This is a genomic window from Yoonia sp. SDW83-1 (assembly GCF_046762885.1).
Classification (GTDB): Bacteria; Pseudomonadota; Alphaproteobacteria; order Rhodobacterales; family Rhodobacteraceae; genus Yoonia.
The window spans coordinates 166536-278830 of the sequence record NZ_JBKQXO010000004.1 but is presented as its reverse complement, the minus strand read 5'-3'; the positions used below and the strand labels follow the sequence as shown (position 1 = coordinate 278830).

The window sequence follows — 112295 nt, the reverse complement described above, 5'->3', positions numbered from 1 at the left end:
TTGCCCGCCTTGCCGCTGCCGCCTGTAAAGAAAACCCGCATATTCCGCCTCCCGCTCACACGCCAGCCTAGACCGCCCATCGCCAAATTCAACGGTATTCATCCCGGAACCCGGCGGCTAGGTTAACCACGACTCAAACACGCAGGAGACACCGATGCGCACCATGACCGCCGCTCTTGGCATTATCGCCGCCACCGCCGCCCATGCCGAAAACCGCATCGACATCGTGCGGCCTGACGCGCCGGAACTGGCAGCCTACGGGGATCACAAGATCGGGGTCACCACAATGACCTTCACCAATCCCGACCAGATCGATGTGGTCAATACCGGGTCCAACGGTGATATCGCCCGCTATGACCGCAGCCTGACCGTCGAAATCTGGTATCCCGCAACCGATGACACCATCCCCGGCGGCACGCTGACCGCATTGGTGCGCGACGGCATGACCGAGGCAACGCTGACAGGTCAGGCCGCCCGTGACGCCGTCCCCGACACCAGCCAGACCTTCCCGCTCGTCATCATCTCGCACGGCTATCCGGGCAACCGGTTCCTGATGTCGCCTCTGGGTGAAAACCTCGCTTCCAAAGGCTACGTGGTCGCCTCCATCGACCACCGCGACAGCACCTATGATGATCAGACCGCCTTTGGGTCCACCCTCGTCAACCGGCCCTGGGATCAGCGGTTCGTGATTGACAGCATCACCGGGCTGGGCGGTGATCTCGGCCAGATCGTACAGGACGATAACGTGGCCATCATCGGCTATTCCATGGGCGGCTACGGGGCGCTGATCTATGCAGGCGCCGGGGTCACCAACGCCTCCACCGAATACACATGGGGCGCACCGCAGGGACTGCTCGAACGCAACATGATGGGCACCGAAAGCCATGCCGGGCTGGAAGACCCCCGCGTGAAAGCCTTCGTCGCCTTCGGCCCTTGGGGCAACAACACAGGCTTCTGGGACGCGGATGGCTGGGCAGGCATCGACAAGCCCCTGATGCTGATCGCAGGCAGCGTGGATGACGTATCAATCTACGATGATATCCGGGGCATCTTTGACGACACAGTCAACACCACCCGGCATCTGCTGACCTTTGAGAACGCCAACCACAATGCGGGCGCCCCCATGCCCGCACCGGTGGAAACCTATGATCTACCCGCCAATGACGACGGCTGGTTCCCCTTCGGCCATTATTCCGATGCGGTCTGGGACACCACAAAAATGAACAATGTCAGCCAGCACTTCATCACGGGCTATCTGGACCTGCACCTCAAAGGGGATGACGGCAAGGCCGATTATTTCGACCTGGTCCCATCCGGGACCGATGCCGTCTGGTCTGTCGATGACAATGGCGATCTTCAAGATGACCATACCTATTGGAAAGGCTTCCGCCCGCGCAGCGCCTTCGGGCTGATGTTCGAAACAAAACAGGCGGGGGAGTAACGCTGTCGGCGCACCACACCAAATCCTGACACAGGATTTGACGCCAGACTTTCTGCGAAAGTCTGCCTGTCCCGGCACCGGACACGGCAGGGCCTTGCGCGCGCAACCTGCCATGCCCAATCTGACACCATTCAATTTGGGCATTTGGGGGCTGGGGCCGATGGTTTTCAGAAACGTGGCACTGTTGCTCATTCTGCAAGGCACACCGCTTCAGGCCGAGGAACGCCAGTTCGCCGACATCATCTATATACCACTCAGCGGGTGGGACGGCGGCAGGGAAAGGGATGGCACCAAGGTCTTCCTCTCTGACCTCCCCGATGATCGCTGCGACATCTGCCGGTTCTACCTCAGCGGCTCGCAATCCCATCAGGGCAGCCTGGCCAGCTTTCTCGACGCCAATCTGACCCGGTTCGAAGACCCGGGCGACCGCGACCGGTTCACCGCGATGGGCCCGCATTCAGACATCAGCATCGCCGGACATCCTGCCCGGATGCAAGGCTACCGGTTCGGGCGACGCGCGATTTATATCCTGATCGCTATCGACCTCGGCGACCGAAAATCGCTGCTCGGCTTTCGGGGGAATTTCTACGATGATGACGACCTGCGGGAGGTGGGCGATGTCTTCGCCAGCCAGATCGCCCCATTCTTCAACACGCTGGAATTTGTCACAAACCCTGACGATCTGCTCCTGCCTGCCGCGACCTCGGGCAACATGTCCGGCGTCTGGTGGGGGTGGCGGCAACGCATGAGGCCCGCCATTGACGGCACGCTCACCCTCAGCATCGACCACCAGGTCCTCACCTTCTATACCGATGGCCACGTCTATCGCGGGGCACCCCCAAGCGGGGTCGTCACCATGGATCGGGACAAGGTCGCAGGCACATTCGACAAGAACCTCGGCGTCTACACCCATCAGGGGGCGCGGCAAATCAACATCACTTATCTGGACGGGCGGCGCGAAACGCTGAATTGGGACATATCCGAAGGCAAATGGACTGATGGTGATATCCTTTATCAAGAGGTCACACCGCTCTCTGACGGATCGCTGCTTGACGGCGGCGTGTCCGATTTCAGCTATACCGGTTTCACCCCCGGCAGCGGGATCGACGGCGGGGCGGCCAGCGCCTCCAGCACCACCTTCTTTCCTGATGGGACCTTCACCGGCGAAAGCTTCGGCTCAGTCTCTGCCACCTTGTCCGGCGGCGGGGTGACCAGTAGCAACACAAGCAACCAGCGCGGGCGTTACGAGGTGAAAGATGGGCTTCTGATAATGACCGACCAGACCGGCAGCACAACGGCAGAAATCATCTTCGAAACCGGTGACGGTATCCTGATCGGCGATCAGTTTCTGGAACAGGAATGATCCGGGCCGCCCTCCTGACATTGCTGCTAATGGCCCCAACATCCGGGTCTGCCCAATCCGCCCCTGATGGGCTGTGCCGGGCCAGCCAGACTCAGGGCTGCCCCGCAATCCGCGCCCGTGAGATCATTGACGTCACCCAGGCCCCATGGCGCGGCATCGGGCGGGTCAATTTCGCCAGCATCCAGATCAGATCGCATTGCACCGGCACGCTTGTCGGCGACAACATCGTGTTGACCGCTGCCCATTGTCTCTACAACAGCGCGCGCAAATCCTGGATCCCGGCGCAAAGCATCACCTTTGTTGCAGGCTATCAGCGCGGCGAGCATATCGCGGCCTCACCCGTGGCCCGCTACATCCTTGACGACAACCAAGACCCGACCAGCAACAGCTTCAACCCCAATCCATCCAGCGACTGGGCCCTCCTGTTGCTCGAAACCCCCATCGGGGCGCAAGTCGGTGCGCTGGCAACCGGTCACCACACGACTGATGAAACACCAGTACTCATCGGTTATCCGGCCATCCGCCCTCACGTCGCCTCCATCGCCCGCGACTGCGGCCCGATCCGGCAGGACGCCGGCGCAACGCTTCTCCGCAACACCTGTGCTGCCATGAACGGCGATTCCGGCGCGCCACTTCTGTCCATGGCCACCGGCACACCCCGGATTATCGGGGTCCTGACCGCCGTCACTGCGGGCAGCAACGGCCTGCAAACCATCAGCGTAGCAGCACAGCAATGGAAACCAGCCCTGCACACGCTGCAAAACAACGCGCCTGCGCCCTGACAACGCCCAATTCCCCAATTGCCCCGGCCCCGCCCGCCTGCCATTATGGGCGCAATCAAAAGAAATGAGCAGCACACAATGGCCGACGATCTCCTCTCCGGGGGCACACCCGACGACTACAATGCATCCTCGATCGAAGTGCTTGAGGATATGGAGCACGTGCGCCTGCGCCCCGGCATGTACATCGGCGGTAAGGACGAACGCGCACTGCACCACATGGTCGCGGAAATCATCGACAACTCTATGGACGAAGCCGTCGCAGGCCATGCCACCTGGATCGAGGTTGAACTGCACGATACCGGAAAAGTCACCATCCGCGATAACGGGCGCGGCATCCCTACAGACGAACACCCCAAACACCCTGGGAAATCCGCGCTTGAGATTATCTTTTGCACGCTCAATGCAGGCGGCAAATTCTCAGGTGAAAACTACGAAACCTCCGGTGGTCTGAACGGGGTCGGCTCATCGGTCGTCAATGCGCTGTCAGACTATCTGCACGTCGAAGTGGCGCGGAACAAGCAACTGGTCGGCATGACCTTCGCGCGGGGTGTTCCGCAAACGAAACTGGAATCGCTTGGTGCGGCCCCTAACCGGCGGGGCACGGCGGTCACCTTTCACCCCGATCCGGAAATCTTTGGCGCGCTCACCCTCAAACCGCGCACATTGTTCCGCATGGCGCGGTCCAAGGCCTATCTGTTTTCAGGCGTCGAAATTCGCTGGAAATCCGGCAAAGACGACGGCGAAACGCCCACCGAAGCGACCTTCAAATTCCCCGGCGGCCTGTCGGATTATCTGCACGAAAGGCTCGAAGGGGCGACCACATACGCCGACAAACCTTTCGCAGGCAGCGTCTCCTTCAGCGAAAAATTCGGCGAGGCAGGCAAGGTCGATTGGGCCATCAACTGGACACCAGCACGCGACGGCTTCATCCAATCCTACTGCAACACCGTGCCCACACCCGAAGGCGGCACCCACGAATCCGGCTTCTGGTCGGCTGTCCTCAAAGGCATCCGCGATTATGGCGAACGGGTTGCCAACAAAAAGGCCAAACAGATCACCCGCGACGATCTGATGACCGGCGGCTCGGCACTTGTGTCGATCTTCATCCGCGATCCGCAATATGTCGGCCAGACCAAAGACCGGCTGTCCAACGAAAGTGCGCAGAAAATGGTCGAAGGCGCCGTGCGCGACCATTTCGACAACTGGCTGGCCGCGGATACAAAATCCGCAGGCGCGATCCTCGATTTCCTCGTCCTGCGCGCCGAAGAACGGCTGCGGCGGCGTCAGGAAAAGGAAACCGCCCGCAAATCCGCCACCAAGAAACTGCGCCTCCCCGGCAAACTGACCGATTGCACATCAAAGGACCGGGCGGGGACCGAGCTTTTCATCGTCGAAGGCGACAGCGCCGGCGGCTCCGGCAAAGGCGCACGCAACCGCGAAAATCAGGCGCTCCTGCCGCTCAAGGGCAAGATCCTGAACGTCCTTGGCGCGGCCTCCAACAAGCTGACCACCAACGCCGAAATCAACGACCTATGCGAGGCACTCGGCGTCGGCATGGGCACCCGCTTCAACGTCGATGACCTGCGCTATGACAAGATCATCATCATGACCGACGCGGATGTGGACGGCGCCCATATCGCCTCGCTCCTGATGACCTTCTTCTTCACGCAGATGCGGCCCCTGATCGACCACGGCCACCTCTACCTCGCCTGCCCACCGCTCTACCGGCTGACGCAAGGGGCCAAACGGGTCTATGTCGCCGACGACGCGGAAAAAGAGGCCGTTCTGGCCAAAGGACTTGGCGGCAAAGGCAAAATCGACGTGCAACGGTTCAAGGGTCTTGGCGAAATGGACGCCAAGGACCTGAAAGAAACGACAATGGACCCCAAGACGCGCAAACTGATCCGAGTGACAGTGCATGACGAAGAACCGGGGGACACAGCCGATCTGGTCGAGCGGCTGATGGGCAAAAAGCCAGAATTGCGGTTCCAGTATATTCAGGAAAACGCGCGGTTCGTGGAGGAGTTGGATGTTTGAGTAAGGAAGCCGACTTCAAGTTAGAGTTCACAAAAAGACACCCACAATACGTCCGTCTGGAAAGTTGCATAACGAGCATCTTGGGAGGAGCAATCTCTGAGCTCGACGTCGATAGTTTTCCAGTGTCGCACAGGATTAAGACTATCGAAAGTGCACTGGGAAAAATAGCATCGAAAAGTTATGAAAACGCCTTCGAAGAAATCACAGATTTTGTAGCATTTAGAATAATCGTATACTTGGAGAGCGATGTCGAAAAAGTAGCGGACTGCGTCCGACAGCTTTTTACCATCGATGAAAATAACAGCATCGACAAGAGGATGGCAAAAAATACAAACGAATTTGGCTATCGATCGTTGCATTTGATCTGTCAACTTGGCGAACAACGGGCGGACTTGCAGGAGTATACCGGCATAGCCAAGCAAAAATTTGAAGTGCAGATCAGAACAGTACTTCAACATGCTTGGGCGGAAATCGAACATAAGAAAAACTACAAGGGGGTCAACAGTCTTCCTGAAGTGTTAGAACGTCGCTTGATGGCAGTCTCTGGCACTTTAGAACTGTTGGACAGGGAATTCAGCGACATTAGTTTAGAAGCGGAAAAATACGCAAGATTAGTGAAATCTGATGCCCCCTCAATATCGGAAGACAAACTAACCTCGCTTGCAGTCGACTCTGCATTCGAGGGGTTTGTTCTCAAAGTTCTAAATAGGAAAGTTGCTGCGACTTACGCTAGTAAAGATTTAAAAGAGGGTATTCTGGCTGAGTTAAACGGCTTCGGGATTAATACTCCGTCTGAATTGCGAAAGCTTCTTAACAACAAATTTGCAAAGGATCTCATGTTGATTGATAGCCGTGCAAATGATGGTTCTTTGGTGGGGTACTTAAGATGCCTAATGATGATTGAAGATGTTGAGAATTACTTTTTAAATGGCTTCCCCAAACATGGTTTTGATACGATTGCACCGTTGACCCTTGACTTGATTGAGCAAGTCACGTCCGACAATGAAATCCGAGCGAAAATTCTGAGCCATATAACGGAAGGTGGATATTAACTCACCGTTGTCGGGTAGCCATAAATGAACCTCGCTCTTAACTTTCGCCCAAGGGCAGCGCCCGGACCTCGGGGTGGGCGCAGCAACGGGACTGCTTGGCGGAACATGGCCACCAAAGCTGACACCACTACAATTTGAAACGTTGCAAAAGCGCCCTCCCCGTGGGGGAGGTCCGGGCGCTGCCCGGCGATGCTGGGCGGGAGATCTGCACCGGAACGCCGTATATGTAGGGTGGGTGAAACCCACGCGTCTGAACCGTCCGCTCCGCAGCCCCGGACCCGATCCGGGGCCTCGCCCTCACCATGAGGTCCCGGGTCAAGCCCGGGACAGCTACATCCCAGCCCCAAAACCTTAACACCGCATTCACACTCCCACCGTGCGCCCTGTTAAACCCGGCCTGTGCCCGCCAGGGGTCCGACGTTTTGCCGACGCATCGCCGACGCGATGCTGACACGCCAAAACGCCACAAAATCACGCATTAACGATTGATTCGGCAAATTCGGGCGCAACCCACCGCACGCACCCCCACCGAACGTTGCTTCACCCCCCCGATGCGCTACCATCCAGATATGCGCCATTTCATCCTCGCCCTCCTCCTCGCCGCGCCCGTCTCCGCCCAGGAGATCGAAACCGACCTCGAACTCGTCCTGCTCGCCGACGCCTCCGGCTCCATCGACGCCGACGAATTGCTGTTCCAGCGCCAATCCTACGCCACCGCCATCACCGACCCGGCGGTCGTTTCGGCCATAGAAAACACGCTCTACGGCTCCATCGCGGTCACTTACGTCGAATGGGCCGCCACGCAGGCGACCGTCGTCGACTGGACCCTCATCGCTGACATGGAAAGCGCCACCGCCTTTGCCGAAGCCCTCATCGGCCCACCGCGCCAGGCCAGCGGACGCAACGCCATCGGGGCCGCCCTGCTCTACGGGAAGGACCAGATAGAATCCAATGATATCAATGGTTTCCGCCGCGTGATCGACTTCTCCGGCGACACGATGGCCAATTCATTCGGTCCGCCCATCACCGTCGCGCGGGATCAGGTCGTGGCCGCAGGCATCACCATCAACGCGCTCCCCATCCTGCGGAATACGCAGTGGCAAACCGACGATCTGCCCGCCGCGTATGAGGCAAATATCATCGGCGGGCCCAACGCCTTCGTCATGCCCGCCCACTCCGGCCCGGAGTTCACGGATGCAGTGCGGCGCAAGCTGATCCTCGAAATCGCAGGCACGACGCCCCAGACAGAATTTGCCAGCCTATTGCTGCAGACCCTGCAGGTAAGCCAGTAAATCGACAATCGGCTGCGACGTCATGATGGGCTGCCCGGTCTCGGCCTTGGTCGCCACGTCATTGCCTTCAAAGAAGTCACCATAAACCGGCATCGCACTGCCATGGCTGACCAGCGGATCACGCCCGTCAATCCGCATGACGACCCGGATCACCGGAAAAATGCCATCATTTCTTGTACTTAGCGCCGTCAAATCCGCGGGACGCACCACCAGCGAAGGCGACATCGGGCCGTTTCCAACGGCCGCGGTGCCGTGACATGTGGCGCAATAAAACTGATAAAGCGCCTCACCTTCCTGCGCATCCTGTGCCACGGCAGGGGCGGCAAGCGTCATCATTAGGGTCAGTGAAAGCCAGCGCATCGGATCCTCCGTCATTACGATAAAGAGAAGCCTAGCGGGCCATCAACCGGCCCGCGTTGATGCAGGTCAATACGCCTAGCGCAGTGTCAGATTGCCGATCGCCGCGCGGATCATGCTGTCGGTATCATCGCTGTCGCCAGACACCGCCAGTCCCACCAACGCGCCCGGTTCACCGCCGAATGCGCGGGCATAATCCGCAGCAAGATCAACGGTTTCGCTATGCGATCCCGTTCCCGCCTGACGCAGCGCAATCGTCACACCCTGCCCCGGCGGGCCATAGGGCGACCGGATCACCTGCCCCCGGCTGTGGTTCCCGCCCCAGGCATATTGCATGATCCGCACATCGGCATTGCCCAGAAGGCTGCGGATATTGGCCCCTTGCAAGCTGGGTGCCACGCTTTCGGGCACAAAGACGAAATAAAGCGAGACATTGCGATCATCGCCGCCTTTCTGGGCCAGATTGGTGGGTGGGACCGATTGTTCCACCGTCCAGGACCACGATGCGCCACGGCTCCCCCAATCGGCGGGGCTGACTCGTGTCCAGGCGATGGACACTGACCCGTTTGACACCATGCTCAGGCTCTGGCCAAAGGAGTAATCATTCGAACTGAACAGCGACAGGCGCTGCTCCTGCCAGCCAGTGGCAAAACTGATCGGACCGGCATTGGCCGTCAGGGTCGTGGTCAAAACAAGTGCGGCGGAAAGAGCAAGGCGCATCAGACATTCCTTTTCGTGGACCTGACAAATCAGCTAGCCCACCAAAGGTCATCGGACACCAATATATTCCAATTCTCACATGATTGTCAGCAATACGTCATTCTTGAATGCTTTCCAGATACTCGGCCAGAACCAACAGCCGCATCGGCACCGGCGTACCCAGACCGTCCTCTTCGACAATCACCGTATCCCCCATATCACCTGCGCCAAACTCCGGCATGGCGGCGCTGAAATGCGCGCCGCGATCAAGGCCGTCAATCGTGCTCATGACCTGATTTCTAGGGAAAACACCGCCATTCCGGGCGGCAATCCCGGTCAGATCCGGCGGGGCCACAGCCAGCGCGCGCGCCGCAGGACCACCGCCCTTGCCATCGGCACCGTGGCAACTGGCGCAATCGGCCATGAAGGCCGTGCGCCCGTCCACAGGCTCCTCGACGCAGGCCGCCAGACCCAGCGCCGCCAGAATGATGAAATACCGCATGTTCTGCCTCCTGTTTTGATCAGACTGTAACAAATCGAGGGCGCCCGCCACTATGATCTGGATCATCCGGCCCCTAAGCTGCACGAAATTTCAGCAAAGGACCGCCCATGCCCCACCACATCCTGATCATGCTGGCCGCCGGAATAGGTATCCCGGTTCTGGCCGCCCTGAACGCCGCATTGGGCCGCCATATCGGGTCACCTGCAGTGGCCGCGACAGTGCTGTTTGTCGTGGCCTTCAGCGTCGCCGCTGTCACCGCGCTTCTCACCAACCCGGCAGCGGTCAGCAAATTGCCAGCCACGCCAAAGCACCTTTTCTTGGGCGGCACGCTGGTTGCATTCTATGTGCTGTCGATCACATGGATTGCACCCACGATGGGTGTCGGGAATGCGGTGTTCTTTGTGCTGCTGGGGCAACTGATTTCAGCGGCGGCCATCGACCATTTCGGGCTGTTCAGCGCGCAAACCTCTCCGCTGACCCTGACCCGTGCCGCCGGTATCGCCCTGATGGCGGCAGGGGTCTTTGTCACGCAGAAAGTTTGATCACCTGTTCCCACAGTGCATCGGGAACATCAACATCCTGCATCACATGACGGTTTGCACCGGGAATGCGCGTGCCTTCCTGTGCGGCCACGGCTTCAGCCACACGCGCAAAACGATCTGCAAAATCAGCATGATAAGTGCCCGGATCCAGCAGAATGTAAAACTGGCCCAGCCCATGCGGCGGCCCATCCGGCAGCTTCAGCCCGCCAACATCCAGCGAATTGACCGATCCGGTCATGCCAGCGGCCAGCAGTTCCGCCATCAGCCCGAACCCCCAGCCTTTGTAGCCACCCGCGCTGACCAGCGCGCCTTTCAGCGCAGCCTCTGGGTCGGTCGTTGGCTGGCCCTCGGCATCAACCGCCCAGCCCAGCGGAATGCTTTCTCCCGCAGCCTTGGCCATGGTGATCTTGCCCAGCGCCACGGCGGAGGTCGAGAAATCGAAATGCATGGCCAGTGCACCATCGCCCGGCACGCTCATCGCAATCGGGTTGGTGCCGATCACCGCCTTGTTGCCACCGGGCGGAGCGACGACGGGCGAGGCATTGGTAAACCCGATCCCGATCAACCCTTCGCCTGCAATCTGTTCGGTGAAATACCCCAGCGACGTGCAGGTATGCGCATGGGCCACCGCCAGCGTCGCCACACCGTTTTCGCGGGCGGCCTTCAACGCGGTCGTCAACGCCACCTCGAACGCATATTGGGCAAAGCCAAAGCGGGCATCGGACAGAACCGCAGCAGGGCGCGGGCGGCTGACCACCGGATCAATCGTACCTTTCACCCGGCCGGATGTCAGTTGCACACAATAGCTTTCCAGATAGTAAAGCCCACAGATCACGTTGCCCAGCGCCTCTGCCCGGGCCACGGCCTTGGCGACTGACCGGGCCTGCCGCTTGCCCGCGCCATGGGCTGTCAGTGCGGCAAAACTGCGCTCTTCAATCTCGGTAACATCAACTCTCATAACGCCTCCAACACACCGCCTGTCATCCGCACCTGCCGGTCCATCCGGGCCGCCAGTTCCAGATTATGGGTCGCAATGACGGCGGCAAGCCCGGTATCACGCACCAGCGTCATCAGCGTATCGAACACCCTGTCGGATGTCTCCGGGTCAAGGTTCCCGGTCGGCTCATCCGCCAGCAACAGGGCCGGTTCATTGGCAAGCGCCCGGCAGAACGCAACCCGCTGCTGTTCGCCCCCCGACAATGCAGCAGGGCGGTGCGTGGCCCGTTCGGCAATCCCGACCCGACCCAACAAGGACATCGCGCGATCATGGGCCGCCTTGTCGGCCACGCCATTGGCAAGCTGCGGCAGCACAATGTTTTCCAGCGCCGTGAACTCCGGCAGCAGATGGTGAAATTGATAGATGAACCCCACCGTCGACCGGCGCACCGCCGTGCGCCTGCGATCCGACAGGCGGGTCATATCCTCACCCTCAATCGCGACGGTCCCCGCATCAGGTGTATCCAGCAGCCCCGCGATATGCAGCAGGGTCGATTTGCCAGCACCCGACGGGGCGACAAGGGCAACCACCTCGCCCGGCTCCACGGTCAGCGTGGCGCCCTGCAACACCTTCACCTCGTTCGGTTTGCCGTGGTTATAGCCTTTGACCAGATCGGCCACCTGCAATGTCGGATCACTCATAGCGCAGCGCCTCAACCGGGTTCATCCGAGCGGCACGGCGCGCGGGAAAGATCGTGATGATCCATGACAGCCCCAGCGACAGGGACATCGCCTTGATCACATCCGACAGGTGTAACTGGGCCGGCACGTTGTAAATTCCCCTGATCGACGGGTCCCAAACCCCGCCCCCGGCCACGTAATTCACCAGACTGAAAATCTGATCGATATAGATCGCAAAGAGACACCCCAGCACGACCCCAAAGAACGTACCAATCGTGCCAATCCCTGCACCACAGATAAAGAACACCCGCAGGATTGACCCTTCTGTCAGGCCCATCGTGCGCAAAATCCCCACATCGCGGCCTTTGTTTTTGACCAGCATGATCAACCCGCTGATGATGTTCATGGATGCCACCAGCACCAGAATGGACAGGATGATGAACATCACATTATCCTCGATCGTCAGCGCCCGCAGAAACCGACCCACCCGGTCCTGCCAGCTATAGGCCCACATGCCCGGCCCGGCCGCATTGGCCACGATCTGTTTCAACTCTTCCGACCGGTTGATATCGTCCAGTCGCACCTCCAGCTCGTCCGCCACACCATCGCGGTTAAACACCAGTTGGGCCACGTCAAAGGGCAGATAGGCGCGCACCTGATCAATCTGATAGCGCCCGGTCGAAAAGATATAGACGACCTCATAAGCGTTGCGCCGGGTCGATTGGCCCATCGGTGTCGCCGCCCCACCGCGCGTTGTGACGACAACCCGGTCGCCCAATGTCAGGCCCAGCGTTTCGGCGAGGGCAGAGCCCAGCGCGATCCCGTTCGGCAGATCATCGATATTGCCGATGGTGCGCTCACTTTGCACAATCGCGTCGGATTGTTTGAGGTCCTCCAGCCCGATGCCATAGATATCGGCCAGCGCAATACGCCCGGTCACACCTTCGGCCATGGATTGGCCACGCACCAGCGGGGCCACACTTTCCACGCCCTCCACGGTCATGATCCGCGCGGCCATGCCTTCGAATTCCGTGATGACCTCACCCGGCTGCACGACCGAAATATGGGCATTCGCCCCGACAATCGTGTCAATGAACTCCGCCCGAAAGCCGGATCGGACAGCCAAGACCGCAATCAGGGCAAAAACCGCCAAGGTCACCCCGATCAGGCTGATCCAGGTCATCACACTGACCCCGCCCTCGGCGCGCTTGGCACGAATATAGCGCCAGGCGATCATCCACTCGAATTTGGCAAAGGGACGGGTGTGGTTCACCGTGGCCATGACTGCTCCTGCCTGCGTTTCGGCGCAACGTGGTGCGTTCACCGCCCACGGTCAAGCGTCTTTCCGCCAGATCAGGTGGCTGAGCGGATCAAAGTCCAGCATGGCACCCTGCCCCGCGACAAAGCCTACCAATGATTGCCTGGCGTCATCATCGGCGTCAGGTCCCGACCCTTGGCCGCAGCCTTGCCCGCCGCCGCCCAAAGCAGCCCACGGCGCAGCATTTCCCGCGCGGGCCCCTCAGCAATCACATCAGGTTGATGGCCCAGCGCGTTGTAATAGACCCGGCCCAATCCCCAATCCTTCGTCCAGGCGAGCGGCATATCCACAGGACCATTCGGGCTGTGATACCACGTCACCACATCCGTGCGGGTCGTGGCCAGAACCCGATTGGCCGGATCGACATGCAGATAGTACTGTTCTGACACCACATCGAAATCCGGAAGGCCCGCGACCAGCGGATCATCAGAGGTCATGTTGACACGATATCGCACCCCATCGCCACCCGGATGGGCGACCCAATTGGCCCCGGTCATGAACTGCCACAGGGGACACGTGCGAAACGCGTCGCACATACCGCCGTGGCAACCAGCAAGGCCGGTGCCCCGCGCCACGGCCTCTGACACGTTGGTGGCGGCCTCTCGGCTCAGCACGCCATCGGTCCAGACCGGCACGATCAGGTCATAACGCTGCAAACCCTCAGCGTCGTCAAACGGGTCGAGATTATTGACCAGCGCGACATGACCGCCCGCCGCCTCAAGCATGTCCCGAAAGAGGCCCGCGACCTTCTCAGGCCCATGCCCGTCCCATCCGCCCCAGACAATCAGGGCATGCATCAGCGCTGCGCACCCGCCAGACGCGGCCTGCTGTCGGGCGTCTGTGCCACCAGCGTCGGGCGGGCCAGCGGCGGATCGGGACGCAACCCCGGCTCATGCCGCTTGGGTGCGGCCTTCGCCACGGTCTTGCGCCTGCGAAACGGCATCGCCAATGCGCCGAACAGCGCGGCCAAGACGGCCCAGCCACCGACAAACCCTGCCCCTGCAGCCGCAGCCCCGGCCGTACTGACCGGCACGGCGGGTGTGAAATCCGACCAAACCTCTTGCACGGTAGGGCCATCGGCCATGCGGTGCGGCAAGATCAGACGCTGCAAAGGCGATGCGGCCTGCAGCACTGTCAGATTGTCAGCTAGCCGGGCATGGCGGGCAAAAAGGGCGCGCATGTCAGCCTGATGACGCAGCTGGAAATCCGAACCGGACAGATCCTGCAACGCCTCTTCACGGCCCATCCCCTCGGCCAGGGCAGAGGCATCAAATTCCTTGACCACGACCGTCAAAGCATCCACCTGCCCTGCAAGGCGCTGGATATATTGCTGCGAAAATTCGGGAAACTGCGACAGACCCGCCGCCCCGGCCAGCCCACCGACCAAACACAGCGCGCGGATCATGCCCAGACCCTCCGGCGAACCAAATTCTTCATCTGCGACCTCAATGCATCTTGTTTTTTTGTGGTTATAGCAGAGAAATCAAACGGAGCGAATGCAACTGCGCCGTGGCAGCATTCTCTTGCCTGCGAGTGCAACCGTTTCAACACATCTGCGGCCCGATACCGCAATAACGCGCAACGCGTCGCCAGAGGAACCTATGTTCACCATTCACAAAACCGCATTTGCCTTTGTCAGGCAGAACCCGGTATTTCTGGCGACACTCGCCCTTGTAATACTCGGAGCACAGCTCATTCTCGCCCCGTTCGGGATCGGTGCGTCCGGTGTTCTGGTGTTATGGGTCTATGCGTTTTATGTGCTGTTCCGGGCGATAATGTTTGACGAGCTTGCATTCTGGGCAACGGCAAGAACACAAACGCGCCCCTCAGGTCTGGCTGGCTTTCTTATTGCCGCACTTTTGCTTCTGATCGGGTCCATCACGTTTGGCGTCTTTGTGTTTTCCATGATCTTTGGCTCGATCCTTGACGGCTACCCCGGACCGCAATCCGCACCCGGTGTCGCTGCACTGCTGCTTTTTCTGGGGTCATTCGGGCTTTTGTCGCTTTTCGGAACCGGTCTGCCCGCCGCCGCAGCAGCTGATCGCTGGGGGCCAAGCATTTCACTGCAGCGTGCGCCAGGCACCTTGTGGCATATCTTCACCGGTTTGGTGGCAGGACCGGGCATATTCGGTGCTGTCGCAATGGGTCTTGTCCTTGCTGCGGAAAGTGGCGCGCGTATCATTGGCTTCAGTACCAGCGCGTTGGACATCTTCCATCCTGTACAATTACTGATCGCGTTTGTGATCAATCTCGGCACGCTGCTTTACCTGCTGCTGACCACCGTCGCACTCACACGCCCCTATCAGCGGGTCGCCCCGATCGAGGTCAAAGCCGCCATGGGCATTCTGGAAGACAAGGCAGAGGTTTTCGCCTGATCTCAGGCGTTTGCGGTCAGCCAGCCGATCACGTTGTCCGCATCCTGATCGGGGGGAAAGACCGGATAGAAGACATGCGCAATCTTACCGTCGCGCACGATCATGGTCAGGCGCTTGAGGAGGGTTTGCCCCGCAACCTCCATCCTGGGCAGATCAAGGGCCGCGCGCAATGCGCCGTCCTTGTCCGACAATAGGGGAAAGGGCAGATGCAGCCGCTCTGCCGCCTCTTGCTGATAGTCGGTGGCTTGGGTCGACACGCCGAACAGATTGTCCACACCATAACCCCGCAGTTCTTTGAAATGATCGCGGAAGGCGCAGGATTGCGGGGTGCAGCCGCGGGCACCGGGGATGTCATCCCAATCCTCTGGCAAATCCTGATCTGGACGGCCCGTCATCGGATAGATGTAAATCACCGTCAGCCCGCGCTGGGCCCCGAGGTTGACCGATTTGCCATGCGTTCCGGGCAGCCGGACATCAGGCAATTCCTTGCCTTCCAGATGATCTGCGCCGCCATCGTCAGACGGCGCCGGGATCAGTGACCAGTCCACATCGGTCAGGCTCATGAGATACCCCGATAAATCTCGGCAATCCGTGTAACGGCTTGCTCTGGCGGCAATTCCTCGCTGTCGCCGGTGCGGCGGCTGGTCAGCTCGACCACGCCATTCTTCAGCCCGCGCGGCCCGACGGTGATCCGCCACGGCAGCCCGATCATGTCCATCGTGCCAAACTTGGCCCCAGCCCGTTCATCGCGGTCATCGTAAAGCGGCTCCAGACCCAATGCCGTCAGACTGTCATAAAGCGACTGGCAGGCGGCGTCGGCCTCGTCGTCGCCTTGCTTGAGGTTAACAATCCCGCAATGAAACGGGGTTACACCTTCGGGCCAGATGATGCCCTTGTCATCATGGCTGGCCTCGATGATCGCGCCCAGCAGGCGCGACACCCCGATGCCATGCGACCCCATATGCACCGCTGCCTTACCGCCCTTACCGTCATCGACAACCGCACCCAGCTTTTCGGAATAAAGGGTGCCGAAATAGAATATCTGGCCGACCTCGATCCCCCGGGCCGTGCGTTGCCGGTCCGCCGGGACCTTGGCGAACAGGTCCGCATCATGGGTCTCATCCGTGCGGGCATAAAGCGACGTGAACTCGTCCATGATCGCCTGACACTGGTCATGGTTGTCAAAATCCACATCCCGTTCGCCCATGCGGATATCGGTGACCGCGCTGTCATAGAACACTTCGCTTTCGCCGGTTTCGGCCAGCACGAGAAACTCGTGGGTATAATCGCCGCCAATCGGGCCGCTGTCGGCGCGCATCGGGATCGCCTGCAGCCCCATGCGCTCATAAGTGCGCAGATAGGTGACCAGATGGCGGTTATAGGCGTGCAGCGCGTCTTCCTTGGTCAGGTCGAAATTGTAGCCGTCCTTCATCAGAAACTCTCGGCCGCGCATGACGCCAAAACGCGGGCGGACCTCGTCCCGGAACTTCCACTGGATCTGGTAGAGCGTCAGCGGCAGGTCCTTGTAGGACCCGACATTCGCCCGGAACACATCGGTAAACATTTCTTCCGCTGTCGGTGAAAACAGCATGTCGCGGCCATGCCGGTCCTGCATTCGTAGCATTTCCTCGCCATAACCATCATAGCGGCCGCTTTCGCGCCACAGGTCCGCCGATTGCAGCGTCGGCATCAGCATCGCGATATGCCCGGCCTTGGCCTGCTCCTCATGCACGATGTTTTCCAGCTTGCGCAGCAGCTTGAAGCCCAGCGGCAGCCACGAATAAATCCCGGCACTCGCCTGCTTGATCATCCCCGCCTGCAACATGTAGCGGTGGCTGACAATCTGCGCCTCGCGTGGCGTTTCTTTCAGTACAGGCAGGAAATAGCGGCTCAGGCGCATGGATGTCCCCTTGGCATGATCATTTCGCATCGGTGTAGGGCGCAAGCGACAGGCTGACAAGCAACAACCGTCACCCGATTGTTTCCAAATCAGCAATTGACGCAGCCACCCCGCCTGCCCTATGCCCCGCAACTTCAAGGAGCACGAAATGACCAGCCTGCGCCAGATTTCAAACCAACTGCCAGCCATTGCCACAGGCAAGGGCCGGTTTGGCTATGCGCAGGCCAATGATGGCATTCTGCGGCTGCTTGAAAGGGGATCATCCGGGTAAACACACCCGACATGACAACCTGACGGCAAGCCGCTTCATCCCGAAGCGGCTTTTTTATTTTTGGAGAAGGACAATGAAAGTCGAAATCAAGACCCTGGACGATGTGCTGCCCCATATCTCGTATGATGACGGGATCGTGGTGTCAGAGCGCGCGGGCTATACCGTGGTGGATTATGTGTTCGTCACGCCGAACACATTCGCCAACCCGGTGGCCCAGCAATGCCGGGGTCTGAAATTCGGCGCCGATGAACGGTTGATCGCCCGGCCCTTCCACAAGTTCTTCAACATCGGGGAAAAGGAACAACCGCACGACATCGATTGGACCCGGCCTCATGTGATCATGGACAAACTGGACGGATCCATGGTGCATCCGGTCGCACTGAACGATGAACTGGTGTTCATGACCCGGATGGGGATTACCGATCAGGCAAAGGCGGCTCTGTCCGTCGCCTCCGACGCGGTCAAACGGCTCTGCGTGGACGTGATGGCCGCCGGGCAAACGCCGATGTTCGAATTCACCGGACCGGAAAACCGGATCGTGGTCGACTATGCGGATACGCGGCTGACGCTACTGGCCGTCAGGGACATCATCAGCGGGGCGTACATGGGCCACGCGGATCTGACGGCGCTTGCGGCCCGATATGGGGTGCCGGTGGCTGATACCTTCGGGCAAGTGACCCATGCGGATGCGTTCATCACAACCGGGCGGGCACTGACCGGGGTTGAAGGCTACGTTGTCGCGTTCGAGGACGGGCACAGGCTGAAACTTAAGGCCGACGGCTATGTGCTGCGGCACAAGGCGCTGGCCGGGGTGGCCTATGAGAAAAACGTGCTCGCCTGGATCGTAGAGGACGCGTTGGACGACGTGCTGCCGCTCCTGCACGGCGACGTGGCGGACCGGGTGCAAACCTATCAGGCACGCCTGACAGCCGCGATCAACGCCCGCGTGACAGAGCTGACAGGCTTCGCTGCTACGTTCGAGGGTGCCGACCGGCGGACCTACGCCATGGCCGTGAAGGACAAGATCGACCGGCGCCTGCAACCGGTGGCCTTTGCCATCGCCGATGGGCGCGACGCGCGGGCAGCGATCCTCAAGCTGCTCAAACGGTCCACCGGGTCGGAAAACCGGGTACACGAAATCCGGGACCTGTTCGATCTGGACTGGAAAGGGTCGGACCTTGTGATGCGCGATATTTAAGCAAAACCCATGTCCGGGCGACCGGGCATGGGTGCCACAACATGAAATTTCTGTGAAAGGCGCGAATAATTGGGTCGCCACGGGCGTAGCCCTTATACATTCATCTTATCAAGGAGCGTCCCCATGATCCGCCTTATTGCCATTCTATTCATACTCCTGCCGCTGGGCAGCTTCGCCGCGCCCATCAGCTATGCCCTGCAGGCCGACCGGTCAGAGGTCGGGTTCGTCTATACCCTCAGCGGGGCCAATAACCGTGGGTCCATGCCTGTACGGTCCGCCAATATCGTCATTGACCTGCAGCAATTCGCCAATTCCAGCGCCGATGTCACGCTGGATGTCAGCCAGGCCCGCACCGGGCTGATCTTCGCGACCGAGGCGCTCAAGGCCGCAAGCGTGCTGGACGCGCGCGGCCACCCTACGATCCGGTTTCAATCCACCGCCGTGCGCGCCAACAATCCGCGCAACCTGTCCGAAGGCGGGCAGATCGACGGGCTTTTGACGATCAAAGGTGTGACCCGGCCTGTCACGCTCAACGCCGCCGTTTTCCGCCAGCGCGGCGCGCCCGAAGGCGACCTGAGCCAGTTGAGCTTTCGCATCTCTGGCGCTGTGAAACGGTCCGATTTCGGGGCCTCTGGATACAGTGACATCGTTGCCGACACGATCAATATCGACATCGCCGCACGGGTGATTGCGGCACCCTAATTTGCATCGCCCCTTGCACAGCCATGATCCATAACGCATCTATCGGACAGGTAATTATGGATCATGCATGGCACTTCCGGTTTCTCAACAAGCCAAATACTGGGGCATCGCCACAGCTGTTTTTCTGGTCGTCTTGTGGTTTCTGGGGGATGTGATCCTGCCATTTGTGCTGGGCGGGGCCATCGCCTACTGCCTTGATCCGATCGCTGACCGGCTGGAAAAGGCGGGATGCACACGGGTGATTGCGGTGACGATCATCACCATTGTCGCAGCTCTTGTTTTTGTTCTTCTGATCCTGCTGGTGATCCCGACCCTGATCCAGCAGACCGCCGCCCTGATCGACACGGCACCCGAACTGTTTGAACGGCTGCAGGCGGGACTGACTGAACGGTTCCCCCAGATACTCGACGCTGACAGCACCGTTCGGCAGCAACTTCTGGCGATTGGCGAAACCATCCAGTCAAAAGGCGGGGAGCTGGTCAATGGGCTGGTCAGTTCTGCGCTTGGACTGATCAACGTGCTGGTCCTGCTGATCATTGTGCCAGTTGTCGCTTTCTACATGCTGCTGGACTGGGACAACATGACAGCCAAGATCGACAGCATGCTGCCCCGCGACCACGTTGACACGATCCGGCAACTGGCCCGCGACATCGACCGGACCTTGGCCTCTTTCATTCGCGGTCAGGGCACGGTCTGTCTGGTGCTGGGCACCTATTACGCCGTCGGGCTGATGGCGGCGGGGCTGAATTTCGGCCTCATCGTGGGCTTCATCGCCGGGCTGATCACCTTTATTCCCTATGTTGGCGCGCTGGTTGGCGGTGTGCTGGCCGTTGGGTTGGCCCTGTTCCAGTTCTGGGGCTCGGTTGAGGTGACAGACGGCGAAACCGTCACCTATGCAACAAACTGGGTGCGCATCGGGATCGTCGCTGGCATCTTTGGCTTCGGTCAGTTTCTGGAAGGGAACATTCTGACCCCCAAGCTGGTCGGCGGTTCTGTCGGTTTGCACCCCGTCTGGCTGCTTTTTGCGCTGTCCGTCTTTGGCTCGCTTTTCGGCTTTGTGGGTATGCTCGTCGCCGTTCCCGTGGCCGCCGTGCTGGGGGTCGTCGTCCGTTACGCGCTGGAGCAATACAAAGACAGCCTGCTTTATCGCGGCAAATCGACCGGCGACTAGGATGAACAACCAATTGTCATTCGACTGGCCAACGGGTGTTGCGCTGGGGCCTGATGACTTCTTTGTATCCGAGGCGAACGCGCAGGCCTTTGCGATGCTCGAAGCACCCGATAGCTGGCCGGAACGCAAGCTGGTGATCGCAGGGCCGACAGGCTGCGGCAAAAGCCATCTGGCGCGCATCTTCCATAACCAGCAAGGCGGCGTGATCATCGACGCGGGCACCCTGCCCGCCGACTATCAGACCGATGCGCAGACCGTGATCGTCGAAGACATGGAAACGCTGCCAAAGGCGGCGGAAGAGGCGATGTTCCACCTGCACAACCACCTGCGCAACACCGGCGGCACCCTGCTGATGACCGCCCAAACACCGCCCAGCCGCTGGTCCATCACTCTGCCCGATCTCGCCAGCCGGATGCAGGCGACAACACTGACCCAGATCAGCAACCCCGACGATGCGCTGCTGCAGGCGCTGATCATGAAACTCTTTGCTGATAGGCAGATCGCACCAAAGCCCAATCTGGTGGCCTATCTGGCCTCCCGGATCGAACGGTCATTCGCCGCTGCTGCCGATATCGTGGCACGGCTGGACGCAACCGCGCTGGCCTCGGGCGACAAGATCAACCGCAAACTCGCCAAGCGGCTGCTGGACAACCCCGGCTAAGCCCGCGATACTTGTCATACGCCTGCAACAGTTTCAGCAGACAAGGCCCCATGACCAAAGCGAATTTTCTTGAAGGGGACTATCCGGCCCCGACGACGCTCGATATCGACCACAGCACGCCTGCGCGGTTCTTCAACCGCGAACTCAGCTGGCTCGGGTTCAACTGGCGCGTCCTGGAAGAGGCGGAAAACCCCCGCGTGCCCTTGCTCGAACGGCTGCGCTTCTTGTCGATCTCGGCCACCAATCTGGATGAATTCTATACCGTCCGCGTCGCGGGCCTGCGCGAACTGGTTCACGAGGGCAACAGCACCCCCGGCCTTGACGGGCTGACCCCTGCCGAGCAACTGGTTGTCATCGACACTGATGCGCGCCGCCTGATGGCGCGGCAACAAGAGGTGTTCAATATCCTGCAGGCCGAAATGGCCGATCAGGATATCCATATCCTCAGCCAGGAAAACCTCACCAAAGACGATATCGCATACCTCGAGGATGTGTTCATCGAACAGGTGTTCCCGGTCCTCTCACCCCTTGCCATCGACCCGGCACACCCGTTCCCGTTCCTGCCGAACGAGGGGTTTGCACTGGCGCTGCAACTGGAACGGCCCAGCGACAAACGGCAACTGCGTTCTCTCCTGCCGGTGCCCGCGCAGATCGACCGGTTCGTCCCCCTGCCCTCTGACAGCGGCCAGCGTTTCCTGCCACTGGAAGAACTGCTGCTTGTCCAGATCGCCCGGCTCTTCCCCGGCTATCAGATCAAGGGGCATTGCGCCTTCAAGGTCCTGCGCGACAGCGACTTGGAGGTCGAGGACGAAGCCGAGGACCTCGTGCGCGAATTTGAGGTAGCCTTGAAAAGGCGCCGCCGGGGCGAGGTCGTGCGCCTCAAAATGTCCGCCGGGGCGCCCTCTGCCCTGAAAACACTGATCATGTCCGAACTCCATGTGACCGAAGACACCGTGATCGAGGTGGACGGGCTGATCGGCATCGCCGACCTTGGCGAATTGGTGCTCGACAACCGGCCCGACCTGCTCTGGCCGCCTTTCAGCCCCCGCGTGCCCGAACGGGTGCAGGACCATGACGGGGATATGTTCGCCGCCATCCGGCAGAAAGACATGCTGCTGCACCACCCGTATGAAACCTTCGATATGGTGGTCCGTTTCCTCAAACAGGCGGCCCGCGATCCCAACGTGGTGGCAATCAAGCAAACGCTCTACCGCACATCCAAGAAATCCCCGATTGTCGAAGCGCTGTGCGAGGCGGCAGAAGACGGCAAGTCCGTCACCGCACTGGTCGAGTTGAAAGCGCGCTTTGACGAGGCCGCCAATATCCGGCAATCCCGCCGCCTCGAACGGGCGGGCGCGCATGTGGTCTACGGCTTCCTGCAATATAAAACCCATGCCAAGATCAGCACCGTCGTCCGGCGCGAAGGCGACAAACTGGTCACCTATACCCATTTCGGGACCGGCAATTACCACCCGATCACGGCGCGCATCTATACCGATCTCAGCCTCTTCACCTGCGACGCCAAGCTGGGTCAGGACGCAACCAAGGTGTTCAACTACATTTCTGGCTACGCCCAGCCAGAGGACCTCAAACACCTCGCCATCTCACCGCTGACGCTCAAGCAAACCCTGCTCGACCGGATCGCGGCAGAGGCCGAGAATGCAAAGGCGGGCAAGCCAGCCGTCATCTGGGCCAAGATGAATTCGCTTATCGAAAGCGACGTGATCGACGCGCTTTATGCGGCCAGTCAGGCGGGGGTCAAGATCAGCCTTGTGGTGCGCGGCATCTGCGGTCTGCGGCCCGGCGTCACAGGGCTGTCCGAAAACATCCGGGTCAAATCCATCGTGGGGCGGTTTCTGGAACATTCGCGCATTGTCTGCTTTGGCAATGGCAGCGTGCTGCCCAGCAAGAAGGCCAAGGTCTATATCAGTTCAGCCGACTGGATGGGGCGTAACCTGAACCGGCGGGTCGAAACCCTGATCGAAATCAAGAACCCCACCGTCAAGGCGCAGATCGTCAGCCAGATCATGGCGGCCAACATGGCTGACGTAGCGCAAAGCTGGGTCATGTCCGCCGATGGCAGCTTTACCCGCGCGGTTATCGAAGAAGGCGAATTTGCCTTTAATTGCCACCGGTTCTTCATGGAAAACCCATCACTGTCGGGGCGCGGCTCTGCCGGGGCATCGGACGTTCCGCAATTGACCCACACCGACGATTGACCGATACCTGATCGCGGGGCATCTGCGGGGACGGGACCACATGACGCAACAACCGGACACCATTGATTGGGGGCCGTTCGGCCGCCCTCTGTTCGAGGACGAGGCGGCACAAAACCTGCGCCGGGTCGGTGTCATCGATGTCGGTTCCAACTCTGTCCGGTTGGTCGTGTTTGATGGTGCGGGCCGTTCGCCAGCCTATTTCTACAACGAAAAGATTATGTGCGCCCTGGGTGCCGGATTATCGGAAACCGGGCATCTCAACCCCGAAGGCCGGGTGCGGGCGCTGTCGGCAATCCGGCGTTTCGCCGCCCTGGCCGAAGGCATGGGGATCAGCCCGCTAACCGCTGTCGCAACCGCCGCGATGCGCGAAGCCAGCGACGGCAAAGAATTTCAAGATGAAATCCTGCGCGAAACTGGCATCAAGCTTTGGGTCATCGACGGCAAGGAAGAGGCGCGATTGTCGGCGCAAGGCGTATTGTTGGGCTGGCCGGGCAGTTACGGGCTCGTCTGCGATATCGGCGGGTCATCCATGGAACTGGCCGACCTGGCAGAAGGGCGCGTCGGGCGGCGGGTCACATCGGCACTTGGTCCGCTGAAACTGCGCGAAATCAAGGGCGGCAAGAAGGCGGTCAAGGCCTATGTGCGCGAGACGATGCAAAACCTGCATGACGAGATGGGCAATGAAACCGGCATGCGCCTGTTTCTGGTGGGCGGATCATGGCGTGCCATCGCGCGGGTCGATATGGAACGGCGGGGCTATCCGCTGACCGTTCTGCACGAATACCGCATGACATCGCGCAAGATCAGCAAGACCGCCGAATATATCCGCAGCTCTGATCTGCAGGAATTACGCGCGCGTTGTGGCATTTCCGACAGCCGGATGTCGCTGGTGCCGCTGGCCACGATCGTGCTGCAGGAACTGATGCGCACCTTCAAACCCAAGGATGTCGCCGTCTCATCCTATGGGATCCGCGAGGGGATGCTGTTTGAACAGATGCCCCGCGCGCTGCGCGAACGCGACCCCCTGATCGAGGCCTGCCGCTTTGCCGAAGCCAAGGATGCGCGCCTGCCCGGCTTTGGCCGCGTGCTGTTCGATTTTGTCAAACCCCTCTTTCCGCGCGCTAACTGGCAGCGCAAGCGGATCATCAAAGCCGCGTGTCTGCTGCATGATGTCAGCTGGCGGGCGCACCCCGATTACCGGGCCGAGGTGACATTCGACAACGCCACACGCGCCAATCTGGGCGGGCTGAAGCACTATGAACGTGTGCTGCTGGGGCTGGCCCTGATGAACCGCTACACCAACAAGCCCGACAACCCCCGCTACAGCGATCTTTTCGCAATGTTGACCCCCGAGCAGATCAAAGAAGCCGAGATACTGGGCAAGGCCATGCGTCTGGGCGCGATGCTCTGGATCAATACCGACGAACAACCGGGTGTCTTGAAATGGAACAGCAAGTCACGCGAACTCACCCTCAAACTGACGCAGCAGGCCCGCCCGCTTTTCGGCGAAGTGGCCGAAGCGCGGTTCGGCGCGCTGGTCTCAGCACTTGATGCAACGGGCACGGTCACGTTCACGAAATAGCCGCATCGCGCAACGTTCGCAGCCTTAATGGGGGTCAAAGCCGACAAAAGGTCCGACGTTTTGCCGACGCATATCCGACGCGATGCCGACAGCGGTTTGGCCATGAAAAACAGGCGTTAACCTACGATTCGCCTGCACCGGGCGTTGCCACCGTTCGGTGGGGGGTCACGCAACACCCAATCTAAAGTTCAATCTCGCCGTTTTCGCTGTTCGGCATCCAGACCGGCGCATCCGGATCACGGCGAATGATGATATCGCCATTGGGCAGAAACTCCGGCGCCTGATAATGCCGGAAATCATCCACCTGGCTCAACAATTCAGTGAACGCAGGACCCATCTCTCGGGCGAACTCTCCGATCACCGGGGCCATGTCTTCCAGCGATCCGCGCAGTTCCGAAATCGCCGGTTCCATCTCGGACATGAGGCCGCGCATCAGCATCCGCGCGCCCTCTTCCATCAGATTAAAACCCTCTTGAACCTCGCCATCCTCCGCCAGGACAGGGGTGACGGTGAGGCCAAGGGCCAGTGTGAATGCAGCTATCTGTTTCATGCCGAAACTATAACAAAATAAGGGATAACCCTCAAATCACAAAGCAATGTCCAGCACGACCGGAAAGTGGTCAGAGGCCAGCAAAAGCGCCTCGCGCAGATCGGCATTGGCATAACACTGCGGATGGTCAAACGGATGCCAGATCTGCCAGCGCGGGTCCTTCGCCCGTAACCCGGGCGACACCATGATGTAGTCCAGAAGCGCCTGCAAATAAGGTTCTCCCTTCCGCTTGAAACGCGCTGTGACCGGCATCGCACCCAACCTGCGACCCAGCGCCATCCGGGCGTGCGGATCGAACAACTGCATGCCATTGCCTTCGCCCAGAACAATCTCTACCCCGGACCTGCCAAACAGCTTTTCATACTCGTCCAGCCCCGGACCATCATTGAAATCACCCAGCACGATCAGATCGTCACCAGCAGCCAGATGCGCCTCGACCCGCTTGCGCAGCCAGATGCATTGAGCCAACTGCTTGCGCCGGTTTTCAATGGATAATCTGGTCGCCGCCGCCGCATTCCGCGCGCCATGCGGCGCCTTGGATTTGGCATGAACACCAATCAACCGCAGCGGCCCATTCGGCGTCGTCACGGCAATCTCTAAAGGGGGTTTCGACCAGCGGATAATGTCAGGGGCCGCGTCCACATTCACATCCATGCGGAACTTGTTGTCGAATGGCGGACAGTCATCATCGCCCTTCGGGTCATGGACCGCCTGCATCACCGCAGGATCATACAGCAGCGCGATTTCCTGTTGGGTATCGTTCTTAAACCCGACAATCGCCGCAGTGGTCCGCAACCCGAAATACCTGGCAAATTCGACCAATGCCAATGTCCCGTCGCGTTTGCGGCTGCTGTCCGGGGCCTCGATAATCATCACGGCATCGGCATCCATCGCGGTAAAAACAGCACCCAGCGCATCGGTCTGCTGGGCGCGGGTGACATCCCAGCGGCCCGACCAACTGCCATCGGCGATCAATAAGCCGTTGTCATCAAACAGATTATTGAACCACTCGATGTTGTAGGTCGCGATCCTCACACCCTTGTATCCTGTATCTGTTCCCAGGCCCGGTTGATCGCCACCATGCGGCGCTCGGCCAGTTTGATGGCCTCTTCCGGCACACCCCGTGCCATCATTTGATCAGGATGGGTTTCACGAACCAGCTTGCGCCAGGACGCACGGATTTCATCCAGCGGCGCGTCAGGCTCGACGCGCAAAACGTCATAAGGATCGCGCTCTGCATCCTCGACGAATTGCGCGCGGATGCTGCGGAAACGGCGCTCATCAAATCCGAAAATCTCTGCCACTTCCCGCAAAAACGCATCCTCTTTCGGATGATAGATCCCGTCGGCCATGGCGATGTGAAACAGCCCCTCCAGCAGATCACAAAGCGGCGCGTCATCTGTGCCATACATCGCCTTGATCCGGCGGGCATAAGTATCAAATCCCGCCACATCCTGCCGGGCCATGTTGAACACGCGGGCGGCGTTCTCCTCTTCCGCCGCCGGAATGACAAACACCTCGCGAAATGCGATCACCTCGTCACGGGTGACCACGCCATCAGCCTTGGCCATTTTGGCCCCCAAGGCGATGACGGCGATGGTAAAGGCAACAGTCCGCTCCGGCGGCGTGCGCAGCTTCTCAAACACAGCCGACAACCCCTCACCGGTAGCGAGGGCTGAAATAGCGTCAGCGATGCGGGTCCAGATCGACATAGGGTCCCTTTGTCCGGATGAGGCTTGCGGCGGCACCAAAACCATTATCGGCGCGATGTGCAAGCTTTCAAAGGCTTGCTGCCGATTTAAGCCATGTTTTCTGACCGCTAGCCCAGGACACGCTCACCGTTCGGCGTGTCGAATATGGCGCGAAAACCACTGAGGCCGCGCAGGAAATGCACCCGTGGATCAGCAATATCAACCATACCCGGCAAGGCCGCATCGGGATGGCTGACCTCGAACCTGCGCAACCTGCAACCGCTATCGGGCAAGCGCGTTGCAGGATGCGTGGTGCCCTCGGCCCAGCGGATAAGCGTGGGAAAGGCCCCGCCGAACGGCAGGCTGCCATCCTCGGGCACAGTCAACTGCCAGCGCAAATCGCCCCGTGCCAGATCAATGGGCGGGCCGGTGATTGCCATCGTTTCATCGAAACTATCGGTCTGGCAAATCCAGTTCGCCAAACGGGGCGGGCCGCTGAATTGATCCAGGCCAAACCAACGCGGCCCGTCAAACGGCGCTGCATCCGGGTCCGGCGCAATCACTTCCAGATAGATATCACACAGCCCCAACAGCTTGTTATGCGTGCCGTACCGGACATGCTGGCCGCCCGGTTGCATGGTCACGCCCAATGTCCGTTCGACCCAGGCGACACCGTCTGCCAGCGTTTGGGCAGCCACGGCAAGATGATCCAGTTTCAGCATGGTCTGCTCCCGGCAGCGATCAAAATTCCAGAATTTTGATCTACCCGCGCGCCTGGCGGATCAACCCCAAAATATCCTGCGCAGCCTTGGGAATGTTGGTACCAGGGCCAAAGATCGCCTTTACGCCCGCGTCGTAAAGGAATTGGTAATCCTGTTGCGGGATAACGCCCCCGCAGATCACGATGATATCGTCCGCATCGGCGTCTTTCAGGGCCTGCACCAGTTTTGGCGCCAGCGTCTTGTGCCCCGCCGCCTGGCTGCTGATCCCGATGACATGCACGTCGTTGTCGATGGCATCCTGTGCCGCCTCATCGGGGGTCTGAAACAGTGGGCCCACATCCACGTCAAACCCGATATCGGCGAACGCCGTGGCAATGACCTTGGCCCCCCGGTCATGCCCGTCCTGCCCCATCTTGACGACCAGCATCCGCGGACGCCGCCCTTCTTCCTCGGCGAAGATATTTATGCTGTCCTGAATTGCGGCAAAGCCTTCATCGCCCTCATACGCCGCGCCATACACCCCGGCGAGCGTCTTGACCTCGGCCCTGTGCCGACCAAATGCTTTTTCCATAGCCATGCTGATTTCTCCTACAGTGGCGCGGGCGCGTGCGGCCTCAATCGCTGCTTCCAACAGGTTGCCGCCTTCGTTTGCGAGGCGCGTCAGCTCGGCAAGTTCTGTGTCACAGGTTGCCTGGTCGCGGGTCGCCTTGGTCCGTTCAATCCGCGCGACCTGTGCTTCGCGCACCGCATCATTGTCGATATCAAGGATATCAATCGGGTCTTCCTTGTCCTTGCGGTATTTGTTGACCCCGACGATCACTTCGATCCCACGGTCGATTTCCGCCTGACGGCGGGCGGCGGTTTCCTCGATCCGCAGCTTGGGCATGCCGGATGCGACAGCCTTAGTCATCCCGCCCATCTCCTCAACTTCTTCGATCAAGGCCCAAGCTGCCTCAGCCAATTCATGAGTCAGGTTTTCGACGTAGTAGGACCCAGCCAGAGGATCGACCACATTTGTGACCCCGGTTTCTTCCTGCAAAATCAACTGGGTATTGCGCGCGATGCGGGCGCTGAATTCGGTCGGCAGCGCAATCGCCTCGTCCAGCGCGTTGGTATGCAGCGACTGCGTACCGCCCAGGACCGCACTCATCGCCTCGTAGGCGGTGCGGATGACGTTGTTGTAAGGATCCTGCTCCTGCAAGCTAACGCCGGATGTCTGGCAATGGGTCCGCAACATCGACGATTTCGGGTTCTTCGGTTCAAACTCCGTCATGATCCGCGACCAGAGCAGACGGGCCGCCCGCAGTTTGGCCGCCTCCATGAAAAAGTTCATGCCGATGGCGAAAAAGAAACTTAGCCTTCCTGCAAACTGATCGACATCCATGCCACGCGCGATGGCGGTGCGCACATATTCGCGGCCATCGGCCAGCGTATAGGCCAGTTCCTGCACCAGGTTCGCCCCGGCCTCCTGCATGTGGTAGCCGCTGATGCTGATCGAATTGAACTTCGGCATCTCGTTCGTCGTGTATTCGATGATATCCGCGATGATCCGCATCGACGGCTCCGGCGGATAGACATAGGTGTTGCGCACCATGAATTCCTTCAGAATATCGTTCTGAATCGTGCCGGACAGGACGTTGCGCGGATGCCCCTGCTCTTCCCCGGCCACGATGAAATTGGCGAGGATCGGAATGACGGCGCCATTCATCGTCATCGACACGCTGACCTTATCCAGCGGAATCCCATCAAACAGGATTTTCATATCCTCAACACTGTCGATGGCCACACCGGCCTTGCCCACATCGCCCTCCACCCGCGGGTGATCGCTGTCATAGCCGCGATGCGTCGCCAGATCGAAGGCGACGGAAACACCCTGCTGGCCCGCGTCCAGTGCCTTGCGGTAAAACGCGTTCGATTCCTCGGCCGTCGAAAACCCCGCATATTGCCGGATCGTCCAGGGGCGGCCTGCATACATCGTGGCCTTCACACCACGGGTAAAGGGGGCCGCACCGGGCACGCCGCCCATATGGGGCAGGTCTGCGATATCCTCGGCGGTGTAAAGCGGCTTGACCTTGATCCCCTCCAGCGTGTCCCAGGTCAGTGCATCCAGCGGCTTGCCCCGCAACTCCTTGGCTGCAATATCTTCCCAGATTTTCTTGTCGCTCATGGAAACCTCCGGTCTGGGGTGGAAAAATTATTTGTGACCAAAGGCACTTGGCCCTTAGCTTTTCCCGAACCCGCCTCTATATCAGAGTGGATGATGAAATTGTTGAATATGCACGTGGCCGCTGCGGCGGTCTTTTTTGGGGCCACCGGCCTGTTTGCCCAGGACGCAACTGTGTTGGAACGCTGGGAAGAAGACCATGCACAGGTTTTCGACGCAGCCGACGTCACATTGGCCGACCTGCAATGGATCGCCCGGCCACTGGTCGTCTTTGCCGACACGCCCAACGATCCGCGTTTTCGCCAGCAGATGGATCTGCTGCTGGGGGGCCTGGATGAACTGGCCGAACGTGACGTAATCGTCTTCACCGACACCGATCCCGAAGCCCGTTCGGACCTGCGGCTGGAACTGCGCCCGCGCGGATACATGATGGCGCTGGTGGCCAAGGATGGCAGCGTGGCCTTCCGCAAACCATCACCATGGAGCATCCGGGAAATCTCGCGCTCCATCGACAAGATGCCCCTGCGCCAGCAGGAGATTGAGGACCGGCGCGCGCTGGGGCAATAGATGGACGTTATGTTCACCAGAATTTCCACCATGGCTTGGCGTAGGGAAGGTCGCCCTCAAGTGCCGTGAAGTTCAATCCAGTCGCCTCGTGATAGCGAAACCCGGTCGGCAAAGCCAAAGCCTCACCGGCTAGGCCGAAAGAATCGTATTCGTCATCCTCAACTTCATGCGTTTTGCGTGCATAATTCAGGTAGCTGGCAATCAAATCATCTTTGGTAAATGGCGGTGTGCCCAACTCTGCATAGCCGGTGGTCCCCCCATTGATGCACCATGCCTTTTCACCGGCTTCGTAACGGATCACGTTAAGTGAATTCACGCTTTCGACGACGTCAAGACAATAAAAGGGCGCTGTACGCGAAATGAGTTTGTAGTCTGGCCGTCCAAACAGTTTCACTTGATGCGTATTGCGCCAGACAAAAAAGTGTCTCCCGTCAGACGCGCCCGACATCGGCGCCTCGTTCAGCAGATCAGGTTCACCGGTATCACGCAAGCAGGCAACCCGCAGAAAAGCGTCCTTGTGCCCATGCGCGCAGGCGAGAACAGAAATGGTGAAACCCACCTATTCAAACTCCATGATCACATCGTCCACCGCGAGGCTGTCGCCCGCATCGGCGTTCACCTTCTTGACCACGCCCTTGCGCTCGGCGCGCAGAATGTTCTCCATCTTCATCGCCTCGACAGTGCAAAGCGCCTGGCCTTCCTGGATTTCGTCGCCTGCGGTCACGTTGACCTTCACGATCAGGCCGGGCATCGGGCAAAGCAGGAATTTTGATGTATCGGGAGGTAGTTTTTCGGGCATCAGTGCAGCCAGTTCGGCCTGTCGTGGCGTGCGCACATGCACCTTGAGGTCAGTGCCGCGATAGCGCACGCGGAACCCACCCGAGATTTTGCCAACTTTCAGCACCAGCGGGTCACCATCGACCGTCAGACGCGCCAGCGGATCGCCTGGTGTCCAGTCGCTTTCGACCCGCAGCGTGCGCCCATTGATCTGCACATCCGCGCCCGCACGGTCGGCGGTGATCACAACGTCATGCGACTGCCCCTGTAGGCTCACCACCCAATCTTCGCCCACATGGCGTTCGTGATTATCCATCCGCCCAGATATGCGCGCGCGCCGAATTTCGGCGACCCGGTGCATGGCGGCAGCGGCGGCGGCAACGCGGATGCAGGCCTCATCGGGCAGGGTCACGCCATCAAATCCTTCGGGATACTCCTCTTCGATGAACGCCGTGGTCATGTTGCCGGACGTGAATTTTGGATGGTCGTAAACCGCGGCGAGGAACGGCAGGTTATGCCCGATGCCTTCCAACTCGAACCCGTCCAGCGCCAGCCGCATCTCCTCGATCGCCGTGGCACGGTCGGGCGCCCATGTGCACAGCTTGGCGATCATCGGGTCGTAATACATGCTGATCTCGCCGCCTTCGAAAACGCCGGTATCATTGCGCACGGCGCGGGTTGGCGTTGCTTCCTCGACCGGCGGCCGGTAGCGGGTCAAACGGCCGATGGACGGCAGAAAACCGCGATAAGGGTCTTCGGCGTAAAGCCGGCTTTCCATCGCCCAGCCGTTGATTTTCAGGTCCTTCTGTTCGAATGGCAGCTTTTCACCCGCCGCGACCCGGATCATCTGTTCCACCAGATCAACACCGGTGATCAGTTCCGTGACCGGGTGTTCGACCTGAAGCCGGGTGTTCATTTCAAGGAAGTAAAAGTTGCGGTCGCCATCCACGATAAACTCGACCGTGCCCGCACTGGTGTAGTCCACCGCCTGCGCCAGCGCGACCGATTGCTCGCCCATGGCTTTGCGCGTCGCCTCATCCAGAAACGGGCTTGGCGCTTCTTCGATGACCTTTTGGTTCCGGCGTTGGATCGAACATTCGCGTTCATGCAGGTAAACGGCATTGCCGTGACTGTCGGCCAGTACCTGAATTTCGATATGGCGGGGCTGGGTCACGAATTTCTCGATGAAAATCCGGTCATCACCAAAGCTGCTGGCCGCCTCGTTCTTGGACGACTGAAAGCCTTCACGCGCCTCATCATCATTCCATGCGATCCGCATCCCCTTGCCGCCGCCCCCGGCACTGGCCTTGATCATCACCGGATAGCCGATTTCATTGCTGATCTTCACCGCCTCATCGGCGTCTTCAATCAAGCCCATATAGCCGGGCACGGTCGACACATTCGCCTCCTGCGCCAGCTTTTTCGAGGTGATCTTGTCACCCATCGCCTCGATCGCGCCTTTGGGCGGGCCGATGAAGGCGACGCCTGCGGCCTCAAGCGCCTCGGCGAATTTTGGGTTTTCGGACAAGAAGCCATAACCGGGATGCACGGCCTCTGCCCCGGTCTGGCGGATGGCATCCATCACCTTATCGATGACGATATAGGACTGGTTGGCCGGGGGCGGGCCGATATGTACGGCCTCATCCGCCATTTTCACATGCAGCGCGTTGCGGTCTGCATCGGAATATATCGCGACCGTCTGGATGCCCATCTTGCGGGCGGTCTTGATCACGCGGCAGGCGATTTCGCCGCGATTGGCGATGAGTATTTTCTTGAACATTATATTCCGTCCCCAAAACGCAAAACCGCCGCCGCAGGCACGCTGCGACGACGGTTCCATTGATATGCCCGCGCGAAAGGCGCGCGGTTCGTCAGATTAGCGGCAGCCGTTGATGCCTGCGTCGTCACACAGCACGCCAGCGGCAGCACCTGCGAGGATTGTGCCGGTGCGGTCTGTGCCCAGCACTTCTGATGCGACCAGGCCTGCGCCTGCACCTGCGACACCACGTTCAACGTCGCCTTCAAGACAACCGGCAAGGCCGAATACGGCAACTGCGGCAAGGATGATTGATTTTTTCTGCATAGTCTTCTGCCTAACTTGTTTTTTAAGGTAGCCCGAGAATCGGCGCCTACTGCATTGAACTCAATAGCCTCGGCACTGTGATATCCAATAACAATCCGCTTTTTGCCGATTAATCGGCGGAAAACGGAAACCGGCCTGCCCCGGGTAAGGGCAGACCGGCAAAGGGAAGGGTAACGGTGTTGACAACTTGCAACACTGCGCTTGCTGGAACGCGTTGCTGCAACTTCGACACTGAATGAAGAAATGGCAGTTGAACAGTGGCGGGATTGCCTCCCCCAGAAATGGGCAAATTCCCGCTTAGATTGCGGTGCGCTCAGTCCATTCCCGCCAGATATCCGCATCTACATACCCTCGATTTCAGGAAAGCTGACGCGGGCCACATCGACATTGATCCGCAACAGCGCGTCATAGCTGGCCGGATCAAACGGATCTTCGGCGGGAATTAACTCGCGACCGAAAAGCCAGCTCAGCCGCCCGGCATCCAGATTGCCGCGCACAAATGGCTGGTCGCCAAAGTGATCCCACAGGGCCTGCATGAACCCGGCATCGGCGCGCTTGTCCGGCGGGCGACGGTCAGGATAGCGCACGCGCTCTGTCAGCGAGGTGGCCCCTGCCTTGTTCGCGCGCCGGATGATGAACTGAAAATCTGTGCCGGGCAGACGCCCCGGAAAGCCGCGATGTTTTTCCATGTCAGGTGCCCCGCATCGCGAAAGGGGCGGACCGGACGAACCCGAAGGTCCGCCCGCACCATGATCGACTAGTGAATGTCGCGGCCGATTTCAGCCGCTTGGAGAACAGCCGCGTCCGACGTGACCCGTAGCGAAGCGCGGTCCTGGCTGCCCGATACAGCCACAAGCGCCATAAGCGCCGCCACTGCAAAAGCCATAAGTCCTTGTACCATTCTTCTTGCCTGCCTCTGTCTTTGCGGGGCTGTCGGCTGTCCCAATCCCGACATCCCTGCGAGGGTGCGATACCATGTCCGCATTTCCAAAGAGTAAGCAAAAAGTGTTTGTTTTCACATGCGTCCAGACCGAAGCTGCGCATATGTGACGTGGGGGCATCATGCGCAAGAACGTGCCTAGCACCGACCCCAGCATTTTGCGGATGACCCGAGGCCACCCACGAGATACGGCACATCGAGACGATTCCAAGCAATGCCGACACGGCGGCATAATTTGGCGCGGATTTGCCGATCGGCCAAAGACCGCCCAATCGTCTGCTTTGCCAAAGACCGGTCATAGCGGGATGTTGTCGTGCTTTTTCCACGGGTTCTGCAACTGCTTGCCGCGAAGCGATGCAAATGCCCGGCAAACCCGTTTGCGGGTGGAATGCGGCATGATCACCTCGTCAATGAACCCCCGTTCGGCAGCCACAAACGGGTTGGCGAAACGATCCTCGTAATCCTTGGTGTGCTTGGCGATCTTGTCGGCGTCATTCAGGTCGGCCCGATGAATGATCTCTGTTGCACCCTTGGCGCCCATCACCGCGATTTCGGCCGACGGCCAAGCATAGTTGAAATCGCCGCGCAAATGTTTGGACGCCATCACGTCATAGGCCCCGCCATAAGCCTTGCGCGTGATCACCGTGACCTTGGGCACCGTCGCCTCACCATAGGCAAAGAGCAACTTGGCCCCGTGCTTGATCACCCCGCCATATTCCTGGCTGGTGCCGGGCAGAAAGCCGGGCACATCCACGAGCGTCAGGATCGGGATTTCGAACGCATCGCAGAACCGGACGAACCGCGCGGCTTTGCGGCTGCTGTCGATATCCAGACATCCGGCCAGCACCATGGGCTGATTGGCGACGACACCCACGGTCGATCCCTCCAACCGGATAAAGCCGGTCAGAATGTTCTTGGCGAAATCCTCCTGAATTTCGTAAAAATCACCCTCGTCGGCGAGCTTTGTGATCAGCTCCTTCATATCGTAGGGCGTGTTCGGATTGTCCGGGATCAGCGTATCGAGGCTATCTTCGATCCGGTTCACATCATCAAAGAACGGACGCACAGGCGGCTTTTGGCGGTTGTTCAGCGGCAGGAAATCTACCAGACGCCGGACTTCGGCCAATGCCTCAACATCGTTTTCAAAGGCACCATCCGCGACTGAGGATTTCTTGGTGTGGGTGGACGCACCACCCAGTTCTTCGGCGGTTACCACCTCGTTCGTTACGGTTTTCACCACATCCGGCCCCGTCACGAACATGTAGCTGGAATCTTTCACCATGAAGATGAAGTCAGTCATCGCGGGGCTATACACCGCGCCACCGGCACAGGGCCCCATGATCACGCTGATTTGTGGCACGACGCCAGAGGCCATGATGTTGCGCTGAAACACCTCGGCATAACCGGCAAGCGATGCGACACCTTCCTGAATCCGCGCGCCACCGGAATCGTTGATGCCGATCACTGGCGCGCCGTTCTGAACAGCCATATCCATGATCTTGCAGATTTTCTGGGCATGGGTTTCAGAGAGCGATCCGCCAAACACGGTAAAGTCCTGGCTGAACACATAAACCATACGGCCGTTGATCGTCCCCCAACCGGTGACGACACCATCACCAGCGGGCCGGTCCTTTTCCATGCCGAAATCCGTGCAACGGTGGGCGACGAACATGTCGAATTCTTCAAACGATCCATCATCCAGCAACAGTTCGATGCGTTCACGCGCCGTCAGCTTGCCCTTGCTATGTTGGGCGGCAATCCGGCGTTCGCCACCGCCAAGCCGTGCCGCATCGCGCCGCGTTTCAAGTTCTTGCAAAACATCCATGCGCGTTCTCCCCCGTTGATTGGTGGTTCATTAACCGGTTTGCCGGGAAAGCAGAAGTGTGAATGAGTAGATTTGCAAACTATAGGATTTGCTCGGAGCAATTTTTGCAAACCCGCAAACCGGGCTGAGCGCAACCCGGCTGTGCAAATCCAGCGATGGACAGCACCACACCCACACCCTAAGTCTGACGGATGTCCGCCCTGCCCATCATACGTTTTCTGGATCGCACGACACCGCCACATATCCTGACACTGATCCTGATCACAGGCATGTCGGCGCTGAACATGTCGATCTTTTTGCCCTCACTGGCGGCGATGACCGACTATTTCCAGACCGATTATGCAATCATGCAGATCGCCCTGTCAGGATATCTCGCTGCCACGGCGGTGCTGCAAACCTTTATCGGTCCGTTCTCGGATCGTTACGGGCGCCGCAAGATCGTCATAGGCTCGCTGGTGATCTTTGTCTTCGCCACGATCGGCACCTATTTCGCCACAACGGTCGAGGCATTCCTGTTCTTTCGCATCATGCAGGCCGCGGTCGCCACGTCCATGGCGCTCAGCCGCGCCATCGTCCGCGATATGGTCCCGCAGGCGGAGGCCGCATCAATGATCGGCTATGTCACCATGGGCATGGCCATCGTGCCGATGGTCGGCCCGATGATCGGCGGCGCACTGGACGAGGCATTTGGCTGGCACGCCACCTTCATTTTCCTTGCACTGGCAGGAACAGCCGTGCTGATATTGTGCTACCTGGATCTGGGCGAAACCGTTGCGGGCCAAGGCGTCAGCTTTGCCGACCAGATTAAAGGCTATCCCGAATTGTTCCGTTCGCCCCGTTTCTGGGGCTATGTCCTGTGCTCGGCCTTCAGCTCCGGTGCATTCTTTGCATTGCTGGGTGGGGCCTCCTTCGTGGCCAGTAGCATCTTTGGCCTGTCACCATTGTGGAGCGGGATCGCATTGGGTGCGCCCGCCATTGGATATGCCGCTGGCAACTTTCTATCGGGCCGGTTTTCTGTGCGGATGGGCATCAACTGGATGGCGCTTTGCGGCACCGGCGTGACGATTGCAGGGCTGGGCATTTCATTGATCCTGACACTGGCAGGGGTTGCGCATCCGCTGAATTTCTTTGGGTTCTGCGTTTTTCTGGGCCTTGGCAACGGGATGACGCTGCCCAATGTCATGGCCGGGTCAATTTCGGTCCGCCCCCATCTGGCGGGTACAGCCAGCGGGCTGGGCGGCGCGATCATGATTGGCGGCGGGGCGGCACTGTCCCAGTTTGCTGGCGGGTTGTTGACGCTTGAGACGGGCACGCTGCCTTTGCAACTGGTGATGCTAACCGTGTCTGTTCTGGCCATGTTATCGGTTCTGTTTGTCATCTGGCGGGAAAAACGGATCGCTTGACGGCGCATTTGCACCAGCTAAACCTGATAAGCAAAGTTGCAAAGGTGTCCGATGGCCGTTCAAAAACTCTATGCCGGCGCAAAGCTGCGTGAATTGCGGGGCCGCCTTTCGCTGACGCAAAAGGTCTTTGCGGAAAAGCTGGGCGTTTCGCTGCCTTATCTGAACCAGATGGAAAACAATAACCGACCGGTGTCGACATCGGTCGTACTGGGGCTGGCGCAGGAATTCGGCTTTGACGTGACAGAGCTGCAGTCGGGTGATGAGGCGCGGCTGGTTGGGGACATGCGCGAGGCGCTGGCAGACCCCGTATTCACTGGTCCTGCCCCGGCCCTCGCTGATCTGCGCCTGGCAGCGTCCAACGCCCCAGCACTGGCGCGCGCCTTTCTTGATCTGCACGCCGCCTATCGCCAGACCCATGAACGGCTCGCCTCACTGGATGAGGCGCTGGGTCGCGAAGACGCCCGCCTACAGCCCAGCCCGTGGGAAGAGGTCCGCGATTTCTTCCACTATTGCGACAATTATATCGACGCCGTTGATCGCAGCGCGGAACGGTTTGCAGCCCAGCGCAAACCAGACGAAACCGTGGCGGAGGCCGTGATCCGCACCCTTGCCGCGCGTCAGGTCACAACGGTGATCACCGACGCGGATACGGTCAGGCATTACGACGCGCAGACCAAGACGCTGACCATCGCACGCAATGCCCATCCCGCCACGCAGACATTCCAGCTTCTGCTGCAATTGGCCCTGATCGCGCAGGAACCCCTGCTGAATGCCACGCTTGATCTGGCGCGCTTTCAATCGGAGGAGGCGCGCGGCATCGCAAAGGTCGGGCTCGCCAACTATTTTGCCGGTGCCGCGTTGATGCCCTACAGCCAATTTCTGGCCGCCGCGCAAGAGACGCGGCATGATCTGGAGGTCCTCGGCGCCCGGTTCGGTGCCTCGCTGGAACAGGTGGCGCATCGCCTGTCGACGCTGCAAAGGCCAGGCGCCAAGGGCATCCCGTTCTTCTTTGTCCGGGTCGATCAGGCGGGCACCATCACCAAACGCCATTCTGCCACCACATTGCAATTCGCCCGCTACGGCGGGGCCTGCCCGCTGTGGAATGTGCATCAGGCTTTCGAATTGCCGGGGCAGTTCCTGCGCCAATTGGCCGAAACTCCCGATGGCGCGCGGTATTTCTGCCTGGCCCGCGATGTCAGCAAATCCGGCGGGGCGTATCACCAACCCACCCGTCGCTATGCGATTGGATTAGGGTGCGAGGTGCGCCATGCCCCTGCCCTTGTTTATGCTGATCATCTGGATACAGGATCGGCTGCGGCATACGCGCCTATCGGGATTTCCTGCCGTATTTGCGAACGCCGGAATTGTCATCAGCGGTCGGTTCCGCCGCTGGAACGACATCTGCGCGTCGATCCCAACCGCCGGGGGGTCCTGCCCTATCAGCTTGACTAAGCTGCGTGTTGCCTCAGTCAAGCTCGCGGAAAAACCGCTCCATGGCCTCTTTCGCGTGATCATAATCCTTGTGCAGCCGAAAGAGGCTCAACTCGTCCGTCCCGTCCTGCTCGGACATTTCCAAGGCATGCAGACTTGCATGATAGTGCTGCAACAACCGTGCAAATTCGGAATCGACCTCATGCAAAGCGTCGGCTTCGCGTTTTGTAAGGACCAGTTCGATGGTTTTCATGGAATCACCTCCATGATTCAATGCTCGCCTATAAGTTTATCACATCAAGTCAAGATCAACCTTGACTTAGATCAAAGCACACTATCGCCGCGACGCACGCCACCCTGCAGCGCGCGCCTCTGCCTCAGTGCAGAACCACCGTTCACCATTGCTCAGATTTATGCGCGTGCGGTCATATCCATCGGCACCGGGCAGATGGTAAATGCGTCCATTGGCCGAAACATTACCTTTGATCGCGCAGTCCGGATCAGGGGCCGCTGTCGTCTGGATCCGCGCTGCCCTGTAGTCTGACGGGCGATCAACCTCGAACGCCCAAAGGCCGCGCCCGGCAACCGCGGCGGCCTTCTCATCCAGATCATAGGCATCCGAATAGCGGCGATAGGCCCAGGCCCATCCTTCACTGACGATGACCGCCCCCATATCCCGCCCATCAACAACACAAGACGCCACCACCCGACCATATCGGTCGGTATCAACCTGTTCGCACGTGGCCTGCCGCCCTTCAAACTGCAACAGCACAGCATCGCGCGCCCACCGGCCGCAATCGCGCGTCTGCCCATTAACCGTGCAAGGCTGCCCTATTTCTGGGGCATCAATCCCATGCAACCGCACCCGCACATCGCCGACATCCAGCGTGTCGGCGTCAATCACACCCACCGTCCCGCTTGGCTCAGCCATGGCGGTCGTTCCTGCGCCAAGCGCCAGCAATAGTATTATTCGGGCAAACATGCCTTGCCGTAGTCGGCGGGCCAGACCCGATCAATCAAAATCTTAACGAAGGGTTAATAATGTCTTACCTCTGTGCCGTTTCCCAGTTGGGATGTACCCAGGGTTTGTCATTGGCCGGCGGCAACGGGTGCCGCTGCAGGATGTGATCCGACACCTTTTCCCCCACCATGATTGACGGCGCATTCAGGTTCCCATTGGTGATACGTGGAAAGATTGAGCTGTCGGCAACGCGCAGCCGGTCCACACCAATCACCCGCGCTTGCGGGTCAACCACCGCCATCGGGTCTTCCACTGCGCCCATCTTGCAGGTACCGCACGGGTGATAGGCGCTTTCGGCATGGTCGCGGATAAACGCATCAAGCTGCTCATCTGTCTGCGCGGCGGCACCAGGTTGAATTTCGTGCCCCCGGAATTCATCAAAGGCAGGCTGGGCAAAAATCTCGCGCGTTAGCCGGATGCATTTGCGGAATTCATCCCAGTCCTGTGGATCGGACATGTAATTGAATTCAATGCGCGGGTTCTCATCGGGATCGGCTGAACGCAGCGTGACCTGCCCGCGCGACACCGACCGCATGGGCCCCACATGGGCCTGAAACCCATGCCCTTCAGGCGCGACCTTACCATCGTAACTGACAGCGATAGGCAGGAAATGGAGCTGGATATCGGGATAGGCAATGCCTTTGTCGGACCGTATGAAACCCGCACTTTCAAACTGGTTTGAACTGCCCAGCCCGGTTTTCCAAAGCAACCATTCCAACCCGATCTTCGCCTTGCCCCGCAGATTCCAATAGGAAAACAGCGTCACAGGCTTCGTCGCGGCCTGCTGGATATAAAGCTCCAGATGGTCCTGCAGGTTCTGGCCTACGCCGGGCCTGTCAGCGACCAGTGTGATCCCGTGTTCGGCCAGATGCGCAGCGGGGCCGATCCCTGACAACATCAGCAGTTTGGGCGAGTTCAGGGAGGAGGCCGCAATGATCACCTCTGTGTTGGCATGGATGACCTCGACCTTGCGGCCGCGGCTGACTTCCACACCGGTCGCCCGACCATCTTCAATAACGATACGGCGGGCCAGCACCCGCGTGATTGTGCAGTTGGGCCGTTTCAGCGCCGGCCTCATATAGGCATTGGCCGCCGACCAGCGTCGCCCTTTGTAAATGGTCGCATCAAACGGGCCAAAACCTTCCTGCTGCTCCCCATTATAGTCGCCGGTGATCGGATAGCCCGCCTGCTCGCCCGCTTCGACAAACGCCCGTGTCAACGGGTTCTTGCGGGGGCCGCGCGTCACATGCAGCGGGCCGTCCGTGCCACGCCAGGCCGGGTCGCCCCCATGACCACCGTCATGCCAGTGTTCCATCCGTTTGAAATAGGGCAGCACGTCGGCATAGGACCAACCCTGTGCGCCGCTTTCGGCCCAGTGATCGAAATCATGGGCGTGGCCGCGCACATAGATCATTCCGTTGATCGAGGACGACCCCCCGATCACCTTGCCGCGCGGCGTCACCAGTTGACGCCCACCCAGATGCGGCTCCGGCTCCGTCTTCAGCCCCCAGTCGTAACGTTTCATGTTCATCGGGTATGACAAGGCCGCAGGCATCTGGATAAACGGCCCGGCATCCGTGCCCCCCGCCTCGATCACCAGAACCTGCTTGCCCGCTTCGGCCAGCCGATAGGCGAGAGCGCAGCCTGCCGAACCGGCCCCCACAATAACGTAATCCGCGCGCATCGTCAGAACGGCGCCTCCAGATCACCCATGCGGACATAGACCCCCTTGATCTGGCTGTAGTGTTCGATAGCCGCCTTGGAATTCTCGCGCCCCACACCCGACAGTTTCGATCCACCAAACGGGGCCTCGACCGGGGCATCGTTGTAGGTGTTGATATAACAGGTGCCTGCCTCAAACCCGGCGGCCATACGATGCGCGCGGGTCAGATCGGCGGTGAACACACCGGCGGCCAGCCCGAACTCCGTGTCGTTGGCGCGGGTCAGCACCTCATCCTCGGCCTCGAAATCCAGAACCGACATGACCGGTCCGAAAATTTCGTCCCGCGCGATTGTCATGTCGTCGGTGACATCTGCAAAAACTGTCGGCTCAAGAAAGAAGCCGTCACGATCCACACGCTTGCCACCAGTAACAAGTGTTGCGCCTTCTTCCACGCCCTTGGCAAAGAAACCTTCGACGATATCGCGCTGACGTTCCGAAACCATGGGGCCAAAATTGGTCTCCGGGTCCTGCGGGTCACCCATTTTGACATCTGCCAGACGTTCCGTCAGTCGCTGGAGGAATGCCTGTTTGATGCCCTTCTGCACGAACACGCGGGTGCCGTTCGAACAGACCTGACCCGAGGAATAGAAATTCCCGAGGATCGCACCAGACACCGCATTTTCCAGATCGGCATCGTCAAAGATCACCAGCGGCGATTTGCCCCCCAACTCCATCGTCACATGACGAATGCCCTCGGCCGCCGCAGCGTAAACCTTACGCCCTGTCGGCACCGATCCGGTCAAGGAGACCTTGTCAACGCGCGGGTCCGTGACCAGTGACGCCCCGACAGCACCGTACCCCTGAATGACGTTATAAACGCCTGCCGGTGCGCCAGCCTCGTGCAGGATCTCTGCCACCTTGAGCGCGCAAAGCGGTGTGGTTTCGGACGGTTTGAACACCATCGCGTTGCCACAGGCCAGCGCGGGCGCGCCCTTCCAGCAGGCGATTTGCGTTGGATAGTTCCACGCGCCGATGCCCACGCAAACGCCCAGCGGTTCACGGCGGGTATAGACGAAATCATCGCCCAACTGGATATGTTCGCCGGTGATGCTGGCGGCCAGCCCGCCGAAATATTCCAGTGCGTCAGCCCCAGACGTGGCATCGACAACGCTAGTTTCCTGATAGGGTTTGCCGGTGTCATAGGTTTCCAGGACCGACAGATCGTGATTGCGGTCGCGCATGATATCAGCCGCCCGGCGCAGCACGCGGCCACGATCCGTTGCGGTCCAGCCTGCCCATTCCTTTTGCGCGCGTTTCGCTGACGCCAGCGCCTGATCAACAATCGCAGGGGTAGCCGCATGCAGCTTGGCGATGATCTCGCCCGTTGCCGGATAGATCACCTCGATGACGTCACCGGCTTTGTCTTCGATGTATTGGCCGTCGATGAAATGGCTGGCCTTGGGTTGTGTGTTCATGGTCGGGATGCCTCCGGCGGGAGTATTTGGGGAAGAAAGAAGATGCTATTCGCCACGGGGAAAACGCTGGTTTTCTTCGACGACGTTCAGATCCATGTGGTTGCGCATGTATCGCTCTGATGCTTTTTGCAGCGGCTGATAGTCCCACGGATAATAGTTGCCGTTGCGCAGCGCCTCGTAGACGACCCAGCGGCAGGCCTGACTATGGCGCACCTCTGCGTCGTATTTGGCAAGGTCCCAGCGTGCCTCGGATTTTGCGCGCAACTGGGTAAGTGTGCCCTGATGCGCCGGTTCGTCGGCCAGATTGGTCAGCTCATGGGGATCAGCGTTCAGATCAAACAGTTGATCAGGGTCCAGCGCGCAGCGATTGTATTTCCACTTACCATAGCGCAGTGAAACCAGCGGGGCATAGCTGGCTTCTGCCGCGTATTCCATTGCAACAGGTGTATCGCGGGTGCCGCCCTGGCCCAGATGCACAAGGCTTTCGCCTTCGGTCCATGGCATCACCTTGGACATATCGACACCGGCCAGATCGCACAGGGTCGGTGTTATGTCGATTGTACTGACAGGTGTCGGGTTCAGACCGGGCGCCATATCGGGGGCCGCAATCATCAGTGGAACGCGCGCGGATCCTTCGTAGAACGACATCTTGAACCAAAGACCGCGTTCGCCGAGCATGTCACCATGGTCCGAAACAAAGAGGATCGTGGCCTCCTGCCGCGTATCCTTCAGCGTCTGCAACACCTCACCAACCTTGTCGTCGATATATGAGATATTGGCGAAATAGGCACGCCGGGCGCGACGGATATGGTCATCGGTAATGTTGAAATTGTCCCGATCATTCGCATCCAGAATGCGGCGGCTATGGGCGTCCTGATCCGCGTAGGGGATCGGGCCGACATCCGGCATCAGATGGTCGCAATCCTCGTAAAGGTCCCAGTATTTCTTGCGCGCTACGTAGGGGTCATGCGGGTGGGTAAAGCTGACGGTCAGGCACCACGGGCGATCATCGTGACCACGTGACAGATCATAGAGCTTGCGGGTCGCGTGATAGACCACCTCGTCATCATACTCCATCTGGTTGGAAATCTCGGCCACACCGGCACCGGTGACGCTGCCCATATTGTGATACCACCAGTCGATCCGCTCACCGGGTTTGCGGTAATCTGGGGTCCAGCCGAAATCAGCCGGGTAGATATCGGTGGTCAACCGTTCCTCGAACCCGTGCATTTGGTCGGGACCGACGAAATGCATCTTGCCTGACAGGCAGGTCTGATAGCCCGCACGGCGCAGGTGATGGGCGTAGGTGGGGATGGATGACGCGAATTCAGCCGCATTGTCATAGACGCCCGTGCGCGATGGCAATTGACCCGACATGAAAGATGCACGGGCGGGGGCGCATAGCGGCGACGCGGTATAGGCATTGGCAAACCGGGTGGACCTTGCCGCCAGCGCCTTGAGGTTTGGGGCATGCAACCAGTCTGCCGGACCATCAGGGAACAGCGTTCCATTCAACTGATCCACCATGATGATCAGGATATTCGGCTTGGTCATTGTACCCGGCCTTTCAATTCCATCTCAAGAGACGCCAGAACCTGCCGGGTCGCATCAGACCGTTCCGCCGCGTCGCGCGCCAGACCCTGCCGCAGGTAATAGCCATCAATCAACGCAGCGATACGGGCCGCCGCCTGGTCGGCACGTGTACCAATCAGTGGGCGCAGATCATGGGCCAGATTACTGTGCAGTCGGCGCTGATAGACCTGCAACAGCCGGTGCGCATCCTCGGATGTCTGCGCCAGAACATAGAAATTCAGCCATGCCGCAATGACATCCGGCCGAAAGTTCGATGAGGCGAAACCGGCGCGAATAATCGCCTCAAGCCGCGCGCGATGTCCTTGCGCCTGGCCCAGCGCCAACCGAACCTCTGCCGCATAGATCGCCAGCGTATGGCGCATCGCTGCCAGAAAAATCTGTTCTTTCCCGCCAAAATAGTGATGCGCCAGCGCCGAGGACATACCCGCCCGCTTTGCAATGCTGCTGACTGTCACGTCCAGATTCCCGGCCGCACCGATTTCATCAATCGTGGCTTTCACTAATGCGGCGCGGCGGATAGGTTCCATTCCAAGCTTTGGCATCTGATCCTCGGATTTGTTGTTGCCACTGCAGTAAATTGTTCTTTATTGACTCGTCAATCAATAAAAAGATGACGTAAACCGGGAGACTGAAATGAAACTGAAATCCACCCTGTCCGCACTGGCCATCTGCGCTGCGGCACCTGCCATTGCCGATTGCGACCAAGTACGTTTTTCCGATGTCGGCTGGACTGACATCACTTCCACAACTGCCGCAACGTCCATCGTGCTTGAGGCTCTGGGCTATGAGACATCGACCGATATCCTGTCGGTCCCTGTCACCTATGCGTCCATGGCGCAGGGCGATATCGATGTGTTCCTTGGCAACTGGATGCCCACCATGGAAGGCGACATCGCCAGCTACCGCGAGGCGGGGACGGTCGACACAGTGCGTACCAACCTTGAAGGGGCCAAATACACATTGGCCACCAATGCCGCAGGCGTCGCCGCCGGGATCACTGATTTCGCCTCAATCGCACAGGCTGCAGAGCCGCTGGACAGCAAGATTTACGGCATCGAAGCCGGCAATGACGGCAACCGACTGATCCAGGACATGATCGACGCCAATGCCTTTGGACTGGATGGATTCGAAGTTGTCGAAAGCTCGGAACAGGGGATGCTGGCACAGGTCGAACGCGCCGATGACCGAGATGAACCTGTTGTATTTCTCGGCTGGGAACCGCACCCGATGAATGCCAATTATGACATGACATATCTGCCGGGCGGCGATGACTATTTCGGGCCTGATCTGGGGGGTGCGACCGTCGCCACCAACACCCGCGCAGGCTATGTCGATGAATGCCCAAATACCGGCAAACTGCTGCAGAACCTCGAATTCTCGCTCGCCATGGAGAACGAAATCATGGGCGCGATCCTGAATGATGACGTGGACCCAGAGGATGCCGCCAAGGCCTGGCTGGCGGCCAATCCTGACGCATGGGCCCCATGGCTGGACGGTGTCACCACCAAGGATGGTGGTGATGCGGTGGAAGCTGTAAGCGCTGCGCTGGCCGAGTAAAATTGAAAAGGGGAGTGGTCATCCACTCCCCTTTTTTGAGTGACGGGGACACTGATGAACTGGCTGACAGACAATAAAATTCCGGTCGGCGACTGGTCTGAGACAGCCGTTGACTGGCTCAAGGATAATGGCCGCCCGGCCTTTGACGCGCTCAGCGACGGGTTGGACTGGATGATCGACGGGATCGTCTGGTGCCTGCAAACGCTGCCGGAATTCGTGGTTGTCATCCTGTTTGTGGCGCTGACCTGGATATTGCAACGGTCTTGGAAGGTCTGTCTGCTGGTGCTTGCCTGCCTGCTCTTCGTCATCAATCAGGGCTACTGGGACGAAACAACCGACAGCCTCGCGCTGGTTCTGTCATCCTGCGTGGTCTGCATGGGGCTGGGTGTGCCCATCGGCATCTTCCTTGCCCACCGGCCTCGCGCCTATCAGGCGCTCAGCCCGGTGCTTGACCTGATGCAGACCCTGCCCGCCTTCGTCTACCTGATCCCGGCCATCGTATTCTTTGGCCTTGGCATGGTGCCGGGTCTGTTTGCGACCGTCATCTTTGTGCTACCCGCGCCGATCCGGCTGACCTATCTGGGGGTGTCGAACACCCCGACCCCGCTACTTGAGGCGGCTGAATCCTTTGGCGCGACCCCAGCCCAGCGCCTGTGGAAAGTGGAACTGCCCTACGCGTTCCCGCAAATCATGGCGGGGCTGAACCAGGTCATCATGCTGTCGCTGTCGATGGTGGTCATCTCGGCCTATGTGGGGGCCAACGGGCTGGGTAAACCGGTGGTGCAGGCGCTGGGGCGCAACGATCCGGGGCTTGGGTTTGAATCCGGCTTTGCCATTGTCGCCGTCGCGATCATGCTGGACCGTATGTTGCGGGTGAACAAATGAACGCCGTCGAATTTGATAATGTCTCGATCGTGTTCGGGGCCAAGCCTGAAAGCGCACTCCCCCTGATGGATCAGGGGATGGAGCGGTCGGAACTCCGCGAAAAAACCGATCAGATCCTTGGCGTCCATAACTGTTCGCTCGACGTCGAAGTCGGCGAGATCCTTGTGCTCATGGGTCTCTCTGGCTCTGGCAAATCGACACTCCTGCGCGCGGTGAACGGCCTCAACCCCGTTGTCCGGGGGGAAGTGCGTATCTTTGACGGCGACTGGTCCTGCAGCGTCGGCAGCGCGTCGGCGCAGGATCTGCGCCGGGTGCGGCGCGAATGCGTGTCGATGGTCTTTCAGCAATTCGGCCTGCTGCCATGGCGGACGGTGCGCGACAATGTCGGCCTCGGGCTGGAACTTGGCGGCATGTCCAAGGCAGCCCGCAACAAGCGCGTTGATGAGGAACTGCATATGGTGGGCCTTGATGACCGGGCCGACGCGCTTGTCGGCGAGTTGTCCGGCGGGATGCAGCAGCGCGTCGGTCTCGCGCGCGCATTCGCTACCGACGCCCCCATTCTGCTGATGGATGAACCGTTCTCGGCGCTTGATCCATTGATCCGCACCAAACTGCAGGACGAACTCCTCGACCTGCAGAAGCAACGCAACCGGACCATCATTTTCGTCAGCCACGACCTTGATGAAGCCTTTAAGATCGGCAACCGCATCGCCATCATGGAAGGTGGCCGGATCGTGCAATGCGGTACCCCGCGCGATATCTTCACCAATCCGGTGAACGATTATGTGGCGGAATTTGTGGCCCATATGAACCCGCTTGGCGTGCTGACCGCGCGCGATGTGATGACCAGCGGATCAGCGGAAGGCCCCGCCATCGACGTGGAAACCCCCGTCCATGACATCATTCAGCAGATTGAGACTGAGGCGCTTCAAGTCACTGAAAACGGCGTCCCCGTCGGCAAAATTACCCAAAGCTCGCTACTGGCACGCCTCGCCCCGCCCGGCAGCTAGACCTTGGTGGCGTTGACCACCGGCGTGATCGCGCGGCGGGCCAGGGCCTCGCGCCAGGTGATGAAACTGACCGCCGCCATGATGATTGCACCACCTAGGATAACCCAGGCATCGACCGCCTCACCAAAGGCGAGATAGCCCAGCAACACCGCCCAGACCAGTTGCAGGAAAGTGACCGGCTGGGTCACGGTCAGCGGAGCGGCGGCAAAGGCAAGGGTCATCGTGTAATGTCCGGCGGTGGCAAAGCACGCGACCAGAAACATCCAACCCAACTGGCCCAGCGTCGGGGTGACCCAGACGGCAAGGGCAAAGGGGGCAAGACCAATCGTCACCGTGATCGACAACATGCCCACCACCACTACCGCCGACACCTCGCCCGACAATTGCTTGGCAATCAGATAGCCCGCCGCAAATCCAATGGCGGTTCCCAGCATGGCAATATGGCCCGGATCAATCACCTTAACGCCCGGACGCAGGATAATCAGCGCACCAATCAGGGCGACAATGACCGCCGCCAACCGGCGCGGCGGCAGCTTTTCCCCCAGAAACAGGGCGGCCCCCAGCGTGATATAGATCGGCGACAGATAGTTCATCGCCGTCACCTCGGCGATGGGAATGCGGGTCATGGCAAAAAACCACAGGATCACCGCAACCGTGTGAACGAGACCGCGCAAACCAAACAGCCGCAACTGGCGAGGTGTCAGCCGTGCCGCCAGTATGGGCCGTATCATCGGGATCAGAAAAACAAGGCCCAGAATGTAGCGCAGGAAAGCAGCCTGCGCTGCGGGCAAATCGTCACCGACATGTTTCACGATGGCCGTGACGGCAACAAAATTGAACCCGGTCACCACCATCCAGAAAATACCCTTTAAGGGGTGCGAGGCTGGCAACTGGGTCATGGGGCAGGCGTGGCATCTAGCCCACCCAAAGGCAAGTCAGCTTTCCGCAAAAGCCGCCATCACCTCGTCGGACGCTTCGAAATTGGCCGTGACCCGCTGAATATCATCATCCTCTTCCAGCGTGTCGAGCAGCTTCATCAGCTTGGTCAGGCCCTCCAGATCAACCTCGGTCGTCATGTTGGGTTTCCAGATCAGCTTGGTCGATTCAGATTCGCCCAGCTCAGCCTCCAGCGCGTTTGAAACCTCGTTCAGGTCGGTATCGGCGCAGATGATCACATGATTGTCGTCATCGCTTTGCACATCCTCTGCCCCGGCCTCGATCGCGGCCATCATCACGGTGTCCGCATCGGCAACGGAAGCGGGATAAACCACCTCCCCTTTGCGGTCGAACATGAAACCGACCGAACCGGTCTCGCCCAGATTGCCGCCATTCTTGGAAAAGGTCGAACGCACGGTCGATGCCGTCCGGTTGCGGTTATCGGTCATCGTCTCGACAATGACGGCAACACCGCCGGGGCCGTAGCCCTCGTACCGGATTTCGTCGTAGTTCTCAGCGTCGCCACCCTGCGATTTCTTGATCGCGCGGTCGATCACATCCTTGGGCACGGAGTTCGACTTGGCTTCCTTCACCGCCAGACGCAAGCGCGGGTTTTTGTCCGGGTCCGGATCACCCATCTTGGCAGCCACCGTGATTTCCTTGGCAAGCTTGGAAAACAGCTTGGACCGCAGCTTGTCCTGCCGTCCCTTACGGTGCTGAATATTTGCCCATTTTGAGTGGCCAGCCATCGGAAACCTCGTCAGATGTGGTGTAAATCTGCGCCTCTATAAGGCATGGCAGTACAGCCCCGCAACCCTGTGCTAGAGCGGCCAGATATAGGGAATGACAAAGGATGCGATGGGGGCCAAGGAAAGGTTCAGCGGAATGCCGAATTTCAGGAAATCCGCGAATTTATAGCCGCCGGGGCCGTAGACAAGCGTGTTGGTCTGATACCCGATCGGGGTGGCAAAACTCGCACTTGCTGCGATCATGACGGCGACCACCAGTGGGCGCGCATCAACACCCAACGCGCTGGCCAATCCGATGGCAATGGGTGTCATCACCACCGCGACAGCGTTGTTCGACACCAGTTCGGTCAGGATGCTCGACAACAGATACACCGCCAGAACGATGAAAAATCCGGGCAGCACCAGCATGAAAGGCGACAGCGTATCGGCAATAATGCCTACAGCCCCTGACGATTGCAGCGCAGACCCGACGCCCAGCATCGCAAAGATCAGCGCCAACAGGCGTCCATCGACATAGGAAAACGCCTCATCCGCGTCGATACAGCCGGTCATCAGCACTGCCGTCACGCCCAGCATGGCCAGCAGCAGGATCGGGGCGATGCCCAGTGCGGCAAGAACAACAACCCCCAGCAGCACCGCAATGGCCACCGGCGCATGACCGCGGCGGTAGGCGCGTTGCGACGGGACCGACACATCGCCCAGGTTCATATCCTCGCCCAGGCGCTGAATATCCTCTGGCGCGCCTTCCAGCAGCAGCGTGTCACCCACGCGGACGACCAGATCGTCCATCTGGCGACCGATATTCGTGTCCCGCCGATGCACCGCCAGCGTATAAACCGCATAGCGCCGCCGCAACCGCATGGAGCCTAGGCGTCGCCCCACCATCTTGCAGTTTGGGGTGATCAGCACCTCGACAGTCGTGGTCTCAACCGCCGATACCTGATCGACGCGGCGCAAATCCTTGGTGGCCTGCAGCGACAACAGTTCTGTCATTTCCGTGCGCAACACCACGCGGTCGCCGACCTGCAGGTTGACGCTGTCCAGATTGCGCCGCAACGAAGTGTCTCCGCGCACCACGTCGATCAGGCGCACGCCATCGCGTTTGAACAGCTGGACACCGGTCACCTGCCGGCCAATCAGGTTGCTGTCAGGCGGTATGACCGCCTCGGAAAAGAACCGCATCTTGGACCGGTCAGACAGCATCGTCGCCATGCTTTGCCGGTCCGGCAGCAGGCGCGGGGCCATGAAATACAGATAGATGAAGGTCCACGCGACCACGACAACGCCGACTGGCAGAATCTCCAGAATGCCAAAGGGTTTCAGGCCCGACGCCCGCGCTACCCCATCGACCAGCAGGTTCGTTGACGTGCCAAGCAGGGTCATTGTACCCCCGACAATCGCCGCATAGCTCAGCGGGATCAGCAGCTTGGAGGCCGACGTGTCCAGCGTACGGGCCAGTTGGACAAAAACCGGAATCATGACCACGACCAACGGCGTATTGTTCATGATCGCGCTGGCGAAGGCGACAAATACAAGGCTGCCGCCAATGGCCCGTGCCGGGCTGATCTTGGCCTGCCGTTCCACCAGCTGTGTCATCGTGTTGAGCGCGCCGGTCCGCACCAGCGCACCGACAATGATGAACATGGCTGCGATGGTCCATGGGGCGGGGTTGGACAGTGCCAGCACCGCTGCCTCATAAGGCAGAACTCCGGTGATCAGCAGGACCGAAACACCAATCATGGCAACGACTTCGGTGGGGAAAACCTCGCGCAGGAACAGGATGAACATGCCCACTACCACGGCCATGGTCAGAAACGCAGCCTGCGTTTGCGTCAGTGCAAATAAATCACCCATTAGCTGTACTGTCGCCACTTGTGGACCGCTCGGCAAGCGGCATCTGGACTGCAAACGCTGCGTCGATCATTCAGCTTGGACCCGCCTGCGGCAGCAAGCCACCCCTGCGCACCATCTCGATCCGGGTCGCCTTACCTGTGCGGTCATCGGTTTCCACATAGATGCCGGATAATGTGGCCTCCGCAGTGGCGGGTGTGAACCGCGCTTTGGGCATACCGGTGACAAACCGACGCATCGGTTCCGTTTTTTCCATACCGATAACTGAGTTGTAGTCGCCACACATCCCCGCATCGGTCAGATACGCAGTCCCGCCCGTCAGGATCATCGCATCACTGGTCGGCACATGCGTATGCGTGCCGACCACAATGCTGGCCCGCCCATCGCAGAAATGACCGGTCGCCATCTTTTCCGACGTCGCCTCGCAATGGATGTCAATCAGGCTCGCCTGCACCTGTCCGCCCATCGGGTATTGGCGCAGCACCGCGTCGAGGGCCGAAAACGGATCATCAAAAGGCCGCTTCATGAACACCTGCCCCAGAACCTGCGCGACAAGCACCTTGCGGCCACCCGCTGCGGAAAAGACGCGCGCTCCGCTGCCGGGTGCAGCTTTGGAATAGTTGATCGGGCGGATGACACGCGGCTCACTTTCGATAAAGGTCAGCATATCCTTCTGATCAAAGGCATGGTCGCCAAGTGTGACAACATCAGCGCCAGCATCGAGAAGCAGCTTGGCATGATCCCCCGACAACCCCATGCCCGAGGTCGCGTTTTCGCCATTGACCACAACAAAGTCGAGCCGCCATGCATCGCGCAACTGCGGCAGATGTGCTGCCACCGCAGCACGGCCCGCACGGCCCATTACATCGCCAAGAAAAAGGATTCTCATGGATCACTGTTAGGCGCTGTTACAAAAATCTTCTAGAGGATTTTTGGGGCAACGATTTTTTGCAAAAAATCGTCTCCCCCACGCGTTTAGCGCAAACAGACTTGCCGCCGCGCTGTAGACAGGCTTTAGCTGACGTGATTGACCAAAGGACCTTATCTTATGCACCAAGCCCCTGATTTTAATGACCGCATGCTTTCGCTGGGCCTTGCCCGCGTGTCTGAGGCCGCCGCCATTGCCTGCACGCCACTGATTGGGCGCGGCGATGAAAAAGCCGCAGATCAGGCCGCCGTTGACGCGATGCGAACCGAGCTGAACAAGCTTGAAATCGCAGGCGTCGTCGTCATTGGCGAGGGCGAGCGGGACGAGGCGCCGATGCTTTACATCGGTGAAGAAGTGGGAACAGGCACAGGCCCCGGCGTGGATATCGCGCTGGACCCGCTGGAAGGCACGACGCTGACCGCCAAGGACATGCCCAACGCGCTGGCCGTGATTGCCATGGGCCCGCGCGGGTCCATGCTGCATGCGCCGGATGTTTATATGGACAAACTGGCGATCGGCCCCGGCTTTCGCACCGGTGTGGTGACCCTCGATATGTCGCCTGCTGAACGGGTGTCGGCGCTTGCCGCCGCCCGCGGATGTTCAACCAATGACATCACCGTCTGCGTGCTGGAACGCCCGCGACATAACGAGATGATTGCAGAAATCCGCAGCACGGGTGCCGCCATCCGGCTGATCACCGATGGTGATGTGGCGGGCGTCATGCATTGCGCGGAACCCGATCTGACGGGCATTGATATGTATATGGGCTCTGGCGGCGCACCAGAGGGCGTGTTGGCCGCAGCCGCATTAAAATGCATGGGCGGGCAGATTTTCGGGCGGCTGTTGTTCCGCAACGATGACGAAAAAGGTCGCGCCAAAAAGGCTGGCATCACCAATTTCGACCGGGTCTATACCCGCGACGATATGGTCACCGGCGATGTGATCTTTGCCGCAACAGGGGTCACCGATGGGTCACTGGTGCCGGGTATCAAACGCGAGGTGGGGTTTGTCACGGCCGAGACGATCCTGATGCGCTCCAAAACCGGCTCCGTCCGGCGCATGGTTTATCGCAACCCCACAGGCTAGCCAAGCGGCGCTATCCCGCATATTGTGGGCGGTGATGAACGCCATACAAGATAAACCCGCATTTCTGAACGTCGCGACCTCGGCCACCGGGCGGCGCTGGATCGGCCCGTCCGTGGAAGAGGATCGTCTGTCAGAGGCGATGGCCCAGGAAACCGCCCTGCCCGCCCCGCTTTGCCGCACATTGGTGCAACGCGGTGTGACCGCGCAAGAGGCCGCGGGTTTCCTGACCCCCAAGCTGCGCGACCTGCTGCCGGACCCCCATGAAATCCGCGATATGGAAAAGGCAGCAGAGCGGTTTCTCCGCGCCGTCACCAACACTGAAAAGATCGCATTTTTTGCCGATTATGATGTCGATGGCGGATCATCTGCCGCGCTGCTGATCACTTGGCTGCGCGATATGGGGCGCCAAGCAACGCTCTATGTGCCCGACCGGATCGATGAAGGTTACGGGCCCAATGATGAAGCGATGGCCGCATTGGCGCGCGATCACGACCTGATCATCTGTGTCGATTGCGGAACGCTGTCACACGGGCCGATTGCCGCAGCCAAGGGGGCCGATGTGGTTGTGCTTGACCATCACCTTGGCGGCGAAACCCTGCCCCCGGCGCATGCGGTCGTGAACCCCAACCGGCAGGATGAAAGCGGCGATCTGGGCCATCTCTGCGCGGCGGCAGTCGTATTCATGATGCTGGTCGAAGCCAACCGGCAATTGCGCGCCGCAGGCCAGACCGGGCCTGACCTGATGGCAATGCTTGATCTGGTGGCGCTCGCGACGGTGGCTGATGTGGCCCCCCTGATCGGGGTCAATCGGGCCTTTGTCCGGCAAGGTCTCGCGGTGATGGGCCAGCGCCAACGGATCGGGCTGACGGCATTGGCTGATGTGGCAGGTCTGGATCAAGCCCCCACCAGTTATCATCTGGGGTTTCTGTTGGGTCCGCGGGTCAATGCAGGCGGGCGGATCGGCAAGGCCGATCTGGGCGCGCGCCTGCTGGCCACCAATGACCGGCACGAGGCCGAGGCGCTGGCCGCCAAATTGGATCACCTTAACACCGAACGACGCGAGGTCGAGGCGGCCGTACGCGACCTTGCCCTGGAACAGGCCACCGCTAGGGGTCTGGACGGCCCATTGGTCTGGGCTGCTGGCGAAGGCTGGCACCCGGGCGTTGTGGGCATTGTCGCCGCACGGCTGAAAGAAGCCACCAACCGGCCCGCCATCGTCATCGGGCTGGATGGCAACGAAGGCAAAGGATCAGGGCGGTCCGTTTCCGGTATCGACCTTGGTGCCGCGATCCAGCGCACCGCGAGCGAGGGGCTGCTGATCAAAGGTGGCGGGCACAAGATGGCAGCAGGGCTGACCGTCGCCCGCGACCAGTTGGAACCGGCCATGGCGCGGCTCGGTGAATTGCTGGCCAAACAGGGGGCGGCTGATATCGGCCCTGCCGATTTGCGGCTTGACGGTTTGCTGATGCCCGGTGCGGCCACCGTCGAACTCGTCGAACAGATCGAAAGCGCGGGGCCCTTTGGGGCGGGCGCCCCGGCCCCGCGTTTTGCGTTTCCCGACTGTCAGATCCTTTTTGCCAAGCAGGTCGGCGCAAACCACCTCAAGATCAGTTTCGGCGATGGGATCGGGGCACGGATCGACGCCATCAGCTTTGGCGCGATGGACGGGCCACTCGGCCCACTCCTGATGGGTCATAACGGTGCGCGCTTCCATCTGGCAGGCCGGTTGGAGATCAACACATGGCAAGGACGACAGTCGGTCCAACTGCGGCTGGAGGACGCCGCACCGGCCCATTGATTTCGGTCGAAAAACGCAAAATACCCCCTTGCGCGCTGGCCGCGGTTTCCCTAAAAGCGGCGCACCAAGTGCGGTCCCTTCGTCTATCGGTTAGGACGCCAGGTTTTCAACCTGGAAAGAGGGGTTCGATTCCCCTAGGGACTGCCATTGGTGACCTCCCCCAATTCTAAGCTTGCGGAGCGGAGTTCGGCCTGTTTACGGGTTTCGTCATCACGACAGCAAACGGCTAGAGCGATACCAACGCACCACGCCCCTTTATCACATGCCGGGCGACATTTGATGCCTGCACGATCGCATCTTCGATCGGCGCCCCTTCGACAAAAGCGGTCAGAAAACCAGCGTTAAAACTGTCACCGGCTGCGGTTGTGTCCACCACGTCGGACACGATGGCAGGCTGCACGATGCCTTTATCATCGCCGCTTTGGTAGTGGATCGCTCCGGGACCGTTTTTGACCACTACGATCCCGGCGCCCAAGGCGGCATAACGATCGCGCGTCGCCTCGGGGCTTTTGTCGCCGAAATGCACGGCCTCATCATCATGCGAAGGCAGCATGATATCGGCCAGCGAAGCGGCCTTTGTCACCCATGCCCGCATATGATCGTCGCTTTCCCAAAGGGACGGGCGTAGATTGCTGTCAAACACCACAAGGCCCTTTGCTGATTGCGCGCGCTGCACCGCATCAAGCAGCTTGGCCCGGCCCCGCCCCTCTTGAATGGCGAGTGTGATACCCGAAAAATAGATGATATCACCCTCCGCCAATGCGGCAGCCAGTACATCGACATCCGCCGCCAACATCCGCGCTGCTGACTGACCGCGCCAATAGGAAAACTGGCGTTCGCCGTCGACAAGCGAAATCAGATAGAGACCCATCGCCCGGTCATCCAGACGCTGCACATGCGCACGCCCGATCCGGGCGTCATCCAGAAACTGCAGCATCTGGTCAGAAATGCGATCTGTCCCGACGGCGGTGACATAATCGACGTCCCACCGCGGCTTCAGCGCGCGGGCATACCACGCGGTGTTCAGCGTATCGCCTGCAAATGACATCTGAAACTGGCCGGGCGCCGCCAGTGGAGCCATTTCAACCATAGCTTCACCGATGGAAATGAATCGTGTCATTCGATGCCCTTTTTACAAATATTCTCATGACTTAGCACAGCCTGCACATAAGTCTCAATTCATCTGGTCGCATTCATGCTGCATTGCGGCAAAAAAGATTTTCCCAGAGGCGTGACCATCGGACTTGCATGCGCCGCGGCCTTTGTCGGCATTTGACATTGGCCAAGCTGACCACAGCCGCTAGGTTTTGAGCCAGCAAAGCCGGAAAGGATTCCCCAATGTCGCTGAAATATCTCCACACGATGGTCCGCGTCAAAGATCTCGATAAATCGATGGCCTTCTACGCCCTGCTGGGCCTTAAGGAAACTCGGCGTTTCGAAAACGAAGGCGGGCGCTTTACCCTTGTTTTCATGGCACCTCCGGGGCAGGAAGATTGCCCCATCGAACTGACCTACAACTGGGACGGGGATGATGGTTTACCCTCGGACGGCCGCCATTTCGGCCATCTGGCCTACCGGGTCGACAATATCTACGACACTTGCCAGCATCTGATGGACAATGGTGTCACCATCAACCGCCCGCCGCGCGATGGGCATATGGCTTTTGTCCGGTCCCCCGACAACATCTCGATCGAACTGCTGCAGGCCGGCGACAATCTACCCCCGGCAGAGCCTTGGGCCAGCATGGACAACACCGGCCATTGGTAAAGGCGCTTCTGTTTGCCGGGGTCTGCCTCACCGCAACCCCGGCGGCGGCCTGCCGGTTGGCGCTTGTTCTGGCAATGGATGTGTCATCATCGGTCGATGCCGATGAAGACAGGTTACAACGGGGCGGTTTGGCCGCTGCACTGATAGCACCCGACGTGCAGGAGGCGTTTTTCGCCAGCCCCGATCCTGTCGCGCTGTTGGTTTTCGAATGGAGCGGGCGATACAATCAGGAAGATCTGACTGACTGGGTCTTGATCGAAAGCCCCGCCGACCTGCTGGGTGTTTCGGAAACCATCGCCTTCAGCAAACGCAGCCATAATGATTTTCCGACGGCTATGGGCCATGCGCTGACCCATGCCGCCACCCGGCTGGCTGACGCGCCTGATTGCCTGTTTCAGACCGTCGATGTCGCAGGTGATGGTGAAAACAATGACGGTTTCGGCCCAGCGGAGGCCTATGCCAATCATCCGTTCGACAATGTCACCGTGAACGGGCTCGTGATCAACGCAGCCGAGTTTGAGGCTGAGACCGAGTTGATCCCGTTTTACCGCGATCAGGTCATCCGCGGGCCGGGATCATTCATCGAAATCGCCAATGGCTTTGCCGACTACGAACGCGCCATGCAACGCAAACTGGTGCGCGAATTGTCCGCACAGATTATGGGACAATCGCCGTCGTTGCCGGAGCCCCGCGGATGATACGGGCCGCGTGTTTCCTGATGCTTCTGCCAGTCACGGCCGACGCAGCCTGCCGACAGGCGCTGGCCCTTGGTCTTGATGTGTCAGGCTCGGTCGACGCTGCCGAATACCGCCTGTAACTGGATGGTTTGGCCACAGCACTCAACAGCGACGGGGTACAACAGGTGCTCTTCGCGCAACCCGACGCCCCGATCCGCATCAGCGTCTATGAATGGAGCGGGCCGGAGAACCAGACAATCATCCTGCCCTGGACCACAATTGTGACCACCGATGATCTGGACCGCGCAACAGATACGTTGCTGGCCCACCAACGCGGCATCGCCGCACCGACCACGGCCATCGGATCTGCGATGCTGGCCGGTTTCGCGTTGCTGCGGGATCAGACCGATTGCTGGAAACGCACCCTTGATTTGTCTGGCGATGGCCCCGCCAATACCGGGCCACGACCGCAAGATATTGGACCTGCGCAGCAACCGCCGGGCGTCATCGTCAACGGACTGGTGATCGGTTCGGGCAACCAATTCGGCGATGATCAGCGGATTGCGGATATCAAGGAATTGTCGGCCTACTACCGTAGTTACGTGATCCGGGGGGCCGATGCCTTTGTCGAAAGTGCCCTCGGGTTTGAAGACTATGCAGCAGCGATGGAGCGCAAATTGCTAAAAGAACTGCAAAGCCTCGCCCTCGGGCAAGCTGATGTCACACGCTGATCTTGGCACGAGGTCCTGAGCGCAGCCCGCCTTTGAAAAACCGACCCCTGAACGCTCTACAAACGCAATCGCGATCATAACAAGGATACGCGGTGCCACGAATTGACCGGCGCACCACTGGCAAGCGACCAGCAATTGAACTCTTCCGACTATTCAAGAAATATCGGCGCCCCAGAGTTTTCCGAGAACCTGAAACACCGATTGTCGGGCCGCACCTTCCCGTTCAAACCACCGAAGAATTTCCGCAATCGGTGGCATCTGGGCAAAGGCGAAACGCATCAACCAGTGCCAGACAAATGCAGTTGCGGGCCAATGCAACCAGGCATTGACCCGCGCTTAACCCAGCCCTCATTACCAACCCCATCACTCAGATGCGGTGGGACCGCAGTCACATTCCTAGATGTCCGAAAGCACCCCGATGGGTTTCGCTCGGTCGTGTGCGCACCACGCCCGCCGCAACTATCCGGCCAAAACCACCATCAGTAGATATAGCGGATCTGTTCGGTCCAGTACCGTTCCACCCGGCGCAATGACGCGGTGATGCTGTCGATACCCTCCTGATCCAGCACACCACGATCGACCAACCCATTGGCATGGGTGGCAAACAGCTTGCCAACCACCTGCCGCACACCGCGCCCCTTTTCGGTCAGGCGGACCCGGACAGACCGGCGGTCAATCTCGCTGCGTTCATGGTGCATGTAGCCCATTTCAACCAGTTTCTTGAGATTATAGGATACGTTGGACCCCTGATAGTAACCGCGGGTCTTCAATTCACCGGCAGTCACCTCATTGTCGCCGACATTGAACAGCAACAGGGCTTGCACAGCGTTGATTTCCAGCACGCCAACACGTTCAAATTCATCTTTGATCACATCCAGCAACAGGCGATGCAGCCGTTCCACCAGTGTAAGGGACTCTAGATAGGACGCCATAAAGGTCGCGCTGCGCGCCTGGGCCATGCCATCCTTTTCGGGGCCATCAAGGTCCGTATGAATACTCATTTCATCACTCCGTCTTCTGCTCGGAAATCTGCATAAGACGAAACAAAGAAAATTCAGTTAAACGATAAAATTGAAATTACTTACCTGAAAATCATGCCGGTCTGGTCACGCCGTGGGCACCGTGGGCAATGCGCCCAATCAGATCGGCGTAGGTGTCAGGCACAGCAAACTGGCCACCGATCCAGCCATAAATATCATGGTCATTTTCAGCCAATAGCTGATCATACTGTGCCAGCTCGATCTCAGACATTGATGCCAGATGCGCGTCGGCAAAGGCGGACAGGATCAAATCCATTTCCTTGATCCCCCGCCGCATCGACCGCATCCGCAGCCGTTTGATCATCGCCTCGCGGGTTTCTGTCATGCCTGTTCTTTCAACGCTGCACGCAAACGCTTTTCCAGCTGGCCCAGCTTTTCGCCCGACCCGACCATCTGCGCGCGGAGTAGGCGCATTTCGGCCAGCAGATCCAGCAGATCAGTTGACACTGGGGCGGCATCGTCAGGGGCGTCGGGGCCCTCACCCTGCCCGGTCAAAAGCCAGCTCAACGACACGCCAAGGATGCCCGACAACATCTGCAACCGGTTCGCCCGCGGCTCTTTCAGGTCATTCTCCCAGCCGACGATCACCGATGGTTTCACGCCGATCTTGGCCGCCAGCGTCTCTTGGTTCAAGCCCGCCGCCTCGCGGGCACCCGCCAGACGATCCCCGAATGTTGCGGCCTCTTCGCTAAACCAGCCTGTATCGTCTGTCATCATGCCACCCTTGCGTTTAATTGCTCGCGCGTCCTATGTCACATGCAGCACAAACTTACCACCGGATGCCCCGATGACCTTTCTTTCTGCGACACTCGACCGCGTCAAACCGTCCCCGACAATTGCCGTCACCACAAAGGCGGCCGAACTGAAAGCCGCGGGGCGCGACGTGATCGGCCTAGGCGCGGGTGAGCCTGATTTTGACACGCCGCAAAACATCAAGGATGCGGCTGTTAAGGCCATTGCAGAGGGCAAGACGAAATACACCGCCGTCGACGGCATACCGGAGTTGAAAGAAGCGATCTGCGCCAAGTTCAAACGCGACAACGCGCTGGACTACACCCCGGCCCAGATCACGGTGGGCACGGGCGGCAAGCAGGTGCTCTATAACGCCTTCATGGCCACCCTCAATCCCGGTGACGAGGTCATCATCCCCGCCCCCTATTGGGTCAGCTACCCAGATATGGTCCTGCTGGCAGGCGGCAGCCCCGTCCCGGTCGAGGCCACGCTGGAGGCGAATTTCAAGATTACCGCGGCCCAGCTTGAGGCCGCCATCACCCCCAAAACAAAATGGTTCCTGTTCAACTCACCCTCAAACCCGACCGGGGCTGGCTATTCTTGGTCAGAACTCAAGGAACTGACCGACGTCCTGATGCGTCATCCGCATGTCTGGGTGATGACGGACGACATGTACGAACATCTGGCTTACGGCAATTTCAAATTCTGCACACCCGCACAGGTCGAACCGGGCCTCTATGACCGGACCCTGACTGTCAATGGAGTCTCCAAGGCCTATGCCATGACCGGCTGGCGGATCGGCTATGCGGGTGGACCCGAACACCTGATCAAGGCGATGCGCAAGGTCCAGTCGCAATCCACCTCTAACCCCTGCTCGGTCAGTCAATATGCGGCCGTCGAGGCCTTGAACGGCACGCAAGACTTCCTCAAACCCAACAATAAACTGTTCGAAAGACGCCGGGACCTGGTCGTCGACATGCTCAATCAGGCCCCGGGTATCGTCTGCCCCAAACCCGAAGGCGCGTTCTATGTCTACCCGTCCATTGCGGGCTGTATCGGCAAAACCTCTGCAGCAGGCACGTTGATCGACAATGATGAGGTCTTCGCCACGGCACTTCTGGAAGAAACGGGTGTCGCCGTCGTTTTTGGGGCAGCCTTCGGCCTCTCGCCGAACTTCCGGGTCAGCTACGCAACCTCAGACGACGCGCTGAAAGAGGCCTGCACACGGATTATCACCTTTTGCGAAGGCCTTTCTTAGGCGGCGCCTGCCATCGGTCAAAGCCATCCGGCCTCATCTTCTTTAAAGTAAGGACTTCCTGACTACATGCTGCCCTGCAGCATGTGTATGTTGGGTGCATTCAGAACGACTATTTTACGACGACCCGACCTCTGCACAGACACATTATTAAACCGACATCTGGCGCGGCGGCAAAACCATACGATCACAAGACGCGGGTCTAAGCACCCGCATTCGTTTAAGAAAATACATTTTAGTTTTAATTCACTTTCCAGATTCTGGAGAAAAAATCATGTTGTCCATACGTACGCCCCGTGCGGCCATACGCACGGCATCCATATCTTTCGGCGCAATCACATTTGCCACATCCGCGAACGCTCACGAGGCCTGGCTTCTGACCCCAGACGAAATTGTAGCACTGGCGATGGAACCGATCCCTGCCATCTTCACCAGTTATCTCGTGCTGGGTTTGGCAGCCGTCATTGGCTGCATCGCCACCATAGCTGCACTTTTTGTCGAAGAACAAGTCCAACCGATTGAGGCACGGCTGGAACCGGCCCTGCAAACCGCTGCCTTCACCGTCGGCCCCCTCGTGCTGCGGCTGGGTCTGGCCATTATGCTGGCACTGGCAGCCACAGGCGGACTGCCCCGGCATGGCACGGCCATGTGGACGCAGCCCACGCTTCTGGTGCCCGACATGCAATTGTCGCTGGTACCGGGTTGGGACTTGCTGGTGCCTCTGCAAATCGGCATCGCCATCCTGCTGGCCGCCGGGTTGTTCACACGCGTCATCGGCGCTGTCCTGATCGGGCTGGTCGGCATCGGTTTGGTAGTCTTCGGGTCCAAATTCATGGCCTACGCCCCGCATTTCGCAGCCCCTGCACTGGTGCTGATCCTTGTGGGTGGCGGACCATGGGCGTTGGATCAGATCACAGGTCTGTCGACCCGCCTGACAGCACGGCCCGCCATCAGGCAGGCGATCTGGCGGCTGGCCCAGATATTGGTTGGCGGCGGTTTCGTCTACCTGGCGGTGGTCTACAAACTGACCCAGCCCACGCTGCTGATCGCGATCCTGCAGCATGGTGAGATGCCCACATTCGGCCTGTCCTATCCGGTGATCGCCCTGATCATGACAGGGGTCGAGATCATCTGCGGCGCGCTCTTGATCGCGGGGCGACTGATCCGGCCCGTGTCACTGGTCATCATCGGGGCCATCACGTTCCTGGCGGTGGTCTTGGGCGAAACGCCGCTGTTCCACGCCAATCTCTACGGCACCATGCTGATCTTTGCGCTGGCGGGGCGGACCCTGCCAGCCAGCATCAGCGGCCCCACAGAATTTCGGAGGGTTACAGCATGAAACGCAACACATTATCACGGATCACCCCCATCGCCATCGTCGCAGGCCTTCTGGCCAGCCTCGCGGTAGGGGCACCCTCCTACAATAACAACCACACGGCCCCCCGCGCGGTCTTTCTGTCCTTGCCCACTGACCTGCCCACCCCGCAGGTCAGCATGACGGCCCGGCAAGAGCCATCGGGCAACTGGGTTCTGCAACTTGACACACGGGCGTTCCAGTTCGTCGAACTCTGCGTCCCTGATGCCGACGCGCTGCCCATTGGTCACGCCCATATTATCCGGGACGGTGTCAAGATCGCCGCCGCCTACCAGCCTGTCATTGATATCGGCAGACTGCCACCCGGACAGCACCGGATCACCGCGATCCTGCGCGGGCAAGATCACCGGGCGCTTCTGGGGGCGGATGGGCTGATCAGCACCGAAATCGTGATCGATGTGCCAAGGCTTGGGAACCAGATCTAAGAGCGCCAATACCCATCGGCAGAAGCGCAACCAAGACTATTCAAATAGTCTTGGCAAAAGTCTTCGAAGATTTTTGCAAGAAAAAACCCCGCCGCAGTGTCCTGCGACGGGGCAAATTTTGCGACCAAAAGGTCTGGACTTATTCGTCGCCCTTCAGCGCCGCACCGAGGATATCACCCAGTGACGCACCGGAATCAGATGAACCATACTGCTCAACCGCTTCCTTTTCTTCGGCGATCTCGCGGGCCTTGATCGACAGACCCAGCTTGCGGGTCTTGCTGTCGATGTTGGTCACGCGCACGTCAACCTTGTCACCGACGCCGAAACGCTCTGGGCGCTGCTCGGCACGGTCACGGGATAGATCGGAACGACGTATAAAGGATTTCGCACCTTCATAGTCGACCTCGATACCGCCATCTTCGATCTTGGTCACTTCAACCGTGATGATCGAACCGCGCTTCACGCCGCCAACGGCTTCAGCAAACGGATCGCCGTCAAGCGCCTTGATGGACAGCGAGATACGCTCCTTCTCAACATCCACTTCGGCAACCTTGGCCTTGACCACGTCACCCTTGCGGAAATCACCGATGACGTCTTCGCCGCGGCCTTCCCATGTCAGGTCGGACAGGTGAACCATGCCGTCGATATCGCCTTCAAGACCGATGAACAGACCGAATTCGGTGATGTTCTTGACCTCGCCTTCAACCTCGGTGCCCTCAGGATGGGTCTCGGCAAAGACTTCCCATGGGTTGCGCTGTGTCTGCTTGAGGCCAAGGGAAACGCGACGCTTCGCTGAGTCGATTTCCAGCACCATGACTTCGACTTCCTGAGAGGTCGACACGATCTTGCCGGGGTGCACGTTCTTCTTGGTCCAGGACATCTCGGACACGTGAACCAGACCTTCAACACCGGCTTCCAGCTCAACAAATGCACCGTAATCGGTAATGTTGGTGACACGACCCTGATGCACCGAACCGAGGCCGAATTTCTGCTCGACCGCATCCCACGGATCATCCTGCAGCTGCTTCATGCCAAGGCTGATGCGGTGGGTTTCCTTGTTGATCTTGATGACCTGCACCTTGATCGTTTCACCGATCGACAGGATCTCGGACGGGTGGTTGACCCGGCGCCATGCCATGTCGGTGACGTGCAGCAGGCCGTCAACACCGCCCAGATCAACGAACGCACCGTATTCGGTGATGTTCTTGACGACGCCGTCAACTTCCTGGCCTTCGGTCAGGTTGCCGATGACTTCGGCGCGCTGTTCGGCACGGGATTCTTCAAGGATAGCACGACGGGACACAACGATGTTGCCACGGCGACGGTCCATTTTCAGGATCTGGAACGGCTGCTTGAGACCCATCAGCGGGCCTGCGTCGCGCACGGGGCGCACATCAACCTGAGAGCCGGGCAGGAACGCAACCGCGCCGCCAAGGTCCACGGTGAAACCACCTTTTACGCGGCCAAAGATCGCGCCATCGACACGCTCTTCGTCAGCATAGGCTTTTTCCAGACGATCCCATGCTTCCTCACGGCGGGCCATCTCGCGCGAGATAACAGCCTCACCGCGAGCATTTTCAACCTGACGCAGGAACACTTCGACAGTGTCACCAACGGCGATTTCAGCCTCTTCCCCGGGATTTGCAAATTCTTTGATATCAACGCGGCCTTCCATCTTGTAGCCGACATCGATGATGGCCTGGCCCGCTTCGATTGCGATCACCTTGCCTTTGACAACAGACCCTTCAGCGGGCGTGTCCATTTCGAAGCTTTCGTTCAAGAGTGCTTCAAACTCTTCCATTGTGTTTGCCATGTGGCGTCGATTTCCTAACGTTTGGTTTATACGGGCCGCGCGGTTGTCTCCGCCGGTCTTTCAGATTGCAGTTTGGTCTGGCGTCATTCGCGGAACATAAAACAACAGGGCCGGTATGCTACCGACCCCGCTCAAGTCTCAAGTCCGCGCCTGTCTCGACGCTTCAACAGGGCGGCGTATAGGGGGGTTGCGCCTGTAATGCAAGGGGGATTACGGCGTCTGCGAAACGGCCTGCAGGATCGTTTTTGCCGTCAGGCCGCGGAGGTCAAAGCCATTGCCACGCAAGAACTGTTCAGTCACATGGCATTCGAAAGCGCGACCAGACGCACACGGATAAACCCGCTTACCCTTCGTCCCGCCATTGCCTTGTCCAGATGTCGAACCGTTCCATCGCTCGGCCGCAGGGTGCCAGCAGCACCAGATCGCCAGCGTGGTCAGTATTGTCGGCATATTGCGTGCCAAACTCACGCAAGAGCTGCGCATCAGATGACCAGATCCGTCCCTGATCCTGCGCGGCCTGTCCAACGATCAGGCTGTATTGCAGCTCTTCTGTCATCTCGTTCTCTCTTTCCTTATCCGCCTGCTTTGCAGAGCCGCCGCCTTGTCCCGTGAATGGTGATTGAGCCCGGTGCCGGCGGCTCAGGCTGGTGCGGCGGCTCAGCAAAATAGGGCAAGCCAAAATTGTTGCGTTCAGGTCATTCCTCAGCGGCGGCGCTGCGCAAAACCGCAACTGCCGCATAAACTCTGACCTAGCCGACCAGCGTTGCAGCCAACGTGTGAAGCATCGTGGTAATTGCGGTGAAACGCCGTTGGAATTGCGCGGAATGGGCCGGCCAGCCCGGCCGAGGGGTTGCGCCACAGGTTTTTTTGCTCAAAGCGGGAATAAGTTTGACTGCCCATACGTAACCCTTTGTGAAAGCCATATGACAAAGGGAATTTTTTTAATGAAACTCAGATTGCAGATCACGTCACCCGACACCAACCGGCCAATACAAGTCAGGACTTTCACAACCGTCGGGGCGCGATCATGACCTACGCTTTTCCACACACGCCGCGCCATTATGACGGGCCACGCCAGCTTTGGGACCTTACTCCAGACCATGCGACGCCGTCGGCGGCGCAGACCTGCCGCAAGGATGTGTCAATGCATTACCAATACCCAGTTGAGATCAGTGTCCTTGGGGAGGTGAAGCTTCGGCGCGGAGGCGTCGACATTCCCCCCACATCATCACGCAAAACCCGCGCCCTTCTGGCCTATCTGGCGATGACAGGGCGGGCGCATCGCCGTGAGCACCTGTGTGAGCTGTTTTTTGACACCACCAATGATCCGCGCGGCGCCCTGCGCTGGTCGCTGAGCAAATTGCGTGCTCTGCTGCGGCATAACGGGTCATCGCCGCTGATGGCGAACCGCGACAGTGTTGAGCTGGACATGACCGGTGTCGCGCTGGATGTGAATTTCGTCCGCGCCACCCATCACCACCCCGATCCGTCCACGGACGACCTGCGTCGGGCCGCCAATTTGCTGTCGCAAAGACCGCTCGCCAGCCTCGATTTGCCGCGGTCGGAAGATTTCCAGGCCTGGCTTTTCGGCGAACGCGAAGAACTGCAAAGTATCCGTGGCAGCATCATCAAAAGGCTGGCCTCTACCACGGACGTTGCAGATGCAGAGGCGATCAAATGGTTGCGGCTCTGGTGCGGTCTTGAGCCCTTCTCTCATGACGGTCCGCACGCCCTGTGGCAGAAACTGTCCGCGGTTGGCCGCAAGGATGAGGCGTCAGCGGTGCGCGTCCGCTATATGGCCCTTATGGGTCCGGATGCCCGTGACTGGCGGCCCGTCAATGACCCGATCCAGCCTGCCGACACATCCTGCCGACATCGCCAGACCATCGGTTTTTGCAAGGCCGAAGACGGGGTCAGGATTGCCTATGCCAAGGTCGGATCGGGGCCACCCCTTGTCAAGACAGCCAATTGGCTGAACCATCTGGAACTGGATTGGCAAAGCCCGATCTGGGGGGACACGTTCCGGGCGCTGGCGACCGACCACACCTTTATCCGGTACGATGAACGGGGTAACGGACTGTCGGACTGGGATGTGCCTGACATCAGCTTCGATGCTTTCCTGCATGATCTTGAAACGGTGGTGGACAGCCAGTCGCTGGGGCGGTTTCCGCTGCTGGGGATGTCGCAGGGCTGCGCGGTGTCCATCGAATATGCGGTTCGGCATCCTGAACGGGTCTCGGCGCTGATCCTGATCGGCGGCTATGCCAGTGGTTGGCAGATCGGCATGTCTGCCGAAGAACGCGAACAGCGCGAGGCGGTCCTGACCCTGACCCGACATGGTTGGGGAACGGCCAACCCCGCCTATCGGCATATCTTTTCCCAGACCTTCATGCCCGATGCAGATGCCGACAGCCTGGCCTGGTTCGACGATTTTCAGCGCCAGACGACATCGCCCGACAACGCGGTGCGGTTTCAAGAAGCGTTCGGTTCAATCGACGTCAGGCACCTGCTGCCCCATGTCAAAGCGCCAACACTTGTCCTGCATGCCCGGGGCGATCAGCGCATTCCGCTCGATCATGGCCGGGAACTGGCCGCCAGCATTCCCAATGCCCGCCTTGTGACCCTGGAAAGCAACAGCCACATCATTCTTGGCACTGATCCGGCCTGGCAAACTTGCATGAGCGAGATCAGGCAGTTTTTGCGCGAACACAGCTGAAACGTGCAAGAAATCAAAGGGCACACCAAAAAAAACGCGACGGGTCAGAATAAATCCAAGCTCTGAGGCGTAAACATTACAAGAGCGGCATGAATAGCTGTTCTGTTCAATGAAAACAGGAGCTTAGACATGAAACTGACCGCCGCGATTGCCCTTGGATTTCTTGCCGCAGGTTGTGGTGAGGCTTATGCACAATCCTATTATGGGTACGACGACACAGCCACGCCCGTCAGTGCAGATGCCCCGTTGACGGCTGCAAACGGCATGACCCTCTACATATTCGACAAGGATGCGCCGGGCGTTTCGAACTGCGATGACAATTGTGCCCTGAACTGGCCACCCTATCTGGCGACCGCAGGTGAGCCTGCATCCGAAGATGGGCTGACCGTGATCACCCGGGCCGATGGAACGCAGCAATGGGTCAAGGATGGTGCACCGCTTTACTTCTGGGTTGGCGACACAGCACCGGGTGACACAAATGGCGACGGTGTCGGTGGTGTCTGGCATATCGCACATTAGGGTAACGGGTCGGATGGCCGGCATCATGCCGGCCCCATCGCTGCCAATCGCACCGGCAATCCATTGCCGAACAGGTGAAAGTAATACATTGAAACTTTTGCCGAAATCGCTGATGATAGGACTGATTTCACACGTCCTTTCCAAACCAGCGCGCGCGGTGGCGATGACCTCAGACCAGTTCAAGACTGACATGATCAGCCTGCTACCGCGATTGCGCCGTTTCGCGCTGAGTCTGACCCGATCCAAACCCGATGCGGATGATCTGTTGCAGGACGCCTGTACCACGGCCCTGCAGAAATGGCATCAATACGACCCATCGCAGCCACTGGACCGATGGATGTTTCGCGTTTTGCGTAATCTATGGATCACCGAGATACGTAAACGCAAGGTAAGGCAGGGAGAAGGACAGGTCCCCGCCGAAGATGCAGTAGAGCTGCAGGTTGAAAGTAACATGGACGATGTACTCACAGCACAAACGGTACGCGGCAAGGTCAATGATCTGCATCCTGACCTCGCCCAACCGCTGATGCTGGTCTGTGCCGAAGGGTACAGCTATCGCGAAACGTCTGATTTGCTTGGCGTTCCGATCGGTACGGTGATGAGTCGCATTCACCGCGCACGCAAGTTGCTGGTATCAAGTTTGGCCGAGGGGGAGCGTGTGGCGCAATGACAGACCTTTCGCAAAAACTCAGCGCCTATCTGGACGGCGAGCTAGACCCGACCGAGGCTGAAGCAATCGAGGCACGCATTGCCAGCGATCCTGATGTGCAGGCCGAACTTGATGCGCTGATGGAAGCCGATGCAATGGCGCAGGAACAGTTCGCGGCCATGCTGGACGATCCAGTGCCCTTTAATCTGGCCCAGCAAATCAAGGCCACCCCGATCCCTGAACGGCCCGTTGCGGCCAATACGCCAAGTCGCCCGATCTGGGGCACCCTGGCGGCGAGCCTTGTGGTTTTCGCGCTGGGCGGCGTGGGGGGTTACGTTGTCAAAGGGCAAACCACCCCGCCGACGCAGACCGCCGGGTGGCTGGCCGCTGTCGCGGATTACCACGGCGTCTATGCAAGCCAGGGTCGTCATCTGGTCGAAGTTGGCGCGGACGAGGCTGACCATATCGAAACCTGGCTCGGCAACACGGTCGGGGCCAGCTTTACCATTCCTGATCTGACCGAATTCGGCCTGACCTTCGAAGGCGGCCGCCTGCTGGTCGCCAATGGCAAACCGGTCGCGCAACTGATGTATAGGCAGCCGGATGGCACGGTCATCGCCTTGTGCCTGCAGCGCAGTAACAAGGATCCCAATGCGCCGGTAGAGTTCCGCGAACAGACGATCAACGGCTTTGATTTCGTGTCGTGGAGCGCGGATGGCGCAGACTATGTCGTGATCGGCCCGATGGGTGAGCCCGAACTGGACGCCATCGCGGCGTCCGCTGCCCTGGAAATCTGACCAACCCAACGCATTGATCGGGCGCGGCGGGCTGGCCAATTCATCCAGCGCTGCGGCAATAGCCTTATGAATCTTGACTTGCTGAGGGCCCAAAAGTCCGGGCCGCTCTATGACCCGGCAAACCACAGACCACACAGCGGACCGATCAGAGAGGCTGAGGGCGATGACCTGCGTCATGCTGCCCTTAATCATCCTTTGCGGTCTGCGTGGTCTTTTGCTGCTCATCACGGGTGCAAATACCAATCCGGTATCATCATTTGTGTTGCAGCACCGGCCACATGGTGGCCGGTGCCGTTGTTGGCTATGTTCAGAAGGAAAAGCTGATGCTCAGGCTGGCCGAAATCGCCTCTTCCGCGTCGCGACCACCCAGATATTCCACATCGCCAATCAGCGTCAGCTGGTCGGACGCGGCAAATGTGGCACGGGCACCGACAAATCCGCCAAGGAACGTCTCGCTGTCGGTTGGCGCGAAAGAGAACGTGTCGCTGATATTCGGCACGCCGCCTGCTGACTGGACCACCTGCGCGTCAAAGTCATCCTCGCTGCTCAGTCGCCCGTCCAGACCGACGCGGAACTCTGCATCCAGTCGACCTGCGGTATAGCCCAGCGCCAGTTGGTGTCGCGCGCTGAGCGTCTGGGCAATCCGGCTCTTCACCCGCAGGTTGGACCCGGTTGTGCCGGTTTCCTCATATGCGTCGAAGGCCGTCAGCGTGTAGTTCAGCGACGCCGATGGCCGCAACTCGAACGCGCCCAGCTGCTGGACAAACCCGGTGGCACTGACCCCGGCGCTGACAAAGCTGCTGTCAACCGTCGCTGTGGCAGTTTCAAGCCCGTCAACAATTGTCGTATCCAGCACCAGCCGTTCGCTGTCATGGCTTTGGGCTCCGGCCAGCAGGTTCAGGGTATATTTACCTTCAGTACCCGGCACGGTGTAGTAGACCCCGCCAAAGAACGCCTCCCCCTCCAAACTGGATGAAGTGACATCAGTCGTGATCTGGCTATTGGCCGCCCCAAAGACGAAACCAACATCGCGCTCGCCAACGGTGCCTTCATATCCGGCCAGCACACCTGCAAATTCCTGCGAATAGGCAAGGGCAAATCCATCATCGGAATGGGTTTGGGTCTGCCCGATAACACCGGCCCAAACCCCCGGCGACCCGGCATTGTCAAAGATCGCACGCCGGGCGCTGTCGGTCAGCGCACCTGTCGCTTCGTTCAGCACCGAGGTCGCCGTGCTATCAATGCGCATCACGTCAATCTGGTCGCCTTCGAACGTGACAAGCTCGGCATTATAGGCCTCATCGATGTCAAATTCCTCAACCCCGAAGGTGGACACCCGCCAGGAGATATCTTCGGGCAGGACGAACCGCTCAAGCGCAAAGGCGTCGCCCTCACCACCGGCCAGATCGAAGATACCGATGAATTGCGAGCCTTCCGACATCGTCACTGATTGCGCGCCAGCACCACCGCGAACCGCAGCATTCAGGCCTGTGCCCGCCGTGGTCACGACACCTGTGTTGAAGAACGTGGTGCCTTCGCCTTCCAAAACCACCGCATCCGTTATGTCAGCCCCGGACGTGATCGCGCCCTCATTGGTCAGCGTGCTACTGGCGCCGGTCACCACAACCGTGGTGTTTGTCCCACCGGCAATGCTGATCACGCCGGTATTGTCGATAACAGCGTTCTCGCCGGTGGAAATCAGCCCGCTTCCGTCTGCACCATCGTCCGAGATAGTGCCAGTATTGAGGATCAGCGCATCCACACCGGACGAGAAGATGCCAGCACCTTCATCCTCGACCCCAATGTCGAGCAGGATCGTACCACCGTTGGTGATACCCGCCCCGCCACCGGTGCTGTGGATACCGTTGGAGGCACTGGCATTGACGGTGATCGCCCCATCATTTGTTACGGCCGCGCCGTCACCTCGCGAGACGATCCCGTGCGCCGCGTTACCGGACGTGGTGATATCGCCCCCGTTGATCACGGAGCTGGCGAAGCCGTCAAGCTGAATACCGTGAGAACCGGATCCGGCAGTGTCGATAACAGCGCCCTCTATGTTGCGCAGGGCCGTCTCGTCTCCGGTCCCGATCATGCCGACGGATGTCTCACCTGTCGTTGCAATCAGATCGTTGTTGATGACTTCGGCCAGAAAACCCGTTGCGCTGACCCCGGCAGAGCCGTCGCCGGACGTGTTGATTTCATTATTATTCACAATCGCCGCTGCCTCACCGGTGGCTGCGACGCCGGTGGCGAAATCGCCGCTGGTGGCGATACCACCGTCATTAGTCAGCTCAATGCGATCGCCGATCATGTTCACGCCAGCGCCGTTTTCACCTGATGTCGCTATCACACCGGTATTGGTGATGCTGGAGTCATCACCATTGGCCTGGATGCCGTCAGAGCTGTCACCATTGGCCATGATGTCGCTGCTGTTTGTGATGTCAGCCGTGCCCGTGGCCCGGATGCCGTCACTGTTTTCACCGTTGGTCGTGATGCTGTTCTGGCTGTCGACCGTATGACCGGACCCATCGGCCAGAATGCCCTCGGCATTGGCGCCACTCGTGGTGATTGTACCCTCGTTGCTGATCTGACCGTTGTTCCCGGTCAGCACAATACCGCGTGATCCGTCGCCTTCTGTAACAATGCTCGTCTCGGCATCATTCAAGATCTGCGCATCATTAGCCGTGACGTTGATACCGTCGCTGTCAGCGCCGGCCGTCTCTATCTGGCTTTCGTTTATCACAATGGCAGCAAGACCAGTCACCTGGATCCCATCGGCATCTGCACCTGACGTGCTGATCAGGCCCTCGTTCTGCACGATTGCCGTAAAGTCAAAGTCCTCCACTTCGGTCAGCCCCGCCGTGACCGAGATACCTTTTGCGCCGTCAGCCGCCGTGGTGATCGAACCGTCATTGAACGCACCGCCGAGATCGGCATTCACCGTGATCCCGTTTGCATCAACACCTGTCGTCTCGATGGTGGCATCGTTGGAGACGACAATGGCGACGCCTTCGGCAATGATCCCGTCGGCGCCAGTGCCAGCCGTGCTGATATTGCCATCGTTCATGACGATACCAGTCAGGCCGATGTCCTCATCAACCTCACCATCAGCCGTCAGGGAAATGCCTGCGGCATCGGTCCCGGTTGTCGTGATCGCACCTGCGTTTTCAACACCGGATTGATTACCTGCGACATTGATGCCGTTGGACCCATCACCTGAAGTCGTAATTTGGCCATCGTTGAAGATGCTGCCCTCATCACCGGCAACAGCGATCCCGTGCGATGCTTCCCCCTCCGTGGCGATGCTGCCATCTTCGTCGTTCCTGACATCGGCCCTGTCGCCGATGACGCTGATCCCGCTGCTGTCAGACCCGGTGGTCAGGATGCTGTTGGCGTTGTCCACGTCAGCGTCGTCGCCATCGACAAGAATACCGGTCGATCCGACACCCGCCGTCGTGATGGTCCCGTCATTGTCGATGTCGTTGTTGTTGCCGATGACCTCGATACCCTGTGAATCGTCGCCCGTGGTTGTGATGCTGGCATCAGCAGCGTTTTCAACGACGCTATCATTGCCTTCAAAGTAGATACCGTCGCTGTCCGCACCAATGCCGTCTTCACCGCCGGTCGCAATGGCCCCTATATTGGTAATGTTGACCTGTGTGCCAGTGCCCCCGACATTTGTGAAATCAATGCCCCGGGCCGCAACACCAGTTGTGGTAATCGCACCGGTGTTGGTCACGTCAACCGCACCGCCAATAACACGTATCCCGGCGGCGTTATCACCGTCCGTTATGACACTACCGGTATTGTCGATACTGCCGTTTGTTTCGAAAAAGCCGATCATGGCGATCCCTTCGGCATTATCGCCGAAAGTTTCGATATCGCCGCTATTGAGAATGACGCCGCCGCCATTGGCGATGCTGATCCCCTCGGCGTTCTCTGCGTCGGTCAGAATATTGCCAGTGTTGGTGACGGTGTTTCCATCCCCGACGACAGCAATCCCGTCGCTATCCGCGCCGAACGTTTCGATCTCTGCATCGTTTGTGACAGTGGCACCGGTCCCGACCACGCCGATCCCGTCCGCCTCGTCACCATCGGTCTGAATGAAGCCATCCGCATTGTTGCTGATCACAGCGCCAGCGCCTGTCACCGCAATCCCGGTTGATCCTGTCCCAGCGGTTTCCAAAATGCCGTCATTCTCAATGTCAGCGTTGTCGCCGGTGACGCTGATCCCTTCGGAGTTGTCCCCGCTGGTGTCGATGCTGCCGCCGAACGCAGCCGTAACCTGCGCGTTGTCGCCAGTGACGCGTATCCCATCACTGTCTGCGCCCTGCGTCTCTATCGCCTGATCATTGATGACAACGGCGTCGTCGCCTTCGGCAATGATGCCCTCGGACTGATCACCGGTGGTCAGAATGCTATTAGCATTGGTGATCGTAGCCCCGGCACCCGTCACCGAAATCCCGGCGGCGCCTACACCAATGGTGTCCAGTACGCCCGCATTCTCGACCGCCGCATTATCCCCGATGACAGATAGACCGGCCGCATTATCACCATCGGTAATAACCTCGCCGTCAGCCGTGTTCGTGACCTGCGCATTGTCGCCGCGGACGTCGATACCATCGCTATCTTCGCCGGTCGTCACGATCTCAGCTGCGTTCGTGACCACCGCATCGTCGCCTTCCGCGCGAATGCCCTTGGCGATATCACCATTAGTTGAGATGCTATCGGTATTGGTGATGCTCGCGCCATTGCCGAGCGCCGAGATACCGTGCGAGAGACGCCCCTCTGTCTCAATGCTGCCGTCATTTTCGACAACGGCGTTGGCGCCACTCGCGGATATCCCAACCGAAGTATCGCCGGATGTGGACACTGACCCGCTGTTGATAGCTGTCCCATTGGCGCCCCGTACGTCAATACCATTCGACTGATCGCCCGATGTCGTCACACTACCACTGCTGTCGACAAGATAGTTGGATCCGCTTCCGAGGATCCCGTCCGCATCCCTACCAACTGTATCGATGCTGCCACTGTTTTCGATAACGACGTTTCCGGCACCACTCCCTGTCTGAACGATGATGCCAAAACCGCCATTGCTGTCGGTCGTCAGTGAACCGCTGTTGGTGATGGTCGAGTTGCTGCTGCCCGAGACGATGCCTGAATTGTTCACGCCCGTGACATCAATCGTGCCAGCATTGTCGATGTCCAAGCCAGGGATGCCGTTTGCTTCTACACCATCGTCCGTATCGACAATCAGGCTACCGCCCGCCTCGATGGTCAGACTGTCACCAGCAGTATTCAGCACGATCGGATCAGTCACCACCTCGCCATCGGCGATGACCTGTTGGGCCATCGCGGGCTGATAGCTCAGCAGACCAAGCATCAGGGCAAGAGGCGATACCAAGCGGGACGGCGCGATTGCTGTGAACGAGGTGGCCTGTTGGCTGGCGTGCGTGCGAAAAGTGTGTGTCATGTTTTATCCGTTATCTTTCAAAATGGCGCCGCAGCGTTTCGTGCGGCTCACGACACTGACGCGCGAGCCGGGGGTTTTATTCTCGGTTTGGGAAAAAAGGGACTGGCTATGTTTAGTGTCGGGGGTGTTGACCTCCGCTATTGCGCGCTGGCGCGCGGGCCATAGGCAACTGGCAGGCGGCCCAGCAGGAACGGCAGCACCGCCAGAACCCGCGCCCCACGCTCCAGCCCGGCCCCAATCAGATGACGCCCCTTGCGCGGCCAGAACAACAGCAGGGCAAGACCGGCCATCAGACTAGCTGCGCCAAAGACAACATGGCGGTTCAGTTGCAGGAACATGCGCATGACATGTCCGCCCCCGCTGCTCGTGAAACCCAGTCTGCGGTGGTGGCGGGCCACCTGAAAGGCGGCTAGCTGCGTGCGCCACGACCGCCGCAAGCGATAGCCCAGTGTCGCACGGGGTCCTTTCCAGTCCTCAAATGCAACCGCATCAGGCAGTGCAGCCGGAACCCAGCCACAGGCACGTTCCGCACGCAGGAAAAACTCCAGATCCTCGCCGCCGCTTTCGTTGTAAGCGGGATGAAAGCGCAGGCCCGGGCCATAAGCAGGATCAAAGACCCGACAGTGGAGCGCGAAATTGCTTGATGCCATCACCACCGGTCGCGCGCCACGCGGCTTGCTGGGCAACTGGATCGGCTGCAAGAAGCGGCTAAGCCCGTCATCATAGACATAACGGCAAGGCGCGATCAGGATCGAGCGGCCCAAAGTCTCCATCCCGTCGATGAAACGGGCGAGCCAATCCTGCGCGACCCATTCATCATCATCGACACCAATGAACCAGTCGGCACCGCGCGCGGCAGCCTCATTCAGCGCACGATTGCGCGCGTGAACCAGACCGGCACGGGGTTCATGAACCACCGTCACCGGAAACGGGCCCGACAGGCCGACCAGCGCATCGCGGGCCACCGGATCATCATTGTTGTCGATCACCAGAATTCCCACGTCATAGCCCGCCGGGGCGGGCTGGGCGCTGATACTGTCGATCAGGCGACGCAGCAGCACGTTGCGCTGCCGCGTGCAGACCCCGATCAAAAGCCGCGGTTGCGGGCGGTGCATTCTCGCCCCTTTTGCAGCCCTCTTGACGAGGAATTCAGCCCAGTCGTCAGGACGCTGCACTATCATCATCATCCCCTGACAGCACGGCAACACCGGCCAGCACGGCAATGATGGCCACGGGAATGACCCAGCTTGGTACGCTGCCCGACGGCTCGTCAGGGCTCATGACGATTGGCTGCGTTTCGACCACCGCGTCGGCCAGCCCCCCGGCATAGGCCGACACTGCGGCAATTATCAAAATGCCGGACCCGGCCAGCAGCAATTTCATCAGTTTCATTTCGTTATCCTTCTTTCTTCTTGGAGTTAATGGCGGCTGAACCCCGCGCGTCGGGGCCAGACCGCCGGAATGGGCAAGCCATGCAGTCAAAGCAGGGGCCGATCAGAAAAAGTGGTAGTTCACGCCAATGGTGACAGTGTCGGCCTGAATACCGAATGTGCCGAACTCATCGTCCTCGCCGACCTCATCCACTGTCTGGTCATCTGCCATGTAGGAAAGGTATTCAGCATTCACCGACAGATTGTCCGCGATCATCGATTCAACGCCAAAACCCATAACCAATGCTTCATAGGGGTCATCAACCACCCCACTGTCGGAATCGACGTCGCCACATGCCAGCGTTTCATCGGTATCGATGATCGCCACACCGGCCGTTCCGTAGAACTGGGTGTTTCCAGTGGCCAAGCCAACGCGACCCCGAACAGACCCCAACGCGTTGACGGCCGTCTGGTGTGTTGCCGGTTCGCAGAAATCAGTTTCAAATTCTTCGTCAAAAGACGTCGTGCCGATACTGACGACAGCGCCGTAAACCAAATTCCCGCTTTGCCAATTGTAACCAGCCTGCAGGTTTGACACACCGGCTGGCCCATCGTTTCTGGAATAGCCAAAAGCGGCTTCTTCATCGAAATCGTGAATTTCACTCTCGATCATGCCGATGCCGATATTGGCCCCGACAAATGCGCCCGACCAGTCGGCATCCTGTGCCACCGCCTGCAAGGGCAGCAAAATGGCCGCCGCGCTGATCAGGCAGCGTGACGTTAACAATTTTGAAATAGTCATCATTGATGATCCTCTGATAAATCTGGAACGTTCGAAAAGCACCCGCGCAGAATCGCAACGGGCGTATCAGAGGTGTTTCTAATGTCAGATCGTTTGATCAGGCGTTTGAAAGGGCGTGGTAATTTCACCCAGCAACCATTGGAATGGCGATAAAACCGTCTTCAGACGATGATTTGACTTGGCGGGTGCGCTAGGGCTGCAACCTCAAACCTGATCCAGCGCCGTCTGCACAGCGGCGAAATAGGCACCGACTTGCTGGCCATCGACCAAGGCGTGATGCACCTCCAGCGTCATCGCCATATCCCAGCGCCCGCCCTGATCAACAAACTTGCCCCAAGAGACACGCGGGATGCAGTCATCCGGTCCGGGCAGCGCGTTGTTGATCGATGTATAATCCAGCCACGGCATGCAAGACAGATAAGCCAGATCGTCGCGCGCGCCTGCATTGGCGTCCAGCGCACCACCCTCTGCCGCCGCAGCAATGAGGGCGGCCGCCCTGGCATCAAACGCATCAAAATCCGGTTGATAGGGCACGTAGGCATAATTGAAACTGCCCGCCGTGGTCGGCACCGTCATCGACAGCTCAACCCCATCATGCCGAACAACCTGATCCCCGCGAAACCGCATGCAAAGCTCCGGCACCGCATGTATTCCGGCCCCGATCGCGTAAAGGCAGGCCCGGTACGGTGAAATCCCGTCAGCCTTGCGCCCGATCACATGGGTCACGTCCAACCGCGACGTAACCGCGTAATGCGGTTTCTGATAGGTACGGAAAAACCGGAACTGATCCGCGCGCCGCCAGCGTTCCAGATCGACAAGCTCAAACCCCATGCGCAGGCTCCTTTCAGCGCCAGCCTACTGTCCGGCCAACTGAAGGAAAGCCCCAAATGGTCGTCGCGTGTCCGGCAGCCCACCCGCGTCGCTCGTTTTCCGGGGGTGATGTCTGGCTCTTTGGGTAGCGGCGGGGGGCTAGATGTCCTGACCCCGCTCCAGCAATTCTTCGATCAACTGGCGCTGCAGGTCACCGCTATCTCCTGCGCCAAACTGCGCAGCACCACCGCTGTAAAGCGTGCCATAGGTCTTGGCGACATTGACCGTCTGGGCCAGGCCAGAGATCAGTTGATCCTTTTCCAGTTCCGCAAAAGGATGGATGAAAACGCCCCATAGCCGGCCATTGGCAATGGCATAGCGCGCATCCAGCGCACTGTCGAAATTCGCCTGCATCACGCGCATCATTTCCTCCGGTGTCATGCCATCAGCCGAACGGATCGGCACCATCGCCCGCATCCGGTTGGCCCTGACATCCGTCACGATCAGAACCGGGATATCATCAATCGTGAACTCAAATCCCGGCCCCGCGACGCGCGCATCAGGGTCAAGTGCCGCGACAATTTCGGCCATGCGCGGCAGGGTCATATGTGGCTCGGCCTCGCGGTCCTGCGCTTGCAGGCTGGCGGGGATCATCAGGGCGATCAGGGCTAGGGTGCGGATCATGGGGCAAACTCCTTTTCAGGCATAATAGCCCTGCAGCCGTAAAACAGCCTAAGCAAGCTTTGGTGAAAATTTGCAACATGGACCGTGCGTTGGGGTCCGACGTTTTGCCGACGCAAGTCCGACGCTTATCCGACAGCCCTTTTTGCCGCCTCGACAACCGCCACAGCACGGGCCACGGCAGCGTCAATCGTCAGGTCTGACGTGTCGATAATGACCGCATCATCAGCGGCAATCAGGGGCGCCGTCGCGCGGCTGCTGTCGCGCGCATCGCGTTCCCTGACATCGGCCAGCACCTGTTCCGATGTCACGTCCAACCCCTTGCCTGATAGCTCTTTATACCGCCGATCAGCCCTACATTCCGCGCTGGCGGTGACAAACAGTTTCACCGCCGCATCCGGACAAATCACCGTCCCGATATCGCGGCCATCCAGCACCGCACCACCATCGCGGGCAGCAAATTTCCGTTGAAAATCAACAAGCGCGCTGCGCACATCGGCAATCACGGCGACCTCACTCGCCGCTTGCGCGACCGCCGGGGTGCGCAGGCTGTCGTCCTCCAGATCGACCGGATCAAGCGCGCGCGCCACTGCGACCGGCTCACCCCCCGCCAGTACCTTGGCCCCGACAGCGCGATAAAGCAGGCCAGTATCCAGATGGGCAAACCCGAAATGGGCGGCGACCGCTTTGGAAATCGTGCCCTTGCCCGCCGCTGCCGGCCCATCAATCGCCACGGTGAATATCATCGGACCCTCATCAAAAACTGCTGATCCGCCAGATAGTTAAGGGAAAACCATCAAAAGGGCCGCCCCATGCGCATCACACTTCTTCACCCCCCGCATACATCCATCGGCAGCCGCATTCCACGCGAAAATCTGCCACCCTTCGGACTGCTTTGCATTGGCGGACCGTTGATCGACGCAGGCCATAAGGTGCAACTGATCAATGCCGATATCGGCCCGATGCCGGACCTGGAGATTCTGACAAAGGTAATCCAAAGCGCGCCGGATGTGGTCATGATCGGGCATTCCGGCTCGACCTCGGCCCATCCAACGGTCGTGCAACTCGCAAACGAGATCAAAGCCTGCCTGCCCGACGTGATCATCATCTATGGCGGCGTCTGGCCCACATACCATTGGCAGGATGTGCTGAACGAATGCCCCGCCATCGACATAATCGTGCGCGGCGAGGGCGAGGCGACAACGCCGAAACTGATCACCGCCCTTGACGGAAATCTGAATGAAATCAACGGTATTGCCTGCCGGCGCGACGGGCGCCCTCACGCCACGCCCCCTGCCCCGATGATCGCCAATCTCGACAGCAACCGCATCGGGTGGGAGCTGATCGACTTTGCTGATCACAGCTACTGGGGCGGCAAACGATCCGTCATCATGCAATTCTCGCGCGGTTGCCCACACCTGTGCACCTATTGCGGACAGCGCGGGTTCTGGACCAAATGGCGGCACCGCGACCCGGTGAAATTCGCCGCCGAAATCGCTTGGCTGCACCGCCAGCACGGGGTCGAACTGATCAACCTAGCCGACGAAAATCCGACCACCTCACCCAAAGCATGGCGCGCCTTTCTTGAGGCGCTGATCGCCGAAGACGTCAATATCCAGATCGTGGGCAGCACCCGGGCAGACGATATCGTGCGCGACGCGGAAATCCTGCATCTCTACAAAAAGGCAGGCGTCATCCGGTTTCTGATGGGGCTTGAAGGCACGGATGAGGCGACGCTGGAGGCGGTCAAAAAGGGCGGCACCCGCGCCAAGGACCGCCAGGCGATTGAACTGCTCCGTGCCAATGGGATCATTGGGCTCTGCACCTTTGCCGTGGGGTTTGAAGAGGAAACGGACCGCGATTACTGGCGGATTCTCAAGCACTTGCTTTCATACGATCCTGATCAGGTGATGTCGGTCTACGCCACACCGCACCGCTGGACACCCTTCTTTCAGACCGTCAAGAACCGGCGTGTGATCGAACCCGATCAACGCAACTGGGATTACAAGCATCAGGTGATGGAGGTACCCGCCGTCCCGGCCTGGCGCGTGTTCCTCTGGGTCAAACTGATCGAGATTTGCCTGCAGGCGCGGCCAAAAGCGCTCTATCGTAGCTACCTGCACCCCCATCCCGACATCCGGCACGCGATGCGCTGGTACACGGCCATGGGGCGGCGGGTGGTCCTGCGTGAGCTTTTCGAATGGTTGCGCCGCAGACGCCGCCCCGGCCCAACGGTGGCTGCGTTTCTGGGGGCGGACGCCCTGCCCGAACAGGCGCTTAGCCGTTCGACCGCACGATTTGCGCGCCAAGTTCCGCCATCAGCCCCTCGAATATCGGAAACGACGTCGCAATCGGAGAACCATCATCGACCGACATCGGCTTCTGCGTCGCCATCCCCATGACCATGAATGCCATGGCGATCCGATGATCCAGCTGGCTGGCCACGGTCGCCCCGCCCGGCACATTGCCGTGGCCCAGCCCGGTGACCTTCCACCAATCGGGGCCTTCATCCACGGTGACGCCGGCCGCGCGCAGACCTTTGGCCATCGCATCGATCCGGTCGCTTTCCTTGACCCGCAGTTCCTTGACACCCTGCATATCGGTGACGCCCGTCGCAAAAGACGCAACCACCGACAACACAGGATATTCATCAATCATGCTGGCCGCCCGTGCAGGCGGCACAGCGATACCTTTCAGATCGGGCGAGAATTTCGCGCGCAGATCGGCGACAGGCTCGCCCCCTTCCTCGCGCATATTCTCGTAAGTCAGGTCGGCGCCCATTTCCTGCAAGGTCGTGAACAGGCCGGCACGTGTGGGGTTTAGCCCAATATTCGGAACCAGCACATCCGATCCCGGCACGATAATCGCCGCACAAACCGGAAACGCGGCTGAGGATGGATCACGCGGAACAACAATAGTCTGCGGCGTCAATTCAGGCTGCCCATCAAGGGTAATCACTCGGCCTTCGTCCGTTTCCTCAACGGTCAATGTAGCACCAAAGCCCTGTAGCATGCGTTCGGTATGATCGCGGGTCGCTTCCTTTTCGATCACAACTGTCTGACCCGGGGCATTCAGACCGGCCAGCAGGACGGCCGATTTCACCTGCGCCGATGGCACAGGCACCTCATAGCGGACCGGCACAGGATCAGCGGCGCCCACAATTGTCATCGGCAACCGCCCCCCGCTGCGCCCCACGGACTGCGCGCCAAACAGCGCCAAAGGGTCCGTGACCCGGCCCATGGGCCGCCCGTTCAGCGATGCATCGCCAGTGAATGTCACTGTAATCGGCGATGTGGCCATGGCCCCCATAATCAGGCGCACACCGGTGCCGGAATTCCCGCAATCAATCACCTGATCAGGCTCGGCAAACCCACCAACGCCCACGCCATGCACAGACCATTCGCCACCCCCATGATCGGTCACCGTCGCGCCAAAGGCGCGCATGGCCTTGGCGGTGTCCAGCACATCCTCACCTTCCAAAAGGCCCGTGATATGAGTTTCACCCACGCTAAGCGCGCCAAGGATCAGCGACCGGTGCGAAATGGATTTGTCACCAGGCACGTTGGCCACACCTTTCAGTGGACCGCTGCGCCGGGATGTCATGGGAATGGGGGTGCCGTGAGCGGACATAAGCGCCTTCCTTCTTATCTTCCCGGGCGTCTTAGCCGAGGCGTCAGGCAGGGTCCATCGCCCTTCTTGCCTCAGCGTCTACGGAAGGTCAGGTAATGCGGTGTGCGGCCCTCGCGCAGCGCCTTTTGCTCATACCGGGTCGACAGCCAGTCATCCCACGGTTCGCGCCAATCGGCAGGCCGCTCTGCCAGCCAGGTGAACCCCTGCTTCGACACTTCTTCCAGGGTTTGACGGACATAATCAGGAATATCTGTCGCTACCCGAAACACGGCCCCCGGCTTCATAACGCGGGCCAGCGGTTCCAGATGTTCGGGCGTCACAAAGCGGCGGCGGTGATGGCGCTTTTTCGGCCATGGGTCAGGGTAGTTCAGAAAGACTTTGCTGACCGACTGGTCCGGCAGCACATCAAACAGATCACGCACATCGCCGGGATGGATCGCCAGATTGGTCACGTCCGCCTTGCGCACCTTTCCCAGCAACATGGCAACCCCGTTGATATAGGGCTCGCAACCGATCAGCCCGATATCGCGGTTGCGGTCCGCCATATGGACCAGATGCTCGCCCCCGCCAAATCCTATCTCGAGCCAGATATCCTTACCGCCGAACAGCGCGTTCAGGTCGAGCGGGTTACGGTCCGGGTTCTCCTCCCAACTGACCGGGCCGGGGGACAAGGGGGCCAGATCATTTTCCAAATAATCCTGCTGGCTAGCGCGCATTGTCTTGCCGCGAAAGCGGCCATAGAAATTGCGCCAAGGCGCGCCGGAGGGATGTCTGGTTTTGCTCATGTCGCGGCTTTAGCAAGCGCGGCCAGCCTGCGCAATCGGCGGGTGGGTCAAGACCCACCTTACGCCGTGGGAACGCCGGGTTTGCCGCGGCGTAAGATGGGTTTTAACCCATCGCCCTTCAGATCGCCTTTTTCAAGGCGTCAACCAGATCGGTCCGTTCCCAGCTAAAGCCGCCATCCGCATTGGGCTCTCGACCGAAATGCCCATAAGCTGCGGTGCGTTCATAGATGGGCCGGTTCAGGCTCAGATGCTGGCGGATACCGCGCGGCGTCAAATCCATGACCTGTGCCACGGCCTTTTCGATGTCCGCAGGGCGTACATCGCCGGTCCCATGGGTGTCAGCATAGATCGAAAGCGGTTTGGCCACGCCAATGGCATAGCTTAGCTGGATCGTGCACCGTTCCGCCATGCCAGCGGCCACCACGTTCTTGGCAAGGTAACGCGCGGCGTAGGCCGCAGAGCGGTCGACCTTGGTCGGGTCCTTGCCGGAAAACGCACCGCCACCATGTGGGGCGGCGCCGCCATATGTATCCACAATGATCTTGCGCCCGGTCAGGCCTGCGTCACCATCCGGGCCGCCAATCACGAATTTGCCGGTCGGGTTCACCCACCATTCGGTGTTTGCGGTGATCAGGCCTTCTGGCAGGACCTCCCGAATATAAGGTTCGACGATGGCGCGGATATCTGAGCTGGTCTGGTCCTCATCCCGGTGCTGGGTGGACAGAACAATGGAGGTAACCTCGACCGGTTTGCCACCGGCATAGCGCAGGGAAATCTGGCTTTTGGCATCCGGGCGCAGCGTGGGCTGTTCGCCGGATTTGCGCACTTCGGCCAGACGGCGCAGGATCGCATGGGCATACTGGATCGGCGCGGGCATCAACGCATCGGTTTCGGTGGTCGCATACCCGAACATGATGCCCTGGTCGCCTGCCCCCTCGTCCTTGTCGGCGGTGGCGTCAACACCTTGGGCAATATGGGCGGATTGTTCGTGCAGCAGATTGGTGATCTCGCAGGTCGCGTGGTGGAATTTGTCCTGCTCGTAGCCGATATCCTTGATGCAGGCGCGGGCGATCTCGTCGATCCGGCCCATGTAATCCTTCAGCTTGGCCTGATCCGCCAGGCCAACTTCCCCCCCGATGACAACCCGGTTCGTGGTTGCAAAGGTCTCGCAGGCGACCCGCGCTTCGGGTTCTTCGGACAAAAGCGCGTCAAGCACCGCATCAGAAATACGGTCACAGACCTTGTCAGGGTGTCCTTCGGAAACGGATTCCGAAGTGAAAATGTAGTCATTTCGTGCCATGGGGAAGTGCTCCATTGAATTTCCCTGTCACGCCAGGAAGCCGTTGTGACAGAACCAGCCTCCCCTCTATGGGGTGAGGCAACTCGCGTCAATCGCTATTGCGACGCACCACCACATAGAGACCCAAGGTTAAGAAAATGAGCATCAGAAAGAACGGCCATTCACCCCAGCGCGCATAAGGCGTTACGGGTAGAGCTGCCGGTAGCGGCGAGTCGATGACGCCATCAATGCCTAGCGGTATTTCGGCTATGATCCGGCCGCGCGCATCGATCATCGCGCTGACCCCGGTGTTGGCCACCCGCACCATTGGCAATCCCTGCTCAATCGCGCGCAGACGCGCCTGTGCAAGATGCTGATAAGGTCCCGCTGCCTGCCCGAACCATGCGTCATTGGTGATCAGCAACAAAAGACGCGGCCGGTCGGGACCGCGATAAATCTCCTCAGCGAAGATGCCTTCATAACAGATCAGCGGCACAGCGCCGCCAATGCCTGGCAAATCGACCAACCCAGCATCCCGACCAGGAGCAAAGCCGCTGCCCATCGTGTCGGCCAAGCCAGTCAGCCCCATCGACCGCGCAAGCGCCCCACCGGGCATATACTCTCCGAACGGGACCAGATGCCTCTTGTCATAGATCTGGGCAATCTCTCCCTCAGGGTTCAATGCGATCAGACTATTGTAGAAACGTCCTTCCGTATCCCGCCGCTGGATACCAAAAACCAGCGGTGCCCCGCGGGCAGCATCCGCCAACAGGCTCAAATCATTCTCAATGAAGTTCAAAAGCGTCGGCACAGAGGTTTCGGGCCAGACAACCAGATCGGGGATGACCCCCGATTCAGTAAAGCTGACAAGGCGCTGCAGGAAGACATCCCGATATGCCGGATCCCATTTCAGATGCTGTGGGGCATTGGGTTGAGCGAGGCGCACAATTGGCGCGTCAGCGACCGGCGCAGGAGCGGGGCCTGCGCGAAGCCACAACCCCTCCGCCACGACGGTCGCAAGAACAATCGCGCCACTCCAACGGCGCGTCACCACCAGCGCAACACCCCATCCGGTCAATACGGTCACAATCGTCAGAAGATGTGGTCCGCCAAAGGCTGCCAGTTGCGCAATTGGCGTCGGGACCCAGATATGGCCCAAAAGCGCCCAGGGAAATCCGGTCAGGATCAGGGACCGTGTCGCTTCCGCCCACACCAGCCCCAGCGCAAGCATCAGCGCGCTCCGCGGTGCCAGACGAGCTGCACCATAAGCTGCGACCGCCCAGAAAAGACCCGCCCCCGCCGCCATGAGCGTCACTGCAAACGGGGCCATCCAGCCGTGACGCGCCACATCGACCAGAAACGGCTCAACGATCCAACGCAATGACAACGCGAAATAGCCAGCGCCAAAAGCCCAAGCTTGCAGGGCCGCCGCGCGGGTGGTTTGCGTCCCCTGATGGGCCAGCATCAAGGCCGCAATACCAATGATCGTCGCAGGCCAGATATCAAGTGGGGCTTGCCCCAAACCGGCCAGCACACCAAATGCACCCAACAGCGCCAACCGCATCCGTGCCGACATCGCGCCAAAGCGCGCAGGCAAATCAGGCATGTTTGGCGCCGGGCAAACGGACCCGCAGCCGCTTGATCCGGCGGGGATCGGCATCGACAACCTCGAATTCCGGGCCGTCGGGATGCATGATCACCTCGCCCCGGGCCGGCAGATGTCCGGCCAGCATGGTCGCCAAACCACCCAGCGTGTCGATCTCTTCCTCGTCGATCTCCTCATGGGCGGTCAGTTGCATCCCGATCTCGGCCTCGAAATCTTCCAGCTCGGTCCGGGCCTGCACCATGTAGACGCCCGGTTTTTCCATCACCCAGCTTTTAGCCTCTTCGATGTCATGTTCATCTTCAATCTCGCCCACGACCTGTTCGATCAGGTCTTCGATGGTGACCAGCCCGTCAGTGCCGCCATATTCGTCGATGACAAGAGCCATATGAATACGCTCAGCCTGCATTTTCTGCAGCAGCACACCCAGCGGCATCGACGGCGGCACAAACAATAGCGGGCGCAGCATGTCGGCCAGATCCATGTCCTTGCTGTCGCCATTGAACCCATGGCGCAGGGCAAAATCCTTGAGGTTGGCGATGCCAATGGGGGTGTCCAGCGTGCCGTCATAGACCGGCAACCGGGTAAGTCCGCTGTCGCGAAACACCTTGACCAGTTCGTCCTTGGTGGCGGTGACCGGCACCGCCACGATATCCGTCTTGGGAATCGCCACATCTTCGACGCGCATCCGGCGCAGGTTGAGCATGCCAAGCATGCTGCCTGCCGGTTTTACGGTCTGGCTCGGCGTGTCCTCGGGTGTTGCCGGGCTGGCTTCGGGCAATAACGCGTTACGCAATCGGGCAAAAATGCCCTGTTTCTGATCATTCTGGTCCGGAGGCGCGCTTTGCGCTGCCATAGATGGACCGTCGCCGGTATCGCCCATTTCATCCTATCTCATGCGGGCAAAATCGCCCGACTATTCACTATATGGGTCAGAAATACCCAATTTGCCAAGTATCTCTGTTTCCAACCCTTCCATCAAGGTGGCGTCGCGGTCACGCTCGTGGTCAAAACCCAGCAAATGAAGCGTGCCATGCACAAGTAAATGAATTGTGTGGTCCTGCAATGATTTGCCAGCAACAGCAGCCTCGCGCGCGCAAGTGTCATAGGCGATGGCAATGTCACCAAGCTCATCATCCTGCCCAGGCTGCGGGGCAAGCGGCATTTCGCCATCGACAGCTGCCGCCCGTTCATCAGACGGCCAACTCAACACGTTTGTGGCTTTCTGTTTTCCGCGAAAATCCGCATTCAGCGCGGCGATGCGCGCATCATCGCAGGCGAGAATACTGATTTCGAAAACCGATGGCTCCAGCCCCAGACGGGTCAGCGTGGCATCCGTTGCCATACGTGCCAAAGCATCAATATCGCCCCAGCGCATATCCTCAACAACGCAATCAACCGTCATACGGGGCCAGCTTGTTCAAGCCGTCTCATCTTTCTCATAGGCTTCGATAATCGCTGCCACCAACGGATGACGGACCACATCCTTTGATGTGAAGTAGTTAAAGCTGATCTTGGGGATATTTTTCAGCAACCGCTCCGCATCCCACAGCCCCGAATTCACGCCCCGCGGCAAATCAATCTGGGTGCGGTCGCCTGTGATCACCATGCGGCTGCCTTCACCCAGACGAGTCAAAAACATCTTCATCTGCATGGTGGTCGCATTCTGCGCCTCATCCAGCACAACAAAGGCGTTCGACAACGTGCGACCCCGCATGAAGGCCAATGGCGCAATCTCGATCACCTTCTCCTCCATCATCTTGGCGGCCTGCTTGCCCGGCAGAAAATCGTTCAGCGCGTCATAAAGAGGCTGCATGTAAGGATCGACCTTGTCCTTCATGTCACCGGGCAGATAACCCAGCTTCTCGCCCGCCTCGACCGCTGGACGGGACAGAATGATCTTGTCCACATGGCCGCTGATCAGCATGTTCACACCCACAGCCACCGCCAGATAGGTCTTGCCCGTCCCCGCAGGGCCAATGCCAAAAGCCAGTTCATTGTCAAACAGCGACTTCACATAAGCCTTTTGTGCATCGGTGCGCGGTTCAATCAGCTTCTTGCGGGTCTTGATTTCGACCCGCGCAATGGACGCATCGCCCTTGAACAACTCAATCTGATCACCATCGCGCGCGGGCCCTCGCACCGTTTCCGGCCCCATGCGCAATTCGCGATCAATATCACCGGGTTCCAGCGACCGTCCGGCCTCTAGCCGGGAATAAAGCGATTTCAGCACCTCCACTGCGTCCTGACGCGGTCCATCCTCGCCAATAACGGCAAGCTGATTGCCGCGCCGCAGGATCTGCACGCTTAGCTTGTCTTCGATGGTGGTAAGGTTGCGGTCATATTCGCCGCACAGGTCGATCAGCAGGAAATTGTCGGGAAATTCCAACAGGGATTCTGTGACATCTTCAGCGGGTGGGGTCAGGGCACCAGTGGCCAAACAGCTCTCCTTTGAGTCTCTATGCTAGGTATCGTGGCAAGACCAGCCGGACGACGCAAGCGTTGGTATGGAAATGTCACGCGTTTGAGATGAAAAACTCTGAATGCCCAGAAATTTTTCGCATCAGACTTTTCGAAAAGTCTGAACAAATTCCTTCGAAGGAATTTGGCACCTTCGGATAATGTCAGGTGATCAGCCGTCCTTTCAAAGAATTGGGGCTGTCTTCGACCACTTGTACGGCGCGAACCTGTCCTAATACCTCTGCCGGAGCATCAGCATAGACAGCATGCAGGTATTCGGATTTGCCAATCATCTGACCGGCCTCACGCCCCGCCTTTTCAAACAGCACCTTAACCTCCTGCCCGACCATTGCGGCCTGCGTCGCCCGTTGCTGCTCACGCAAAAGCGCCTGCAACCGCTGCAGGCGGTCATTCATCACATCCTCGGGCAGTTGCGGCTTTTCAGCAGCCGGGGTGCCCGGGCGGGTGGAGTATTTGAACGAATAGGCCTGTCCATAATGCACGTCACGCACCAGTTGCATGGTGTCTTCGAAGTCATCATCAGTTTCACCGGGGAAACCAACGATAAAATCTCCCGACAGCAGAATATCGGGGCGAGCGGCGCGGATGCGTTCAATCAGCCGGATATAGCTGTCGGCGGTATGCTTGCGGTTCATAGCCTTCAGAATCCGATCAGAGCCAGACTGCACCGGCAGATGCAGATAAGGCATCAGCTTGCCGCAGGTCCCATGTGCGTCAATCAGCGCATCATCCATGTCGTTGGGATGGCTGGTGGTAAAGCGGATGCGTTCCAGTCCGTCGATCTTGTCCAACTGCCAGATCAACCCGGCAAGCCCCTGATCGTGGCCGTGATAAGCATTCACATTCTGGCCGAGCAAGGTAATCTCGCGCACGCCCGCATCGACCAGTTCCTGCGCCTCGCGCAGGATGCGATCAGCCGGGCGCGATACCTCTGCTCCGCGGGTGTAGGGGACCACGCAAAAGGCGCAGAATTTGTCGCAGCCTTCCTGTACGGTCAAAAATGCCGTTGGGCCACGCTTGGCCTTGCTGCGCGCCTTCAGCGTGTCAAACTTGTCATCTTCTGGGAAATCGGTGTCGAGCGCCTTGGCGCCTGTCTGGATCGCATCATCCATCGCTGGCAAGCGGTGATAGCTTTGCGGCCCCACCACCAGATCGACAAGCGGCTGACGGCGCATGATCTCTTCGCCTTCGGCCTGTGCGACACAGCCCGCCACGCCGATTTTCAGATCGGGCTTTTCCGCCTTCAGATCCTTGAAGCGTCCCAGTTCGGAATAGACCTTTTCTGCCGCCTTTTCGCGGATATGGCAGGTATTCAGCAGGATCATATCCGCATCATCGGGGCTTTGCGTTTCCACATATCCCTTGCCACCCAACGCCTCGGCCATGCGTTCGCTGTCATAAACATTCATCTGACAACCATAGGTCTTGATATACAGCTTTTTCGGCGCGGACATGTGCGGGCTCATTATCGGGGTGAATTGCAGGCCTTCTAGCCGCTTGGGGGGATGCTTGCAATGCAAGGCAAATTAACCGAATTTGCGCCCACCCCTGATAACCCGGACCCGATGCATTATCTCAACCTGCCCGCTCTGATCAACGACCTTAAGCGTAGCCCGCCCGCCGGGCCAATTGCGCTGGTTTTGGTCGAGGACGATATAGAGGTCCAGAGCACGATCACCCATCTGCAAAAGGCGGGCTTTGCGCGGGTCATCACCTTTGCGCCGTCTGACATGGCTTTGCCAGAGGACATTGACCGGGTTGACCATCCCGTCCTCACGGATGCGGCTTTGCCTGAGATCGTGAACGCCGTTATGGCAGCTGTGCCCGATATCTGGCTACATTACTGCTACAACGCGGAATATCTTTTCTATCCGTTTTGCGAACATCGCAGGGTGGGCGAGATGACAACCTTCGCGATGGAGGAACGGCGCGATAGCATCCTGACCTATGTGGTCGATCTTTATGCAGGCGACCTGCGAAATGCTCCGCTGGCAGTGGCGCGTGACGATGCGTTTCTGGACCGGTCAGGCTATTACGCATTGGCCCGGACCAATGAAACTGGTGCGGTACTGGAACGGCAGATGGATTTCTACGGTGGCCTGCGCTGGCGGTTCGAGGAACACGTCCCCTACCACCGCCGCCGCATCGACAGAGTCTCGCTTTTTCGGGCGGTGCCAGGGTTAAAAATGCTGCCGGACCGGCTGTTTAATGTGCCGGAATACAACACCTTTGCCTGTCCATGGCATAACAACCTGACGGCTGCAGTATGTTCATTCCGCACAGCCAAGGCGCTGAAACGCAATCCGGGCAGCCGGTATCAGATCGAAAGCTTTCACTGGCAGAATTCGGTCCGGTTCAACTGGCAATCGCAGCAGCTTTTTGACCTCGGACTAATGGAACCGGGCCAATGGTTTTGAGGGGTGATGGGTCAAGACCCATCTTACGGTGTTGCAACGATGAATAGGGCCATTCACCGGGGCGCTTGACCAGACCGGCATGGACCGGCGCAGATGCAATCACATGCATATGCAGGTCGAAATCCTGCTCATCGCGGATGACATGCTCCCAGAACCGGCGCTGCCATATCCCCTTTTCCCCTCGTTTTGAATGGCTGGGTGCGACATGGTCAGGGGCCGGGACATGCCGGGAAAATGTGGATTTGATCAGCCGCCAACGCTTGGAAAATGCTGCATCATCGGGCGGCAATGTCCAGATCATGTGCAGCTTGCTTGGCAGGATAACAGCGCCCGCAATCTCGAACGGCCAGCGTTTCATGCAAAGCCGCGTGGCATTGCGCAAAAGATCAATACGTGCGGTCAGCAGATCAGAATTCTGGTCCTGCAACCGAACGGTAAAGAAATAGGTGCCACCGGGGACATATCGCCGTCTGTAATGGGTCATCCGGTAAATCTGCGCGGTCAGGGTTAATGGGACGTAAACAGACGCCACATCGTAAGATGGGTTTCAACCCATCCTTCGCTACGCTTTGGGCAACTCCGCATCGTCAATCGCCAGCGCCTGCGCGCCAGTGAGATTGGCCAGGGCAATATCGGCCCTGCCCTTCACCAGCCAGGACACGCCAAAAGCCCAGATGCCGATCGCCTCGAACACCAGGACCGCCTTGGTATCCACAACCAATTGCTGTGCTGCCCCGCTGCCATAAATCTTGATCGCCGACGCCGCTGCAATCGCCACCAACATCACGATAATCACCCAGCCGCAGGCCAGGTAAATCGGACGCCGTCGTTTCTTGGCCGTGCGCGCGAATTTATAGCAAAAATGGGCAAGACAGCTGAAAAACACCAACGCAGACAGATAGTGCAACATCGGATGCGTACCGAGCATCACCCCCGCCTCGCGCAGGATCACCAGCTTCTCTTCCGGCCCCTCGTTCGGGAAAAGCGCCACACCAAAGGCAGAAAGGCCCGCCACGGTGGCCACCCAGTTGTCATCGAATAATTCACCATCCTGCAGCTGATACCCCCGATAGGAGATCAGGAAGACACCGATGGCACACAAGGTGCCCACAAAGATGTCGCGATAGACGGTATGATAGAAGTCGCTGATGGATGGCTCGATACTGCGGTCATAAATTAGCCCGCCAACAATCAGCACAACCGGCAGGAAAATGCCCAGCAATCCAAGTGCCGTGCGCACCCGGTAGAACGATAGAACCATTTCATCGCGTTTTTGTTCAACCATTGGTCAGCCCCAGTGCCCGTTGCGCGAAACGATGGGGCGAAAAATCCAATGATTCAAGGTCTGTAAATCCTGACCCGGATCGGGGCGTGACCTATTTGCGTCGCAGGCGGATCACAACATCGACCGATGCAATCTCGGCCCCGTTCGGCGCTTGCGGGACGCGCGTGATCTCAAGCTGATCGGCAGGTGCGTCAGTCAGGCTGGCATCGTCTTCCCAATAAAAATGCGGGTGGTCGGTCATGTTGGTGTCGAAATAACTTTTCGAGCCGTCCACAGTAATCTCGCGCACCAACCCTGCATCGCAGAAGGCCCGCAGCGTATTGTAGACCGTCGCAAGCGATACTTTCTCGCCCGCATGGGACGCTGCATCAAACAGGCTTTCGGCTGTGACATGGCGATCTTGTCCATCACCGATCAAAAGGCCTGCAAGCGTCATGCGTTGTCGGGTCGGTCGAAGCCCGGCCCCTGCCAACCAGTCTGCGCTGCGCTGTGTTTCAATCTCTGTCATGGTCGCCCAAATGCTGCCTATCCCTTAATATGGGGGAAATGTGCCCCGGATCAATTGCAAATCGTTCTCAATTCTTCAAATACGGCGCAGACTTGCCCTCATAAACCCCGCAATGCTAGAGGTCGGCGACCGTAGCAGCCAAGAATGAGACCCGTAAGATGGCGGAATACCCCAGCAGCTTTGACAAAGAGGACCTGCTCAAATGTGCGCGGGGTGAACTTTTCGGCCCCGGCAACGCCCAATTGCCCGCACCGCCCATGCTGATGATGGACCGGATCACCGACATTTCCGGCGATGGCGGCGCGCATGGCAAGGGCCATGTGCTGGCCGAATTCGACATCACGCCAGACCTTTGGTTCTTTGACTGCCACTTTCCCGGCAATCCGATCATGCCCGGCTGTCTTGGTCTTGACGGGCTGTGGCAGTTGACCGGTTTCAACCTGGGCTGGCGCGGCTGGCAGGGGCGCGGCTATGCACTCGGCGTGGGCGAGGTCAAGCTGACCGGCATGGTCCGCCCGGATCGTAAGATGCTGACATACAAGATCGATTTCACCAAAGCGATCCAGACCCGCCGCCTGACGATGGGCGTGGCTGACGGCATCGTTGAGGCGGATGGCGAGGTGATCTATCAGGTCAAGGACATGAAAGTGGCTTTATCCGAGAGTTGAGACGGCTGACCCCTAGCCGGTGAGTAATTCAATTCTTCTACCCAAGGTCGTCATTGTTACGCATAATCTTTGCGATTGGCGGCCAACTAACAAGATACTTGGGAAACAAAATTTGAGAACTCTTCTGATACCCGTCTGGGTGCTGTTCATCGGAATCGCGCTGATTACACTATATTTTTCGCCGATCGGTAAAAGCTTTCTTGCGTCACCTTGCTATAGTGACGGTGCCGCCACTGATGAGGCAATTGCTGATTGCACGCTCATACTTGGCGCCGACAACAAATCCGACTCTGCTCGCGCAGCGGCACTCGTGCGTCGGGCCGAACTTTATCGCGCTGAGGGTCAAATTGCGGACGCATACGACGACCTGTATTACGCAGCCCGGCTCACAGATGAACGTCAAGTCAGACTGCAAATGGTTGATGTCGCGATCGCGGGTCAAGGTTACAGCCGAGCGCGGAACACGCTTTCGGATTTGATCATAAGCGATACCAATGATTTGGAGGCGCGTTACAAGCGCGCGCTGGTTCATGCGCGTTTTCTCGATAAACTCGACGAAGCGAAAGTTGACTTGGACTTTGTGTTGAAGGCAGAACCTGAGAATGCTGAAGCCTTGGCGTTATCAGGCCTTGTGTCAGAGCGGCTTATGCTGGATGCGCTGGCACTCGAGAGATATGAAGCGGCACTTGCCATTGCACCTAACAACGAACTTGCCACCGAACGGGCGGTGGTACTACGCGAGGAACTGGCCGACAGCCGTGAAAAGGCGTCTGTCTTCGCCGGGGTGGGAGGCCGTGAAATCCCAAGTATAAGACTGGGTCTGGCCCGAGGATTACGATTCTTGTCTTTGGGCGATACAGAGCGCGCCCTTGATGACATGAACCAAATCGTGGCGATCGAACCGTACCACTTCGAAGCCTTGTTCACCCGCATCAAAATCTACGATCTGATGGGCGAATACGATGGTGTTATCGCAGCAGCTGCGCCATTCTTCGCTACGGTAGAGTCTAGGGCCGAACGTTACATAAGATATGCGCGCGAAAAACCCGATGATGCCAAACTGGTTGTATCACGCGCCTACCTGATGCTGGGCAACGCCTATCAGCAAACTGGTCAGGCAGAACAAGCCGAACGAGCGTGGGGACAAGGTATCCAACACTGGGGTCGAGACGCCGTTTTCTTTTGGCAATTGAGATTGCAGGCAGCGGGCCTGTTCGAATTCGAACCAAGTGGCAACGGAACACCCCTACTGTGGAGTGGACTAGGCACTTGCGCGCAATCACCAAGTTGCTAGCCCCACCGCACTTGCCCCCTCGCCCTTGCTACCCTACACAACAAAAAAAGTGTTGAGGGATCCGCCATGCGCCGTGTCGTCATTACTGGATTGGGTATCGTCTCGCCCATTGGGAATAATGCAGCTGAGGCCACTGCTGCGCTGAAAGCCGGCAAATCGGGGATCGAAGCGAGCGCCGAGATGGCCGAACACGGGTTCCGTAGTCAAGTTGCGGGCACGCTCAAGATCGATGTGACCGAGCATGTGGACAAGCGGACATTGCGCTTCATGGGTCCGGGGGCCGCCTATGCGCATATTGCAATGCAGCAGGCGATTGCTGATGCCGGGCTGGGCGAGGATGTGATCTCGAACCCTCGCACCGGTCTGGTGGCCGGCTCCGGCGGCCCGTCCACGTCGGCCATGCTGACCGCGCATGAGGTTGTCAAAACCACCGGCGCGACCAAGCGAATCGGGCCATTTGCCGTGCCAAAATGCATGTCCTCCACGATCTCGGCGAACCTTTCAACGGCCTTTAAAATCAAGGGGATCAACTATTCGATCACCTCCGCCTGCTCAACCAGCCTGCACTGCATCGGCAATGCCGCCGAACAAATCATGATGGGCAAGCAGGATGTGATGTTCGCAGGCGGCGGCGAAGAGCTGGACTGGACCCTGTCCTGCCTGTTCGATGCGATGGGCGCGATGTCGTCGAAGTATAACGACACGCCGGAAAAGGCATCGCGCGCATTCGACGCCAACCGCGACGGTTTTGTCATCGCTGGCGGCGGCGGGATTGTCGTGCTGGAAAGCCTGGAGCACGCGCAGGCGCGCGGCGCCAAGATTTATGCCGAGGTGACAGGGTTTGCCGCCACATCGGACGGGCACGATATGGTTGCCCCGTCCGGCGAGGGCGGCGAACGGGCCATGCGGCTGGCGCTGGAAACCATCCCCGAGGGCAGAAAAGTCAGTTACATCAATGCACACGGCACCTCGACCCCCGTCGGTGACGTGGGCGAGGTTGAGGCCGTGCGCCGGGTCTTTGGCCAGGGTGCGACACCGCCGATCAGTTCGACCAAGTCGATGACCGGACACAGCCAAGGGGCCACCGGCGCGCAGGAGGCAATCTATTGCCTGCTGATGTTGCAGGATGATTTCATCGCACCATCCATCAATGTCGAAACGCTCGATCCCGCGCTTGATCCAGCTGAGATCGCGACGCAACTCGTTGAAAATGCAGGACTTGATACGGTGATGACCAATTCTTTCGGGTTTGGCGGCACCAACGGGTCCATGCTGCTTTCCAAATTCCAAGGATAGACCAATGACCATTTCGATGCAGGGAAAACGCGGCCTGATTATGGGCGTGGCCAATGAACGATCCATCGCATGGGGCATCGCCAAAGCGATGCACGAGGCCGGGGCAGAACTGGCGTTTTCGTATCAGGGCGAAGCATTTGGCAAGCGTCTGGAACCACTGGCGGAAAGCGTCGGATCGGACATCATGGTTGATGTGGACGTGACGGATGATGCCAGCATGGATGCGGCATTTGGGCTGCTCAAAGAGCGCTGGGGCAGGCTGGATTTTGTGGTCCATGCCATTGCTTTTTCGGATAAAAATGAGCTGACGGGCCGTTTCATCAACACAACGCGCGACAACTTCAAGACCTCTCTTGCGATCTCTTGCTATTCGTTCATCGATGTGGCCAAGCGGGCGTCGGAACTGATGCCGGATGGCGGCACGCTGCTGACACTGACCTATCAGGGATCGAACCGCGTCACCCCGTTTTATAACGTCATGGGGGTCGCCAAGGCCGCGCTGGAAAGTGCAACGCGCTATCTGGCTAACGACCTTGGCCCGCAGGGCATTCGGGTCAATGCGATCAGCCCCGGACCGATGAAAACCCTTGCTGGGGCAGCGATTGGCGGGGCGCGCCGGACCTATAAGCATACCGAACAAAACACGCCGCTGCGCGCCAATGCCACGCTTGAGGCGGTGGGTGGTACGGCTGTTTATCTGGCCTCGGATGCGGGCGCCTGCACCACGGGCGAGATCATTCGCGTAGATGGTGGTTTCCACGTTCTGGGGATGCCACAGCCCGATCATCTGGTCTGAGACCACGCAACGTTCGGTGGTCTTTTGAGGGGTGCGCAACACCCCTTTGATCCGAATCAGCGCGCGCGCCATTAATGCAGGGGTTTTCGTGGAAATGGCCTGTCGGCATCGCGTCGGCAAAACGTCGGACTTGCGTCGGACCCCTGGCGTGCATTTGGCCGGATTAACGCCCCGCGCGGTGCGAGTGTTAAGCCGCCGTTAGTATTCCAGATCGAAAGCCGCGACATCGAGCGGATGGTTGATACGCACATTCACCTGTTCGATCGGTCCACGCCGGAGCACCAGAACGGAGGATGGGTTGCCGTGGTAGTAATAGCTGACCTGATCCGAACCACCGTTTGTCCGCCCTGCAACGTGGAACCGTTGCAGCGGCAGCCCTTCAGCGTTAAGCGCAAAGACTACGATTGTGCTATCCTGATCGCGCCGCGATATACGTGCCCAGTCTTGGTCGCCAACGAGGCTTCGAAGCAGGGCGCCATCGACGGTCACCCGGTTGCCGGTCACTGATATCCCGGCAGGCAGTTGATCCAGCGTGAAGGTTTCGCGCGACAGCGCTGTCAGAATGTTCACAGCAACCTTGCCCGTGACCCGTTCGGGCGGTTGAGGGAAAGCATCCGGTTCGAAGCGGATCGACGTCGATCCCACCTCGTATATTTGCCAATCATCATGCGCGATATCGCGATTGGCCCGGCCAAAATCCATGTCGCCGGATCGCTCCATCCGGCCAAATTCACCCATAAATACATCGCTGACACGAGGTGGCAGGATGTATCTGACCGCATCCCTGTCCTGCCAGACGGACAAGACATTCTGGACCTCGCCCGCATCCCAGAGATCCGGCGTGTTGTCGGCTAGATACATCAGCTGTTGATCAATGATCTCGGACGGTTGTGAGAGATCGGGCAGATCGGCAATTTCGGCATTCGGTACAAAGACCGGCAGAACCAGATCGCGTGTCAGCGTCCGTGCCAGCCGAAAATCGGCAAGGTAGACATCAAGCGTGCCAATCTGGCCCTGAAAGCTGGAACGGGTGATCAACGCCGGCCCGCCATCCAGCAGACGCTCGGCCTGCTGCGCGGCATCGGGGGTATCGTCCAACGCGATGATATCCTCGATCGCTGTGCGAAATGCGTCGATATCAGCAACATCATTGCTTGTTTGTTTGATAGTTACAATCGGATGGCCGTTACCATCGCGCGCGCCCAGATCCACGGTCAGCATCCCGCCTTTGACCTGGCCGCCATCGGTGCGGTTGACCGTTACTTCGGCATATTGGGGCGTGATATCTGTAATCGTGACACGGTAGTCATCATAGGTCTGGGTCGCACCGATGCGTGGTGCAGGAAATGACAACACCCGCAGATCAGATGGCACCTTTAGCGCTACCTGCAAATTGGCCCTGAGGGGAATGGCGCTGCCAGCCTTATCCCGTCCGAGAATATCGACGCCATCATATTGATTGGCCCGTGCCATCAACACATTTTCATGAGGTGCATTCTGCGGCTGCACAGTCAGCGTCCGGCCGTCGGACAATTCGACGGATTCCCAACGCACGACATCACCGAAACGGTAGCGTAAAGGTTTTTTGAGATTGATCTCTTTGGGATCAAGGCTGTCTTCCCAAATGGCCCGCAGACTATCGATATAGTTTTCGGCAAAACTGTTCGGGTCGGCGTAATGACCGATGGTCGCCATATCGTGGGGATCGTAGCTGACCCCAACGGGCGGATAGGCCCGATCCAGCAGAAGCTTGCGGGTGGTGACATAGGCGAAGTTGGCGGCAAACAAATGCTCTTTCACATCTTGGTTTTCCACGGCGCGCATGCGGTCATGCAGCGGTTCGAGATCTGCGTAAAACGCTTCTTCGGCGTTATACGCATCGACCTGACTGGGTGGAGATGTGAATTGCAGTGAGGCCCAGGTCGCGGCCCCTGCCACGGCGAGCCCGGCCACGAGGCCGATAATCGTCTTCTTCAAGGGCGTCTTTCCTTTGCCGTCGACCCAACCTGGTCCGAACACTCGCTAACGACAAGTTCTAAGCCGCGTCGATCCCCATGATTTCGATGGCAAAGATCAGGTCCTTGCCCGCCAGCGGGTGGTTGGCGTCAAGCGTCACTTCTTCCTCGGTCACTTCGGCCACGGTCACCTGCACCACCTGCCCTTGCGGGGTTTGCATCTGCAGTTGCGTGCCGGGGTCAAGCGGGATGTTTTCGGGGATTTCGGAACGGGGCACGGCCTGCCGTGCGGCGGGGTTGCTGGCCCCATAGGCCTGATCGCAGGGCACCTCGACGGTTTTCTTGTCGCCCACCGCCATGCCGGGGATGGCCGCATCGAGGCCGGGGATGATCTGGCCGGAGCCGACCACGAATTCGAGCGGATCGCGCCCGTCGGAGCTGTCAAAGGTTTCCCCGTTTTTCAGCGTGCCTGTGTAGTTGATCCGGACGGTATCGCCTGCTTTGGCCTGGCTCATCGATATGCTCTTTTCATGCAAACTCTGGTTGCGCCGCACGCTACGCGCCCTGTCCTTTCATTGCAAACGGCTTTGCCCCCTTTTCCCCGACCTGTTGCCGTGACACGATGCCCATCAAGCAGGAGGGGTAAATGCCGATCACCACATGTGTTTTTGATGCCTATGGCACGTTGTTTGACGTGAACGCGGCGGCTGCACAGGCGGCTGAGGAACCGGCACATCAGGCCTTGGCCGCCGTCTGGCCCGCGCTGGCCCGTGATTGGCGGCTGAAGCAGCTACAATACACCTGGTTGCGTGCCGTCGCCGGTCAGCATTGCGATTTCTGGCAGGTCACGCAGGACGGTCTGGACTGGGCGATGGAGGCAAATGGATTGGCCGATGATGCCACCCGCGCCCGGTTGCTGGAACTGTATTGGGAACTGGCCGCCTACCGCGAAGTGCCCGCGATGTTGCAGACATTAAAGGATCGAGGCTTGACGACCGCGATCCTGTCGAATGGCTCACCTGATATGCTGGAGGGTGCCGTGTCATCTGCCGGGATTGGCGAAGTGCTGGATGCCGTGCTGTCGGTGCAGTCCGTTGGCGTCTTCAAACCGCATGACAAGGTCTATGATCTGGTCGGCGATCATTTCAGTTGTACCCGGTCGGAGGTTTTGTTCGTGTCATCGAACGGATGGGACGCGGCGGGCGCCGCCGGTTATGGCTTTCAGACGGTCTGGGTGAACCGGGCGGGCGAACCCATGGACCGGCTTTATGCCTCACCCACACATGTCTTGTCTGACCTGACCAAGATACCGGAGCTTGTCTGATGCCCTATTTTCAAAGCAACGATGGTGTGCCGCTGCACTATCTGGATGAGGGGGAAGGTCTGCCCGTGATCGCACTGGCCGGGCTGACCCGCAATGCAGCCGATTTCGATCACGTCGCCCCGCATTTGCCGGTCCGCCTGATCCGGCCTGACTATCGTGGTCGGGGCAAATCCGACTGGGCGGATTACACCACCTACACCATCCCGCAGGAAACGGAGGATGTTCTGGCGCTGATGGACTATCTGGGGTTGGACAAAGCCGCGATCCTTGGAACCTCGCGCGGGGGCCTGATCGCGATGATGCTCGCGGCCACGGCCAAGGACCGCCTGATCGGGGTCGCCCTGAACGATATTGGCCCCGAAATTTCGCCGGTAGGTCTCGAGATCATCAAGAATTACATCGGTCGCCCACCAGCGCAGAAAACTTATGCCGAAGCGGCCGAATTTCGGGCGCGCAATTGGGTTCATTTCAAGAACGTGCCACTGTCGCGCTGGCTGGCCGAGGTAAAGGCGCATTACGAGGAGACGCCGGATGGGCTGGTCCTGCGCTATGATCCCAAGCTGCGCGATGCGGTGCTGGAAGCGGGTGCACAACCGGCGCCGGACCTGTGGCCGCTCTTTGATGCGCTTCACGGTCTACCGCTCGCGTTGATCCGCGGGGCAAACTCGGACCTGCTGACCGCAGCCACGGCAGACAAGATGGAGGAACGTCGCGCGGATATGATCCGCGTCGATGTGCCGGGACGCGGCCATGTGCCGTTTCTGGATGAGCCCGAGGCGCTGGATGCCTTGCATCGCTGGCTGGAGAGACTTCATTGAATATCGAAATGATTCGCGCCGCGGCAAAGCGGCTGGAGCGGCATGCGCGGCGCACACCGATCCTGACATCGCCCTTTCTGGACGAGATCGCGGGGCGGCGGGTGTTCGTGAAGCCGGAGTGTTTGCAGCACACAGGATCGTTCAAGTTTCGCGGCGGCTGGTCGGCGATTTCCGCGCTGACTGACAATGCTCTGAAAACCGGGGTGATTGCGTTTTCCAGCGGGAACCATGCGCAGGGGGTGGCCCTTGCGGCCCGCGAACATGATGCGCCTGCGGTGATCGTGATGCCGTCGGATGCACCTGCGATCAAGATTGCCAATACGCGGGCTTTGGGGGCAGAGGTGGTGCTGTATGACCGCGCGACCGAAGATCGTGACGCGATTGGCGCGCGGCTGGCCCAGGAACGCGGGCTGACACTGGTGAAACCGTTTGACGAACCCCAGGTGATCGCCGGGCAAGGCACCTGCGGGCTGGAGATTGCTGAGGACATGAACGCCCTTGGCATCACCGACGCCGATGTCGCCGTCTGTTGCGGTGGTGGCGGGCTGACATCGGGCATCGCATTGGCACTGGCGGCGGATGCGCCGGGGCTGCGGGTTCGCCCGGTGGAACCGGAAGGGTTTGACGATGTGACCCGGTCGCTGGTCAGCGGCAAGATCGAGCGGAATGCGCGCACTTCTGGTTCGCTTTGCGACGCCATCATCACGCCGCAGCCGGGTGAGATCACCTTTCCCATCATGCAGGCCCATTGTGGGCCGGGCGTGGTGGTGACCGAGGCGGAATGCCTGCGCGCCGTTGGCCTTGCCTTTGAGCGGCTCAAGATCGTAGTCGAACCCGGTGGTGCGGCCGCACTGGCGGCCGCCCTGTTCCACCCGGACGCATTTGAAGGCGATGCGATCATTGCCGTTGCCACGGGCGGCAATGTTGACCCGGATGTCTTTGCCAAAGCTTTGGAGACCCTGAATTGACCCGTTTCACCATCGCCAGTTTCAACGTCAAAAACCTGATCGAGGCGGATCAGGAGTATTACAGGTTCGAGGAATACACCCCCGAGGAATATGCCTGGAAACGTGCATGGATGGCCGACCAGCTGCTGACCATGAACGCAGATATTGTGTGTTTTCAGGAGATTTTCAGCGAAGACGCCCTGCGCGATGTGGTCATCGAGACCGATGAACTTGGGCTGGCCGCGAATGAGGCGAACATCCCCGACCGGTCCAAAGGCTATGCCCGCAAGGCGATTTTCCGCAAGCTGGCCTATGAACCCTATACCGAGGCGGCACTGGCCTTTGCCCCGAACCTGTTTGACGGGGAACCGGGCCAGCGGCGGCCCGGTGTCGCGATCCTGTCGCGGTTCGGGTTCGAAGGTTTGCCGGAGGTTATACAGGAACTTCCCAGACCGCTCGCCATCCCGTTCACCGATCTGGATGGGGATGAAGGCGGGCATTACCGGATCAAACGCCTCAGCCGACCGGTGCTGAAGGTGCGCATCAAGCTGGGTGAGACGGTGGTGACCGTCTTTAACTGCCACCTGAAATCAAAGCTGGGCGAACTACCCCGGCCGGAAGGTGCGCCCTTTCCGCCCGCCGCCGATCTGGTGAATTATGATCCGGCCACCCGGGCCATGGGATCACTCCGGTCCGGCCTGCGCCGCATGGCCGAGGCCTGGGTGCTGCGCAACGCCATTCTGGATGAGCTGAAGGCGGGCAATCCGGTCATGGTACTGGGTGATTTCAACGATAGCGAACATGCGGTCAGTTCCGAGATCATCACCGGTGAGGCCCCGTTTCGCAATTACGCCTGGATGCGCCGCCACGATGCCGAAACCCGGCGGGACCGGTACACGGATGAGGAAAACGAGATCATTCAGGAAAATATCGGGGCCGTGCGCCTCTATTCAGCCGAGAAGCTGTTTGTGCGCAAATCGCTGCGAGACATGGTCTATACATCCGCCTTTGGCGGGGTGTTCGAAAGCATCGACCAGATCCTGATGTCGCGCCATTTTCACCCTGATTTTGCAGGCAAACTGGGCGAGATGGAGTATTTCAGCGTCTTCAATGATCACCTGACCGACGGGTCCCATCCAGAGGCCCCTTATAACAAGCTCGCCTCGGACCACGGGCAGATCATGGCGCATATGCTGATTGGTGACCCGGATGACTAACCTGTCCAAAAGTACAGGTTGCCCGGAATCACATATTCCATGTTTCTGTTATGTGGGAGGGTTGTTTGTGATCGCCATGCGCTGGTCACGACAACAAGTGAAAGCCGCGCCGGGAAGGGACACCCATGCGCGGCTTGAGCTTTTCTGAGGCGGATTTCATGAAAATTGATCGGCAGGGTGTGGCGCTGAACGTGCGGGTTGACGGGCCGGATGATGGCCCGGTGATCATGTTTGCCAATTCGCTCGGCTCTCACCTGCATCTATGGGATCAGGTGGTGGCGTTGCTGCCGGATGGGCTGCGCGTGGTGCGTTATGACATGCGTGGCCATGGCGGATCGGACGCGCCGGAGGGTCCTTACACGATGGGCCAGTTGGTCAGCGATGCCGAAGCGGTTTGTGATGCGCTGGACGTCCGCGATTGCCTGTTTGTCGGGCTGTCGGTCGGTGGCATGGTGGCGCAGGGTCTGGCCGTCAAACGCCCTGACATCATCCGCGCCATGGTCCTGTCCAACACCGCAGCCAAGATTGGAAACGGCACGTTCTGGCAGGATCGCATCGCCAATATTGAGCGGGTGGGTTTGGACGGTATCGCCGATGAGGTGATGACACGCTGGTTTGGCCGCGATTTCCTTGCCACCCCGGCGGTAGCACAATGGCGCGCGATGCTGACGCAGACCCCGCAGAATGGATATATCGGCGTTTGCGCGGCGATTGCAGGCACCGATTTCTATACGCCGACAAGTGGTCTGCGTCTGCCCACGCTGGGCATTGCCGGATCAGAGGACGCCACCACCCCGCCTGATCTGGTGCGCGAAACGGTCGATCTGATCCCCGGATCGCAATTTGCGCTGATGCGGCGTGCCGGGCATTTGCCCTGTGTCGAGGACCCGCAGGAATATGCCGCCCTTCTGCATCAATTCATGGCTGAGACTGGACACCTGGCCCCTGATCCTTGATCCCCAGCCTTGCGCGAAGCTCCTCTTTGGGCACATGGGAATTGGCCTGCACGTCCCGGCTGACCGTATCGATAAAACGATCAAAAGGGGCCAGAAAGCGTTCGTCGATCTGCACCCGCGCGGCCGCATCCCGCATCAGGTTCACCCACCTGGCCCGTTGCGCGTCGGTAATATGCATGCTGACATGTTTCCAAATCACGAACCGCAAACTGCCCCGTTCGGTCAGGTATTCCTGCGGGCCGCCAAAGATCACCGAAAACCAGCCAGCAAGATATTTCGCGTGATCAGCATCGCCATTGGTGAACAACGGCGACAGGAGCGGGTCGACAACGGCCCTTTCATTAAATTCCGTGGTCATTGCAGTGATGCGATCCGCGCCACCGGCCACATCATAAAGTGTCATGGGTCGATGTATGGTCATTTGATGGCACCTTCGGCCAGCGATCTGATCGCCTCGCGCAGGGCGTCTGCATTGGCAAGTGGCGTCCAGCCGAAAGCGTCGCGCGCCACGTCACCCGAGAAATGCTGGCTCATGCCGAATGCCGCGGCGAACATGCCGTAGGACTGTCGCGCCTCTTCATCCGTGGCCGCGCGAACGGGCAGGTCCAGGGCGACACCGATCTCTTGCGCGAAATCGGCCATCGCAATTGATCGGTCGGCGGCAAAGATCGGCCCGCTTGCGGCGTCTGCCGTGGCAACGGCCGCAACAAGCAACCTGCCGAAATCATCGACATGGACGGTTGACCAGATCTGGCTGCCATCACCGGCATATAGCACTGCTCCGCTTGCGCGCGCGGTGCCGACCATGGCCTGCGGGATCACCGCACCGGGGCCGCCATAGAGCAGCGACCCGAACACGACATGGGTGTGGACCCGCCCGTTCCCGGCATCAAGGATCGCCTGATCCAATGCGGCGCGCCCCGCCAGCGGGGGCGGTGGATTCAGCGTCGTTGGGTTGGCCGGGTCATGCGTGGTGGGACCAAAAACAATCGTACCGCCATGGGCTACGAAGCGGCTGCCATCGGGCAACCCTTCGATCATGGCCAGGGCGGCGGCTTGGCTGACCGGCCAGAAATCAGGATTATCGCTGGCCGCCGCATGAATGACCGCATCAACACCTGACGCCGCCTTGCGCAGGCCATCAAGGTCGGTCAGGTCCACGGCGACGTCATGATCGCCCAAGGCACTGCCCGGTCGCTTGACCACAATAGGCATGTGGCCCGCGTCGACCAACGCCTTGCGGGCCGCTGACCCGATGAAACCTGTCGATCCTGTGATAAGCACACGCATATCAATTCTCCTGTTTGCTGGCCTCAAGATAGCGGTCACGCAAATCGGATAAAGACTTGCTATTTCGGAATAATAATCCCAAAAATGGGATAATGTACCGCAACACCAACCACCTTGTCACGCTGGCTGCCGTTGCAAAAGCAGGTAGTTTTGCCGGGGCGGCCCGGCGTCTGGGCATGCCCACATCGACGGTAACCAACCACATCGCAGCGCTTGAGGCCGATGTCGGGCTTGACCTGATCCAGCGCACCACCCGCAGCATCCGGCTGACCGATCAGGGCCATCTGCTGGCGCAAGAGGCGCAGGAGATGGTGGATGTCCTGCAAGCTTCGCGCGCACGGATCGTCGCGCAAAAGGACCGACCGGCAGGCAAGTTGCGCATCTCTGTGCCGTTTACCTTCGCCTCCGACCTTCTGGCACCGGTGCTGGTCGCGTTCTCGGCGACCTATCCCGACGTTCAGCTTGAAGTCGTAGCCGACAACGCCTTTGTCGATCTGATCGCTGGCGGTTTCGATCTGGCGGTCCGCATCGGCCAGATGGAGGATTCGAGCCTGACCCAGCGCAAACTGGGGGATGCACGGCAGGCACTTGTTGCTGCAAAATCTTATCTTGATCGGGCTGGTCGTCCGGTTTCGGTCGATGACCTTGATAAGCACAAGATCATCGCACTGCGCCCCGATATGCCATTGGTTCTTGCTGGCAAGGGTGGCAGTGTCGCGGTCGCGCTGAAAACGCAGGTGTCGGTCAACGACCCGCGCACAATTGCTGCGATGGCTTTGCATGGCGGGGGTATCGCAGCACTGCCGCTTTTTCTGGTGGACCATGTCCTGAAAGACGCCCGGCTGGAGGTGGTATTGCCGGAACAACCGCCGCGCCCGATCAATATCTCGCTGGTCTACTACGGACATGCGGCGCAAAATCCGCTGACCCGGCTCTTCGTTGACTTCGTCGCCGACAATATCTCGTTCTAGGTGAAAGGCCCGCCAAAACGGGGACTTGCAAAGTGAACCAAGCGGTTTAACCCTGTGCGAATGCAAAATCGCCTGCCTGTCATCTTTATCCTGATTACCGTTGTCATCGACAGCATGGGGATCGGGCTGATCATGCCGGTGATGCCCGACCTTATTCAGGAGGTCGAAGGTCAGGGCATTGGTGCCGCTGCTGTCTGGGGCGGTATCCTCGCCACGATCTTTGCCGCGATGCAGTTCCTGTTCGGTCCAACGGTCGGCAATCTGTCGGACCGGTACGGGCGGCGGCCCGTGCTGATCATCTCGCTGGTGATCATGGCGTTCGATTATGTGCTGATGGCGCTGGCCCATACAATCTGGCTTTTGATCATTGGCCGGATCATCGGCGGGATCACCGCGGCGACGCAATCAACATCAGCGGCGTATATGGCCGATATCTCAAAACCAGAGGAAAAGGCCGCCAATTTCGGCCTGATCGGGGCGGCGTTTGGCGTGGGCTTTGTGCTGGGGCCGCTTTTGGGGGGTGTGCTGGCAGAGTTCGGCACGCGCGCGCCCTTCTGGGCGGCGGCGGCATTGGCTGCGGCGAACGCCATTTTTGGGTATTACGTATTGCCAGAGACGGTGACCGACCGCATTCGTCGTCCGCTTGAGTGGCGGCGCGCCAATCCGCTTGGCGCGTTCAAGAATATCGGTGCTCTGCCCGGCCTGAAGCGGCTGATGCTGATCACCTTTGTCTATACTGTGGCGTTTTTCGTTTATCCCGGCGTCTGGGCCTATTTCGGGGCCGAGCGGTTCGGTTGGGGGCCGGGGATGATCGGCCTGTCGCTGGCCGTCTTCGGGATCGGGATTGCGATTGTGCAGGGTTTGCTGATCAAGCCGATCCTGAACCGGATTAGTGAACGGAATGCGGTGATTGCCGGCCTGTCGATTGATGTGGCGGCCTTTGTGCTGCTGGGGTTTGTCACGCAAGGCTGGATCGCCCTGGCATTGACCCCCTTGACCGCATTGGGTTCCATCGCGGGGCCCGCCTTGCAGGGGATCATGTCGCGTACTGCAGCCGACGATCAGCAAGGCGAATTGCAGGGCACGGTCACCTCGATCAACGCGGTGGCCACAATTGTGGCACCGCTATTGGTGACCCAGACCTTCTGGTATTTCACCGCCGCTGCCGGACCTTTCTATCTGCCCGGCGCGCCGTTTCTGTTGTCGGCCGTGCTGACCATCGGATGTATCGTTGTTTTCGTCCAGACACCCCGCCCAAAGCGGGCGCGCGCCATGTAACGTCGCGATCAGACTTGCGCATGGCAATATCCGGTGGGACATGTGCTGCAACAGGATTTTTGCAGGACAACGCCATGCCCCAGATCAAAGCCGCCATTTGCCGTGAATTCGGCCAGCCCTTGACGATCGAGACAGTCACCCTCGCCGCGCCCAAGATGGGCGAGATTGAGGTGACGTTGAAAGCCTGTGCAATCTGCCATTCCGATATTTCCTATATGGACGGGGCCTGGGGCGGGACACTGCCTGCGGTCTACGGGCACGAGGCGGCAGGGGTGGTCAGCGCCGTGGGCGAGGGCGTGCGTGGCATCACGATGGGTGACCCGGTGGTGGTAACGCTGATCCGCGCCTGTGGCACCTGCCCGTCCTGCGCCGGCGGCAAGCCTGTCGCCTGCGAGACGGGTTTCGAGGGCAGCCCGCTGTCAGATGCTGATGGCGCCCCACTGCATCAGGCGATGTATACCGGCGGCTTTGCCGAGCGGGTTGTTGTGGATCAAAGCCAAGTGGTGAAACTGTCGGACGTGATTTCGATGGAGTCAGCGTCTTTGCTGGCCTGTGGTGTCATCACCGGGGTTGGCGCTGTGGTGAACGCCGCAGGGCTTCGGGCCGGACAGGATGTGGTTGTGATCGGCGCCGGTGGCGTTGGCCTCAACGCCATTCAGGGCGCCAGGATTGCCGGGGCGCGGCGGATCGTGGCGGTGGATATGTCGGAAGAGAAACTGGCCATTGCACGCGAATTCGGCGCGACAGACGGTGTGCTGGCCACCGAGGAGAAACCTTGGCGGGCCGCGAAAAAGGCGATGGGACGCGGGGCCGATGCGGTGTTCGTGACCGTTGGCGCGATCCCTGCCTATGACCGCGCACCGCAATATCTGGCCAATGGCGGCCGGGTCATCATGGTGGGCATGCCGCATTCAGGGGCGATGTCGACTTACGAGCCGGTGATGCTGGCCGCGACCGGACAGGGCATGGTTGGGTCCAAGATGGGCGACGTAGTCATCGCGCGGGATATCCCGTGGATGGTGGATCTTTATGAGCAAGGGCGGCTGAAGCTCGACGAGCTGATTTCGGGCCGTTGGTCACTGGAACAGATCAACGAGGCGATTGCCGATACAAGGACAGGATCGGCCAAGCGGAATGTGATTGTGTTCGGGTAGCCGGAACGCAAGGGCGGCGGCGTGAGGTCCCAGATCAAGTCCGGGACGCGTGGCTTGACGAGGCCGGGCATCGCGCTCCGTCCGCGACTGCACGCATCAGAGGCGGCACCGTAAGATGGATCTTGATCCATCCTACCCGTCCATCGCCCCGTCCCAATCGTACACAACAATGCCGCCGGTTTCGCGCGCGGCCAGTGACCGGTAAAGCGCCCGGGCGGCCGCATTATCAGTCTCCGTAGCCAGCCAGATCCCATCGCACCCCCGGTCGCGCGCAACCTGCAACAGCCGGTCACAAAGCCGTTTGGCGATGCCTTGCCGCTGATATTCGTCTCGCACCCCGACCTCGGCGATGAAGAAGGCAGGCGGTTTGTCCGGATGCAGCAAAATCTGGCCTGTCGCCATCCCCACAACATCGGACCCGTCCAGAGCCAGCACGATCTCGTGCTGCGGGTCGGCCAGAAAGGCCTTTGTCTTGTCCGGCAGGATCGGATTGTCAAAAAGCCCGGTCCTGACCCCCAACAGCAGGTCCAGATCATCTGGACCCAGGTGGCGAAGCGTGATTGTGTCGCCCATAACATCCTCCTGCCCAAAGGTTCGCATATGAAACTCGCCGATCTTGATGTGATTGTCACGGCACCCCCGGCCCCGGGTTGGGGCGGGCGCTATTGGATCATTCCAAAGGTGACGACGGATACCGGTGTGGTGGGATATGGAGAGTGTTACGCATCATCCGTCGGGCCAGAAGCGATGAAAGCCGTCATCAGGGATGTGTTCGAACGCCACATGGCGGGCGAAAATCCTGAAGACATCGAGCTGATGTTTCGCCGGGTCTATTCCGCGGGCTTCACCCAGCGCCCAGACCTGACGGTGATCGGCGCCTGGTCGGGGCTGGAGATCGCATGCTGGGATATCTTGGGCAAGGACCGTGACCGCCCGGTCCATGCCCTGATCGGGGGCCGGATGAATGACCGCATCCGCGCCTATACCTATCTTTATCCCCGGCCGTCGCACCCCCTGCCCGCCTTCTGGGCCAGTCCCGATATGGCCGCCGAGGTCGCAGTCGATATGGTCGAAAAGGGCTATACGGCTGTCAAATTCGATCCGGCGGGCCCCTACACAATCTGCGGCGGGCATATGCCGTCGATGCATGATATCTCCCTGTCGGTGGCGTTCTGCAAGGCGATCCGTGAGGCGGTTGGCGACCGCGCCGATCTGCTTTTTGGCACGCATGGGCAGTTCAGCACCGCGGGGGCGATCCGCATGGGTCAGGCGTTGGAACCCTACAGCCCGCTTTGGTACGAAGAACCGATCCCGCCGGACAATGTGGCCGAGATGGCCAAGGTGGCCGCGGCGGTACGTATCCCCGTGGCCACCGGCGAGCGGCTGACGACCAAGGCGGAATTTGCCGAAATCCTGCGACAGGGCGCGGCCACGATCCTGCAGCCGGCGCTTGGGCGGGCTGGCGGTATCTGGGAAACCAAGAAAATCGCAGCACTGGCTGAAGTCCACAACGCGCAGATGGCCCCGCATCTTTATGCCGGGCCGGTGGAATGGGCGGCGAATGTGCAGCTGGCCGCGTCGATTCCGAATATCCTGATGGCCGAAACGATTGAGACGCCGTTTCATCACGACCTGATCAAGGGATCGATCACGGTCGAGGATGGCTATATCCCGGTGCCGACCGCACCGGGGCTGGGGATTGATTTCGATGAGGATCTGGCCCGCGCGCATCCCCATGAAGGAGACGGGCTGCATTTGCAGATGCAGGAAGAGCCGATCAGTTATTCCGAGGTGAACAGTTTTGCGGGTGGTGCGCCGGTGAAGATGGAGTAATGAAAGAGGACAAGTGCACACGTTGAGCGCGACGGGGTTAACGTCTGGTTTGAGCCCAGAGTTACAAATGCTGCAAACTATACCAATGTCCGCTCTGCTGAGTGCTTAAGTGCCGCCCTTAGTTAGGAATAACCTCAGCCAACATCGATGAGCGGAAATCCAGCCTTTTGGTATGGATATTGTGCCTGCGAATGGCCCAAGGGCTGTTAATGAACAAATGCAGTCAGTATGTATGTCATAGATTAATGACAAAGATGACGCGCTGTGAGACTTTCGTGCCAAATCACAACAATTGCCCAAATCGGTCTTCGCTTTTAGGGCGCAGGGCCATGATGGAAACGGATTTTCGACACGCGCTTCGGGAGCAAACACGCACGGATCATGATTTTTTGGATCGTATGATCTCGACGCTCGACATTGCGAGGCTGCGTGATTTCAGGGTGTTCTTGCAGATACACCACTCCTGTTTTTTGGTGATGCAGGCGCGATCATTGGGTCAGGGGCTTTCAACGGCAGCACTTTCTAACATGATCGACGGCCTTGCTGCGGATCTTGATGCTGTAACCGCTAACCCATACGCGATTGACCTACCGACGCCATCTGCGCTCGACCCCTTGTCTATCGACTATATGGTGGCGGGATCGAGGCTTGGTTCAAAAATCCTAAGCAAACGATGGGGCGCATCGACGGATCCGTGCGTCCAACGCGCTAATACTTATTTTGGGCAAGCAATCGATCCGAAACTTTGGCCCGAAACATGTCGCGCGCTTTCAGCTTTGCCACCTAGCAGCGCACGTGCTGATGCCATCGTAGAGGACACAAGAACACAATTCCAACTTTTCGCGGCGGCGTTCGCCAAGATAGTCACAGCTGAGGACGCGCTCGTATGACGGAAGAACAAAACTATATCACATCAGACGAAGCGGTTGACCTTACCAATTGTGACCGAGAACCAATCCATTTGCTGGGCGGTGTGCAGGGGTATGGGTGTCTGATTGCAACGTCTTCTGATTTCATGGTTAATCATGTCTCCGAAAATGTGCAGGATATCCTGCAGGTCTCGCCAGACGACGCTGTCGGTGGACGGCTGAT

Annotated in this window: 111 protein-coding genes, 1 tRNA gene, 1 pseudogene and 1 riboswitch (2 of these 114 cut by a window edge); of the genes and pseudogenes, 52 read left to right on the top strand and 61 right to left on the bottom strand. The window is 59.3% G+C overall.

The window, feature by feature from the left end; all coding sequences use genetic code 11:
- Positions 1–41, bottom strand: partial view of an NAD-dependent epimerase/dehydratase family protein gene (locus tag ACFWW4_RS07365; RefSeq protein ID WP_411890242.1) — the start only. 844 nt of this gene lie to the left of the window's left edge; the window shows 41 of its 885 coding nt (coding positions 1–41); the start codon lies at positions 39–41; the stop codon falls past the left edge of the window.
- Between the two features lie 113 nt (positions 42–154).
- On the opposite strand from ACFWW4_RS07365, the gene ACFWW4_RS07360 reads away from it, so the two are divergent.
- The 6 genes from ACFWW4_RS07360 (at position 155) to ACFWW4_RS07335 (ending at position 7967) form a co-directional block, all read left to right on the top strand.
- A complete protein-coding gene (locus ACFWW4_RS07360) occupies positions 155–1441 on the top strand; it encodes an alpha/beta hydrolase family protein (protein WP_411890241.1) in 1287 nt (428 codons plus the stop codon).
- Positions 1442–1601: 160 nt separating this feature from the next.
- A complete protein-coding gene (locus ACFWW4_RS07355) occupies positions 1602–2804 on the top strand; it encodes a hypothetical protein (RefSeq protein WP_411890240.1) in 1203 nt (400 codons plus the stop codon).
- On the top strand, positions 2801–3586 hold the full coding sequence (locus tag ACFWW4_RS07350; RefSeq protein WP_411890239.1) for a trypsin-like serine peptidase: 786 nt from the start codon (positions 2801–2803) through the stop codon (positions 3584–3586). The genes ACFWW4_RS07355 and ACFWW4_RS07350 overlap by 4 nt, the downstream gene beginning before the upstream one ends.
- Before the next feature lie 78 nt (positions 3587–3664).
- Complete coding sequence (gene parE, locus ACFWW4_RS07345; protein WP_411890238.1) at positions 3665–5623, top strand: DNA topoisomerase IV subunit B; 1959 nt, start codon at positions 3665–3667, stop codon at positions 5621–5623.
- Positions 5620–6675, top strand: coding sequence for a GTP pyrophosphokinase family protein (locus tag ACFWW4_RS07340; RefSeq protein WP_411890237.1), 1056 nt, complete (start codon positions 5620–5622; stop codon positions 6673–6675). Before parE ends, ACFWW4_RS07340 begins: the two co-directional genes overlap by 4 nt.
- A 569-nt stretch (positions 6676–7244) precedes the next feature.
- Positions 7245–7967, top strand: coding sequence for a DUF1194 domain-containing protein (locus ACFWW4_RS07335; protein WP_411890236.1), 723 nt, complete (start codon positions 7245–7247; stop codon positions 7965–7967).
- Here ACFWW4_RS07335 and ACFWW4_RS07330 read toward each other — a convergent pair.
- The 3 genes from ACFWW4_RS07330 to ACFWW4_RS07320 form a co-directional block, all read right to left on the bottom strand.
- The gene (locus tag ACFWW4_RS07330) at positions 7935–8327 is read right to left on the bottom strand and encodes a c-type cytochrome (protein WP_411890235.1); all 393 of its coding nucleotides are present in this window, start codon (positions 8325–8327) and stop codon (positions 7935–7937) included. The two genes, ACFWW4_RS07335 and ACFWW4_RS07330, sit on opposite strands and share 33 nt — an antisense overlap.
- A 75-nt stretch (positions 8328–8402) precedes the next feature.
- Positions 8403–9044: a DUF3047 domain-containing protein gene (locus tag ACFWW4_RS07325; RefSeq protein WP_411890234.1), complete on the bottom strand. Its 642-nt coding sequence runs from the start codon at positions 9042–9044 to the stop codon at positions 8403–8405.
- A gap of 97 nt (positions 9045–9141) precedes the next feature.
- Positions 9142–9525 (bottom strand): c-type cytochrome, encoded by a 384-nt coding sequence (locus ACFWW4_RS07320; RefSeq protein WP_411890233.1) that lies wholly within the window; start codon positions 9523–9525, stop codon positions 9142–9144.
- Positions 9526–9632: 107 nt separating this feature from the next.
- Between ACFWW4_RS07320 and ACFWW4_RS07315 the strand changes: the two genes are divergently transcribed.
- Positions 9633–10067 (top strand): DMT family transporter, encoded by a 435-nt coding sequence (locus ACFWW4_RS07315; RefSeq protein WP_411890232.1) that lies wholly within the window; start codon positions 9633–9635, stop codon positions 10065–10067.
- Here the strand turns inward: ACFWW4_RS07315 and ACFWW4_RS07310 are convergent.
- From ACFWW4_RS07310 to ACFWW4_RS07290, 5 genes are all read right to left on the bottom strand, one after another.
- Entirely contained in the window at positions 10051–11025 is a 975-nt protein-coding gene (locus tag ACFWW4_RS07310; protein WP_411890231.1) for an Ldh family oxidoreductase, read from the bottom strand. The genes ACFWW4_RS07315 and ACFWW4_RS07310 overlap by 17 nt on opposite strands.
- On the bottom strand, positions 11022–11705 hold the full coding sequence (locus tag ACFWW4_RS07305; protein WP_411890230.1) for an ABC transporter ATP-binding protein: 684 nt from the start codon (positions 11703–11705) through the stop codon (positions 11022–11024). Before ACFWW4_RS07305 ends, ACFWW4_RS07310 begins: the two co-directional genes overlap by 4 nt.
- The gene (locus ACFWW4_RS07300; protein WP_411890229.1) at positions 11698–12966 is read right to left on the bottom strand and encodes an ABC transporter permease; all 1269 of its coding nucleotides are present in this window, start codon (positions 12964–12966) and stop codon (positions 11698–11700) included. Before ACFWW4_RS07300 ends, ACFWW4_RS07305 begins: the two co-directional genes overlap by 8 nt.
- 125 nt (positions 12967–13091) lie before the next feature.
- Entirely contained in the window at positions 13092–13799 is a 708-nt protein-coding gene (locus ACFWW4_RS07295; RefSeq protein ID WP_411890228.1) for a ThuA domain-containing protein, read from the bottom strand.
- Positions 13799–14407, bottom strand: coding sequence for a DUF2937 family protein (locus tag ACFWW4_RS07290; protein ID WP_411890227.1), 609 nt, complete (start codon positions 14405–14407; stop codon positions 13799–13801). Before ACFWW4_RS07290 ends, ACFWW4_RS07295 begins: the two co-directional genes overlap by 1 nt.
- 196 nt (positions 14408–14603) lie before the next feature.
- On the opposite strand from ACFWW4_RS07290, the gene ACFWW4_RS07285 reads away from it, so the two are divergent.
- Complete coding sequence (locus ACFWW4_RS07285) at positions 14604–15377, top strand: hypothetical protein (RefSeq protein WP_411890226.1); 774 nt, start codon at positions 14604–14606, stop codon at positions 15375–15377.
- 2 nt (positions 15378–15379) lie between these two features.
- Here the strand turns inward: ACFWW4_RS07285 and ACFWW4_RS07280 are convergent, their stop codons facing one another.
- Both ACFWW4_RS07280 and proS read right to left on the bottom strand, forming a co-directional pair.
- The gene (locus ACFWW4_RS07280) at positions 15380–15940 is read right to left on the bottom strand and encodes a peroxiredoxin (RefSeq protein WP_411890225.1); all 561 of its coding nucleotides are present in this window, start codon (positions 15938–15940) and stop codon (positions 15380–15382) included.
- Positions 15937–17277 carry a proline--tRNA ligase gene (proS, locus tag ACFWW4_RS07275; protein ID WP_411890224.1) on the bottom strand — a complete coding sequence of 447 codons (1341 nt, stop codon included), beginning with the start codon at positions 17275–17277 and terminating at the stop codon, positions 15937–15939. Before proS ends, ACFWW4_RS07280 begins: the two co-directional genes overlap by 4 nt.
- Before the next feature lie 148 nt (positions 17278–17425).
- Here proS and ACFWW4_RS07270 point away from each other — a divergent pair, with 148 nt between their 5' ends.
- The 7 genes from ACFWW4_RS07270 (at position 17426) to ACFWW4_RS07240 (ending at position 25081) form a co-directional block, all read left to right on the top strand.
- Positions 17426–17548: a hypothetical protein gene (locus ACFWW4_RS07270; protein WP_393928245.1), complete on the top strand. Its 123-nt coding sequence runs from the start codon at positions 17426–17428 to the stop codon at positions 17546–17548.
- 73 nt (positions 17549–17621) lie between these two features.
- Complete coding sequence (locus ACFWW4_RS07265; protein WP_411890223.1) at positions 17622–18746, top strand: RNA ligase; 1125 nt, start codon at positions 17622–17624, stop codon at positions 18744–18746.
- A 123-nt stretch (positions 18747–18869) separates the two neighbouring features.
- Positions 18870–19448 (top strand): YceI family protein, encoded by a 579-nt coding sequence (locus tag ACFWW4_RS07260; RefSeq protein ID WP_411890222.1) that lies wholly within the window; start codon positions 18870–18872, stop codon positions 19446–19448.
- Between the two features lie 67 nt (positions 19449–19515).
- Positions 19516–20619, top strand: a complete 1104-nt coding sequence (locus ACFWW4_RS07255; RefSeq protein WP_393928248.1) for an AI-2E family transporter — start codon at positions 19516–19518, stop codon at positions 20617–20619.
- A 1-nt stretch (position 20620) separates the two neighbouring features.
- A complete protein-coding gene (locus tag ACFWW4_RS07250; protein ID WP_411890221.1) occupies positions 20621–21280 on the top strand; it encodes a DnaA ATPase domain-containing protein in 660 nt (219 codons plus the stop codon).
- Between the two features lie 50 nt (positions 21281–21330).
- Positions 21331–23499 (top strand): RNA degradosome polyphosphate kinase, encoded by a 2169-nt coding sequence (locus ACFWW4_RS07245; RefSeq protein ID WP_411890220.1) that lies wholly within the window; start codon positions 21331–21333, stop codon positions 23497–23499.
- A gap of 40 nt (positions 23500–23539) precedes the next feature.
- Positions 23540–25081, top strand: a complete 1542-nt coding sequence (locus ACFWW4_RS07240; RefSeq protein ID WP_411890219.1) for a Ppx/GppA family phosphatase — start codon at positions 23540–23542, stop codon at positions 25079–25081.
- Between the two features lie 181 nt (positions 25082–25262).
- Here ACFWW4_RS07240 and ACFWW4_RS07235 read toward each other — a convergent pair whose 3' ends face one another.
- The 5 genes from ACFWW4_RS07235 to scpA form a co-directional block, all read right to left on the bottom strand.
- Positions 25263–25631 (bottom strand): AAA+ family ATPase, encoded by a 369-nt coding sequence (locus ACFWW4_RS07235; protein ID WP_411890218.1) that lies wholly within the window; start codon positions 25629–25631, stop codon positions 25263–25265.
- A 36-nt stretch (positions 25632–25667) separates the two neighbouring features.
- Entirely contained in the window at positions 25668–26666 is a 999-nt protein-coding gene (locus ACFWW4_RS07230) for an endonuclease/exonuclease/phosphatase family protein (protein ID WP_411890217.1), read from the bottom strand.
- The gene (locus ACFWW4_RS07225; RefSeq protein ID WP_411890216.1) at positions 26663–27343 is read right to left on the bottom strand and encodes a TerB family tellurite resistance protein; all 681 of its coding nucleotides are present in this window, start codon (positions 27341–27343) and stop codon (positions 26663–26665) included. Before ACFWW4_RS07225 ends, ACFWW4_RS07230 begins: the two co-directional genes overlap by 4 nt.
- A 107-nt stretch (positions 27344–27450) precedes the next feature.
- Complete coding sequence (locus ACFWW4_RS07220; protein ID WP_411890215.1) at positions 27451–28044, bottom strand: VOC family protein; 594 nt, start codon at positions 28042–28044, stop codon at positions 27451–27453.
- A 40-nt stretch (positions 28045–28084) separates the two neighbouring features.
- Complete coding sequence (gene scpA, locus ACFWW4_RS07215) at positions 28085–30211, bottom strand: methylmalonyl-CoA mutase (protein WP_411890214.1); 2127 nt, start codon at positions 30209–30211, stop codon at positions 28085–28087.
- Positions 30212–30304: 93 nt separating this feature from the next.
- Here scpA and ACFWW4_RS07210 point away from each other — a divergent pair, with 93 nt between their 5' ends.
- Positions 30305–30775 carry a DUF4174 domain-containing protein gene (locus ACFWW4_RS07210; protein WP_393928257.1) on the top strand — a complete coding sequence of 157 codons (471 nt, stop codon included), beginning with the start codon at positions 30305–30307 and terminating at the stop codon, positions 30773–30775.
- 13 nt (positions 30776–30788) lie between these two features.
- Here ACFWW4_RS07210 and ACFWW4_RS07205 read toward each other — a convergent pair whose 3' ends face one another.
- The 6 genes from ACFWW4_RS07205 to ACFWW4_RS07180 form a co-directional block, all read right to left on the bottom strand.
- Positions 30789–31334: a hypothetical protein gene (locus tag ACFWW4_RS07205; protein WP_411890213.1), complete on the bottom strand. Its 546-nt coding sequence runs from the start codon at positions 31332–31334 to the stop codon at positions 30789–30791.
- Positions 31335–33332, bottom strand: a complete 1998-nt coding sequence (locus tag ACFWW4_RS07200) for an acetyl-CoA carboxylase biotin carboxylase subunit (RefSeq protein ID WP_411890212.1) — start codon at positions 33330–33332, stop codon at positions 31335–31337. It abuts the gene before it with no gap.
- A gap of 96 nt (positions 33333–33428) precedes the next feature.
- Positions 33429–33635, bottom strand: coding sequence for a hypothetical protein (locus ACFWW4_RS07195; RefSeq protein ID WP_393928259.1), 207 nt, complete (start codon positions 33633–33635; stop codon positions 33429–33431).
- 341 nt (positions 33636–33976) lie between these two features.
- Positions 33977–34324, bottom strand: a complete 348-nt coding sequence (locus ACFWW4_RS07190; protein WP_411890211.1) for a hypothetical protein — start codon at positions 34322–34324, stop codon at positions 33977–33979.
- A gap of 68 nt (positions 34325–34392) precedes the next feature.
- Positions 34393–34536: a hypothetical protein gene (locus ACFWW4_RS07185; protein ID WP_393928261.1), complete on the bottom strand. Its 144-nt coding sequence runs from the start codon at positions 34534–34536 to the stop codon at positions 34393–34395.
- 334 nt (positions 34537–34870) lie between these two features.
- On the bottom strand, positions 34871–36400 hold the full coding sequence (locus ACFWW4_RS07180) for an acyl-CoA carboxylase subunit beta (protein ID WP_393928262.1): 1530 nt from the start codon (positions 36398–36400) through the stop codon (positions 34871–34873).
- A gap of 191 nt (positions 36401–36591) precedes the next feature.
- On the opposite strand from ACFWW4_RS07180, the gene ACFWW4_RS07175 reads away from it, so the two are divergent.
- Together ACFWW4_RS07175 and ACFWW4_RS07170 are read left to right on the top strand one after the other, a co-directional pair.
- Positions 36592–37803 carry a multidrug effflux MFS transporter gene (locus ACFWW4_RS07175; protein WP_411890210.1) on the top strand — a complete coding sequence of 404 codons (1212 nt, stop codon included), beginning with the start codon at positions 36592–36594 and terminating at the stop codon, positions 37801–37803.
- A gap of 51 nt (positions 37804–37854) precedes the next feature.
- A complete protein-coding gene (locus tag ACFWW4_RS07170) occupies positions 37855–39255 on the top strand; it encodes a helix-turn-helix domain-containing protein (protein WP_411890209.1) in 1401 nt (466 codons plus the stop codon).
- A 13-nt stretch (positions 39256–39268) separates the two neighbouring features.
- Here the strand turns inward: ACFWW4_RS07170 and ACFWW4_RS07165 are convergent, their stop codons facing one another.
- The 6 genes from ACFWW4_RS07165 to betI form a co-directional block, all read right to left on the bottom strand.
- A complete protein-coding gene (locus ACFWW4_RS07165; RefSeq protein WP_411890208.1) occupies positions 39269–39487 on the bottom strand; it encodes a hypothetical protein in 219 nt (72 codons plus the stop codon).
- Positions 39488–39568: 81 nt separating this feature from the next.
- Entirely contained in the window at positions 39569–40165 is a 597-nt protein-coding gene (locus ACFWW4_RS07160; protein ID WP_411890207.1) for a thermonuclease family protein, read from the bottom strand.
- 115 nt (positions 40166–40280) lie between these two features.
- A complete protein-coding gene (betA, locus tag ACFWW4_RS07155) occupies positions 40281–41939 on the bottom strand; it encodes a choline dehydrogenase (RefSeq protein ID WP_411890206.1) in 1659 nt (552 codons plus the stop codon).
- Positions 41940–41941: 2 nt separating this feature from the next.
- Entirely contained in the window at positions 41942–43393 is a 1452-nt protein-coding gene (gene betB / locus ACFWW4_RS07150; RefSeq protein ID WP_411890205.1) for a betaine-aldehyde dehydrogenase, read from the bottom strand.
- A gap of 45 nt (positions 43394–43438) precedes the next feature.
- The gene (gene betC / locus ACFWW4_RS07145; RefSeq protein WP_411890204.1) at positions 43439–44947 is read right to left on the bottom strand and encodes a choline-sulfatase; all 1509 of its coding nucleotides are present in this window, start codon (positions 44945–44947) and stop codon (positions 43439–43441) included.
- Positions 44944–45528: a choline-responsive transcriptional repressor BetI gene (gene betI, locus ACFWW4_RS07140; protein ID WP_411890203.1), complete on the bottom strand. Its 585-nt coding sequence runs from the start codon at positions 45526–45528 to the stop codon at positions 44944–44946. Before betI ends, betC begins: the two co-directional genes overlap by 4 nt.
- 91 nt (positions 45529–45619) lie before the next feature.
- Here betI and choX point away from each other — a divergent pair, with 91 nt between their 5' ends.
- Genes choX through choV form a run of 3 tightly spaced genes read left to right on the top strand, consistent with a single transcriptional unit; the run spans position 45620 to position 48438 of the window.
- Positions 45620–46543, top strand: coding sequence for a choline ABC transporter substrate-binding protein (gene choX, locus ACFWW4_RS07135; protein WP_411890202.1), 924 nt, complete (start codon positions 45620–45622; stop codon positions 46541–46543).
- A 54-nt stretch (positions 46544–46597) separates the two neighbouring features.
- Positions 46598–47428, top strand: coding sequence for a choline ABC transporter permease subunit (choW, locus tag ACFWW4_RS07130; RefSeq protein ID WP_411890201.1), 831 nt, complete (start codon positions 46598–46600; stop codon positions 47426–47428).
- A complete protein-coding gene (gene choV / locus ACFWW4_RS07125) occupies positions 47425–48438 on the top strand; it encodes a choline ABC transporter ATP-binding protein (RefSeq protein WP_411890200.1) in 1014 nt (337 codons plus the stop codon). Before choW ends, choV begins: the two co-directional genes overlap by 4 nt.
- On the opposite strand, the gene ACFWW4_RS07120 is transcribed toward choV, so the two are convergent.
- From ACFWW4_RS07120 to ACFWW4_RS07105, 4 genes are all read right to left on the bottom strand, one after another.
- A complete protein-coding gene (locus ACFWW4_RS07120) occupies positions 48435–49337 on the bottom strand; it encodes a DMT family transporter (RefSeq protein WP_411890199.1) in 903 nt (300 codons plus the stop codon). The genes choV and ACFWW4_RS07120 overlap by 4 nt on opposite strands.
- A gap of 36 nt (positions 49338–49373) precedes the next feature.
- On the bottom strand, positions 49374–50123 hold the full coding sequence (locus ACFWW4_RS07115; protein ID WP_393928275.1) for a YebC/PmpR family DNA-binding transcriptional regulator: 750 nt from the start codon (positions 50121–50123) through the stop codon (positions 49374–49376).
- 72 nt (positions 50124–50195) lie between these two features.
- A complete protein-coding gene (locus ACFWW4_RS07110; protein ID WP_411890198.1) occupies positions 50196–51977 on the bottom strand; it encodes an SLC13 family permease in 1782 nt (593 codons plus the stop codon).
- Between the two features lie 70 nt (positions 51978–52047).
- Positions 52048–52863 carry a TIGR00282 family metallophosphoesterase gene (locus ACFWW4_RS07105; protein ID WP_411890197.1) on the bottom strand — a complete coding sequence of 272 codons (816 nt, stop codon included), beginning with the start codon at positions 52861–52863 and terminating at the stop codon, positions 52048–52050.
- A 159-nt stretch (positions 52864–53022) separates the two neighbouring features.
- Between ACFWW4_RS07105 and glpX the strand changes: the two genes are divergently transcribed.
- From glpX to ACFWW4_RS07090, 3 genes are all read left to right on the top strand, one after another.
- Positions 53023–53988 carry a class II fructose-bisphosphatase gene (glpX, locus tag ACFWW4_RS07100; protein ID WP_393930766.1) on the top strand — a complete coding sequence of 322 codons (966 nt, stop codon included), beginning with the start codon at positions 53023–53025 and terminating at the stop codon, positions 53986–53988.
- A gap of 34 nt (positions 53989–54022) precedes the next feature.
- Positions 54023–55786, top strand: a complete 1764-nt coding sequence (recJ, locus tag ACFWW4_RS07095) for a single-stranded-DNA-specific exonuclease RecJ (RefSeq protein WP_411890196.1) — start codon at positions 54023–54025, stop codon at positions 55784–55786.
- A 72-nt stretch (positions 55787–55858) separates the two neighbouring features.
- Positions 55859–55933: transfer RNA gene (locus tag ACFWW4_RS07090), tRNA-Glu, on the top strand.
- A gap of 79 nt (positions 55934–56012) precedes the next feature.
- On the opposite strand, the gene ACFWW4_RS07085 is transcribed toward ACFWW4_RS07090, so the two are convergent.
- Positions 56013–56906, bottom strand: a complete 894-nt coding sequence (locus ACFWW4_RS07085; protein WP_411890195.1) for a sugar kinase — start codon at positions 56904–56906, stop codon at positions 56013–56015.
- Positions 56907–57124: 218 nt separating this feature from the next.
- Here ACFWW4_RS07085 and ACFWW4_RS07080 point away from each other — a divergent pair, with 218 nt between their 5' ends.
- The 4 genes from ACFWW4_RS07080 to ACFWW4_RS07065 are packed head-to-tail and all read left to right on the top strand — an operon-like array spanning position 57125 to position 58961.
- Positions 57125–57553 (top strand): VOC family protein, encoded by a 429-nt coding sequence (locus tag ACFWW4_RS07080; RefSeq protein WP_411890194.1) that lies wholly within the window; start codon positions 57125–57127, stop codon positions 57551–57553.
- Complete coding sequence (locus ACFWW4_RS07075; protein WP_411890193.1) at positions 57547–58251, top strand: DUF1194 domain-containing protein; 705 nt, start codon at positions 57547–57549, stop codon at positions 58249–58251. The genes ACFWW4_RS07080 and ACFWW4_RS07075 overlap by 7 nt, the downstream gene beginning before the upstream one ends.
- Positions 58248–58370, top strand: a complete 123-nt coding sequence (locus tag ACFWW4_RS07070) for a hypothetical protein (RefSeq protein WP_411890192.1) — start codon at positions 58248–58250, stop codon at positions 58368–58370. The genes ACFWW4_RS07075 and ACFWW4_RS07070 overlap by 4 nt, the downstream gene beginning before the upstream one ends.
- Before the next feature lie 9 nt (positions 58371–58379).
- Positions 58380–58961, top strand: a complete 582-nt coding sequence (locus tag ACFWW4_RS07065) for a DUF1194 domain-containing protein (RefSeq protein WP_411890191.1) — start codon at positions 58380–58382, stop codon at positions 58959–58961.
- A gap of 479 nt (positions 58962–59440) precedes the next feature.
- Here ACFWW4_RS07065 and ACFWW4_RS07060 read toward each other — a convergent pair whose 3' ends face one another.
- The 3 genes from ACFWW4_RS07060 to ACFWW4_RS07050 all read right to left on the bottom strand — a co-directional run bounded on the left by ACFWW4_RS07060 (position 59441) and on the right by ACFWW4_RS07050 (position 60718).
- Positions 59441–59962: a MarR family winged helix-turn-helix transcriptional regulator gene (locus ACFWW4_RS07060; protein WP_411890190.1), complete on the bottom strand. Its 522-nt coding sequence runs from the start codon at positions 59960–59962 to the stop codon at positions 59441–59443.
- A gap of 91 nt (positions 59963–60053) precedes the next feature.
- On the bottom strand, positions 60054–60326 hold the full coding sequence (locus ACFWW4_RS07055; RefSeq protein WP_411890189.1) for a succinate dehydrogenase assembly factor 2: 273 nt from the start codon (positions 60324–60326) through the stop codon (positions 60054–60056).
- Complete coding sequence (locus ACFWW4_RS07050; protein WP_393930681.1) at positions 60323–60718, bottom strand: multiprotein-bridging factor 1 family protein; 396 nt, start codon at positions 60716–60718, stop codon at positions 60323–60325. The genes ACFWW4_RS07055 and ACFWW4_RS07050 overlap by 4 nt, the downstream gene beginning before the upstream one ends.
- A 70-nt stretch (positions 60719–60788) precedes the next feature.
- Between ACFWW4_RS07050 and ACFWW4_RS07045 the strand changes: the two genes are divergently transcribed.
- The 3 genes from ACFWW4_RS07045 to ACFWW4_RS07035 all read left to right on the top strand — a co-directional run bounded on the left by ACFWW4_RS07045 (position 60789) and on the right by ACFWW4_RS07035 (position 63788).
- Positions 60789–61991, top strand: a complete 1203-nt coding sequence (locus ACFWW4_RS07045) for a pyridoxal phosphate-dependent aminotransferase (protein ID WP_411890188.1) — start codon at positions 60789–60791, stop codon at positions 61989–61991.
- A gap of 271 nt (positions 61992–62262) precedes the next feature.
- Positions 62263–63327, top strand: a complete 1065-nt coding sequence (locus ACFWW4_RS07040) for a hypothetical protein (RefSeq protein WP_411890187.1) — start codon at positions 62263–62265, stop codon at positions 63325–63327.
- Complete coding sequence (locus ACFWW4_RS07035) at positions 63324–63788, top strand: hypothetical protein (RefSeq protein ID WP_411890186.1); 465 nt, start codon at positions 63324–63326, stop codon at positions 63786–63788. The genes ACFWW4_RS07040 and ACFWW4_RS07035 overlap by 4 nt, the downstream gene beginning before the upstream one ends.
- Positions 63789–63927: 139 nt before the next feature.
- Here the strand turns inward: ACFWW4_RS07035 and rpsA are convergent, their stop codons facing one another.
- Both rpsA and ACFWW4_RS07025 read right to left on the bottom strand, forming a co-directional pair.
- Positions 63928–65601, bottom strand: a complete 1674-nt coding sequence (gene rpsA / locus ACFWW4_RS07030) for a 30S ribosomal protein S1 (protein ID WP_393930673.1) — start codon at positions 65599–65601, stop codon at positions 63928–63930.
- Positions 65602–65944: 343 nt separating this feature from the next.
- Entirely contained in the window at positions 65945–66157 is a 213-nt protein-coding gene (locus ACFWW4_RS07025; protein ID WP_411890185.1) for a hypothetical protein, read from the bottom strand.
- Between the two features lie 471 nt (positions 66158–66628).
- Here ACFWW4_RS07025 and ACFWW4_RS07020 point away from each other — a divergent pair, with 471 nt between their 5' ends.
- The 4 genes from ACFWW4_RS07020 to ACFWW4_RS07005 all read left to right on the top strand — a co-directional run bounded on the left by ACFWW4_RS07020 (position 66629) and on the right by ACFWW4_RS07005 (position 70282).
- Complete coding sequence (locus ACFWW4_RS07020; RefSeq protein ID WP_411890184.1) at positions 66629–68317, top strand: alpha/beta fold hydrolase; 1689 nt, start codon at positions 66629–66631, stop codon at positions 68315–68317.
- A gap of 129 nt (positions 68318–68446) precedes the next feature.
- Entirely contained in the window at positions 68447–68836 is a 390-nt protein-coding gene (locus ACFWW4_RS07015) for a hypothetical protein (protein WP_411890183.1), read from the top strand.
- A 112-nt stretch (positions 68837–68948) separates the two neighbouring features.
- A complete protein-coding gene (locus tag ACFWW4_RS07010) occupies positions 68949–69506 on the top strand; it encodes an RNA polymerase sigma factor (protein ID WP_411890182.1) in 558 nt (185 codons plus the stop codon).
- Positions 69503–70282 (top strand): anti-sigma factor family protein, encoded by a 780-nt coding sequence (locus tag ACFWW4_RS07005; RefSeq protein ID WP_411890181.1) that lies wholly within the window; start codon positions 69503–69505, stop codon positions 70280–70282. The genes ACFWW4_RS07010 and ACFWW4_RS07005 overlap by 4 nt, the downstream gene beginning before the upstream one ends.
- Before the next feature lie 307 nt (positions 70283–70589).
- Here ACFWW4_RS07005 and ACFWW4_RS07000 read toward each other — a convergent pair whose 3' ends face one another.
- The 7 genes from ACFWW4_RS07000 to ACFWW4_RS06970 form a co-directional block, all read right to left on the bottom strand.
- The gene (locus ACFWW4_RS07000; RefSeq protein WP_411890180.1) at positions 70590–75755 is read right to left on the bottom strand and encodes a beta strand repeat-containing protein; all 5166 of its coding nucleotides are present in this window, start codon (positions 75753–75755) and stop codon (positions 70590–70592) included.
- 137 nt (positions 75756–75892) lie between these two features.
- Positions 75893–76870 (bottom strand): glycosyltransferase family 2 protein, encoded by a 978-nt coding sequence (locus ACFWW4_RS06995; RefSeq protein ID WP_411890179.1) that lies wholly within the window; start codon positions 76868–76870, stop codon positions 75893–75895.
- Between the two features lie 46 nt (positions 76871–76916).
- On the bottom strand, positions 76917–77147 hold the full coding sequence (locus tag ACFWW4_RS06990; protein ID WP_411890178.1) for a hypothetical protein: 231 nt from the start codon (positions 77145–77147) through the stop codon (positions 76917–76919).
- Positions 77148–77249: 102 nt separating this feature from the next.
- Positions 77250–77927, bottom strand: a complete 678-nt coding sequence (locus ACFWW4_RS06985; protein ID WP_411890177.1) for an outer membrane protein — start codon at positions 77925–77927, stop codon at positions 77250–77252.
- A gap of 204 nt (positions 77928–78131) precedes the next feature.
- Positions 78132–78758 (bottom strand): CatA-like O-acetyltransferase, encoded by a 627-nt coding sequence (locus ACFWW4_RS06980; RefSeq protein WP_411890176.1) that lies wholly within the window; start codon positions 78756–78758, stop codon positions 78132–78134.
- Between the two features lie 138 nt (positions 78759–78896).
- On the bottom strand, positions 78897–79421 hold the full coding sequence (locus tag ACFWW4_RS06975) for a hypothetical protein (RefSeq protein ID WP_411890175.1): 525 nt from the start codon (positions 79419–79421) through the stop codon (positions 78897–78899).
- A 125-nt stretch (positions 79422–79546) separates the two neighbouring features.
- Entirely contained in the window at positions 79547–80164 is a 618-nt protein-coding gene (locus tag ACFWW4_RS06970) for a (d)CMP kinase (RefSeq protein WP_411890174.1), read from the bottom strand.
- 66 nt (positions 80165–80230) lie between these two features.
- On the opposite strand from ACFWW4_RS06970, the pseudogene bchE reads away from it, so the two are divergent.
- Positions 80231–81583: pseudogene (gene bchE / locus ACFWW4_RS06965) on the top strand (magnesium-protoporphyrin IX monomethyl ester anaerobic oxidative cyclase); the annotation flags it as partial.
- Positions 81584–81695: 112 nt separating this feature from the next.
- Here the strand turns inward: bchE and aroA are convergent.
- From aroA to miaB, 8 genes are all read right to left on the bottom strand, one after another.
- Complete coding sequence (gene aroA / locus ACFWW4_RS06960; RefSeq protein ID WP_411890173.1) at positions 81696–83048, bottom strand: 3-phosphoshikimate 1-carboxyvinyltransferase; 1353 nt, start codon at positions 83046–83048, stop codon at positions 81696–81698.
- Between the two features lie 71 nt (positions 83049–83119).
- The gene (trmB, locus tag ACFWW4_RS06955; protein WP_411890172.1) at positions 83120–83833 is read right to left on the bottom strand and encodes a tRNA (guanosine(46)-N7)-methyltransferase TrmB; all 714 of its coding nucleotides are present in this window, start codon (positions 83831–83833) and stop codon (positions 83120–83122) included.
- A gap of 118 nt (positions 83834–83951) precedes the next feature.
- A complete protein-coding gene (metK, locus tag ACFWW4_RS06950; RefSeq protein WP_411890171.1) occupies positions 83952–85133 on the bottom strand; it encodes a methionine adenosyltransferase in 1182 nt (393 codons plus the stop codon).
- A gap of 7 nt (positions 85134–85140) precedes the next feature.
- Positions 85141–85188, bottom strand: a riboswitch (SAM-SAH riboswitch).
- A 33-nt stretch (positions 85189–85221) separates the two neighbouring features.
- Positions 85222–86718 carry an apolipoprotein N-acyltransferase gene (gene lnt, locus ACFWW4_RS06945; protein ID WP_411890170.1) on the bottom strand — a complete coding sequence of 499 codons (1497 nt, stop codon included), beginning with the start codon at positions 86716–86718 and terminating at the stop codon, positions 85222–85224.
- Entirely contained in the window at positions 86711–87598 is an 888-nt protein-coding gene (locus ACFWW4_RS06940; RefSeq protein ID WP_393930639.1) for a CBS domain-containing protein, read from the bottom strand. Before ACFWW4_RS06940 ends, lnt begins: the two co-directional genes overlap by 8 nt.
- Before the next feature lie 33 nt (positions 87599–87631).
- Positions 87632–88120 (bottom strand): rRNA maturation RNase YbeY, encoded by a 489-nt coding sequence (gene ybeY, locus ACFWW4_RS06935; protein WP_411890169.1) that lies wholly within the window; start codon positions 88118–88120, stop codon positions 87632–87634.
- Positions 88121–88135: 15 nt separating this feature from the next.
- Positions 88136–89155: a PhoH family protein gene (locus tag ACFWW4_RS06930; protein ID WP_411890168.1), complete on the bottom strand. Its 1020-nt coding sequence runs from the start codon at positions 89153–89155 to the stop codon at positions 88136–88138.
- Between the two features lie 184 nt (positions 89156–89339).
- Positions 89340–90650 carry a tRNA (N6-isopentenyl adenosine(37)-C2)-methylthiotransferase MiaB gene (gene miaB, locus ACFWW4_RS06925; RefSeq protein ID WP_411890167.1) on the bottom strand — a complete coding sequence of 437 codons (1311 nt, stop codon included), beginning with the start codon at positions 90648–90650 and terminating at the stop codon, positions 89340–89342.
- A 111-nt stretch (positions 90651–90761) separates the two neighbouring features.
- Between miaB and ACFWW4_RS06920 the strand changes: the two genes are divergently transcribed.
- Entirely contained in the window at positions 90762–91613 is an 852-nt protein-coding gene (locus ACFWW4_RS06920; RefSeq protein WP_411890296.1) for a hypothetical protein, read from the top strand.
- On the opposite strand, the gene ACFWW4_RS06915 is transcribed toward ACFWW4_RS06920, so the two are convergent.
- The 3 genes from ACFWW4_RS06915 to irrA form a co-directional block, all read right to left on the bottom strand.
- A complete protein-coding gene (locus tag ACFWW4_RS06915) occupies positions 91552–92097 on the bottom strand; it encodes an REP-associated tyrosine transposase (protein ID WP_411890166.1) in 546 nt (181 codons plus the stop codon). The two genes, ACFWW4_RS06920 and ACFWW4_RS06915, sit on opposite strands and share 62 nt — an antisense overlap.
- 78 nt (positions 92098–92175) lie before the next feature.
- The gene (locus tag ACFWW4_RS06910) at positions 92176–92898 is read right to left on the bottom strand and encodes a hypothetical protein (RefSeq protein WP_393930629.1); all 723 of its coding nucleotides are present in this window, start codon (positions 92896–92898) and stop codon (positions 92176–92178) included.
- Between the two features lie 91 nt (positions 92899–92989).
- Positions 92990–93406 (bottom strand): iron response transcriptional regulator IrrA, encoded by a 417-nt coding sequence (irrA, locus tag ACFWW4_RS06905; protein WP_411890165.1) that lies wholly within the window; start codon positions 93404–93406, stop codon positions 92990–92992.
- 158 nt (positions 93407–93564) lie between these two features.
- Between irrA and fabA the strand changes: the two genes are divergently transcribed.
- The 4 genes from fabA (at position 93565) to ACFWW4_RS06885 (ending at position 97460) form a co-directional block, all read left to right on the top strand.
- Entirely contained in the window at positions 93565–94074 is a 510-nt protein-coding gene (gene fabA, locus ACFWW4_RS06900; protein ID WP_411890164.1) for a bifunctional 3-hydroxydecanoyl-ACP dehydratase/trans-2-decenoyl-ACP isomerase, read from the top strand.
- A gap of 112 nt (positions 94075–94186) precedes the next feature.
- Positions 94187–95368, top strand: coding sequence for a tetratricopeptide repeat protein (locus ACFWW4_RS06895; protein ID WP_411890163.1), 1182 nt, complete (start codon positions 94187–94189; stop codon positions 95366–95368).
- A 66-nt stretch (positions 95369–95434) separates the two neighbouring features.
- A complete protein-coding gene (gene fabB, locus ACFWW4_RS06890; RefSeq protein ID WP_411890162.1) occupies positions 95435–96664 on the top strand; it encodes a beta-ketoacyl-ACP synthase I in 1230 nt (409 codons plus the stop codon).
- Positions 96665–96668: 4 nt separating this feature from the next.
- A complete protein-coding gene (locus ACFWW4_RS06885; RefSeq protein WP_393930621.1) occupies positions 96669–97460 on the top strand; it encodes an enoyl-ACP reductase in 792 nt (263 codons plus the stop codon).
- A gap of 198 nt (positions 97461–97658) precedes the next feature.
- On the opposite strand, the gene ACFWW4_RS06880 is transcribed toward ACFWW4_RS06885, so the two are convergent.
- Positions 97659–99437, bottom strand: coding sequence for a hypothetical protein (locus ACFWW4_RS06880; protein ID WP_411890161.1), 1779 nt, complete (start codon positions 99435–99437; stop codon positions 97659–97661).
- 58 nt (positions 99438–99495) lie between these two features.
- A complete protein-coding gene (locus ACFWW4_RS06875; protein ID WP_411890160.1) occupies positions 99496–99930 on the bottom strand; it encodes an FKBP-type peptidyl-prolyl cis-trans isomerase in 435 nt (144 codons plus the stop codon).
- A 131-nt stretch (positions 99931–100061) separates the two neighbouring features.
- On the opposite strand from ACFWW4_RS06875, the gene ACFWW4_RS06870 reads away from it, so the two are divergent.
- The 5 genes from ACFWW4_RS06870 to pcaD all read left to right on the top strand — a co-directional run bounded on the left by ACFWW4_RS06870 (position 100062) and on the right by pcaD (position 104677).
- Positions 100062–100739: a haloacid dehalogenase type II gene (locus ACFWW4_RS06870; RefSeq protein ID WP_393930615.1), complete on the top strand. Its 678-nt coding sequence runs from the start codon at positions 100062–100064 to the stop codon at positions 100737–100739.
- Positions 100739–101557, top strand: coding sequence for an alpha/beta fold hydrolase (locus ACFWW4_RS06865; protein WP_411890159.1), 819 nt, complete (start codon positions 100739–100741; stop codon positions 101555–101557). Before ACFWW4_RS06870 ends, ACFWW4_RS06865 begins: the two co-directional genes overlap by 1 nt.
- An 8-nt stretch (positions 101558–101565) precedes the next feature.
- The gene (locus ACFWW4_RS06860) at positions 101566–102525 is read left to right on the top strand and encodes a threonine/serine dehydratase (RefSeq protein WP_411890295.1); all 960 of its coding nucleotides are present in this window, start codon (positions 101566–101568) and stop codon (positions 102523–102525) included.
- Positions 102522–103721, top strand: a complete 1200-nt coding sequence (locus tag ACFWW4_RS06855; protein WP_411890158.1) for an endonuclease/exonuclease/phosphatase family protein — start codon at positions 102522–102524, stop codon at positions 103719–103721. Before ACFWW4_RS06860 ends, ACFWW4_RS06855 begins: the two co-directional genes overlap by 4 nt.
- A 158-nt stretch (positions 103722–103879) precedes the next feature.
- Positions 103880–104677, top strand: coding sequence for a 3-oxoadipate enol-lactonase (pcaD, locus tag ACFWW4_RS06850; protein WP_411890157.1), 798 nt, complete (start codon positions 103880–103882; stop codon positions 104675–104677).
- Here the strand turns inward: pcaD and ACFWW4_RS06845 are convergent.
- Positions 104640–105098: a hypothetical protein gene (locus tag ACFWW4_RS06845; RefSeq protein ID WP_411890156.1), complete on the bottom strand. Its 459-nt coding sequence runs from the start codon at positions 105096–105098 to the stop codon at positions 104640–104642. The genes pcaD and ACFWW4_RS06845 overlap by 38 nt on opposite strands.
- Positions 105095–105967, bottom strand: coding sequence for an NAD-dependent epimerase/dehydratase family protein (locus ACFWW4_RS06840; RefSeq protein ID WP_411890155.1), 873 nt, complete (start codon positions 105965–105967; stop codon positions 105095–105097). The genes ACFWW4_RS06845 and ACFWW4_RS06840 overlap by 4 nt, the downstream gene beginning before the upstream one ends.
- Before the next feature lie 92 nt (positions 105968–106059).
- On the opposite strand from ACFWW4_RS06840, the gene ACFWW4_RS06835 reads away from it, so the two are divergent.
- From ACFWW4_RS06835 to ACFWW4_RS06825, 3 genes are all read left to right on the top strand, one after another.
- Complete coding sequence (locus ACFWW4_RS06835; RefSeq protein ID WP_411890154.1) at positions 106060–106938, top strand: LysR family transcriptional regulator; 879 nt, start codon at positions 106060–106062, stop codon at positions 106936–106938.
- Between the two features lie 60 nt (positions 106939–106998).
- On the top strand, positions 106999–108216 hold the full coding sequence (locus tag ACFWW4_RS06830; RefSeq protein ID WP_411890153.1) for a TCR/Tet family MFS transporter: 1218 nt from the start codon (positions 106999–107001) through the stop codon (positions 108214–108216).
- A 74-nt stretch (positions 108217–108290) separates the two neighbouring features.
- Entirely contained in the window at positions 108291–109370 is a 1080-nt protein-coding gene (locus tag ACFWW4_RS06825) for a Zn-dependent alcohol dehydrogenase (RefSeq protein ID WP_411890152.1), read from the top strand.
- A gap of 132 nt (positions 109371–109502) precedes the next feature.
- Here ACFWW4_RS06825 and ACFWW4_RS06820 read toward each other — a convergent pair whose 3' ends face one another.
- The gene (locus ACFWW4_RS06820; protein ID WP_411890151.1) at positions 109503–109943 is read right to left on the bottom strand and encodes a GNAT family N-acetyltransferase; all 441 of its coding nucleotides are present in this window, start codon (positions 109941–109943) and stop codon (positions 109503–109505) included.
- 27 nt (positions 109944–109970) lie between these two features.
- Here ACFWW4_RS06820 and ACFWW4_RS06815 point away from each other — a divergent pair, with 27 nt between their 5' ends.
- From ACFWW4_RS06815 to ACFWW4_RS06805, 3 genes are all read left to right on the top strand, one after another.
- A complete protein-coding gene (locus tag ACFWW4_RS06815; RefSeq protein ID WP_411890150.1) occupies positions 109971–111203 on the top strand; it encodes a mandelate racemase/muconate lactonizing enzyme family protein in 1233 nt (410 codons plus the stop codon).
- A 329-nt stretch (positions 111204–111532) separates the two neighbouring features.
- Positions 111533–112093 (top strand): biliverdin-producing heme oxygenase, encoded by a 561-nt coding sequence (locus ACFWW4_RS06810; RefSeq protein WP_411890149.1) that lies wholly within the window; start codon positions 111533–111535, stop codon positions 112091–112093.
- Positions 112090–112295: the start of an HWE histidine kinase domain-containing protein gene (locus ACFWW4_RS06805; protein ID WP_411890148.1), read on the top strand. The gene runs 2374 nt beyond the window's last position; only the first 206 of its 2580 coding nucleotides appear in the window; its start codon is at positions 112090–112092; its stop codon lies beyond the right edge, outside the window. The genes ACFWW4_RS06810 and ACFWW4_RS06805 overlap by 4 nt, the downstream gene beginning before the upstream one ends.

What these genes read in the sequence shown, in the direction of transcription:
- ACFWW4_RS07360 (WP_411890241.1), top strand. Translation starts at nt 155, where the DNA reads ATGCGCACCATGACCGCCGCTCTTGGCATTATCGCCGCCACCGCCGCC.
- ACFWW4_RS07355 (WP_411890240.1), top strand. Translation starts at nt 1,602, where the DNA reads ATGGTTTTCAGAAACGTGGCACTGTTGCTCATTCTGCAAGGCACACCG.
- ACFWW4_RS07350 (WP_411890239.1), top strand. Translation starts at nt 2,801, where the DNA reads ATGATCCGGGCCGCCCTCCTGACATTGCTGCTAATGGCCCCAACATCC.
- parE (WP_411890238.1), top strand. Translation starts at nt 3,665, where the DNA reads ATGGCCGACGATCTCCTCTCCGGGGGCACACCCGACGACTACAATGCA.
- ACFWW4_RS07335 (WP_411890236.1), top strand. Translation starts at nt 7,245, where the DNA reads ATGCGCCATTTCATCCTCGCCCTCCTCCTCGCCGCGCCCGTCTCCGCC.
- ACFWW4_RS07330 (WP_411890235.1), bottom strand. Translation starts at nt 8,327, where the DNA reads ATGCGCTGGCTTTCACTGACCCTAATGATGACGCTTGCCGCCCCTGCC.
- ACFWW4_RS07325 (WP_411890234.1), bottom strand. Translation starts at nt 9,044, where the DNA reads ATGCGCCTTGCTCTTTCCGCCGCACTTGTTTTGACCACGACCCTGACG.
- ACFWW4_RS07320 (WP_411890233.1), bottom strand. Translation starts at nt 9,525, where the DNA reads ATGCGGTATTTCATCATTCTGGCGGCGCTGGGTCTGGCGGCCTGCGTC.
- ACFWW4_RS07315 (WP_411890232.1), top strand. Translation starts at nt 9,633, where the DNA reads ATGCCCCACCACATCCTGATCATGCTGGCCGCCGGAATAGGTATCCCG.
- ACFWW4_RS07310 (WP_411890231.1), bottom strand. Translation starts at nt 11,025, where the DNA reads ATGAGAGTTGATGTTACCGAGATTGAAGAGCGCAGTTTTGCCGCACTG.
- ACFWW4_RS07305 (WP_411890230.1), bottom strand. Translation starts at nt 11,705, where the DNA reads ATGAGTGATCCGACATTGCAGGTGGCCGATCTGGTCAAAGGCTATAAC.
- ACFWW4_RS07300 (WP_411890229.1), bottom strand. Translation starts at nt 12,966, where the DNA reads ATGGCCACGGTGAACCACACCCGTCCCTTTGCCAAATTCGAGTGGATG.
- ACFWW4_RS07295 (WP_411890228.1), bottom strand. Translation starts at nt 13,799, where the DNA reads ATGCATGCCCTGATTGTCTGGGGCGGATGGGACGGGCATGGGCCTGAG.
- ACFWW4_RS07290 (WP_411890227.1), bottom strand. Translation starts at nt 14,407, where the DNA reads ATGATCCGCGCGCTGTGTTTGGTCGGTGGGCTGGCCGGGGCGGCGGGT.
- ACFWW4_RS07285 (WP_411890226.1), top strand. Translation starts at nt 14,604, where the DNA reads ATGTTCACCATTCACAAAACCGCATTTGCCTTTGTCAGGCAGAACCCG.
- ACFWW4_RS07280 (WP_411890225.1), bottom strand. Translation starts at nt 15,940, where the DNA reads ATGAGCCTGACCGATGTGGACTGGTCACTGATCCCGGCGCCGTCTGAC.
- proS (WP_411890224.1), bottom strand. Translation starts at nt 17,277, where the DNA reads ATGCGCCTGAGCCGCTATTTCCTGCCTGTACTGAAAGAAACGCCACGC.
- ACFWW4_RS07270 (WP_393928245.1), top strand. Translation starts at nt 17,426, where the DNA reads ATGACCAGCCTGCGCCAGATTTCAAACCAACTGCCAGCCATTGCCACA.
- ACFWW4_RS07265 (WP_411890223.1), top strand. Translation starts at nt 17,622, where the DNA reads ATGAAAGTCGAAATCAAGACCCTGGACGATGTGCTGCCCCATATCTCG.
- ACFWW4_RS07260 (WP_411890222.1), top strand. Translation starts at nt 18,870, where the DNA reads ATGATCCGCCTTATTGCCATTCTATTCATACTCCTGCCGCTGGGCAGC.
- ACFWW4_RS07255 (WP_393928248.1), top strand. Translation starts at nt 19,516, where the DNA reads ATGGCACTTCCGGTTTCTCAACAAGCCAAATACTGGGGCATCGCCACA.
- ACFWW4_RS07250 (WP_411890221.1), top strand. Translation starts at nt 20,621, where the DNA reads ATGAACAACCAATTGTCATTCGACTGGCCAACGGGTGTTGCGCTGGGG.
- ACFWW4_RS07245 (WP_411890220.1), top strand. Translation starts at nt 21,331, where the DNA reads ATGACCAAAGCGAATTTTCTTGAAGGGGACTATCCGGCCCCGACGACG.
- ACFWW4_RS07240 (WP_411890219.1), top strand. Translation starts at nt 23,540, where the DNA reads ATGACGCAACAACCGGACACCATTGATTGGGGGCCGTTCGGCCGCCCT.
- ACFWW4_RS07235 (WP_411890218.1), bottom strand. Translation starts at nt 25,631, where the DNA reads ATGAAACAGATAGCTGCATTCACACTGGCCCTTGGCCTCACCGTCACC.
- ACFWW4_RS07225 (WP_411890216.1), bottom strand. Translation starts at nt 27,343, where the DNA reads ATGTCGATCTGGACCCGCATCGCTGACGCTATTTCAGCCCTCGCTACC.
- ACFWW4_RS07220 (WP_411890215.1), bottom strand. Translation starts at nt 28,044, where the DNA reads ATGCTGAAACTGGATCATCTTGCCGTGGCTGCCCAAACGCTGGCAGAC.
- scpA (WP_411890214.1), bottom strand. Translation starts at nt 30,211, where the DNA reads ATGAGCGACAAGAAAATCTGGGAAGATATTGCAGCCAAGGAGTTGCGG.
- ACFWW4_RS07210 (WP_393928257.1), top strand. Translation starts at nt 30,305, where the DNA reads ATGAAATTGTTGAATATGCACGTGGCCGCTGCGGCGGTCTTTTTTGGG.
- ACFWW4_RS07200 (WP_411890212.1), bottom strand. Translation starts at nt 33,332, where the DNA reads ATGTTCAAGAAAATACTCATCGCCAATCGCGGCGAAATCGCCTGCCGC.
- ACFWW4_RS07195 (WP_393928259.1), bottom strand. Translation starts at nt 33,635, where the DNA reads ATGCAGAAAAAATCAATCATCCTTGCCGCAGTTGCCGTATTCGGCCTT.
- ACFWW4_RS07190 (WP_411890211.1), bottom strand. Translation starts at nt 34,324, where the DNA reads ATGGAAAAACATCGCGGCTTTCCGGGGCGTCTGCCCGGCACAGATTTT.
- ACFWW4_RS07185 (WP_393928261.1), bottom strand. Translation starts at nt 34,536, where the DNA reads ATGGTACAAGGACTTATGGCTTTTGCAGTGGCGGCGCTTATGGCGCTT.
- ACFWW4_RS07180 (WP_393928262.1), bottom strand. Translation starts at nt 36,400, where the DNA reads ATGGATGTTTTGCAAGAACTTGAAACGCGGCGCGATGCGGCACGGCTT.
- ACFWW4_RS07175 (WP_411890210.1), top strand. Translation starts at nt 36,592, where the DNA reads ATGTCCGCCCTGCCCATCATACGTTTTCTGGATCGCACGACACCGCCA.
- ACFWW4_RS07170 (WP_411890209.1), top strand. Translation starts at nt 37,855, where the DNA reads ATGGCCGTTCAAAAACTCTATGCCGGCGCAAAGCTGCGTGAATTGCGG.
- ACFWW4_RS07165 (WP_411890208.1), bottom strand. Translation starts at nt 39,487, where the DNA reads ATGAAAACCATCGAACTGGTCCTTACAAAACGCGAAGCCGACGCTTTG.
- ACFWW4_RS07160 (WP_411890207.1), bottom strand. Translation starts at nt 40,165, where the DNA reads ATGGCTGAGCCAAGCGGGACGGTGGGTGTGATTGACGCCGACACGCTG.
- betA (WP_411890206.1), bottom strand. Translation starts at nt 41,939, where the DNA reads ATGCGCGCGGATTACGTTATTGTGGGGGCCGGTTCGGCAGGCTGCGCT.
- betB (WP_411890205.1), bottom strand. Translation starts at nt 43,393, where the DNA reads ATGAACACACAACCCAAGGCCAGCCATTTCATCGACGGCCAATACATC.
- betC (WP_411890204.1), bottom strand. Translation starts at nt 44,947, where the DNA reads ATGACCAAGCCGAATATCCTGATCATCATGGTGGATCAGTTGAATGGA.
- betI (WP_411890203.1), bottom strand. Translation starts at nt 45,528, where the DNA reads ATGCCAAAGCTTGGAATGGAACCTATCCGCCGCGCCGCATTAGTGAAA.
- choX (WP_411890202.1), top strand. Translation starts at nt 45,620, where the DNA reads ATGAAACTGAAATCCACCCTGTCCGCACTGGCCATCTGCGCTGCGGCA.
- choW (WP_411890201.1), top strand. Translation starts at nt 46,598, where the DNA reads ATGAACTGGCTGACAGACAATAAAATTCCGGTCGGCGACTGGTCTGAG.
- choV (WP_411890200.1), top strand. Translation starts at nt 47,425, where the DNA reads ATGAACGCCGTCGAATTTGATAATGTCTCGATCGTGTTCGGGGCCAAG.
- ACFWW4_RS07120 (WP_411890199.1), bottom strand. Translation starts at nt 49,337, where the DNA reads ATGACCCAGTTGCCAGCCTCGCACCCCTTAAAGGGTATTTTCTGGATG.
- ACFWW4_RS07115 (WP_393928275.1), bottom strand. Translation starts at nt 50,123, where the DNA reads ATGGCTGGCCACTCAAAATGGGCAAATATTCAGCACCGTAAGGGACGG.
- ACFWW4_RS07110 (WP_411890198.1), bottom strand. Translation starts at nt 51,977, where the DNA reads ATGGGTGATTTATTTGCACTGACGCAAACGCAGGCTGCGTTTCTGACC.
- ACFWW4_RS07105 (WP_411890197.1), bottom strand. Translation starts at nt 52,863, where the DNA reads ATGAGAATCCTTTTTCTTGGCGATGTAATGGGCCGTGCGGGCCGTGCT.
- glpX (WP_393930766.1), top strand. Translation starts at nt 53,023, where the DNA reads ATGCACCAAGCCCCTGATTTTAATGACCGCATGCTTTCGCTGGGCCTT.
- recJ (WP_411890196.1), top strand. Translation starts at nt 54,023, where the DNA reads ATGAACGCCATACAAGATAAACCCGCATTTCTGAACGTCGCGACCTCG.
- ACFWW4_RS07085 (WP_411890195.1), bottom strand. Translation starts at nt 56,906, where the DNA reads ATGACACGATTCATTTCCATCGGTGAAGCTATGGTTGAAATGGCTCCA.
- ACFWW4_RS07080 (WP_411890194.1), top strand. Translation starts at nt 57,125, where the DNA reads ATGTCGCTGAAATATCTCCACACGATGGTCCGCGTCAAAGATCTCGAT.
- ACFWW4_RS07070 (WP_411890192.1), top strand. Translation starts at nt 58,248, where the DNA reads ATGATACGGGCCGCGTGTTTCCTGATGCTTCTGCCAGTCACGGCCGAC.
- ACFWW4_RS07060 (WP_411890190.1), bottom strand. Translation starts at nt 59,962, where the DNA reads ATGAGTATTCATACGGACCTTGATGGCCCCGAAAAGGATGGCATGGCC.
- ACFWW4_RS07055 (WP_411890189.1), bottom strand. Translation starts at nt 60,326, where the DNA reads ATGACAGAAACCCGCGAGGCGATGATCAAACGGCTGCGGATGCGGTCG.
- ACFWW4_RS07050 (WP_393930681.1), bottom strand. Translation starts at nt 60,718, where the DNA reads ATGATGACAGACGATACAGGCTGGTTTAGCGAAGAGGCCGCAACATTC.
- ACFWW4_RS07045 (WP_411890188.1), top strand. Translation starts at nt 60,789, where the DNA reads ATGACCTTTCTTTCTGCGACACTCGACCGCGTCAAACCGTCCCCGACA.
- ACFWW4_RS07040 (WP_411890187.1), top strand. Translation starts at nt 62,263, where the DNA reads ATGTTGTCCATACGTACGCCCCGTGCGGCCATACGCACGGCATCCATA.
- ACFWW4_RS07035 (WP_411890186.1), top strand. Translation starts at nt 63,324, where the DNA reads ATGAAACGCAACACATTATCACGGATCACCCCCATCGCCATCGTCGCA.
- rpsA (WP_393930673.1), bottom strand. Translation starts at nt 65,601, where the DNA reads ATGGCAAACACAATGGAAGAGTTTGAAGCACTCTTGAACGAAAGCTTC.
- ACFWW4_RS07025 (WP_411890185.1), bottom strand. Translation starts at nt 66,157, where the DNA reads ATGACAGAAGAGCTGCAATACAGCCTGATCGTTGGACAGGCCGCGCAG.
- ACFWW4_RS07020 (WP_411890184.1), top strand. Translation starts at nt 66,629, where the DNA reads ATGACCTACGCTTTTCCACACACGCCGCGCCATTATGACGGGCCACGC.
- ACFWW4_RS07015 (WP_411890183.1), top strand. Translation starts at nt 68,447, where the DNA reads ATGAAACTGACCGCCGCGATTGCCCTTGGATTTCTTGCCGCAGGTTGT.
- ACFWW4_RS07010 (WP_411890182.1), top strand. Translation starts at nt 68,949, where the DNA reads ATGATAGGACTGATTTCACACGTCCTTTCCAAACCAGCGCGCGCGGTG.
- ACFWW4_RS07005 (WP_411890181.1), top strand. Translation starts at nt 69,503, where the DNA reads ATGACAGACCTTTCGCAAAAACTCAGCGCCTATCTGGACGGCGAGCTA.
- ACFWW4_RS07000 (WP_411890180.1), bottom strand. Translation starts at nt 75,755, where the DNA reads ATGACACACACTTTTCGCACGCACGCCAGCCAACAGGCCACCTCGTTC.
- ACFWW4_RS06995 (WP_411890179.1), bottom strand. Translation starts at nt 76,870, where the DNA reads ATGCACCGCCCGCAACCGCGGCTTTTGATCGGGGTCTGCACGCGGCAG.
- ACFWW4_RS06990 (WP_411890178.1), bottom strand. Translation starts at nt 77,147, where the DNA reads ATGAAACTGATGAAATTGCTGCTGGCCGGGTCCGGCATTTTGATAATT.
- ACFWW4_RS06985 (WP_411890177.1), bottom strand. Translation starts at nt 77,927, where the DNA reads ATGACTATTTCAAAATTGTTAACGTCACGCTGCCTGATCAGCGCGGCG.
- ACFWW4_RS06980 (WP_411890176.1), bottom strand. Translation starts at nt 78,758, where the DNA reads ATGGGGTTTGAGCTTGTCGATCTGGAACGCTGGCGGCGCGCGGATCAG.
- ACFWW4_RS06975 (WP_411890175.1), bottom strand. Translation starts at nt 79,421, where the DNA reads ATGATCCGCACCCTAGCCCTGATCGCCCTGATGATCCCCGCCAGCCTG.
- ACFWW4_RS06970 (WP_411890174.1), bottom strand. Translation starts at nt 80,164, where the DNA reads ATGATATTCACCGTGGCGATTGATGGGCCGGCAGCGGCGGGCAAGGGC.
- aroA (WP_411890173.1), bottom strand. Translation starts at nt 83,048, where the DNA reads ATGTCCGCTCACGGCACCCCCATTCCCATGACATCCCGGCGCAGCGGT.
- trmB (WP_411890172.1), bottom strand. Translation starts at nt 83,833, where the DNA reads ATGAGCAAAACCAGACATCCCTCCGGCGCGCCTTGGCGCAATTTCTAT.
- metK (WP_411890171.1), bottom strand. Translation starts at nt 85,133, where the DNA reads ATGGCACGAAATGACTACATTTTCACTTCGGAATCCGTTTCCGAAGGA.
- lnt (WP_411890170.1), bottom strand. Translation starts at nt 86,718, where the DNA reads ATGCCTGATTTGCCTGCGCGCTTTGGCGCGATGTCGGCACGGATGCGG.
- ACFWW4_RS06940 (WP_393930639.1), bottom strand. Translation starts at nt 87,598, where the DNA reads ATGGGCGATACCGGCGACGGTCCATCTATGGCAGCGCAAAGCGCGCCT.
- ybeY (WP_411890169.1), bottom strand. Translation starts at nt 88,120, where the DNA reads ATGACGGTTGATTGCGTTGTTGAGGATATGCGCTGGGGCGATATTGAT.
- miaB (WP_411890167.1), bottom strand. Translation starts at nt 90,650, where the DNA reads ATGTCCGCGCCGAAAAAGCTGTATATCAAGACCTATGGTTGTCAGATG.
- ACFWW4_RS06920 (WP_411890296.1), top strand. Translation starts at nt 90,762, where the DNA reads ATGCATTATCTCAACCTGCCCGCTCTGATCAACGACCTTAAGCGTAGC.
- ACFWW4_RS06915 (WP_411890166.1), bottom strand. Translation starts at nt 92,097, where the DNA reads ATGACCCATTACAGACGGCGATATGTCCCCGGTGGCACCTATTTCTTT.
- ACFWW4_RS06910 (WP_393930629.1), bottom strand. Translation starts at nt 92,898, where the DNA reads ATGGTTGAACAAAAACGCGATGAAATGGTTCTATCGTTCTACCGGGTG.
- irrA (WP_411890165.1), bottom strand. Translation starts at nt 93,406, where the DNA reads ATGACAGAGATTGAAACACAGCGCAGCGCAGACTGGTTGGCAGGGGCC.
- fabA (WP_411890164.1), top strand. Translation starts at nt 93,565, where the DNA reads ATGGCGGAATACCCCAGCAGCTTTGACAAAGAGGACCTGCTCAAATGT.
- fabB (WP_411890162.1), top strand. Translation starts at nt 95,435, where the DNA reads ATGCGCCGTGTCGTCATTACTGGATTGGGTATCGTCTCGCCCATTGGG.
- ACFWW4_RS06885 (WP_393930621.1), top strand. Translation starts at nt 96,669, where the DNA reads ATGACCATTTCGATGCAGGGAAAACGCGGCCTGATTATGGGCGTGGCC.
- ACFWW4_RS06875 (WP_411890160.1), bottom strand. Translation starts at nt 99,930, where the DNA reads ATGAGCCAGGCCAAAGCAGGCGATACCGTCCGGATCAACTACACAGGC.
- ACFWW4_RS06870 (WP_393930615.1), top strand. Translation starts at nt 100,062, where the DNA reads ATGCCGATCACCACATGTGTTTTTGATGCCTATGGCACGTTGTTTGAC.
- ACFWW4_RS06865 (WP_411890159.1), top strand. Translation starts at nt 100,739, where the DNA reads ATGCCCTATTTTCAAAGCAACGATGGTGTGCCGCTGCACTATCTGGAT.
- ACFWW4_RS06860 (WP_411890295.1), top strand. Translation starts at nt 101,566, where the DNA reads ATGATTCGCGCCGCGGCAAAGCGGCTGGAGCGGCATGCGCGGCGCACA.
- pcaD (WP_411890157.1), top strand. Translation starts at nt 103,880, where the DNA reads ATGAAAATTGATCGGCAGGGTGTGGCGCTGAACGTGCGGGTTGACGGG.
- ACFWW4_RS06845 (WP_411890156.1), bottom strand. Translation starts at nt 105,098, where the DNA reads ATGACCATACATCGACCCATGACACTTTATGATGTGGCCGGTGGCGCG.
- ACFWW4_RS06840 (WP_411890155.1), bottom strand. Translation starts at nt 105,967, where the DNA reads ATGCGTGTGCTTATCACAGGATCGACAGGTTTCATCGGGTCAGCGGCC.
- ACFWW4_RS06835 (WP_411890154.1), top strand. Translation starts at nt 106,060, where the DNA reads ATGTACCGCAACACCAACCACCTTGTCACGCTGGCTGCCGTTGCAAAA.
- ACFWW4_RS06830 (WP_411890153.1), top strand. Translation starts at nt 106,999, where the DNA reads ATGCAAAATCGCCTGCCTGTCATCTTTATCCTGATTACCGTTGTCATC.
- ACFWW4_RS06825 (WP_411890152.1), top strand. Translation starts at nt 108,291, where the DNA reads ATGCCCCAGATCAAAGCCGCCATTTGCCGTGAATTCGGCCAGCCCTTG.
- ACFWW4_RS06820 (WP_411890151.1), bottom strand. Translation starts at nt 109,943, where the DNA reads ATGGGCGACACAATCACGCTTCGCCACCTGGGTCCAGATGATCTGGAC.
- ACFWW4_RS06815 (WP_411890150.1), top strand. Translation starts at nt 109,971, where the DNA reads ATGAAACTCGCCGATCTTGATGTGATTGTCACGGCACCCCCGGCCCCG.
- ACFWW4_RS06810 (WP_411890149.1), top strand. Translation starts at nt 111,533, where the DNA reads ATGATGGAAACGGATTTTCGACACGCGCTTCGGGAGCAAACACGCACG.